The organism is Alteromonas sp. 1_MG-2023, assembly GCF_030547075.1.
Taxonomy (GTDB): Bacteria; Pseudomonadota; Gammaproteobacteria; order Enterobacterales; family Alteromonadaceae; genus Alteromonas.
In genome coordinates this window covers 57,672-173,014 of sequence record NZ_JAUOQH010000005.1, presented here as the reverse complement: position 1 = coordinate 173,014, position 115,343 = coordinate 57,672, and the positions used below count along the sequence as shown (strand labels likewise).

Sequence of the window (115,343 nt, the reverse complement as noted above, 5' to 3'; positions counted from 1 at the left end):
AATTACAACAACTACAACGTGCCATGGTCATTATCGAACGCGACATTCAACAAGCAGTACCACGACCAGTTCGCGCTGAAGGGGAAACCCAGAACGTAGTGATGGCCGGCGGTGATGTAGATGACAGTGATGGCGATGGTATTGGCTTTGTGCGCGGCGGCTGGCATAACCCCCAACTAATGCTGCCCAGAAGTACCTTACAATACGTGGCTTATCGATTAGAAGAAGACCGCTTAGAGCGTATTTACAGTAATTACGTAGATAATGTTATTGGTTATGAACCCAAAGTACGTACGCTGCTTGAAAATATTGAGAGCTTTACCGTTGAGTTTATTAGCGCTGAAAGCAGTACCGAAGACAGCGACGATTTAAGTTGGAGTGAGAGCTATCAAGGTGAAGCGTTACCCACCGCTGTGGCTATTGAGTTTGTGAGTAAGGATTTTGGTTTAATACGCCGAGAGTTTGTTTTGACAGGGGGCTCGGCATCATGAGCACGCCGATTAAAACCCCTATCAAAGTACTGAGCAAAACGCCTAGCTCACTACCTTCTCGTCAGCAAGGCGTGGCGCTAATGATAGTACTTATGATTGTGGCGCTAGTCTCTGTATTGGCCACTGAAATGGGCACCCGCTTACAGCTGCAAGTACAGCGCACTATGAATATTAAAGACAGTAACCAAGCCTACTGGTATGCCATGGGGGCCGAGGCCTTCGCGCGAAAATCAATTCAAACTTTAATGGAAGAAACCGGTGACAAAATAGCGCTAAACCAGCCTTGGGCCCAGGAGTTTATGTACCCTCTAGAAAATGGCGGTTTGCAAGCGACCCTTACCGACCTTCAAGCATGTTTTAACTTAAACGCTATTTTGCAAGGTAGCGCTAGCACAAACGTTGATAGTGGCGACGGGGCAACCGAAGCTATGGATGCGTTTCACACCATGCTGTTAGCCCTTGAAATTGATGATATAGACAGCTTTACTGCCGATACGGTACGCGACAGTTTAGCCGACTGGATAGACGATGATGACAACATGCGTCCCTATGGCGCTGAAGACAGCGAATACGAGTCGAAGGAATTTCCTTATTTGGCTGCTAATGGATTACTGGCATCAACAAGCGAATTGCGTATTATTAACGGTGTATCTCCGGTGTGGCTAAATGAAATATTACCTTTAGTTTGCGTCATTCCAGATAACGACACCTTAGCGATTAACGTAAACACCATTGATGAAGAGCATGCCGCATTGTTAGCAGGTTTAACCGGATTGGATTTGCAACAAGCCGCCACTTTGCTGGGTAGTCGCCCCCAAGATGGTTGGGACGATGTAGAAACGTTTTTGGCCGAACCGAGTATTGAAGCATTAAGTTTATCCGATAGCCAAAAAGGCTGGTTTACGGTAACCACTGAGTATTTTATTTTGCACACTAAGACCCGTTACAATAAAGCCACGTTTCAACTTTCTACTGTATTTAACGCAAGTAGTGACGCGGGCGTAAGTATAATAAAGCGCGAGTTTGGAGGCGTAAAATAATGGAACAACTCCTGATTAGGTTAGGTGCCACCGAGGCCGACCCAATTAGCTGGCTGGTGTGGTCAACAACAGAAGAAGAAATTATTGCTTCTGGTGAGCTGGCCAATGCCAACGCCCTTTCCACTTTAACGGAACGCGCTGGGCATCGCGCAGTGATTGCATTAGCGCCTAGCAGTGAAATTTTACTTAAGTGGGTAACTTTGCCGCCAAGAGCGGGCAGAAAAGTACTTTCCGCTTTACCCTTTATGCTTGAAGACGAACTTGCTACCGATATTAGTGAGCAGTTTTTTGCCATTGGCCCCAAAGCGGGAGATAGCCAAGCGGTGGCCGTGGTTAGCCACGCAAAACTTCAAATGTGGCAGCAATGGCTAGCTGATGCAGGTATGTTCTGCAGCCACCTTATTCCAGATGTATTAGCGGTACCGGTAACAGAGAATGGCTGGTCGGTACTTACCTTAGGCGAGCAAATGCTAGTTCGCCAAGATACTTTTCAAGGTATTCAAGGTGAGCAAGCATGGTTGTTACCTACCTTAGGCCACTTTACTAGCCAACAAGATACACCCGTTGTTATTACTAATTACGCGGGCATTGATTTAAGCGGTATACCAAACATTACCGTAGATGATGCTCCCCTTGAGCTTCCCATGCATGTTCTGGCTAAAGAGGCGATGTCGAGCAGCTTTAACTTGCTTCAGGGCGAGTACAAAGTAAATCGCACTCGTAATAATGTATGGGCGCAGTGGCGCGTAGCAGCAGTATTGGCGGTATTAGTGTTGTGTACAAGTCTGGTTGATAAAACCGTGACTTTGTATCAGCTCAAATCTGAGAACGCAGCGCTCACCAGCGAAATAGATCAGGCCGTAAAAGCCGGTTTTCCGAATATTGGCGTTTACCGCAATGTTAGGCTTAAGCTGCAATCTGAACTGGATAAGTTATCAAGAAGCGGCGGCGATGCCTCTATGTTGATTATGTTAGATCAACTCTCAGATGCTTTTGCCAGCACGCAAGTGAAGCCGCAGACATTACGTTTTGACGCTACTCGCACCGAAATACGCATTCAAGCGCAAGGTAAAAGTTTTGAGGCATTAGAGCAGTTTCGCCGCGAAGCTGAAGGCGCTGGTTTTACCGTAGAGCAAGGTGCCATCAATAACCGTGACGATAACGTTATTGGCACAGTATCAATTAGGAGTGTGTTGTGAACGCACTAATCAGCAAATTTAAAGCGCTTACCGAGCGCGAGCAAATACTGGTCATGATCTCGGCTGTGGTAGTGGTCATTGGCTTATTTTATTTTTTAGTATGGTCGCCCCTTAATGCGTCTTTGCATCAGCAAAAGCAATTGCTTGATAACCAGCAAAGTTTGCTGGTTTGGGTAAAAGACAGTGCCGTTCGCGCCCAACAGCTTAGAAGAAGCAGCAATACTACGGCCCCTTTTAGAGGTTCGTTACCCCAAGCGGTTAACCGAACCACATCAAGGCACAGCATAGATATTTCTCGTATGCAGCCGCAAGATGATGAATTACAAGTTTGGATTGACGAAGCACCGTTCAATGACGTGCTTGAGTGGTTAAAAACGCTAGAAGGTATGGGCATTGTCATTATTCAGGCCGATATTGCCGAAGCAGATAATCCGGGTTACATCAAAGTTCGCCGTTTACAGTTAGGAAAAGCATGAAGTCTAAGTTTGGTTGGCTAGTAGGTGGCATTATTGCCTTTCTCATTTTCGCTATTGCTTATATGCCTGCTATCCACGTGATTGGCAGAGTAGATTTGCCAAAAAATGTTTCTATTAGCGGTGTGAGTGGCACCCTATGGTCGGGCAAGGCGCAATCGGTAGTGCTCAACGGGCTACCTATTAACAACGTGAATTGGGAACTTAGCCCCCTTGCGTTGCTGATTGGAAACGTGAGTGCGCATGTAAATGCGGGGAACATTCGCGATGCGAACGATATTGCATTCGATGGCCCATTTAAAATCAGCTTGTTTAACTTAGAAAAAGTAGAAACTACCAATTTTTCGGTGTATCTGCCGGTAGACAGAGTATTAGCACAAGTGAATTTGCCCTTGCCGGTTAACGCCAGTGGACGATTCAAAGTTAGACTTGATGAACTCACTTTTGGCCCACAGTGTGAGGCATTACAGGGTACAGGTGATTGGCTAAACGCGTCGGTAGCTGGCACACAAGGTCCGATAGATTTTGGCACCTATTCTGCCAAGCTTCGCTGTGTGGGTGACGATATTGGTATTGTGGTAAGCGAGCCAAACATGCTTGGCTTGTCTATTGATGCCGTAGTTAGCCCAGACATGAAAAAATTCAAAGTGGATGGGAAATTTAAGCCTGATGACAGCCTTCCAGAAGAGGTGCATCAAGCGTCTAAATTCTTCGGTCAGCCTGATGCTAAAGGCTACATTGCCATCAAATTACAGTAGATGGTACGGGATAGCGCTAAGCGGTCGGAACCGCTACTAAAAAATTCATTAGACTTTAGCGTGCTCGTTAAACATAAATCCACCTGTTGATGACTTTACTTAGCGGCTTTGCCTACTGATTTTACTTAGCAGCTTTGGTTAACGGTTTTGATTAACGGCTTTAGTTAGCCGCTTAGTTTAACGGCTTTCCTCATTAGGAAGGTCGCTAACTAAAGGAATATTCATCAAATCTTGCGCGGCGAATACGCGACCTGGAGCTATTACCGCAATGGCTTCGGTCAGCGCATCTAATCCAGCTTCACTGCGCTTCATAATGTGTGAAAGCACAACTCGTTTAGCCTCTGCATCTTTCGCTATTTGAATAACCTGCTTCGGTGTCATATGCAAATTAGTAGCTGCGCTACCTGAATGCCTTTCCATATCCTCAATCGCATTGTGAAGCACTAAAACATCAGCTAGCTTTGCAAAGCTAGCCAAGGTGCCATCGGCATCATTGGTGTCACCAGAGAACACCGCTACACACTCATCAATGGTCACTTTCCACGCCAGTGCGGGAATAGGCCCGTGATATACAGACATAGATTCAATACTGATAGCATCATTAACTTGTGTACTGAACGCGTTATCTACAATTGAATGCGCAGTCACTTGATAGTCATCTTCACCTTCTTGCGTATAAGAAGATAAATATTTAAACGCCCCATCCTTACCAATTAGCGCGTCAAGATATGCTTGAGTGCTTGGCATAACATCATTACCGCTTGGACCATAAACCGTTAAGTTGGTATCCCGACTTCCAAAGTAGCTGCCTTTAATAAAACTGGGTAAATCAGCTGCATGGTCGGTATGTAAATGAGATAGCAAAATAGTATCTATGTCAGCAAAATCAGCACCCGACTCGCCAAACTGAACACTGCTACCGCTTCCAACATCCACCAGCACTTTCGCTTTATCATCTTGCCAAAGAAGGTAAGACGTTGACGTGCGGCCATCATCAAGTTCTGGCCCACCAGAGCCTAAAATCTGTAATGAAACACCTTCGCATGTGATTGCGTTATCTTGTATCTGCTCAGCAGATACAAAAAAGGCTGAGGTACATAACCCCAACCCAATAACTATAGATCTGATACTTATAGATTTAATACCTATAAATCTAGTGCGAATGGCACTGGCTGAAATAGACTTTTTGGATGTGACTAGCATACTACTTACTCCTAATTCAGCGCTGTGCAGTGCCGCAACCCAAACAACTTGGGCTGTGGCACAACATCACACTAATGCGCTTAGCTGTTACTCTGCTCTGCAATCATAATGGTTTTAATATTTACAAACTCTCGCATACCATAGCCACCATGTTCTCGGCCATAACCACTGTCCTTAACACCACCAAACGGCAGGTTAGGTTGTGCTAGTGAGTAGCCATTAATATTAACCATACCAGTATCGAACTCATTTTTAGCGAGGGCGATAGCGTTATCGGTATCCGTACTAAAGATACCACCACCAAGGCCATAACGTGAGTCATTAGCCACTGTCATCGCTTCTTTATCGTCTCGAACGCGAATAAGCGATGCTACAGGGCCGAATAATTCATCGTCGTACGCAGGCATACCTGGTGATACATTTTCTAGTACCGTAATAGGGTAGAAATAACCGCTACTGTCCGGTACTTCACCGCCTAACGATAAAGTTGCACCTGCATCAAGCGACGCTTTAACTTGGTCATGCAATTCATCACGTAAATCTTCACGTGCCATAGGGCCAAGATCAGTATTCTCGTCTGATGGGTCACCCACTTTAAGCTTTTTACACTGAGCTACAAACTTGTCTCGAAACTCGTCATAAATGCTATCTACAATCACAAAGCGTTTAGCTGCTACACAGGTTTCGCCGTTATTGATAACTCGGCCCATAATGCAGGTTTCAACTGCTTGGTCGATATCGGCATCAGCCAGTACAATAAACGCATCGTTACTGCCTAGTTCCATTACTGTCTTTTTCGACAAACTGGCTGCTTCTTTAGCAACTTGTTTACCCACTTCGTCACTACCCGTAAAGGTTACACCGCGAACATGCTTATGTTTAATTAAGTCGCTTGCCGTACCGCCATCAATGAGTAGAGATTGATAGACATTTTTAGGGAATCCCGCGTCTTCATACATTTGCTGAATTGCGACTGCCATTCCAAATACATTTTTTGCGTGTTTTAGTACGGTAGTATTGCCAGCCATAATGTTTGAAACGCTGTAGCGAATAACTTGATAAAGAGGGAAGTTCCAAGGCTGAATACCTAAAATCACACCGATAGGTTGATAACTAATGATGGCACGGCCACCTTCAAAGATTCGGTGTTCATCTTCAAGAATTTCTGCGCCATGTTCTGCAGTATATCTACAGATATTTGCGCACAGTTGCACTTCTTGCTTACCTTGCTCAGTTACCTTACCCATTTCTCGGGTCATCAGGCTGGTTAAATCGTCGATACGATCTTCCATTAAATCAGCAAGGTTATTAAATAATTGGGCACGGGCTTCGAAAGACGTTCTGCGCCAGTTTAAATAAGCTTCTTGAGAGCGGGTTACCGCTTGCTCTGCATCATCCGCTGACATCAAATGATAATGATCTAGTTTCTCACCAGTTGCGGGGTTGTACGTGTTAATCGTCTCGCTCATTGTCACACTCCTTAATCCGTTTGTGATGGTAAGTAGTGCAACTACAACGCCAGATCAGCCAGCCTTATTTTTCCAGCCAGATATCAACAACATAGACTAAAGAATAAACATTGTGAGCGAATTTCAATAAAAGCCCGATAAGAAATTATTACGGAAATTCGCCGTCATTTCGGTAGGGCTTACAGAGTATTTTGAAGTCAAACACTGCTATTTACGTTGTCATTTTAAGGCAAGTAGCAGTGTTATTTTGTCCTATCAATCGGTGTATAAATCGGGGAAATGAAACTTTGCCATGGCGAGTGTAAGAGCAACTTCATAAACACTTTGTCTAGAAGCATGATTAAGGGTAAGCAAGCCAATCGCTCCCCCTTTTTGCTTCACGTTGGTGGTATTGAACAACTTATCCATGACAGGGCCTAACTCTTCGCCCCGCTGCAACGCTTGATATACACTAACCGGTAACGGCAAGTTGGCACTTCGACCTATAGACATGCGCCCCCCGTTAGAGATAACCACATAAGCAAAGGTTGCAGGGCCATCTTCGAATACGTCTACGCCACCTTCTATAGCCACATACCAAGCGTCGTTTGTTTCATCCTCATGTATATCAATAAGCGCTTTTACGCGGTTTACTGCACCTAAACGTGTTTCTTCTTCGCTCATAGGCTGCTCAGAAACACCGCTGGGTACGCCAACCTCATAAACATCAAAGTCCTGCTCTAAGGTAATCGATAACGTAATGAGGGCAGCATTTACTTTGACGGGGTTTTTAGACCCTACAAATAATTTACTCAGCATGGTTGCCTCTAACAGGGTTAGCCAAAATATCATCTAGCATTAGCCGGTAGTCGGTCACAGCAGGGAATTCTTTAATATTGCGGTTCGGTAACGTGTGATCAGGATTATCAACCGCAAGAAGATGTTGTATGCCGAACTCTTTCGCCGCATCTAAAATCCGAATGGTGTCATCAACAAATAAGGTTCGCGCCGGATTGAAATTTAAACGAGCATGCAGCTTCTGCCACAGTAGCTGCGACTCTTTGGTAACACCAAACTCATGGGTGGAAATTAAGTTATCAATATGTGCATCTAACTGCGTGCGCTCTATTTTTAACGACAAGCTACCTGGGTGCGCATTGGTCACTAATACTACCTGACGACCAGACTGATGCAAGGCCTCTAAAAAAGGAACGGTATCAGGGCGAATTTCAATTAAGTGCGCCAATTCACGCTTTATCGGCATAATATCGATATCCAGTGTTTCTGCCCAATAATCTAGGCAATACCACTGAATTTGGCCATGCACTTTCTCATAATGCGAGGCCATCATGTCGCGACATTCTTGTTCGGGAATACCTTTAATTTCAGCCAAACGCGTAGGTAAATGGTCAAGCCAAAATCGGTTGTCGTAGTGTAAATCTAGTAGGGTGCCGTCCATATCTAACAACACCGTATCAATTTCATTCCAGGGCAGAAAGGGCAAGCGATTTTCCTTATAATGAAGTAAGCTAGTTACAGTAGGTATGATAACAAAGTTGTAGCGAGAGACATGCGAAAAATTGACCCGAACAAGCCGTTACCGCAAATTCACCATCGGGAAATTGTTGCCCAAAGTAAGCTTTTTCGAGTAGAGCGCCTAGACTTAGAGTTTTCTAATGGTGCAACGCGAGAATTCGAACGGATGGCTGGAGGCAATCGTGGCGCTGTCATGATTGTTCCCATGATTGATGATGAGACCATGGTACTTATTCGTGAATATGCCGCAGGGACTCACTCCTATCAACTTGGCTTTCCAAAAGGACTTATCGACCCGGGTGAAACCGCCCTTGAAGCCGCCGATAGAGAATTAAAAGAAGAAGCCGGTTATGGTGCGAATGACCTCTTTGAACTACACAAAGTTAGCATGGCACCTACCTTTTTTAATGCCAACATGACCATTGTAGTAGCAAGAGATTTATACCCTAAACAATTAGAGGGTGATGAACCAGAGCCATTAGAAGTAATTCATTGGCCACTTGCTGAAGCAGATGCCTTGCTGGCTCGCGAAGATTTTATTGAAGCCCGTTGTATTGCTGCGCTGTTACTTGCTCAAAAATGGTTGAAGGACCAATAGATTATGCCCGATGAACACCCCCACAGCGAACTATTAGAGCTCGCAAAAACTGTCGCCGTTGAAGCCGGTGAAGCTGTGCTTAAAGTGTATGATAAAGGCGATTTTGACGCTTACCAGAAAGAAGATGATTCTCCGGTTACCAGCGCCGACTACCTTGCTAACGATATTATCACCCAACGCTTGAGCGCTGCTACTCCCGACATTCCTATCCTGTCTGAAGAAAACAAGCATGCCAGTTTAGAAGAGCGAAAGGATTGGCCACGTTACTGGCTTATCGACCCTATCGACGGTACGCAAGAATTTATTGCCAGAAGCGGCGACTTTGCGGTGAACATCGCCCTTATTGAAAATAATCAGCCTAAAATTGGGGTTATTTTCTGGCCACCAGGGCAGTCGTTATATTTTGCTGAAAAAGGCAAAGGGGCATTTAAATCATCCCCCGACGGCGAAGAGAAAATTGCCGTACGTAAACTCGACGACCCTAAAAATAGCGTGGTCATGATTGCCATTAGCCGCAGGCAAAGCCGTGAAAAGGTATTAGGTCGCATGTGCGCTAAACGGGTTTACCAAACTCTGCCATTAGGTAGTTGTTCGCTTAAAGCCTGTTTTATTGCGGAAGGTAAAGCGGATGTATTTATGCGAATTGGCGTAACCGGTGAGTGGGACACAGGCGCATCTCAGTGCATTGTTTCTGAAGCGGGCGGTAGTATTGTAGCGGCTAACTTTGAACCACTCACGTATAACCAGCGTCATTCGCTAGAGAACCCAGATTTTGTGGTAATGGGCGATCAAAGAGTGCCATGGAAAGATGTTGTCCAGTATAATGACTTTGTAAACCCTCATCGTAATTAATACGTTAGGTTATTTGGTCTATGCCATCTTCGAGAAGTCTCGAGTGGACATTATTATTTTTTAAAGGAGTAATATTATGGTGACGACACGTATTCGTAAGGTAACAACAGCCTTACTCGCATGCGGTCTTGCGTTTCCTGCACTTGCTGACTGGAGCATAGATGGCGACACCAGTTCTTTGCATTTCCTTTCTACCAAGAATTCACAAGTTACCGAAGTTCACAAATTCGACAACTTTGACGGCAGTTTATCTACTGCTGGAAAATTGCGTGTGACGGTTAACTTAGCTTCGGTAAATACTTCCATTGATATTCGCAATACACGAATGCAAGAAATGCTATTCAATGTGAGCGAATTTGCTGACGCTACCTTCGACGCTACCTTGCCTGAATCAATGCTAAATTTAGCAGAGGGTGAAGTGGCTAGCGGTAAAGTTGACGGCATTTTAACGCTGCATGGTATGGCTGTACCTACTAGCTTCTCAGTCGTGGCAAGCAAAGTAGACGCAGACACCCTAACGGTTTCAACAACCGCGCCAACGCTAATTAAAGCAGAATCCTTTGGATTAAAGGCAGGTATTGAAGCGTTGCAAAAAATTGCAGGGCTTAACAGCATCACCACCACTGTACCTGTTTCTTTTTCAGTAACTTTCACCCAGTAAGCGAAAGTTATAACGAAAACTGGGGCAGCGATGAACGTGCCCAACTAAAAAAGCCGGGGCTTCAAATTGAAGCGACCCGGCTTTTTTGTTTATATTGCTAGAGTGGGATAAAACTTACCTCACTCTAGCGTTCTTCGTACATGGAATTTACGCGGTATGTACGCAAATCATGTACTAGCTACGCACTATCTACAAGAGCATAGCTACGCGTTATTGACTAACACAGGGCGCATAGGCAGCGGTTTCTCACTTAACACTTGCTCAGGCATGGTTACCCATAAGCTTTCAGGTAGTGCAGGCTCTTCTATTTGATATTGAGACAGCGCAAAGTAGCTCATTGCCACACGTAAACGCTTAAGCGCTTTACACTCATTCACTTCTTGGTCGATAACAAACACACCCCATTTACGCATTTGTATGCCTAAGTTGTCACTACTGGTAATGCGGATAACGGGTGCAGCTAGTACCATGCCAATCAACACAGGTAGCAACCACATGAATAACGATGGTGTGTAGTAAAACGTAGTTACACCCCAAATTACGGCTAAACAGCTCATAAGTTGAGTATGCTTAAAGGCCACACTCCAAGGTACTTTTTTGCCTTCACGTTCCTGTGCTTCCCATTTAACAGAATGACCAACAAAAACACTGATCACAAAGAAGCTATGATAAAACATCATTAACGGCGCAATAAGAATGGCCATGAAAATTTCTAATGCAGAACTTTTCAGTAACGACAAGGCGCCACCAAACTCTTCTCTACGTTTAATCAGTGCCAACACTATACCGAGTACTTTGGGTAAAAAGAGTAATGCCGCTGTGCCCCACATTGTCACCATCATCATATCTTGGCGGGCCACCTGCCAGCTTGGGAACAACTGATATTCAGAAGTAAAGAAGTCTGGAACTGACGTAGCACGGATGAGTGCATCAGCAGTACCTAGCGCTAGCATACAAAACAGTATCAGCGATGAAATATAGGCAAACGCACCAAATAAGAAGTGAAGGCGATTCGCAGCTTTCAGACCTTTAACCTTCAACAAACCTAAATGTTGAATGTTACCTTGAACCCAACGACGATCACGGATTGCGTAGTCGACTATGTTACTTGGTACTTCTTCGTAGCTACCCGTAGTATCGGTAAGCAAATAGGCTTGCCAGCCTGCACGACGTAGTAATGCTGCTTCAACAAAATCGTGACTTAAAATTTCACCACCAAAAGGCGCACTACCTTCTAATTTAGGCAAGCCACAGTGCTGCATAAACGGTGCAATACGAATGATGGCATTGTGACCCCAATAGTTGGCACTATCGGTTTGCCAAAAAGATAAACCGGTTGCCAGCATAGGGCTGTAAAGGTGCGCAGCAAACTGTACAAAACGGCCAAAAAAGGTGTTTTGACGTACTGGCATAGGAATAGTTTGTACTAAAGCGGTATCAGGGTTTTGTTCAATACGACGGGCTAAATCTAGCATGCGCTCGCCGGTCATAATACTGTCGGCATCTAACACAATCATAGACTCGTAATTAGCGCCCCAGCGTTCACAGAATTCTTTTAGGTTGCCGACTTTACGGTGAAGGTTCTTTTCACGACGACGATAAAAGACCTGCGATGCGTAGCCACCTAAACGCTTAGTCATGCGTTGCCACGCGCGAAGCTCATCGTCTACTTTTTGTGGGTCGCGGGTGTCACTTAGCATATAAAAATCAAAGTTATCGGCATGCTCAGTCGTCATTAATTCACGTACGCAAGCTTCAAAGCCCACCATAATTCTGCGGGTATCTTCGTTGTACACGGGCATAACAACAACATGGCGCTGTTTTAAAGCTGTCGCATCGTCTGGCTTGCTTTGCTTTTTACGCAAGCTTAATGGGTCAATATTAAACAGTTGCAGTACAAACCCAATAATGCCGGTCCAAAAAGCCATACAAAGCCACGAGAACAACATTAAGCCCAAGCCTAGCTGTGCCATTTCAAGCTTAGTTAAGCCATTTGGAAGAAAAATTTCGTAAAGGCTCCAACCGGCTAATGCCGTACTCGGAAGCACTAAAATTGCCATTATGAGTAAACGCATGTGCTCTCCTACCGTGATAAATCGATCACGCTTTGATGTGGATTCTGGGGAATTTGAAGCATTACTTTGGTTGGTAAACATAGTTCCAAACCTCACTGATACGTTCGCCGTCTACTTCGATGTAAGCACGCATGTCTACTGTGCTTTTGTCCTTAGGCTTGAGAAGAAAAGTGGCACGCCATTCCTTACCCTCGTTGGCGGGGTAAAGACGCTGCTGAGAAATTACGCCATTGCTACCTTGTACAATTAACTTAGTAGTGTCTGGATTAAAGCTCGCCGCTGTATTTCCTGATGCTGACATGTCCGATGACGCCAGTGCAGGTGAAGAAAAGTCAACAATGAAGCGGCGCTGAGTCAGCTTGGCTTCATCTTTTACTTTTTCACCAGGTAGCGACGGCTTACCCTGGCGAGTACGAATTACGGTGGCCAACTCACTAACAAACGCATTGCGCTCTACCGTTTTAAGGGTATAAGCAAAGTAACGTGACTCACCACTAAGCAATGGTGCTTCTGGTACCCAATACGCAACAATGTTGTCATGTGTTTCTGAATTCGTAGGAATTTCTACCACTTCTAAGCGGCCTTTATCGAAACCCTCTGTGGGCGTTACCCAAAGCCCTGGACGAATATGATAATTAGCTTCAGCATCAAGGTAACTATTCCATTCGCCATCACGCTGTAACATGCCAAAACCTTTCGGAGCGCTGTCACTTAACGATGTAATTTGAAGTCGAGCAGGGTTGGTAAGTGGACGCCAAATTTCTTCACCAGCATGAGTCACCATTAGAACACCATCGCTGTCATGTACTTCAGGACGATAATCATCTGGACGAGCTTCGCTGTTTTCGCCATATAAAAACATGCTAGTAAAAGGCGCTACACCAAGTTTTTCAACGTCTTCACGGGCGAATAACCAGCTTTGAACGTCTACTTCAGTATCTATTCCAGGCTCAATAACAAACTTGTAAGCACCCGCGACAGAAGGGCTTTCAAGTCGCGCATAAATAGTAATAGGTTGGCCTTCTTTTGGTTCAATAAGCCAAAACTCGGTAAAATGTGGGAATTCTTCACCTTTTGTTAGCGCGGTATCAATTGCCAATCCGCGGGCTGAAATACCATAAACTTGATTCTTGCCGACTAAACGAAAATAAGAGGCGCCTAAAAATACCGCAAACTCATCTTTATACTCTTCGTTTTTCAGCGGGTAATGAACGCGAAAACCCGCAAAGCCTGTTTTGTTATCAGTCAGCCCTGCTAACGGCGCTGCTTTGTCGTCGTAACGAAACATATCGCTGCTGAAAGGTATGCGAACGGCACTATTAGATTCATCGATAGTGTGAACTGTTACTGGTAACTGATACAAAAACCCAGGGTGGAAGAACTGCACTTCGTAATCGTTCTCATCGTTCCATAGGCTTTTTTCAGGGTTAAAGCGAATAGCACGATAAGTTTGGTAATCAATTGATTTTAAGCCTTCATCTAAGCCATGGTCGTTTTGCTCATAACCTTCTTCTGCAGATGCTTTTGCAGCATCAATGACAGACTGAAGAATTGGTGAAGCGTCACGAGGTTCGTTCGTTTCGCCTGCGCCCTCAGCATTAATCACTGGCGCTACTAATAACGACAGCACACTTGCAAACACAACAGCAAAGCGAGAAAAAAGGCTCACAGGCTTTCGCTTTTGATTTTGGCTAACGTTTGTAACGTTAGCGTCACTGTCTTGTCTGAACTCTTGGTGCATCTTGCAATCTCCATGATGTAGGGCTTTATTGATTTGCATTTGAAAATGTCCGCGTTCAAAAAATCCACTCAATAACTCCGTAGATAAATGCCCAAAAGTGATTTTTTGATGAAAACTTCGCTTTCCCGAAAAGGAAGAAAAGACTAGGAAGCGAATCAATCGCGCGTGTACTCGCTTGTTTTCAAGGTAGATATTGCAAAGAATGATCCAACTTAGATAAAAAACTAAAAATACCCTGCAAACACTATCTTTTCAGTCATTTACAAAACTTAACAAGAGGTAATTTAGTTATATTTGACCGTGTAAAAAGGCACCACGCATTAGACGAAAGGATACAGTGTTGTATTTTGGATACACTTTTTCGGGTTTAGATTGTTTAAATAAACACCTGTTTAAAAGGGTCGACTCAGTAAGAAGTAAAATAAGCGCGAATAAAACTCGCTAGCTTTCTGTTACTTAAAGAAAAATAGTTCATTAAACAATCAAGTGTATTATCGGTTGGCAAACCCCTTGCAGATCCACCGTGGTAACAACAATGGAATTCGCGAATTTGTATTCGACAATATGAAATACAAGTACGCACAATTTGAAGCGCAGGCATTTTTTTCTTTCTGCGATAAATAGGAGTTTTTTCAATGCGTAAAGCAATCACTTTACTTACAGCACTTACCGCTACCGCAGCCTCTGTTGCTTCGTTTGCAACATTAGCTGAGTCTCCAGATTGGCGTTATGTAGAAGGTGGCTATACTAAATTGGATTTTGACGATAACGAATCATTCGAACCCGATGGTTTCGTCCTAAGCAGCAAATATCTATTAAACCGCAATATTTACTTAAATGGTGAATACAGTAACTTTGAAGAGGGTAGCTTTGACTTCGATATGTTAACGCTTGGTGCTGGCTACAGAATGCCAATTAACACCACTACCGATGCATACTTTGGCGCAAACTTTGAGCGTATTGATGGCGATTTCGATGATGAGACGGGCTACAGTGTGAATGCCGGTGTTCGTTCTATGGTAACTGAGCAGGTTGAGCTTTTGGGCGAAGTAGGTTACTACGACGTTGAAGACGGCGATGCTACATTCAAAGTAGGCGCGAACTATTACATCACCCCTCAATGGGCTGTTGGTGCCAATTACAAGCTTATGGATGACTTAGACATCATGCAGGTAACTGCACGCTACAGTTTCTAGGCCTTTCTCGTTTGGGGATGCTCTCCTCCTGAAAGGTAGCCGGGTCACTCGCCCGGCTTTTTTATGCCTGGAGTTTAGGCTTTACTTCAGTGTTTCCTTACTTTCTTGTTCCCTTACTTTCTTGTTCCCTTACTTCCGCGTTTGCTGATTACTTTGCTGCGCAGCTTACTTAACCCGTAACTTCATTGGGATAGTTCATCAAGTAACGTTATCAGGTTTCGTCTTCGGGTTTTCTCATAGCATCATTAGGAAAAGCACAAATCGGTATTCTTATAAATTAATAGGGTATTAGTCAGAAGTATCTTCTGACGTTACATCACCTTTAGGCCGAATATCTACGCTTTCATGCAGCTCAGAATACACCAACACTGCTTCGCCGCTTTTAAGCGCATCTAGCACTTGCGTAACCTTAACTTCCATACTCACATCTTCAGCGCCATATTCCGTGCCTTCACGCAATACAAATGCTTCTACTAAGCTAAATAGGGTTTCACTTTCAACCGCATCTATTGGAATTATCATTTCTGCCTCTGCTAAATTTTATGACACGTAGGGAGTGTCGGGGTTTATGGGCAGCACATCACTAACGTATTTTTTCACTCTTTCATGAAGCCACACTTTTGGGCGAAACACTGAGCCTTGCATAAAGCCTACGTGGCCGCCACGCTCGCTAAGTTCAACCGTCACATTTCGCGCTAAATCTTCTTCTTTGGGCACTACTAGGTGGTTCATAAAAGGGTCGTCAATACTATGCAATACAAGAGTGGGGCAATGAATAGCGCTTAAAAAATGATAGGCACTGCATTTTTCGTAATAATCGTTAGCATCTTCAAAGCCATGCAATGGCGCTGTCACTTTCTCGTCGAACTGAGCAAAGCTAGTAATGTGTTCAACGTCATCACCGGTTAATTGAATAAGCTTTCGATAGTCGATAAACGACATTTTTTTCCGTAGCGTGCCTTTAATGCTCGCGAGCAGGTACTTTTGATAAACTTGCGAGAAACCATGATTAATTGATTTTGCACACTCCGCTAGTTTTAACGGTGCCGATATAGCTATAGCGGCGTTCAGCCACTTTTGTGCAGGGTTTTCGCCAAGTAGTTTCAGTAACATATTACCACCAAGGGAAAAGCCAACCGCGACCTTGGGGATTTGAGGAAATTTTTGATTTAGCCAATCAAGGAAAAAGCTGGGATCGCCAGTTTCGCCAGAATGGTAGCCACGAGGCTTCAAATTCGGCACACCGCTACATCCACGATAATGCATCATTACCACCTGCCAGCCATTCACCGATAAATTCGCCATCATGTCGTTAGCATAGTGAGATCGGATGCTCCCTTCCAGACCGTGAAACATAACAATAATGCCTGAAGGCTCTGCGGGCTTTGGCCCCCACGCGACATCCACAAAATCATCATCAGGTAAGGTTAGCCGTTCCATATTGTATTTTAACGGCAAGCGTTTTTGGATAAAGCGCGGCCAAATAGTTTGTACATGGCGGTTCTTAGCCCAACTGGGTACCCGAAAACTGCTTTTAATAATCTTTCCGTGCGATAACGCGATTTTGCTCATGATGTTTTCTTATTCTTATTTTTACGACAACTGCTTGAGTAGCTGACTTATTAACCCTCGGGCTTCCTTTTTGTCTCTAAGCCCGTAAGCATTTATTAGTGCAGCGACAGAGGCATTAAATACACCAGACATATCTGAAGCACCAGCGGGCATGGACGCCACATTAAGGCTGCCTACGGTATCTACAATAACAACTTGCTGGGCTTTTTCTAGTATAAGCTCGTCATCCTTTAGCTGTTTATATTTTGCTAAAGCATGCTCGTAGTCAGCGTCGTTTTTCTCATCAGGCTTTGCACGCTTTCGCGCTTGCCTGTGCTGTTTAAGCATAACCTCTGATGTCTCAGTAGCATCAATTACCGTTTTTAACTGCGGTAAATTTATGATGAAGCCATGTTCAATACACCAACATACAAATAAGAGCACATTAACGTTCACGCCATGCTGGTCTTGCAACAAAATAGCTAACGGCGCGATGTCGCCTTTGCTGTAGCGGCTGCCAGTGTACTGCCAAAAGTCGGTAGCGTTAAGGATAGAGTTATTGTGCTTCATAGTTTGCGCGCTGTGCCTCCATTTGTTCTTGGGCATCGAGCCACTGCATTTCTTCTTCTTCCAGCTGCTGGGTTAATTTTGCCTGTTTATCCAGCAACTGCATAAGCTCGGCTTTTTTATCATCGTTATATAAACTTGTGTCTGATAACGACGCTTCAAGGGTTTGAAGCTCACCTGAACACTTGTCCATGGCCTTTTCATGTTTCTCTAAGGCTTTTTTCAGCGGAGCGATCTGCTTTCTAAACTCGGCTTCTCTACGCTTCTCTTCCTTGCGATCAATTTTACGCTCACCGGACGCATTTGTGCTTTCATTTAACACTTTTGCATCGCTATTTGCTTTTGCTTTCTCAGCGGCTTGTTGCTTTAAAATCCAGTCTCGGTAGTCATCTAAATCGCCCGTAAAGGCCGCTACTTCGCCGCTATCTACTAAGTAAAAGTCTTCACACACCGACGTTAATAAGAACCTATCGTGAGATACCAAGACCATGGCGCCTTCAAAGCCTTGCAATGCAATATTCAGAGCATGGCGCATTTCTAAGTCGAGGTGGTTGGTAGGCTCATCTAGTAACAACAAGTTAGGCTTTTGATACACAATAAGCGCTAGCACTAACCGGGCTTTCTCGCCACCCGACATAGGCGCAACTGCCGACAGAGCTTCGTCACCGTTGAAACCAAACCCACCCAAATAATCCCGCAATTGCTGTTCGGTGGCTTTTTCATCTATGCGCTGTAAATGCAAAATAGGCGTGGCGTTGGGATCTAACGTTTCTAACTGATGCTGGGCAAAGTAGCCAATCTTCAGGCCTTTGGCGGAATCGAAAATACCTTGCTTAGGGGCATGTACACCCGCTAGCAACTTGATAAGGGTAGATTTACCTTGCCCATTTCGTCCTAGCAAGCCAATTCGGCTACCTGGTACCAAGTTCAACTTCACTTGTTGAAGGACAATATGGTCGTCATAACCTAATTGAACGTGTTCCATTTGGACAAGGGGATTAGGCAGTGCAGCTGGCGGCACAAACTCAAAACTAAATGGGCTAGCTGCATGAGCAGGCAGCAAGGTTTCCATTTTTTCGAGTTGCTTAATACGGCTTTGTGCTTGCTTAGCTTTACTCGCTTTGGCTTTAAAGCGTGTAATAAACGAGGTTAAATGCGCCACTCTTTGTTGCTGCTTTTCAAACTCAATATTTTGCAGACGTAATCGCTCTGCGCGCTGTGTCTCGTAAGCGGAATAGTTACCGGTATAAGTAATAAGCTGCTGTTGCTCAACACTGATAATTTGCGCCACCGTGTTATCGATAAAGGCTTTATCATGGGAAATGAGTAAAAGTGTTCCCTCATAACGCTGTAGCCATTTTTCTAACCAAATCACCGCATCTAAATCTAAGTGGTTGGTGGGCTCATCTAGCAGTAATAAGTCAGAAGGACATAACAGCGCTTGCGCCAAGTTAAGGCGCATACGCCAACCACCAGAGAAATCGGTAACCGGCGCGCTGAGCTGCGTATTAGTAAAGCCAAGCCCGGATAAAATAGTCGCCGCCCTAGCTTCCACATCATAGGCACCGGCCTGTTCTAACTGACCATGAATATTACCAATCAAAACGCCGTCTTCGTCCTGTTCCGCTTGATGAAGCTGAGCCTGTAAACGACGAAGGTTTTTATCACCATCGATAACGTATTCAATAGCACACCTGTCAGTAGCAGGGGTTTCTTGTGCCACACTGACAATGCGCCAGTCGTTTGGCACCACACAGTCTCCTGCATCAACCGACATTTCGTTGCGCAATAAGGCAAACAAGGTCGATTTACCACAACCATTGCTCCCAATAAGGGCAACTTTATGGCCGGGAAATACCTGCGCTGATGCACTTTCTAGCAGTACTTTTCTGCCACGCATTAGCGATACGTTTGTTAGCTTTATCATTCATAACCTTCGCGGGAACAATTTAGGTCACGTATAATAGCAAATTCCTATCAAAATCTGATCAGGAAAAGGCTTTTCGCGGTATAATAGTGAGTAAATTACGTTAAGAGAGCTGCAATGCAAAAATCGATTAAACGCCGCTTTGTTGCAGGCGCTACCTGCCCTAAATGCAAAGAGTTAGACACCATCTCTTTATACTACGAAAATAACGTAGAAAAGCTAGAGTGTGTTGCTTGTGGTTACAACGAAGCACAAACCGACGAAAAAGTTAACGCGGCCACTCGTGAAAACGAAAACGTTATTGGTATTTTCAAACCTCACTAAGGTTACCGCAAAGGCGCTTATCACGGTATTCGCGCCATCTATTACGTGCGCGCTACCTACTACATGGCTACCTATTACATGATAGCTACTAGGTATAGCCACTAGCCTCTCACTCACTGTATTCGCAAGCAGTAATTATTACGCATAATGTGAAGATACCGCCCATGTTAGGCGTATCTTTACTTTACTTAAAACAGTAAAAAACCTGCTTTAAAAGCCATCAAGCTGCTGATTTCATAACACTTACCACATCAGACAAACCACATTTTCTCTTTACATTCAACGGCATAATTCTTGAAATACTTTTTGAAAGGAGTATTTATGAAAACAGCCAATCGTTACCTACTAACCTCGCTCGCTATCCTTCTTGGGTTACTTATTATTGTGCGTATAAGCATGCCGTACGCAGCCCAATGGTATATCAATAAAACACTCAGCCAGCCTGGTGAATACAGCGGCCGAGTGGGTGATGTCGATATTATGTTATGGCGCGGTGCTTATAGCTTAGAGCACGTGTTGCTTTATAAATCTAACGGACAGGTTGATAAACCTTTGTTTCGTGCAGACGAAGTTGAGTTTACATTGAACTGGAGCCAACTGATTAAAGGTGCAGCAAGTGGGACTGTTAACCTTACCCGCCCAGAGATTAACTTTGTAGATGGTGCCACCAGCGATACCAGTCAGGCTGGTAAGAACGAAAATTGGCTTAATATCGCCAATCAATTGTTCCCATTAAGTATTGATAAATTAAGTGTAACCGATGGCAAAATTGGTTTTTATAACCCAGAAACCTCGCCTGTTATTGATATCTCGCTACATGACATTCAAGGTGAAGTGACAAACCTAGTTAATAGCGATGCGTTATCTGACAACCGTGTGGCGAACGCTAACGTTAGTGCGCAAACTGCACAGCAAGGCACATTAAAATTAAAAGCCAAACTCAACCCTGCAACACAAAAACCAACTTTTGATCTAAACCTTCAGGCCGATAATATAGCCTTAGTTAATTTCAAAAACTTTCTTGATACCTATGCACCTTTTGATCTTGAAGCCGGTACCCTAACGTTAGCAGCAGAACTTGCGGCCGATGACGGCAAAGTTAAAGGGTATATAAAGCCTATATTGCATAAAGTGGAAGTATTCTCTTGGAAAGGTGATATAGAGCGTGATGGTGACGGACTAATTGAAGGCACCGTTGAGGCACTATCAGCTTTTGTTGCTGAGATATTTGAAAATCAGAGTGAAGATCAGATAGCCACTCGTATTCCCATCGAAGGGGATTTGAGCAGCCCTGAAACCGACGTATTCAGTGCTATTGGTGCCATTATCAAAAATGCTTTTATTCAAGCAATCAATGGTGACATTGAGCAATCGGTAGAGTTACAGACCCTATCTGAGCCCGCATTGTCTAAACCTGAACAAGCTGATGACGCTGATAAAGAAAGCCCTTAACCACATACCGACCTTTAAGTGCTGTACAAGAAAAGTGCTGTACAAAAAAAGCTCAGTGCAAGAAAAGTACTGCGCAAGAAATTCAGATGGCTTAGGCGACTAATAATGTGGAGGTGGGGTCTCGTCTGAGTCTTTGGCCATATTTGAAGGCTCGATTGACTTCACCTTATCAATAACATGGCGCAACTTGTAAGTTAACTCATCAAGTTGCTGTTGCTGTGAAGATAGCGCTTCATTTAAGGCGTCGATAGTGTGCTCTTGAAACGCAATTTTGGTTTGAAGCTCTTCAATACTATTGTTGGCGCTATCAAGTTCGGCTCGAATAGCCCCGTTGTCAGCATTGCTGTTTTCATCTGTCATAATTTTCTCTAATTACTGCGCTGCCATACTTCGGCTAAGCCGCTACTGCTTTCTGTCACAATATTACCATCGGACATAAAGCCAACGCCATAAACAACTGCAGTTGGTGGTGAAACAGTATCCCGAGAGGCGACTTGCCACGCATCAATTTCCTTTCCGCTTTTGATATCCCATAAATAAACTTGGCGAGACGGCGAACCAGTAAGCAAATATTTGCCATCATCGGAAAATACCGCATCGGTAAAAATTTTCTGCCTAGCGATAAAGTTCAGCGAGCTGATAGCTTCCCCAGTTTGAACATTCCACACTTGTGATTTGCTTTGACTATCCGCGGTAAAAGCAAAGCGACCTTGGTCATCTAGCGCCACTTTGGTAACACGAGAAGGATGTGTAAAGGTATGAATTATCTGCCCTGTATCGGTACTCCATAAATAGGCGATATAATCATTTCCACCTGTTAAGGCAAATTTTCCATTAGGGGAAATATCAATAGAGTTTACTTTTTCTTGGTGACCTAAAAACTCTAACCTGCGCTGAGTTTTAGGTTCAAAAAACATCACTTTACCATTAGAACGGGCCACCAAAATGCCATTGCCGTTGTTGGAAATAGCCACATCGCGAATAGAGGCTTCATCGATACGCCAAAAGCCAACTGGATCACCAGTTTCGATGCTCCATAATGCAAACGCTTCTCTGTCGGCAGTCACTACGTGAGTGTTATCAGCAGATATGTGCAATGAAACAACTAAGTTATTGCCTTCTCCTTGATGGCTCCATTGATACAACGGGGTTTCGTCACCTATTTTCCAAACATTAATACCATTGTTGATACCAGAGACGACAGCAATTGTGCCATCCATAGAAACATCAGCGGCGTAAGCCCCTTCTTCAACATGCCGCCATTGTTTAATGGGCGTAGTCTCAGGGAAACTACATCCTATAGATCCACTTATTAATAAGATGAGTAACAATAATCTGGGGAACATTTGAGCCCTAAACATAATCAAATGGGTTTCGCTTTGTGAGTGCTAGGTTTAACATAGCATGGATCACGCATCTTTCACTATCGTGCAGACTGCCCTGGATGCAGCAGTTTAAAACTAGAAGCACGATGATAAAATTTATGGAGACGTTTTATGCAGAAATCGCTTGTTGCCCTATCTACCGTTGCTGCTTTAGGCCTTTTTGCCTGTCAGCCAAATACTGAAGAAAAAGCTGATACTGTCGGCACTGAAATGGCTGAGGTTGCCGAGAACACTACAGAGTCTATGACTGATGTGCAAAAGCAAGCTTACGCTATGGGTGCAAGTATGGGCTTGTTTGTGGCTAACCGCGCACAACAGCAAGAGCAACTAGGTTTTCCACTAGATGAAGCTGCGTTAAAAGAAGGCTTTGAAGATGGCCTTAACGATTCATTAAAGTTCACCCCTCAAGAAATTCAGCAAATTGCTCAGCAAGGCGAAGAAATACTTCGTGCTAAGCAACAAGAAATGGCGCAAAAAGCAGCAACAGACAACATTGAAGCTGGTGCAGCGTATTTAGAAGAAAACGGTAAGAAAGAAGGTGTAACTACCACCGAGTCTGGCCTTCAGTACGAAGTATTAGAAGAAGGTGAAGGCGCAAGCCCTGCGGCAGAAGATATTGTTAAAGTTCATTACCGTGGCACTTTGCTAGACGGCACTGAGTTTGATTCTTCATACAAACGTGGCGAGCCAGCTGAGTTCCCACTTAATCAAGTTATTCCTGGTTGGACAGAAGGCGTTCAGCTAATGAAAGAAGGCGCGAAGTACCGCTTCCATATTCCTTCTGAGTTAGCCTACGGTGAACGTGCTACCGGTTCAATTACGCCAAACTCGACACTGATTTTCGATGTTGAATTGCTTGAAGTAGTTAAAGAAGACGCTGCTGAGTAATACGAAGTAGGCAAAATGAAAACGTAGCGGTTAAGCTTAGCGTTGGCCGTGACTATTAAAAGCCGATACTTATTTAAGTGTCGGCTTTTTTGTGCGACTTACTTTTCCTGTCGAGGGAATTAAAATTTGAACATAGAAACAAACAAGCGGGCAAAGGAATTAGCGTGACGCTAGGAAAATAGATACAGCGAAGCCACACCTTATTGCATTGGCAATATATACGGTGAACTTACCAGCAAAGCGTGTAATTAAGTATGACGTGGCGGCGCACGACGCCTTTCGCGCTGTACTTTAAATACCGCAAAATGATTTAACAGATATTGCCCGAACTTATACATTAGTAAACCAACCACCAAATAACCCGCGGTTAATAAACTATTCATACGCACTACAATATCGAGCAAACCATACAGCACCATTAACGCGCCGGTTAAAAACAGCATAAAACCAGCTATTGTGCCGCCCATTGAGCTATTTGTTTCGGCTCGTCGCCTGTCTTCAGGCTCTCTCTCTGCCTTTGGTGTATTGTCTTCCATTTGGGGTATCCCTGCTTATTAGCCGGTTGCTATTTATACTGCGACAACAACGTAAAGGTTTATGTTCAATATTTGAACAAAGAACCTTAAATGGTAGATTTCGACGCATTTGTTTATTGCGTTCTATTAATTTACCCACATACACTAGCCATAAGATTTCAATTTAGCTAATTAATTGTGAAAACACCACTGATAACGCGAAAAGGATATTTAAAGCTAAAACAGGAACTTGACCACTTGTGGCGGGAAGAACGCCCCGAAATCACTCGAAAGGTCACGTGGGCTGCTAGCTTAGGCGATCGTAGTGAGAACGCTGACTACCAATATAATAAGAAAAAATTACGCGAAATCGACAGACGAGTGCGTTACATACGTAAGTGCTTAGAAAACCTGAAAGTAGTGGATTATAGCCCCGAACAAGAAAATAAAGTGTATTTTGGTGCTTGGGTAGAAATTGAAAATGAGCAAGGGAATGTGTTAGCGCTGCGCCTTGTGGGCTACGATGAAATTTTTGGTCGTCGAGATTACATTTCTATCGATTCCCCTATGGCACGTGCCCTAGTAGGAAAAGAAGAAGATGATGACATTACGGTGAAAACTGAAACCGACGTAAAAGAGTGGTGGATTAATCGTATTTGGTACGACTCGACCGACAAGCTGTAATAAAGTTAAAACGTTTTCCATGAATACTGACCTTACAATCAGGCTTCTCCTGACCCGTCGCGGTGGTATACTTGCCGCCAGTTATTCCAACTAACATGAAAGTGGTGTAAACAGGCTAATGATAGCCCACACATCCTTATTTGCTATTGCCTAGAGCGTATTATGATTATTAATAAAATTGCCGAAGAACTTGCCGTACAAACTTCTCAGGTTAGTGCCGCAGTTAAGCTTCTTGATGAAGGTTCAACCGTACCTTTCATCGCACGTTACCGTAAAGAAGTCACTCAAGGGCTAGATGACACTCAGTTACGTACGCTTCAGCAACGTCTTACTTACCTTCGAGAACTAGAAGACAGACGTCAGGTCATCCTAAAATCAATTGATGAGCAAGGAAAACTGTCTGACGAGTTAAAGCGCAACATTACCGGCGCTGACAGTAAGACTACGTTGGAAGACTTATATTTACCTTACAAACCCCGCAGACGCACCAAAGGTCAAATAGCCATTGAAGCCGGCCTTGAAGGCTTAGCCGATGCCTTATTTGCTAACCCTGATCAATCTATCGACGAGTTAGCCGCCGAATATGTTAACGCAGACAAGGGTGTAGCAGATACGAAAGCTGCATTGGAAGGCGCTCGTTTTATTTTAATGGAACGATTTGCAGAAGATGCGGCGCTATTAGGCAAAATTCGTAGTTACCTTGTTGAAAATGCCCATATCAAAAGTACAGTCGCAAACGGTAAAGCCCAAGAAGCCGTAAAGTACAAAGACTATTTTGAACATAGTGAGAAGTACAAAAATGCGCCTTCACATCGCGCCCTTGCTATGTTTCGTGGCCGCAACGAAGGCATGTTGAATATTCAACTTGATGCCGACCCACAGCAAGATGATGCAAGTGCACCGTCTCACTGTGAACACCTTATTGCTAGCCACTACAATATTATGCACCGCAACCGTCCTGCTGATGATTTCTTAGCGCAAGTAGTACAATGGACGTGGAAAATTAAAATCGCGTTACACATGGAAACAGAGCTCTTCAGTGGCCTTCGTGAGCGCGCTGAAGAAGAAGCGATTGAGGTGTTTGCTAAGAACCTTAATGACTTGCTAATGGCTGCGCCTGCAGGCGCTAAAACGACCATGGGCCTGGATCCTGGTCTTCGTACGGGCGTGAAAGTGGCCATCGTAGATAAAACCGGCAAAGTTGTCGCTAAAAATACGATTTTTCCTCATGCTCCACAAAATCAGTGGGATAAGTCACTGCGTACCCTCACCACTGTGTGCAAGCAGTACAAAGTTGAGCTTATCAGCATTGGTAATGGTACAGGCTCTCGTGAAACCGATAAGCTTGTCGGGGAAATGCTTAAAGCTAACCCAGAGCTAGGTGCACAAAAGATCATGGTAAGCGAAGCCGGTGCCTCGGTTTATTCTGCCTCGGAATTAGCGTCGAACGAACTTCCTGATATGGACGTGTCTATACGTGGCGCCGTTTCCATTGCTCGTCGTTTACAAGACCCGCTAGCCGAGCTTGTAAAAATTGAACCTAAGGCTATTGGTGTAGGCCAATATCAGCATGATGTAAGCCAAAGCCAGTTAGGTAAATCTCTCGACCGCGTTATTGAAGACTGTGTAAACGCCGTAGGGGTAGATTTGAATACGGCATCACCCGCGCTACTGAGTTATGTGTCTGGGTTAAACAAGACACTAGCGAACAACATTGTACAATTTAGAGATACCAATGGTGCCTTTGGCAATAGAAAAGCGTTGATGAAAGTAGAACGTTTAGGCCCCAAAGCCTTCGAACAAGCCGCTGGATTCTTACGTATTGTAAATGGCAGTAACCCGCTAGATGCGTCTGCGGTTCACCCTGAAGCGTATCCGGTGGTGGATAAAATTGTGGATACTGCGGCAGTGGCCGTTAACGACCTTATTGGTAACACAGAGCTACTAAAAACCTTATCGCCTGATAGCTTTACCAGTGACGCCTTCGGTTTACCCACGGTAAAAGATATTTTGAGCGAGCTTGACAAGCCAGGCCGCGATCCTCGACCCGAATTTAAAACTGCCACCTTCAAAGAAGGTGTGGAGACCATTAAAGATCTTACACCAGGTATGATTTTAGAAGGTGTAGTAAGTAACGTAGCGAACTTTGGTGCCTTTGTAGATGTAGGCGTTCACCAAGATGGTTTGGTACATATTTCAGCACTAACCAACAAATTTATTTCAGATCCACGGGAAGTAGTGAAGGCTGGGGACATTGTTAAGGTTAAGGTGCTAGAAGTAGACGTAGCGCGCAAACGTATATCGTTTACTATGCGTTTAGAAGATACGCCTACCTCGTCAAACCAATCAGGTAAAAGCAACAACGGCAATGGCGCTGCTAACGCAAAGTCTAGTGGGAATCCACGTGCTAATGGGTCTCAGCGTGGAAACCCTCGCGCAGATAAGTCGAATAAGCGCGGCGGACAACACCAGCAGCAAAACAGTGCCATGGGCAATGCGTTTGCAGATGCGTTTGCGAAGTCAAAGAAATAACGCCAGATTAGTTAGTTCAAATCGCTAAACACGATAAAGCCAGCACTCGATGCTGGCTTTTTTGTATTCGTTCAGTAACGGGCACTTTTGAAAAGCTAGGCATCATTGTAACTAAACGCTTTTGAAGCTAGGAATTGACGCCAAGAGAAATTCAAACAAGGAGCCATGGAAAGTGTTGGTTAGGCGCTGGCTGAAAAGCCTTCGTTTAAAGGTGTGTACGTTTGAGCGTAGAAACTCTGAATACGGCCTATTCGGGCTGAATTCGCTTGGCTAGCTGCGTCTTGCTCACTCGACTGTGCTTGTAACTCAGCTTCGTCTAACGACCGCGTGGGGCGCTCAACACCGGCATTATCGGTGATTTCATCAATATCTGGTGGCGTAATCTGCGCGGCGTCTATTGTATCTTTTGCTTCGCCGATATTATTAGACTCGTTGGCCTCGCTGCTCTCACTCGCCTGCACATAATTAGCAGCAGTAGGTGATGAGGATGACTCGGCGTTGTCTTCAGCAATTTCACTTCGCGCTTCAACAGATTTTTGAGTTGCTTCTGCCGCCACTTTTAAATCTTGTGCCGAGGGCTCTGCAGGGGCAAGGGCTGCAGCACGCACTTGTTCCATTTTACGAAGGGTTTCTTCTGGGCTGTTTAGCTCAGAAATATCGATAGACACTTCACCGTCGGTAACATAACGTTTGTTATCTGGCCCAGTGGTATATTCATATTGCGGCGAACCAGCATATTGTCCACCCGCTGCGGCGTGCGCTTGTTCGTGAGTGCGAACTTCTTGATCTCGCGTCTCTAAGTCGCTTATTTCTTGCTGTTCGTCTTCTGATTGCTGTTCTGGCTGTGAGGCTTGCTGGCCTGATTCCTGTTGGCTTGATCCCTGTTGATCGTGAGCATCTTGTTTGCCCGCACTTTCGTCAGAGCCATTGTCTTTTTGTTCGCCAAATACGTTTTCAAAGGCACTTTGGAGTTCGGTTTGAATTTGTGGACGTTCGTAAGTAACGGGCGCAGGGGCCTGTCCCGTATTACGAGATTTGTCACTTTCCGAGCCTAGGCCTTTTTGCGATTCCCCTTTCTCTGCATCCCCCGATTGAGGAATGGTTTCACGTAATGCGTTGTCTCGTCTTGCAGACTCCGTATTTACGTTTGCAGTAGGGTACGCTATGGCCGTTAGGATAGGGGTAACAATGTTCACATTACATTCCTAAACTATTACGCCAACGTATCGATAATGGTGCCAATCGTGTCGTTAGCTACATCTAGCACCTTGGCAGATGCCTGGGCATTGATACTGTTGATTTCTAATGACACCAGATTGGTAGTGAGATCGTCTTGAGGAGAAGGAAGTATATTACGCACGTTCTCTAAGCCCTGAGTGGCTGCACTCGATAACACGGCTTGCGGATCGCGCTCAGCGCTTGTAGTTTGCTGGGCAATATTAGACGCAGCCTGCGTGATACCATTACTGGCATTCTGCAAACCAAACTGCCCCGACAACATGGCCGAGTTTATATTGTTGCTATTTACACCTGATATACTGGACATACACTACCTCTACACTCTCATGTGCAATTATTAACCAAATTGCACGAAATGAAAAGGTTTGTACCGCTGTAATACCTTAACTGGCTGTGAAAACGAACAATATTTTTTGCCTCTATCGCTTACTCTAGCCTCTATCCGTTATAAGCATCGCTTTCACGATGCTTTTTGTTGATACACGCTTGACGCAAAACTCAATAGAATGTCTGCACTTTGTTGAGGGTGTGAAATAAAAGGCGCATGGGCGGCATGAGGCAACACCACCGTATCGGATTGAGGATGCAATTCGCATATCCGATCTATGCCACTGGTAGGCACTAAACTGTCTAAGCGGCCATAAAGACGAAGGGTTGGCACGGTTATACGCCCAATGTCTTGGCGCAGGTCTTCAGTAGACAGTATTCTCAAGCCTTGTTTTAGCGCGTTCTGATCAGGTTCTGGGTATTCACTGATATGCCCGCGAATAGCTTTAATATCTTGGCGGGCCGTATCACTTCCCATCGCTTGAATGGCTAAAAAGCGCTCTAGCGTTCTGTTGTAGTTGCTTTCTAACTGGCTTTCAAACATAGCCAGCAAATCACCTGCAATACCCGGCCAGCATGGCCCTGCAATAAATCGCGGTGTAGAGGCGATGGTGACTAATCCTTTAAGATCTAAACCCTTAAAATCTGCGCCGCCAAGTAAGGCTAATCGTTGCGCCACCAAACCACCTAAAGACCACCCAACAACAATACTCTCTGGCGGAATATAGGGCGCAATCATTTGTGCTAGAGACTCAGCGTTATAAAGGGAAGGCATGTGCTGAGCGTTTTCGCCGAAACCGGGAAGATCGATAGTGGTGACTCGAAAACTAGTCGTTAAATAGGGGATAAACGACGTAAAAGCCCCACTATTCATACCCCAACCATGGAGGAAAACCAGATCGTTTCCTGTACCTTGAGTTCGGGTGACAAGCTGTGTGTTTGTATGCAAATCTTTCACTGTATACATCCTTTGGCTGTTGCATGAAGAAGCAAGCCTAATAGGCTGCCATGTATGCATGATTACCCATTATCTCAAAAAATGCTTAAAGACACGTTAACGGTACGTAGCTACATGCGAGAAAAAGCTACTTAAATTAAGAATTCAAAAATTCACGTACTATGAACCTTTCATGCTTACTATGTTATCAGGCAAGTCCTACGCCAGTATGTCATTGGTGTGAACGTGATATATTTTTTTTCGCGCCAAAAGACCACGGGAATAACTTACTGTCTTATGGCCCAGTCGGCCAGCACGTTAAGCATAGTAGCTATGACGGGCTCTCTGTACTGGCATTACATACTTACCCGATAACCACCTTAATTCATGGCTTTAAGTTTCAACATTCACTTACATCTGGGAAGGTTTTGGCCCAGTGGTTTGTCGGTAAACAGCAACACTTAGCCCAACATACACAGCAGATATCACATAACAATGCGCAACTTCTCTTACCAGTTCCATTAAGCCCTTGGCGGTTTGCAACCCGACACTATAACCAAGCAGCGGTACTAGCGAACACCATAGGAAATGCACTGAATATTCCCATTTGCACCAATTGGGCGATTCGAAAAGGCATGTCGGCTCAACACCACTTGGGAAAAGCACAAAGGCTACAGCATGCTAAAAAGGTATTTTCACTCACCCATCATTGTATCGATACACTTATATCTACAACACCTAACCTGAAGCGGATAGCTATTGTAGATGATGTGATCACCACTGGCGTAACCGTCAACGCGCTAGCAAGCCTATTGAAGGCTCGTTATCCGCAACTTCATATCGAAGTATGGGCCATGACATTTACACCGCCTCCGAAAAGCTCACTCTTAGCTGAAAGAATGACTGACAAAATGGCTGCAAGATAATCGAAGCGACTACCGCGAAGTATTCTTGCTCAGTAAAAGCTAGCTATACAAAAAGTAGCTACTTAAGAAAGCCAGACTGATAAATAGCATTGCTTAGCATTTTGTTCGTGCCATACCAGTAACCTCGAAACTGCGTATTGTCGGTAAACCCAATCACCACTCCTTTACCTTGCTTAGTGGTGACTACAGCAGGTGTTTCAGCAATAAGTTTCACCAGCTTTTCATCACTGAATCCAGCCAGTAATGGCGCAGAGGTATAACGCGCTGGCGTAGTGAATGGCGTGTAATAATTGTTCACCACCATATTACTGGTTTTGAACATTGGCAGTGTGGTGTCGGTATAGCCGTAAAAAAGTGGATGGGTAATATCAATTTCGGCTTCATAAACCGCGCCCGCTACTAACTTTCTTGCGTAAAGCGCCGATTTATCGCCAAAAGAGAGCTTATCTTCGTCAAACTTACTGTCTATTTCTTCTCTTTCTAAAACATCGACGTTTAACCATTCGTTGGCCGCAAAATAGCGTAGCGCAGATTTTTGTCCAATCAGTACTCCGCCATTCTTAACCCAATTAAATAGCGCCTCTCTGGCTTCATTCGATAGCATATAGCGACCGCTAGCAAATACGATATGGGTATAGCCTGACTGTAGCGCATTGCTTAGCTTTTGCTGCTCCACAATACTGACCGGCAGCCCCACTCGGGTATCAAAATAGTGCCACATTTCACCCACTTCATATTGGCTTGTGCCCTCGCCCCCCACTAATAGTACTTTAGGCGCTGAAATTGGCTGTATTGAACGGCTACCGATATCGCTGCCTGTAGGTGTTAACCCACTAGCAATTGCATAAACCGGAATATTTAACGCACTGGCTTGCTCGGTTAGCAGGCTAGGTAAGTTATCAGGCTGTGCTAAGCCTAAGGGAATAACAATGCTTCCTGAGGTAAAAGTATGGCGCTGATTATTTACAAGCTTAGCTTCAAACGCGTTTTCGCTACTTCTTACACTTATACCCGCTTCTAATAACGATTGGAGCAAGGCTGGCGCGTAGTAATCTTCCCACGAAAAGGCGTACGCATAGGCATTGGCGGGTAACGAATCGCTAAGTACTGGCATTGTTAATTGTGCATTGGCGGCCGTTTTAACGCTTCGCGCATCTCGCTTTTCAACCGCTTCAAACGGCAAGTTAAATGCCATTGCCATGTTCCACGATGACACATCGTAGAAAGTGTTATTTTCAAACGAGGTTTGGGTTGAGAATATGGATGTAATAAGCCGATACTGCGCCTGTGCAGTAGGAATATAAATAGCGCGGTTCGCAGTAAAGGTTTGCTTGCCTATTTTGGAGTCTTTGCTGACAACGTCGAACTTAATATTGTGCTGTTTAAGCAGCGACAACATAGCGTTAAACCTACCACTATCATTTGATTCACCCACAATGTAACCGCTGATGTCACCGTTTTTTGCTAATGATTGCGTGTCTTTAACAAAGGTAGATTGATAATCTAAAATAGCGGGTTTATTGGCAAGGGCACCCTCAAAGGTACTTAACGAGGTCGTAATTTGATTCGAAATGGTCGTTGAAAACGCTAGCGGGCCATTAATAGATTCTTGCAGGTGCCCACGAGAGCTTGCTTGTTCGAATAAAATACCAATGCTGCCATGCAAATCAGGATAGGTACTGCCCTTACCGGCATAAAAATCGTCGAATGCCTCTTCCGAGAAATACAGCTTCCCTTGTTTATCAAAAGCTTTGGCATGATAAGCCGCTAACGCTTCCGTTAAGGTTACGTTTCCATCTGGTGTAATAGGGTTTTTACGCGAGCGTACTCCCGGTTGGAAAAAATAGGTGCTGTCGGTGCCCATTTCGTGAAAATCGGTAAGAATATGCGGGCGCCAGCGGTGAAATTGCTTTATTCGCGCTTGCGACTCAGGGTGAGCCAACAACAACCAGTCACGATTTAAGTCAAACCAATAGTGGTTCGTGCGCCCTGATGGCCAGCCTTCATCGTGTTCACGGGTATTACTGTCTGCAACAAGCTGCTTTCCTTTGTGCATATTGGCCCACTGTGCAAAACGAGATAACCCATCGGGGTTGAAAGATGGGTCTAGCAGCACAATATTGTTGTTCAGTAACGCATCGATGGCTTCGCCTTGCCCCGCGGCTAGGTAATACGCTAGCGCTAATGCTGCATTTGAACCTGAAGGCTCATTACCGTGAATGCTGTAACCCATATAGAAAATAAGTGGGGCATCGGCTGTTACTTTATTGCCTGAATTCATGGCATTAATATGCGCAGTTCGCATACTTTCTATATTCGGGCGATTTGACGGCGCGGTGATAGTAAGCAGTAACAACTCACGATTTTCGTGAGTTCTGCCAGTGACTTCTAATGAAATGCGGTCGGAATGCTCCGCCAATACCCGCATGTAGTGCGTGAGTTGATCATGACGCACATGCCATTGACCAATGTTTGCACCTAGTACTGATTCTGGCGTTGGAATATCAGGGTTATACGTCACGTTGGAAGGCAAATAGGCCTGAACCGGTTTTCCGCCATTGTCGAGAGTGACCATATTGGCATTTCCCGAAGCAGATGCGCACAGGGCGGTTAACACTACAAATGGCGTTAACCATTTTTGGAAAATCGAGATTGAGGCGGTGCGAACCAAAGTTGCGAGCATAGTGATTTCCGTCTTGTCGTTATGCGATTACATCGAAACTAGTCAATACTTGACTGTTTTAGTCAGGTAAATTTGTTATCATTAACCAAATTTTTAATTAATAGGACTTACTGATGATTACTATATCAGAAGAAGCCCAGGCTCACTTCGTAAAACTGTTGGATAAACAAGAGACTGGCACAAATATTCGTGTATTCGTCGTAAATCCGGGCACATCGAGCGCCGAGTGTGGCGTGTCCTATTGCCCGCCAGATGCCATTGAAGATACTGACACTCGCCTTGAGTTCAATGGCTTCAATGCAGTGGTTGATGAAGAGAGCGTTCCTTTCTTACATGAAGCAGAAATTGATTATGTCACTGATCAAATGGGTTCACAGCTTACGCTTAAAGCGCCAAATGCTAAAGCACGCAAAGTCGCTGATGACGCGCCATTGGTTGAACGTATTAAGTACATGATCGAAGCAGAAATTAACCCTCAACTTGCTAGCCATGGCGGCCAGGTAATGTTGGCTGAACTTACCGAAGATGGCTTCGCTATTCTTCAGTTTGGCGGCGGCTGTAACGGTTGCTCAATGGTTGATGTTACGCTGAAAGACGGCATTGAAAAGCAAATGCTAGAGCAATTTGCTGGGGAGTTAAACGGTGTTCGTGATGCGACTGAACACGAAGCCGGCGAGCATTCTTACTACTAAGATGTTGTACCCCACTTATGTTTGATGTGCACAAAAGCTGGCGACGATTTAAATTAGGTCTTGCCTTGTTCGTTGCTGGCGTTGTGCAGCTTTTCGCCATAAGTCATCTTAGCACCTTACTTTACTACTATTCTCTTACCACCTTGCTTGTAGGCTTTGTCATTGCCATGTCTGGGTATATTGGCATCTTCATGCAGCGTTTCGCTTTTCTAAAAGACAAAAAAATACCGCCTAGTTTTAAAGACGATTAGTCGTTTTAGCTCTCGCTTTTTTTCAAACTTCTCTATTCCAATTTTTGTTTAACTTACCGTTCAATATTCTTGTACTGCCTTACTGATTGCACGTAATCTAGTACCAACAATCTGTCGTGTACTTTTCAGCAAATTATACTGGCCAGAAGCGCTGTTAAAGACGGCTTTGTAATTTTAAAAAGGGGCTTGGGATGAAAACCATTGGGCTTATTGGTGGTATGAGTTGGGAATCAACGGTTAGCTATTATCAAACCATTAACCGGCTGGTGAACAGCCAACTTGGTGGCCTTCACAGTGCGAAAATATGCCTACACTCAGTAGATTTTGCCGAAATAGAAGCCTTTCAGCGCAGCGGCGAATGGGATAAAGCCGCCGATGCGTTAAAGCACGCCGCAAAATCATTAGAAGATGCCGGTGCCGACTTCTTACTCATATGTACCAACACCATGCATAAAGTCGCTGCTCAGGTAGCAAGCGCAGTAGCCATTCCTTTACTGCATATTGCCGATGCCACTGGAGCGGCGTTGAGTAAGAACGAAGTCAAAAAAGTTGGCTTATTGGGCACACAATTCACCATGGAGCAGACGTTTTACACTGAACGATTAGCGCAACAGTTTGATTTAAATGTGATAGTGCCAGACAGCGACGACCGCCTAACCGTGCATAAAATTATTTATGAGGAATTATGCAAAGGGGTTATTTGTGAAAAATCCCGTGAAGCGTATATTGCTATTATCAACAAATTAAAAGCACAAGGTGCGCAGGCCGTTATTTTAGGCTGTACTGAAATTGCATTGTTGGTGAAGCCGTCAGACACAGACATGCCTCTTTACGACACAACAGCGCTTCACGCTGCTGAGGCTGTGGACATGGCGCTACAATAAATAACAATATTTTGCCTATAAATAAGGAAACTCTATGTTTAGTCATGTAATGATTGGCGCGAACGACATTGAAGCGTCGAAGAAATTTTACGATGCCTCTTTAGCAGTATTTGGATACGAAGAAGGCGTGTACGATGAGCACGGTCGTGTTTTCTATTTTACCCCTAAAGGTGTATTAGCCCTTACCAAACCAATTAATGGCGAAGCCGCTACCCACGGTAACGGTTCTACGATTGGTCTTGCTGCCGCAAACCCTGGGCTTGTTGATGAATGGCATAAAGTGGGCGCAGCCAATGGCGGCGTTCCGGTTGAAGATCCTCCCGGTATTCGCGGTACAGAAGAGCGCCAGTTGTATCTTGCGTATTTACGCGATCCTTCTGGCAACAAACTATGCGCAACGCACTTCGTTAATAAATAGCCTTAAGCGTGTAGAAAGCCCTGAGCGTTCAGCCATGAGCTCATTAGTGCGAAAGCCTTTAGCGCGTGGATAGCCATGAGCGTTCAGCCTTGCGCTGATATAAGCATCTAGGCTAGGCTCGTCAGTACCATACTGGCGAGCTATTACTCAGAGAAGTTGAGCGAGAAGTTAAGCGACCATGACACCAGCAGAAACCGGCTTTGCTTACGATCAAATTACCCAACGCTGGACTCGCCCTGAGTTTAATCGTAACAATGGCATTGCTCAGCATAAAGCTGCCCTATCATTTCTAGACGTATTTTCCCCCCCAAATGATACGCCACAAGCAACCCCGAGTCTTCCGCCTTTGGCCCTTGATGTAGGATGCGGATGCACAGGTAGATTTATCGATTTGCTGAATGACAAAAAGTTTGTTGTGGAAGGCATTGATATTTCGAATAAAATGTTGGCGCTAGCCAGAGAAAAGCACCCTAACAACACATTTTATTTTGGTGACATTTGTACCTTCGATTTGCCCCATCAGTACCGTTTTATAAGCGCATGGGACTGCCTATGGCATGTACCACTACACAGCCAAGCGGCTCTAATTACCAAGCTGTGCAAAGCGCTACAGCCAGGTGGCGTATTTATATTTAGCTGTGGCGGTGTGAATGAACCGGGCGAACACACCAATACCACCATGGGGCCTGAAGTCTATTACGCTTCACTCGGTATTAATGGCTATGTGCGCCATATTATCGAAGCCGACTGCTTTATTCGGCATATTGAATACGAGCAGCTACCCGAGTTTCATACCTTTTTTGTGGTGCAAAAAGCAATACCGCAAAAATAGCCGGGTATTTTTTGATTCAACTTTGTATTGTTTGCTTAATCTACATAACGTTAGTAAAGAATGAATCCTTTATATCTTCGTCTGGATAGAGACGACCCTGACAACACGCCGCATGAGTTGTACCGGTTTGGTGTGGCGTGCCAAATTCTTATGCCAAGTAGCCAGCCCGTGAGTAAAAGCGACGCTATAACCGCGCACCAGTCTACAGATACAAATCGCTCTAACGTCACCATCACGACCATACCTGAAGGCTACTGCGCTAAAGTCCGCCTTGTTGGCAGTGATGCAGAATTAGGGGCGGTGGTACACGCCTTATATCACCGGTGGCTGCCAGATACACAATTTGAACTCAGAGACTTTCCCATTTTTCTAGAGCGTATCCGCTTTTTCCCCGACGTAGCCGCCCATGAAGCCGTTACCGATATTTTTCTGCCTATCGAAGCTGCTAAGTAAAGTTGCTCTTTTCCTCAAGGCAGAGTTTGGGTTTGCTTAGTTCGGATTGGCTTGGCCTAATTTTGACTAGCTTAAATTAGCTATCGCACAAGGCATTGCGCCGACTTAACCGTTCGAAGCTCCAGCCAAGGGTAATCCCTCGGGCAAGTAAGAACGCGAGTAAGGCATACCATAAGCTGACATTACCGAGAGACTGGGTAAAAAACCACACAGGGAAATATACTGCGAGGGCGCTAATAATCATGGTATCGCGCATAGAGGATGACTTAGTAAGGCCAACAAACACGCCATCGTACAAAAAGCACCAATGTGCCAGTAGCGGTAGAATAACCATCAGCGGAAGGTAAGATATAGCTGCATTTACGATGTTTTGATGCTCAGTGAGCAGGCTTATTATGCCGTGCCCGCCAAAAAAGAAAATAGCGCTATAGCCTATTGCAAACAGCGATGACCAAAACAAACCTTGGTATGTTCTGCGTTTTATTTCTGCGGCATTGCTTGCGCCTTTCGCTTCACCCACCAGCGCCTCTACTGCGTAAGCGACACCATCTAATCCTAACGCTATTAATACAAAAAACTGTAATAGGATGGCGTTAACCGCTGCGGGTAATTCGCCAAACCGTACACCTTGAATAGTCAAAAACGCTAAGCAGGCTTGCAATGCTAAATTACGCAATAGCATGTCAGTATTGAGTTTCATCAGTATTTTGCGCGCCGCTCGGTTGAACCAACTTGCTTGTGGGCTAATACTCCGCACCTGCTTAAGCGCAACATACATGGCCATAAACGCCATGGAATACTCAGCAATAATACTGGCTAAGGCAACGCCTGCCACCGACATCGACAGACCGAAAACAAAGGTGATATCTAACCCAGCATTCACTAGGTTACCCACTATCTGGATGATCATAACCGTTCGCGTTTTTTGCTGACCCACCAAATAGCCAATAAGGGCTAAGTTCAACATAGCCGCTGGTGCGCCCCAAACTCTAACCTGATAGTACTCCGTTAAGTGCACTGCCACCGCATCTGACGGGCTTGCTAATGCCAGTCCAGCTTTGAGCACAGGGTCTTGTAGCACTAATAAACACAACCCCAAAATGGAAGCGACAGCAAGGGTTTGCCACAACACTTTGGCCGAGGCAAGTTTCGCATTTTCATGCCCTTTTGCCTGTGCACTTAAGCCCGTTGAAGACATACGCAAAAAACCACACACCCAATAAATTTGGGTAAGAATAAGTGCGCCAACTGCCGCACCAGCTAGCATAGATGGGGCTGACATATGACCTAACACTGCCGTATCCACCAAGCCAAGCAACGGCGTAGTAATATTGGCCAAAATCATGGGCAGCGCTAAAGTGAGTAAGCGTGTATGATCGTGCCAGAACGACTCGGTTTGGCTTGGGGATTGCTTGTTCTTTTGCACCAGCTTTGGCATTAATTTACGTCTCTGTATTATTAGCGCAGCATGCTAATTCGCAATGTAGAACTGCCACTATTTAATCAACTTCAATTCGGAGAAAACATGAAGTTTATCATGCCTTTCAATATCATTTCGTGGATAAAACATGACGCGACCTTAGCGCGACCGAAAGGCATACGGTTCCGGTTGTTAGCACTTATTTTCCTGATTAGCTTTTCCGGTTACAGCCTAGCTGATGAAAACGATAGTCAACACCTAACCCGTGAAATTCTTACTCAAAATGGTGTTATTCTGCTTTACCATCATGTATCTGACAGCACACCGAAAAGCACCAGTATATCGCCTGATATGTTTAAGCAACACATGGCGTATTTAAAGCAACACCATACTGTTTTACCTTTAGCAAAAGTGGTGAATGCTATTCAAGATAAAACGCCTTTGCCTTCAAATACCGTGGTAGTTACCTTCGACGATGGCTATGAAAACATCCTAACAAATGCCCACCCCATCATGGTCGATATGGGCTTTCCTTACACGATATTTATTAACCCTGGAGAAATTGGTAGCAACAGAAGCCAACTCACTTGGGAACAAGTAAAGGCTATGCACAACGACGGCGTTACCTTTGCAAACCATACCCTTGATCACTTGCACATGCTTGATGGCAGAACTCCTCACAATGGTGCTGATAGTGAAACTAGCGATGAAGCATGGCTTGAAAAGGTATGGCAGAATGTTGCTGAAGCCGAGGCTATTATCGATAATAAAATTGGCGAATCACTTAAATATTTGGCCTATCCCTTTGGCGAGTTCAACCAAAAGCTAGCAAATAAACTCGAGCAGGAAGGCTATATCGCCTTCGGACAACACTCAGGTGCTATTGGTCCACACAGTAACTTTCAAGCATTACCTCGCTTTCCCGCAGCAGGCCCTTATGCCAATTTAGAAACACTAAAAACCAAACTAAACAGTATTGCTATGCCGGTGTTATCTACCAGCTTTGAAGGTGATCATATCCCTGAGGTAAATCGAAATATGGTGCAAGGTTCTAGTGACGACTCGAGACTCCCCCCTATTACGCTAACTATTAAGGGCGATGATGTCCGCTTAAGCCAAGTAAATTGCTTCTTTTCAGGTTCTCCGGTTGAAACGAGCGTTGAAGGTAATACTGTGACCTTCTCTATCACTCAAGCGCTTCCGGTAGGCCGTTCAAGAGTGAATTGTACCGCCCCTTCGAATTCTCAATCGGGACGATATTATTGGTATTCACAACCGTTTTTTGTTGCAGATAAGAACGGGAATTACCCAGATTAGTTAAGCTGAAAGTGCATGAACAAAACGCACGAAGGTGCCATTCACTGATTGCTCTTTGAAATTAACGTTTTGATAAAAACGAATGGCAGCAATATTACTAATTTGCACATCTAGCACCAATGATTGCTTTTTAAGTTCTATGGCGTAATCACGCATATGGGCAATCATAGTCCTGCCGATTCCGCCACGCCGAGCAATGCTATCTACCGCTACGTGACCTAGCATGAGCTCTGTCGCACTTGGAGGGGTTAAGCCTACAGCAACCGCTTGATTGCGCATTAGTACTGCCATCGCATCATCGAGATTGTAGAAGGTGGTAATGCTGTCTAACGAAGCACGGTCAAATACTGGCCCTAACTTGCTGTGCCACGCCGTAATGACACCTACAACAGCATCATCGACTACCGCAACCCAGTGATTATTACAGCCATATTGCCCATACTTGCCTTTCCATGCATGGGTTAAAAAATTGAGAGTATGCTTTGTATCGCCATTACCAAAAACGGAAACCAATAGATCTTCAGCGGCACTTAATAATAAGGGAACCGCTTGACTAGCATCAGACACAAGACCTTGTCGGATTTTTATATCCATGCCTCCCATGCCCACCTATAGTGCCGAGCTTGAATTAAATGATGATGTAATCGCTGGCATATCATTGAGAATTTGCTTCGCATCACTAATCGATAATTTTCCGGGTTCACGTTTTGGCTTAAAGCGCCCTATAACCTGTGCTTTAGGATTAATAAGCACTACCGACGCACTATGGTCGACAAGATAATTCGGGTTATCCGTACTCTCTGCAATTGCGTACATCATGCCCAAGTTGCGGGCGAAGGGGAACAAGGCTTTATGCTCACCGGTAGCGGCAATAAAATTGGGGTTAAAGTAACTAATGTATTCATCTAGTCGTGCCAATGAGTCTCGATTTGGATCGATAGATATAAACACCACTTTAATAGGAAACTCAGACTCAATGGCCTGTATCTGCGGATAAATACTATTTAGCTCAGCCATCGTGGTAGGGCATATATCGGGGCAAAACGTATAACCAAGAAACAACAAACTCCACTGGTTTTCTAACGACGCTTGGTTGAATTCATTTCCTTTGCTGTCGGTCAGCGAAAAAGGCGCAATGGCGCGAGGCTCAGGGTAGGCCTGAAAATACTCGGGGGAATCGCCATCAGATTGACCATTTGGCGACAAATAAATTGCCCCAAACACCCCAGTCAATAATGCTAATAATGCAACAACGCCTACAAAAATCCGTCGGTTCATAAACTCAGTGGTACGTAGTGATCGAATAACAATATTACAAACAATACCATGAGATGGACAATTGAGAACTTAAAAGTTTTCATTGCGGTTTCGTTAGTGGCAGCAAATTTCAGTTTTACCGCGTAATACATAAACCCGATGTTTAGCAGCGATGAACCCACTAAGTAAATTAAATCACTCATACCTACCAAATACGGTAATAGGCATACTAAGCTAAGTAACACGGTATAAAGTAGCACCGAGGTTTTAGTAAATTCCACTCCATGGGTAACCGGCAGCATGGGAACTTTGGCTTTCGCGTAGTCTTTTTCACGATGAATGGCTAACGCCCAAAAATGCGGCGGTGTCCAAGTAAATACAATAAGTACAAGCAACAACGCATGGGCATGAATTTCACCGGTGACAGCGGTCCAGCCTAGTAGCGGCGGTGCGGCACCTGCAATACCCCCAATCACTATATTTTGCGGCGTTGCCCGCTTTAAAAACATGGTATATACCACTGCATAGCCCACTAAACTGGCAAGAGTTAACCACGCCGTAAGCATGTTCACCCATACACTTAATATCGCAAAGCCTACTACCCCAAGGCCTGCTGCAAACCAAGAAGCCTTAGCGATACTCACTTTCCCTTTCGCTACAGGCCGATTAAAGGTACGGGCCATTTGGCTGTCAATTTTATGGTCAACCACATGGTTAATCACTGCGGCTGATGCCGATAGCATGCCAATACCCAACAATCCACACACCAACGCGGTGGCATCTACCCAGCCGGGCGAGGCTAAGCACATGCCTACTAAGGCAGTGAGCAAAAGCAACATTACTACATTCGGCTTGGTCATTTCGTAATAGTCGCGCCAGCTTATCTTTGCGTGCGCGCCTTTAAGAGCATTCTTTCTTGCGGGCGAATGTTTGTCTGCAACAGGGGAATGCAAAGGAATAGATTTAGCCATGATGACCTCCAGTTGGGTAGGAGAAAGAAGATGATGAAGGAATGACTGACCATGTCAGCCATATCAATGTCAGCAGTAATATGGCAGCCACTGCATTGTGTGATACCGCAATAAACAAAGGTAAACTAAACAGAACGTTACTTAATCCAAGTGCTACCTGAGCGCATAATACTGCAAGCATAAGTACGCACCCTTTTTTTACCGATGGAGGCAGCGTACTGCTACGTAACCACGTAAATGCCAATACGGTAAGGTAAATAAAGGTAATAGCAGCACCAAAGCGATGCACAATGTGCATGGTGGCGCGCTCGCCATAATTATGTGCGCCAAACTCGTAGTTCTCTGCCTCAGGTACACTGTATGCCCCCGAGAAATCTAGTCGTTGCTGCCAACCAGGCTCACAAATAGGCATATCAGTGCACGCTAGCGCTGCATAGTTTGCCGACGTCCATCCGCCTAGGGCTATTTGCCCTACTAAAATGACTATTCCCACGAATGCTAACCTTGTTAGCTTGCTGCTTTTACCTAACGTACTAACTGATACGCTATTTGATAGGCCAGTGGTAGTGCTAGAGTAAGTGCTAACAGAAGCGGTTTCAGAAGTGTCGTTAGGCCCACAAAATCCACTGGCAGTCTGACCAGCGAATGCACGCTCATGCTCGCTAGTTTTCAGCCCGTTTGTTTGCATAACCTTGCTATGCTTTCTAAGGCGCAAATAAAGTAAAAATAAGCAACTTAGTACGGTGAAGCCTCCAAGCAAGTGCCCCATAACGACCACGGGTAACAAATTAAGCGTGACTGTCCACATCCCTAACGCGGCTTGAAAAATCACGAGCACTAGTAGCAGCAAAGGAAGTTTTACTGGCGTACCTTGATGACGCTGCTTAAACGCAATGATAGCAATGGCTAAAATACAGAGCCCCAATGCCCCTGCAAAGTAGCGATGAATCATTTCGTTCCATGCTTTGTGCACCTCCACAGGGCGCTCTGGAAACGCGGTATTGGCAGCGACAACTTTCGCATCGCTTAACGGTACGGTAAGGTTACCGTAGCACCCCGGCCAATCAGGGCAGCCTAAGCCAGCATCGGTAAGGCGAGTATAGGCCCCTAAAATGATAACTACGGCGGCAAGAAAAAGACTAAACAGCACCAGTTTTTTCATAGCATCTCCTACCCAATTCGAGACAGTTTCAGAAGCTTTTTAATGTCAGCCAGCATGCTTCGGCTTTCCATTACAGCAGTGCTTCTGTCACTGTCTATTTGGTAATACAACATGGCATTATTTAAGGTATCGACGATATACACACTTTGCTGTTTAAGGTTGGTGATAGGGGCCTCGCTGAGGCTCAATGTATGCACGTTGGCGTACTCAGATAGTTGCGCTAGTGCTGTTACATCACTTTTTCCAGTGAACAAAACTAAAGCTTCTGCCCTGTCAGACTCTTTGCCTAACGCCAGCCACACTTGGTTGATGCTAAACAATGCATTTTCACAAATGGCATCACAATTTTCGGGTAAGACATACAACAAGCGCCATTTTGGCTCTGTGCCTTCTAAAAGCGATGAAACATCAATGGTAGGCTGCAGCAACGCACCTTTATTTGTAGCACCTTGGTTGAACCAGTCATTTTCTAACGCAAGCTTAGCTAAAATCACTGGTAACACGAACACGGCGACCATGATAATTAAGGTTTTCTTCGAGGCCGGATTACTCATATTGACGTCCTTTTTTCATAATTGCGAAACCGCCAATCAAGGCGGCTGCGATAGCAAGACCAAACCATTGAATGGCATAACCCAAATGCTTTTCAGGCGGCATGACAACACTGTTATAACGCCTAACAAAAAGGTCATTCTTTGCGGTAAGTACTACTACATAAGGTAATAAGTTAAGTGATAGCAATTCACTGGCGGTACTGATTGAAATTTGCTGAATACGTGCCGGAAAGCGTGATGCTGATGTAAGCGTTTCTTTAACTAACGGGTTGTGACTGGGCTGACTCACCACCCCTTCAAATTGTTGTGAGTGGTGACTAATTTTCACAGCCGGTAGCGAGCGTGATAAATCTGGTGCAGGCAACCAACCATAGTTAACCAAAACCCAACCTGCGTTGGTTTGCACTGGCGCCAGTACGTCGTAACCTACCCGTTGTTCATGTATTTGGTTATCGAGCAATAACACCTTGTCGCCGTTTGGCGTACCTTCAAAAGTAACAACACGATCTTCGGGCTCTTTCATTGAAAGGGCATCGATGAGCGACACGCTTTCTTTCCCCTGTTTTTCGGTTATGCTAGCTATGCGTTGTTGCTTTTGTGCCATTCGGTCTAGTTGCCAGAACCCCAAGCTACACATCGCCATTACACATAAACTGGTAATGACGATAGCGATTAATTTGGATGCTCTCACCTGATTCATTTGGCCAACCTGCACACTACTATTGAGGTTTATATGTTGATAAAAATAATCTTGGTTGCGTTGGTACTTTTCATGATCGTTAACCTTTTTATGGCCATGCGAGTCATGATGAAAAACGATCCCAAAGACGGTCCAATGAGTAAATACATCGGTCGCAGGGTGCTCACTTCTGCCATCATTGTGATTTTAATTTTAGTGGCAATTGGCACCGGTTTAATTACGCCAAATCCCCGACCTTACTAGGGTTTGGCTGCGTTTTTTATCGGCATTTATAAAACGTAAACAAAGATATAAAGCATCACCCACACCACATCAACAAAGTGCCAATACCAACTGCCGGCTTGAAAGGCAAAGTGGTTATGCGGAGTAAAATGCCCTTTTAGCACTCTAAAAAACATAACAATTAGAATGATGGTGCCAAGCGTCACGTGCATACCGTGAAAGCCGGTCAGCATGAAAAAGGTATTACCATAAATGCCTGACTGTAGCGTTAGCCCTAGGTCGCGGTAGGCGTGAACATACTCTTCAACTTGTAAGAATAAAAAACCAATTCCCAATAAGATAGTAACGCCTAACATGACGGTAAGTTGCTTGCGTTTGTTCTGCTCTAAACCAACATGAGCAAAATGCAACGTAATAGACGATATAAGTAAAATAACCGTATTAATCGTGGGTAAACCAACAGCACTCATTTCTTGCGTAGTGATGCCACCAGGGGTAGAGACTAGCGGCCACATGGCTTCAAAGGTGGGCCATAACACTTCGTTAGTCATCGCATTATTTGATGCACCGCCCAACCAAGGCACTGAAATGAATCGGGCGTAATAGAGCGCGCCAAAGAAGGCGGCAAAAAACATAACTTCAGAGAAGATAAACCAACTCATGCCCTGCCGATAAGAGCGACCTAGCTGGTCGCTATAAAGCCCCGACATAGACTCATCAATTTGGTTTTTAAACCAGCCCACAAGCATGACCATTAATACCACAAACCCCGCTAAGAGAATGTGTCCGCCATAGCCAGACTCGCCTTTTGTGGCTTCAATCACAAAGTTGCCCGCGCCAACGGCAATTAAAAATAGCGCCACCGCACCGACAATAGGCCATGGGCTTTGTGCTGGTACGTAATACTTCTGATATTCAGGGTACTTCTGATATTCTTGCTGCATTACTCTCTCCTTATCCCTATACCTGTTATCTACCACTTTCAGGTTGAGGGACCATGTAGGGATTCGGTTTTGTTTTCATGTCGCCCGCTCGCGCGGTCACATCAAACAGGGTGTATTGCACAGTAAAATAGCTAATATCTTCAGGAAGCTGTGGGTCGACATAAAACTGCATCGGCATATAGGCCTCAGCCCCAGCATTTAAAGGCTGCTGGTTAAAACAAAAGCATTCCGTTTTATTTAAATACAATGCCGCCATGCCCGGAGATACCGATGGAATAGCTTGCGCCATCATATTGGTAGACGCAGGATTCCTAACGTAAAATGACACCGTATTGAGTTCCCCTGGATGCACTTTCATACGTGTAGTTTGCGCCCGAAATTCCCAAGGCATACCGGTATTGGTACGGGTGATAAATTCCACTGTTACCTCACGACTTTCATCTATTTCGATAGACTCATACACCGCTGCGGTATTTTCTGTTTTGCCGTTAATACCGGTAACATCGCAAAACACGTCATAAAGTGGCACTAGAGCGAACCCAAAACCAAACATACCAAATACAATAACGACGAGTTTTATCACCATTTTGTTGTTTGCATTTGCCTGTGTCATGGTTACCTCCCGTGCCTACTTATTGTGCTGATACATCACCACAATTTAGCGACTAACTTGCCTGCTTTGCTTTCATTACCTGTGCTGTTTGTCTTATTTCCTATTTAACAACAGGCGGCGTTTCAAAGGTGTGATAGGGCGCAGGAGAAGGAATTTCCCACTCTAGTCCCTCAGCACCTTCCCATACTTGACTTGATACCGGCTCACCTTGTTTTTTACAGGCTTTAATTAGCAGCGCTAAGAAAATCAGCTGCGACAACCCAAAGGCAAAACCACCTAAGCTTATCCATTTATTAAAATCAGCAAACTGAAGGGCATAGTCAGGAATACGACGTGGCATACCAGCCAGCCCTACAAAGTGCATAGGGAAGAACAACACATTTACCGACACTAGTGAGCACCAGAAATGCCATTTTGCTAGCCCCGTGTGGTACATTTTTCCTGTCCACTTGGGTAGCCAGTAATACACCGCAGCCATAATCGAGAAGATGGCACCGGTGACCAGTACGTAATGGAAGTGAGCCACCACGAAATAGGTGTCGTGGTATTGGAAATCCACCGGCACGATAGCCAACATGAGCCCCGACAAGCCGCCAATGGTAAATAGCACGATAAACGCTATGGCAAACATCATAGGCATTTCAAAGGTAAGGGAACCACGCCACATAGTCGCCACCCAGTTAAACACTTTTACCCCCGTGGGCACCGAGATGAGCATGGTGGCAAACATGAAAAACATTTCCATATACACCGGCATGCCTGTGGTAAACATATGGTGTGCCCACACCACAAAAGACAGCAGCGCAATAGAGCCTGTGGCATATACCATAGAGGCATAGCCGAACAGTTTCTTTCGAGAAAACGTAGGAACGATTTGAGAAATAATGCCAAAGGCTGGCAATATCATTATGTATACCTCGGGATGCCCAAAGAACCAGAAGATATGCTGGAACATAACGGGGTCGCCGCCACCTGCCGCATCGAAGAAGCTAGTGCCGAAGAACTTATCCGTCAGCACCATGGTAACCGCCCCGGCCAACACCGGCATTACTGCAATAAGTAGAAAAGCAGTGATAAGCCAAGTCCATACGAATAAGGGCATTTTCATCCACGTCATGCCAGGGGCACGCATATTGAAAATGGTTACAATGACGTTAATCGCCCCCATAATGGATGAGATACCCATGATATGTACCGAGAACACAAACAACGCCGTCGAGTCGCCACTGTAAGTAGTAGAAAGCGGTGCATAGAAGGTCCACCCAAATGCTGGGCCGCCCCCCTCTAAAAAGAGCGAGCTAAGTAATATCAGAAAGGCGCCGGGTAATATCCAGAAACTCCAGTTATTCATTCGCGGCAGGGCCATATCTGGTGCACCTATCATCATAGGAATTAGCCAGTTTGCAAGCCCCGTAAAGGCTGGCATTACCGCACCAAATACCATAATAAGGCCGTGTACAGTGGTCATTTGGTTAAAGAAGTTTGGCTCAACAATTTGTAATCCAGGCTGAAATAGCTCAGCGCGGATCACCATTGCCATGGCGCCACCAATTAAAAACATGATAAAGGCGAACCATAAATATAAGGTGCCTATATCTTTGTGGTTAGTGGTAAACAACCATCGGGTTATTCCTTTTGGAATATGACTATGATGGTCATGATCTTCGTGATGCGCCGCAACATTCGGCGCAATGACTTCGTTTGCTTTACTCATTACGCGCTCCTAATTCCCATTTACGACGGCGTTAACATCTTTGGCCTGCACCATATCGCCGGTGTTATTACCCCACGCATTTCGCTCGTAGGTCACCACAGCCGCAATGTCTTTTAGGCTTAGCATTTTCCCGAATGCCTGCATGGCTGTGCCGGTTTTACCGTTTAACACAATATCGATATGCGCTGCTTGGTCTTCCAGCACCATTTGGCTGCCTTTAAGTGCAGGAAAAACGCCAGGTAACCCTTCGCCATTTGGCATATGGCAAGCTGCACAAGTTGCGTTATAAACTCGCTTCCCCTCGTGCATTAGTTCATCCATAGACATATTCATCGACAATAAACGTTGCTCTTCTTCTTTGGCGAGGCGAGCAGCTTCTTCCTGTGCGCTCATCCACGCCTCAAATTCTGCTGGTTCTTTGGCGATAACCACTACCGGCATAAAGCCATGATCTTTCCCGCATAGCTCGGCACACTGCCCGCGATAAATACCAGGATCGTTTACCTTTGCCCAAGACTCATTAATAAACCCAGGGTTAGCATCTTTTTTCACCGCAAAATCTGGTACCCACCACGAGTGAATAACGTCATCTGAGGTAATCAGAAAGCGCACTTTTTGCCCTGTGGGGATCACCAGTGGACGGTCGACCTCAAGCAAATAATTTGCGCCTTTTTCAAATTTGTTCTCAATTTGTTCTCGTTGAGTGGCCATCAAGGAATAAAACTCAACGTCTCTATCCATGTAGCGGTAATGCCATTTCCATTGAGAGCCCGTCACGACAACAGTAAGATCAGGTTCGCTAGTATCTTCCATCGCAATAAGGGTTTTAGCGGCTGGAATAGCCATTACAATAAGAATGATGAAAGGCACGACCGTCCATGCAATTTCTACTTTTACATTCTCATGAAAATGAGCGGGTTTTGCCCCTCTAGATTTACGATGTAAGTACATTGAGGCAAACATAACCCCAAAAACCGCAACGGCAATTGCGATACAGATAAAGAACATCAGCATATGGAGGTCGTATACTTGACCACTGATGTCAGTTGCCCCACGGCGTAAATTTATGGAAGAGCCTTCGCCGGATGCTACTTCAGCAAGCAGTAGTGGCGAGGTTAGCAAAAATGGCAGCCCGAAAAGCCCCTTTGCCACATGTGACGTTATTCGTTTCACTCAACACCTCCGTTATAACAGAAGCATTAACGCGAAGAATGCGCTGCGCTTCTGGTAACTGATATCCGTTATCTAACTCTCAATTAATTTCACTTGCTTAGTTGTAAAGTAAATATACGGTTATTGTTATTATTTTGTTAATCGCAGTATAAGAATTGCTCAATAAAACGCGCAAGTCTAGTCTTTTCTAAGAAAAAACTATTCCAGCGTTCAATTATTAATCAAAAGTTGAATGCGAAGCAGGAGAAGTTATTACAGCGGCTGTAGCGTTTCGCATATAAATAGTGAGCCCGTTTGAAACAGTTATTTTGAACAACACGGGCTAAATGAAGTGAACAGTAAGTTGCTTAGAATCAAGTGGTAGTCACGTAATCATGGTTGTTTTTCAAACAGCGGCAATAAACGAAGCCGTTAAAAGTAGGACAAAAAAGAGGGACATTGCGAATAGCGTAAACGTGAAGTCTGTAATTACTTAGTTATCGGCAGTTTTTTACCCTTACACAAGTTTATCAAGCGAGCAGAGTAACTTAAACATACAAAAAAGCGGCCTAAAAGCCGCTTTCTTTATTACATTGCCAAAAGGCTACATCCAATCAGCATTTCGAATCACGCCAACGGCAATACCTTCGATTGAGAAAGGCTCAGAAGCCAAATCAACTTTGATAGGTGAAAATTCATCGTTTTCTGCATGAAGTAATACTTCACGGCCGCGCTTTTCGAGACGCTTAACGGTAACGTCTTCATCGACACGGGCTACAACGACTTGGCCATTGTGAACATCGGTAGTGCGGTGCACCGCTAGCAAGTCACCATCAAGAATACCAATGTCTTTCATACTCATACCGCTTACACGAAGCAAGAAGTCGGCGTGAGGCTGAAACAGCGCGGGATCGACCTTATAATGAGATTCTATATGCTCTTGCGCAAGAATCGGCTCACCTGCGGCTACTCGACCAATAAGAGGTAGACCTTCTTCTTCAGGGGCTTCATCTTCAAGTGGAATATTCAACTTAATACCACGAGAGGTGCCTGGAAGGATTTCGATGACGCCTTTACGGGCCAGCGCTTTTAAATGTTCTTCAGCGGCATTCGCAGAACGAAAACCTAAATGACGGGCAATTTCTGCACGGGTAGGCGGCATGCCAGTTTCGAGCATGGTTGTTTTTATTAGCTCGAGAACTTCTGTTTGTCTTGCTGTGAGTGGGCGCATAAAAGACCTGTCTGTCTATACAGTTCCTGTAAGTATATACACCTAAAAGGAAATAACAAGCGCTTGATGCTATTTACGTGCTATGAACATTTACCACCCAGTACACTTACTATTTAAAACAAAAGGCCCTACCTAAGTAGAGCCCTTTTTTCATACCTTACGAATTTAGAGCTTACTAATGCACCCAAAAGGCACTTGAGTAAGAAGACATCTGCACTTCAAGGCTCCCTGAATCTCCTTTACGGACTTTCAAATTACCATATCGTTGAGTAGGCTGAGCTGAAAATCCAGGGCTGCGCCACCGAGTAAAGCCATCAGTTCCAAAACTAACTAATTGACTAATAGTAGCAAGAGAATAGTCATGGGGATTATGGCTTATGCCAATAAGGCTCTGATTTTGGTCAGTCGTTACATCAGCTTGAATGTTATATATATTAGCAGGCATATTTTTACGTGAACTTTCAATCAGTGCATCACCGGAAAACTCATAAATAACAAGTTCATTACTATAATTCGTACATGCTAACTCAGGCTGTGCATCTGAATCTGCGTTTAACGTAATTAATTCGCTACATATTGCGTCAGTAGAGGCGACTTGTGACAATCCTGCGTCCGTCATAGCTAAAACTTCTACCCCAGAATTATCAGATGTTAACACTATATATGCAGTACCATCCGATACAAAGGGAGCTAAGTTCCTAACGTACCCGTAATTATAGTTCGCAATGACTGATTGATTTTGAACATCAAAAATATACAGTTCAGTCCCTATCATCACTAATGCGTCGGTGAAGCCGTCAAAATTAATATCTAATGCTTCTATTATACCAATACTGCTATTGTTGGTTGAATCGTACTGCCAGTGAATCTCTCCATTATGTAGCTGGATAGCTGCAAAGCCTCCATCATAATAACTGGCCCTTGATGAAAACAAATCTCCAGCTCCATCATTGTTAAAGTCGATAGCAATAGAGTTAGCGCCGGCTCCCCAGTTCTCAGAAACCGTATCACTTAGTTCTACATTCCCTTCTTTATCTAACATGATGTAACGTGATGAGCCATAGCCACTTTCAGTTGATGAGATAAAGTATATTGCGCGTTCCTCATCGTCGATGACATTTGCCCAACCAGATGACGAAAAGCTATCTAACTGTACTTCCGTTGCATCTTCTTTAATAGTAATGGTACTGCCATTCAGTTCTGCGGTAATAAGTTCATCAGCACCAGTAGACGACACCCCCGTTCCCCACAACACCTCAGTTGAACCATCATTATCTATATCACCCACTGTAATCGACATTACACCATGATCCTGAGAGCTCACTCGCCATAGTTCGCTTAAACTACCATCGGTCATGGTGTAGGCGGTAACGTCTCCCCATTGGCAATCGCCGACAAGGAGTACAGATTGCTCAGACAATGTCGCATCGCTGATATCACACGTATTGAAGTTATCAAAGTTATCGAGCTGCACTTTAGTAACGGCTGAGTACACTTCAACATGGCCCCAATAACCAGCACCCACGATTTCACTCACGCCATCTCCGTCAAAATCCGGAACAGCAATATGCGCATCGCCAAAACCATTGCTTTTAACCCATTGATTTTCACCCGATACCAAGTCATAAACGAAACCACTATTAGCGATAAGCTCCAGTGCTGAATCATTATCAACATTAGCAACAGCGATTTCTTTTGCATTACCAACATCAAAACTAAATAGCGTAGTTTCTGGTGAATCTAAAGCGATAACATTCGCTGTTGTATCTTCGCTGTAATTTTCAGTAGCAACTAGATAAATAAGCTCTTCGATACCATCGCCATCGATATCCGCAAGGGTAGCGCTTCGAATTTCCATCTCACTTTCGAACAGAGTTTCAGCCATTTTATCTGTATCAGTAACTACCGACACACCATATTCCGTCACAATAAGAATATCGTCTTTATCATCGCTATTCACATCGCTAATCAGTACCTGTCGATGTAATCCCTCGGTTGGAAGCATATAAGGATATAACCACGTTTGTTGGTAGCGCCCATCAATCAATGAAAGCGTGAAAACATTGGAGTTAGAGTCTGTAGACACTAATTCGTTGTTACCATCTCCGGTTATATCTGCTACGTGCATTGCATTGTTGGAACTAGGTACAAGCAGTCCTGAGCGCGCTAACGTTATATCTCTGTCTGACTTAACGGTGACAACACGTTCAATATATGTTTCTGGAGTCGCACCGTCTTCAGAAAAGACAAATGTGAAATATTGCAATGGAAATAATTGCTCATCAGGTACTTGCCAGCCAATTACACCGCTATCAGAGACTACCACTCCATCAGGTCCAGCAATTAGCGCTACCCCAGCTGAAGTTTCGCCGGTGTCGGGATCACTAATCGCAACTGTAAATTCGATATAGTCTCCGGTTTGAATTTCGTCGGGAAGGTTTTCGATAACAACTTCTGTAGGGCTATCGCTAATGACAATATTCAACGGCCATGATTCAATAGTATTGGCACCGTCAGAGACCACCATAGATACTTCTAATTTGTCGCCAAAGGCTGCCACATAAGCAGGCAAAGTGTCCGATGTATACGCTTCAAGCAGGACATCATTTAAATACCAGCGATAGCTTATTGTTAATTCATCAAAGGTATTATCAGGGTCGTCATAATAGCCAGGGGATACGACTATGTTGGTAGTAGTATAAATATCACCCCAAGGGTAGATTAAATTAGGCGCACCAGCTGATGGAGGCAGAGAAAGCTCGTCTAGCGGAAATAATGTTTTGTTATTATTTCCATACAGCAACTCATAAACGTCAATGTAATAAACACCCATGTCGTAGACATCATCACCATCGGTATCAACGACAAATTTAACTGGACCCTGTTCAAAAATAAAAGCCGCTTTATTCGTACCTTCTATTAATACGGTGGCATTATACAGGTACGGCGGATATTCACCTTCAACGTCGAACGAAACTTTTACTTTCCCCGCATTTCCAATATAGACATCGCCTTCCATTGAAATGGTATCCGTGGAGTAGCTATAGGTCTCATTCGAGGTCATATCGAATTTATAGCTATTTTCACCTATTCTCGCGGTAATGTACTGTTCAAAAGTATCGCTATAGCCGGTTTCATAATCAGTTCCAGTGTTTTTATAGGAGGCGTAGCCAGATAGCTTCGTTATAACGTCATCATACGCCCACTGGAGATCGCCAAAATATGTTACGAAGTGAAAGTTACCTTCATCTACTGACAATACATCGAGCGCTGCAGTCCCATTTATGGTCATATTATCGTAAAAATACTGGCAGTTTGAGTATGTTAGCGAAAGCTTAATTGTCTCGGCGCTCTCAACCTTACCTTGATATCTTACTGTTCCCCTTTCACCGCACTGATAGGTAGCATCTACATTCCCGCTAGCATCAATTGCACCGGAGAAGTCTTCATCCCCAATACTGGGAATAACCAACTGAGATTCACCAAACAATAGGTTGTAAGCTTCCTCAGCTATGGCAGGAGTAACCTCCGAGTTTGCGCTACTACCAGCATAGTCTTCATTAGCAATAGAAATAGCAGCACTTCGCAACTCACTAGAAGTGTAATTAGATGCGTCTTGAATTTTATCGATGGCTGTTGATACTGGTGGAACAATTGGCGTAACTGGTGGATTGGAATCGGATCCACCTCCACCACCACAGGCGGTTATTGTTAGTAAGCTTGAAGCAAGCACAGAAATACAGACAAGTTTTTTCACTTTTTATCGTCCTTGATTTTTATTTTTCGCGGGTAAAAATACCCTAGTGATATTATTTGAACAATAGGATCTTACTTAAAATCTTCGAAATGAGGTAAATTTAATGTAAAAAGCGGCCATTTGACCGCTTATACTATTGACTTTTAATTGCTAATCTTAGAATCGATATTGCAAACTTACACGGGCGTTAAGCGGCTCGCCGGTAGCAATATTGTTATCGTTATGCGCCGACGGGAAGTAGTCCTCATCAAATAGGTTTTCCACATTTAGCTGAATTTTAACGTCTTCGCTGTAATCGTAATAAAGTGCAGCGTCTACGCGAACAAAGTCAGGTAGTTCAACGGTGTTATTTAATGACGCGTACTGTTCAGACTGGTAAATCACGCCTAATGCAACACGCCATTTATCGTCTACTTCATACTGGTTCCATAACGTCAGCATATGCTCAGGTAACTGCGCTAAATCGCGGTTCGCCAATGTGCCATCTACAATTCGGCCCATTTCTTCACCATCTAGGTTGCTATAACCAGCATTGATTGCCCAACGCTCTGAAAGCTTGCCCACCACCTGCACTTCAAAACCTTTGGTTTCGGTACCAGTTAAAATAGACGCTTCTGGATTGTTAGGATCTTGCGCTGTACCGTTTTCACGTTCAACTTCAAATGCCGCTGCTGTCACGCTTAGCGAGTCAGATAAATTCCACTTAACGCCAATTTCTTTATTTTCAAACTCTTCTGCTTCTAGCGCTTGGCTTGAAAGTGAGAGCGAAAGGAATTGATCACCAGAACGAGGCAAGAACGATTTACTGTAACTGGCGTAAATCGATACTGATTCCGCTGGCTTGTAAATTACACCTGCTCGAGGCGACACTTGTGAATCAGAGCTTGATAGAAAACCATCGTTGCCGTCGTCAGCACCGTTTGCTACTTCAATGCTATCTACCACATCGATATCAAAATTGTCGTAGCGAAGACCGGCCACCACAATCCAATTGTCGTTTAGTTTAATTTCATCTTGCACGAACGCTGACGTAAAGGTGACATCTGATGCACGATCCCTTACTGGGTCTGTTAGCGTCATTGAAGGAATAACTAATGGGTCGCTAAACGTAAAAGTGACTTGATCGTCTTGGCTGTCAGCAAAAAACGCGTCACGACGGGCGTTTTCTGTATCTTGGCTGCCGTATTCCACACCCGTCAATAATGTATGGGTAATATCGCCCGTGGCAAACTGACCAATTAGGTTTAGTTGAACTAAGGTGTTCTCACGGGCGGTGGTATCACGATATCCGTCTAACGTTACTGTGCCTGCATCAGCGTCAAAATTAACGGGGTACAAGTTCTGATAAGCTTTATCATAATCTGCAACTTGAACGGTACCGTTCAAGTTCCAATATTGCGATAAAGAATGATCAACACGAACGCGAGCAATATGGGCTTCTAGAGTAGTATTGTTGAAGTCTGGATCACCAAAATAAGTGTCGTCAAAGCCTTCCAGCGGCGCACCATCTAATGAAGGTATACCTCTATCTACTAAACGGTCATCATTTACGTATTCGTAAGATGCCACTACCGTAGTGTCGTCGTTAGCCAGCCATGTGTAGGTAGGGTTAATCGCGTAACGTTCACCGTCTTTAAAATCACGATGATTATCAATACTGTCAAATACACCGTTAAAACGAAAAGCATTATTAGCATCTATGACTTTATTGGTGTCGACACTAATAGAACCTGCGCCAAAGGTATCAATACCGGCAGACAGTGTAGTGAAATCTTCTGCACTACTGGCCACTTTAGTCACACGGTTAACCACGCCACCGCCGCCTCCGCGACCAAATAGCAGTGCGTTCGCGCCACGCAAGATTTCAACGCGCTCTAAGTTATAGAGAGGGCGGAAATATTGAACGTCGTCACGAAGACCATCGACAAAGAAATCGGCAGTGGTGTTTTGACCACGAATAGTCACCTGATCGCGATGATCTTCACCCAGTCCAATGCTCACACCTGGGGTGTATTGCATAACATCGGCGATACTAAACAATGCTTGTTCTGAAATTTGCTGCGCACTTACTACGGAGACCGACTGAGGCACATTGATTAGCAATGTAGGGGTTTTAACCGCTGTGGCCACTTGCTGACCAAAGAAGGCGCCACGTACAGTAATACGTTCAACGCTTTCATCCGATTTAACCTTTTTGTCTTGAGCCAAAATAGGTGTGCCATAAAGTGCCAATAGAACAGCAGTAGAAATAATTGCTTTACCAGGTTTCAAGCAAATCTCCTTAATAATAATTTAAACAGTATTAAAAATGATACATATTCTTATTTAGGCTGGATTCTAGACACATTGCTTACTAATTAAAAGGTGTATTAACAAAAATTAAACTTTCGTATAAATGAAAGCGTCAGCTTGACTAGACAGTCTAGTGAAACCGCGCTCACCAATAGAATATGTGCCTTCAACATGGCCTACGTCGAGATGACAAGTTTGATGTTAAGGCATAAAGTAACCTTTCTTTTATTTAGCCTTAATCAGAGCATTGAGTTCCGTCATGTTGCATTACCTCGACTATACCCCCGAGCTAGCCCCTCACTTTGACCGTATTAATAGAGAGTGGATCACCAAAATGTTTCGTTTAGAGCCCGTTGATGAGGCCGTTATTGGCAACCCTCAGCGTAATATTATCGACAAGGGTGGATACATTTGGTTTGCTGAACATCCAGATTTTGGCATCGTTGGTACATGCGCATTAATGAAAAAAGGGGAAGGGGTATTCGAACTTACTAAGATGGGTGTGGTCAGTGAAGCAAGAGGGTTGAAAGTAGGCGAAGGCTTGCTGCAACATGTGTTGAACAGCGCACCTGCCATCGCTTTTAATACATTATTTCTTTTGACGAATAAGAAGTGCGAGGCCGCCATTCATCTTTATGAGAAAAATGGCTTTGTTCATTGTGAAGAAATCATGCAAAAATTTGGTTGTGCTTATGAACGCTGCGACGTGGCAATGCATTATAAAGGTGTTGTCACCAATTGATCTGAGTGTAAGAAATCTCTCAATCTATAGCTAAGGTGACAATTTATACAAATGACGCTTTCAAACAGCTCCACGGCCTCTGCGTGACATTGCACGAGATGTGGTACACTTCCCCCGTTTTAATTTCATAGGATTACAGAATTCATGTCGTGGATGCGAAAAGCCCTTTTGTCGCTATTTCATTATCCTGTTAAGTTGCTGGTTAAAGCCCACAGCATTCCCGTAAACGTAGAGTCTGAGCTTGGTATCGATAAATCAAAGCCTATCGTTTACCTGCTTCCAGCAAACTCGGTGACGGATCAACTTGCGCTTAGAATGTCGACTGAAGCGCTAGGTCTACCTAGCCCAACGGACACACTGACGTTAGCCGGAAGAGAGTATCCCTCTACGCTGTTTTTACGCAAAACCCAGCCTATCTTTCGTTCAGAAGCGGACGATACGGGTATTGAGGATGTGTTTACCGACCTGTTTCATTTGCACAGAGATCACCATCAATTAGATTTGCAGGTCGTTCCTGTGTTTGTAACTTGGGGCCGTGCACCAGGGCGAGGCACACCAGGTTTAGCCGATCTTATTGCCGACAACGCTGCGCCAAGTTGGCTAAGAAAGCTCTTTATCGTGATATTTTTGGGCCGCGATAATTTTATCAATTACTCAAAAGCAGTATCGGCTCGTGCTATGTCAAACCAACATGGTAGCGACAAAAGTATTGCGCATAAATTAGTGCGTGTAGCCAGTACTCACTTTCAGCGTAAACGCCAAAGTATGACGGGGCCTACCCTGTTAGAGCGCCAAGAATTGAACAACAGCGTGCTTGGCTCTGATGCGGTGCGCCGTGCCATGGCGGAAGAATCTCGCAGTAAAAAAATCACTCACGAAGCGTCGAAAGAAAGAGCGCAGTCTTATATTACCGAAATAGCCGCTGACTATCGTGAAGGGCTAATTCGTTTCGGCGACCGCCTACTTACCCGAATTTGGAACAAAATTTATAACGGTATTAGTGTTGGTCACTCTGAACGTATTCGAGAGTTGGCCGCAAACGGTCATGAAATTGTTTACGTACCTTGTCACCGTAGTCACATGGATTACCTTTTACTTACCTACGTAATTTACCATGAAGGCATGGTAACCCCGCATATCGCTGCGGGTATAAACCTCAATTTCTGGCCCATAGGTAAAGTATTCCGCCGAGGCGGCGCCTTCTTTTTACGCCGAAGCTTTGCTGGTAACAAACTGTATACCGCGGTATTTCGTGAGTATTTAGAGTTACTGTTTAATAAAGGCTATTCGGTTAAGTATTATCCTGAAGGTGGGCGTAGTCGAACTGGTCGCCTTATTCCGCCTAAAACAGGCATGCTTGCTATGACCATTCAAGCCATGCTGAAAGGGGTTAATAGGCCCGTTAGCATAGTGCCGGTTTATATCGGCTATGAAAACGTGATGGAAGTGAAGAGCTACCTTAACGAATTGAAAGGTACAAAGAAGCAAAAAGAATCTAACTGGCAAGTATTTTCAGCTATTCGTAAGCTTAAAAACTACGGCCATGGCTATGTAAACTTTGGTGAGCCTATTCAGCTGAATCAATTTTTAGAAACCCATGTGCCAAACTGGCGAGAATGCCGTGATGCCGAGCCAGAGAAAAAACCTGCATGGCTAACACCTGCAGTAAACGAGCTCGCAAACAATGTAATGACGCGTATTAACCGAGCCGCAGCAGTAAATGGCATGGCGTTGACGTCACTATGTTTGCTGTCGTCTAAAACGCAAACCATGAGTGAAGCAGAGCTTAAACAAGCAATGGGCGACTTCATTAACTTGTTTAAAACTGTTCCTTTCAGTGCCGACGCCACTATTCCTGACGCCAGTCCGAAAGCGTTATTCGACGAGACATTGAAGCTAGGCAAATTCGAGATAAAAGAAGATGACTATGGTCGTTTAATTAGTCCTCAGCCAAAATCTGCGGTTTATCTTACGTATTATCGTAATAATATTTTGCACTTGTTCGCTTTGCCTGGCCTTATCATGGCGAGTGTATTTGCGCATAAGGGGATTACTAAAGCCTCTGTTTTCCAGCTTATTGCCGCACTGTATCCACTGCTTCAGCGTGAGCTATTTTTACACTTGTCACAAGATGAAGCCCTTGCACACACAGATGCACTTATCGATGCATTAGTTGACCAAGGCTTACTGCGCATTAAAGAGGGTGATTTACTTCCACCTGATGCCCAGCAAAAGCAGTTTCATTCAGCATGGTTATTAAGCCGTTGTATGCAAGAAACCTTGCAGCGTTATGCGGTAGTGCTAACTATTTTAGACAAAGAGAAAGTGATAAGTCGCGGCGCACTTGAACGCACTAGCCGCCAAGTGGCAGAACGCTTATCTACCCTTTATGGGCTAAGCTCACCTGAGTTTTACGATAAGAACGTACTTTCTAGCTTTATTAGCGCGTTAAAAGATAACCATTGGTTAGACTCTACCGAAGATGGCAGCCTGAAATACTCTGAAGAGTGTGAAGCACTTCGGGAAGACGTGATGGCGCTAGTATGGCCTGAAATGACCCAGCATCTAGAGAACGTGGTATTGCATAACTAGCCTATACTTTGTCAATGTGGTTGCAGCTAGTAACTAGTTACAGCGCTGCACGCTGAAGAGACTCTTATCGATGCCACAAAAAAGCCGAAACGTTGAAATACAACGCTTCGGCTTTTTTATTGATTTGGAATACGCTTTACCTCGCCCCAAGGTAAGCCATGCTTAACTTGAAGCGAGGTAAAGCGAAAACGGTTTGCTCTTTACTTAGATGGTTGTGACAAGAAGAACTTATAGGCAGGATCTTGTGTTACTTCATCTACTTTGTAGCCAAGTTCAATAACATGCTCATTGAAAGCGTCTCGGCTTTCAGGGGCAATATCAAACCCAACTAATACCAAGCCTTCTGCCGCACCGTGGTTGCGGTAATGGAACAAGGTAATGTTCCACGTCTCACCTAGGGTGTTTAAGAAGGTTAGCAATGCGCCAGGGCGCTCTGGGAATTCAAAACTGAATACTTGCTCGTTAAGAATGGCCGGTGGTCTTCCCCCTACCATATGACGAACGTGTAGTTTGGCTAATTCGTTATTGGTTAAGTTAAAGCACTGATAGCCTTTATCTTCTAAGTCGCTCTGCAGGCTTAGAAACTCTTGCTGACCGCCTTTTAATTTAACCCCAACGAAAATATGGGCTTCGTCGTCATTAGCATAACGATAGTTAAATTCGGTAATCGCTTTTGCGCCAACACATTCACAAAACTGCTTAAATGCCCCTTTGCGCTCGGGTATTTTCACTGCAAATACGGCTTCTTTTTGCTCGCCCAGTTCACAGCGTTCAGACACATAACGCAATGTATGGAAGTTAATATTCGCGCCGCATAAAATGCCGCCTAGCTTCTTACCCGTAAGGTCGTGCTGCTTGGCATACTTTCGAATAGCAGCTACAGACAAGGCCCCAGCAGGCTCAGCAATAACGCGGGTGTCATCAAAGATATCTTTAATAGCACCGCAGATTTCGTCGTTGCTTACCGTCATGGTTTCATCAATTAGGCGATTACACAGCCTAAAGGTTTCTTGCCCCATCACTTTAACGGCAACGCCATCGGCAAAAATGCCTACGTTTTCAAGTGCAGCAGGTGCACCTTCTTTTTGCGCCAAGGCAAAACAGGCAGACTCTTCCGATTCCACAGCAACAATTTTAATCTCTGGCTTTAACTGCTTTAAATAAACCGCAATACCGGCCGCTAAACCGCCACCGCCTACCGCAACAAACAAAATATCCAGATTAGGGTTTTGCTCTAGCAGTTCACGAGCAACCGTTCCTTGACCCGCGATTACATCAGGGTCATCGAAGGGTGGCACAAAGGTATAACCATGTTCTGCACAAAGCGCTTTCGCGTGGCCACTTGCTTGATCGAAACTCGTGCCATGAAGCACAACGTTTACATGGTCGCCGCCAAAACGGCGTACTGCATCAACTTTGATGTCAGGGGTCGTTTCAGGCATCACAATAGTTGCCTGAATGCCTTTGCGCCTAGCGCTGTACGCCAAACCTTGTGCGTGATTACCGGCTGAAGCACCGATAACGCCGGCATTAAGTTGTGCTTCGCTTAACGAACTTATTCGGTTATAAGCACCGCGTAACTTAAATGACTTTACCGGCTGCTGATCTTCACGCTTTAAGAATATTTCATTGCCTAATTCGGCAGACAACAACGACATGTAAGAAAGCTCACTGCTTACGGCTACATCGTAAACAGGGGCTAATAGAATTTTCTTTAGATAGTCGTGATCGCTAACGGTCATAGATTTTCCAGTTTCGATACATCACGTACTGCACCTTTATCCGCACTGGTGGCCAATGCAGCAAAGGTTTTCAATGATGTTGATACTTCACGAACGCGATCTTTAGGGCGCCAAGGCTTATCGCTGGCTTCCATTTTCGCGCGGCGCTCTGCAAGCTCCTCATCGCTAATAGCGATGTTGATGCTACGATTTGGAATATCAATTTCAATCTTATCGCCGTGCTCAACTAAACCAATACCACCGCCACTGGCAGCTTCTGGTGAGCAGTGACCAATCGACAGGCCACTAGTACCGCCCGAGAAACGGCCATCGGTAACGAGTGCGCACGATTTACCTAAGCCTTTCGACTTCAAGTATGACGTGGGATATAGCATTTCTTGCATACCCGGTCCGCCGCGTGGGCCTTCGTAACGAATGAATACCACATCGCCTGCTTTCACATCGTCAGCCAAAATACCGGCTACGGCATCATCTTGGCTTTCATAAATACGTGCAGTACCGGTGAACTTCAAAATTGAGTCATCAACACCAGCGGTTTTAACAATACAGCCATCTTCTGCCACATTACCGTATAACACAGCTAGGCCGCCTTCTTGGCTAAAGGCGTTTTCAACCGAGCGAATACAACCGTCTTCGCGATCTGCATCTGCTTCATCCCAACGACAGCTTTGGCTGAACGCTTGGGTCGTACGAATACCAGCAGGGCCTGCGCGGAAAAATTTAATTGCATCGGTATTCTCTGGGTTAGTGATATCCCAATCGGCAATTACTTCTGTAAGCGACTTACCTAACACATGGTTTGCATCACCATGCAGTAAGCCACCTTTATTTAATTCATTCAAAATACCCAATACGCCACCAGCGCGGTGCACATCTTCCATATGGTATTTCGGGGTAGACGGTGCCACTTTACATAAGTGCGGAACCTTACGTGACAGTCTATCGATGTCGTTCATAGTGAAGGGTATTTCACCTTCCATTGCTGCTGCTAACAAATGTAAAATCGTATTAGTTGAACCGCCCATGGCGATATCTAAGCTCATGGCGTTTTCAAAGGCATTGAAGTTAGCAATGTTACGTGGCAACACGCTTTCGTCATCGTCGCCATAGTAACGTTTACACAGCTCTACAATTTGCGAACCCGCTTTTTTGAACAAACCTTCACGGTCTGCGTGGGTCGCTAGCATTGAACCGTTACCCGGAAGCGATAAACCTAGCGCTTCGGTTAAGCAGTTCATTGAGTTTGCAGTAAACATACCTGAGCATGAACCACAGGTAGGGCATGCAGAACGTTCAATTTCGTCGGTATCAGAATCACTGACTTTATCGTCAGCAGCGGCTACCATGGCATCGACTAAGTCGAGTTTGATGATTTGGTCAGAAAGCTTGGTTTTACCCGCTTCCATCGGACCGCCTGATACAAACACTACAGGTACGTTTAAGCGCAATGACGCCATTAACATTCCTGGAGTGATTTTGTCGCAGTTAGAAATACATACAATGGCGTCGGCGCAGTGCGCGTTCACCATGTATTCTACTGCATCAGCAATAATTTCACGGGAAGGCAAGCTGTAAAGCATTCCGCTATGGCCCATAGCAATACCATCATCTACCGCGATAGTATTAAATTCTTTTGCTACGCCACCAGCGGCTTCAACGCTTCGTGCGACTAATTGACCCATGTCTTTTAGATGCACATGCCCCGGCACAAACTGCGTGAAAGAGTTAGCAATAGCAATAATAGGTTTACCGAAATCAGAATCCTTCATTCCCGTTGCACGCCATAAAGCGCGTGCGCCGGCCATATTTCTACCTTGCGTAGTCGTTGCAGATCGTAACTTGGGCATAAAATCCTTCCCGTTTAATAAATAGCTAAATTAATTACTTGTAAACCGGTGTTAACCAGTTCCACTTGTCTTCAGTAGTACCGTTGAAAAGACCGAAGAACATATCTTGAACTTCTTTGGTGATTGGGCCACGGCCGCCCGCACCTACTTCAATACCATCTACACTGCGTACTGGCGTCACTTCTGCCGCTGTACCGCACATGAAAACTTCATCCGCTAAGTACATGGCTTCACGAGGAATATTCTCTTCGCGAACTTCGTAGCCTTTGTCACGTAATAGCGTGATACACGTATCGCGAGTAATACCTGGAAGAATAGCCGCGGTTTTTGGTGTAGTAACCACAATGCCGTCACGTATAACGAAAATGTTTTCGCCAGCGCCTTCACTAATAAAACCATTAGTATCAAGGGCAATACCTTCACCGTAGCCATGACGACGGGCTTCCATCGAGATAAGCTGTGAAGATAAGTAGTTACCACCGGCTTTAGCACCAGTAGGCATGGTGTTAGCAGCTAAGCGATTCCAAGAAGAAATACCCGCATCTACACCATTTTTAAGGGCTTCTTCACCTAAGTAAGCGCCCCATTCAAATGCAGCAATAGCAACTTCAGCTTCTGTACCGAAAGGCACTTGAAGTCCCATGCCAATATCACCGTAAAACGCGATAGGGCGAATGTACGCTGATTTCAATTTGTTCTCACGAATGATATCAAGGGTAGCTTGGTTAATTTGATCTAACGTGTATGGAATGGTCATACGATAGATTTTAGCTGAATCGAACAAACGACGGTTATGGTCGTTCAAACGAAAAACACAAGTGCCTTGATCCGGCGTGTTATATGCACGTACACCTTCAAATACAGACGAGCCATAATGAATAGCATGCGTCATTACGTGAACAGTCGCGTCTTTCCAATGTTTCAATTCGCCATTAAACCAAATATGTTCGGCAGGTTGCTTAGCCATGAGTAATCCTTCAAAAATTGAGCGTAAAGCCCGAACCGCGTTTTGCGGAAATATTAATACCGAGACGAATGATACATGACAGTGCGCGAGCGCCCAATACATGGGATGCAATACGCGACGCGCGGACACATAAATTTACGCATCTGTGCTTAATCACTGACATTGAAACACTGTCGTTTGTCGTAAAAACAAAGGACATCAGATAAAAACAATAAGCTTATGCTATTGAATTTACAGATTTAATTGACGAGCAACACCCAATTCCATGGATGAATGCTAAAATGAATGGTTGTACGATAGGGCTATGGCTTATTTACCCCGATTAAACATGAATTGGCCGTTACATGCTTAATTGGGCAAAGAAATAACATGAAACCACAGCCAAAATCAAGTATTTTGCGGCTCAAAAGCGTATTTCACAAGATAAATAAAGGTATCGCAATAAAATGATAGACTGGTTCCACTGGTTAAATTTAGCAGGGGTAGCCGTGTGTGCTATTTCTGGCACCCTAATGGCCTATCAAAAACGGATGGACGGGTTTGGCGTTATTGTATTGGCAAGTGCCACCGCCATTGGTGGCGGAACATTGCGAGACATGATGCTAGATGTGCCCGTATTCTGGATTGCAGATAACGATTACCTTTACACCACGCTGATTGCTGCCTTTATTCCTATCATTTGGTTACGAGTTAGTCCGCGCTTCCCTTATCACTATTTGCTTATTGCTGACGCCTTTGGATTAGCGCTATTTAATGTAGTGGGTATTGAAAAAGCCTTAGCCAATGACACTGGCATCGCCGTCGCCATTGCCATGGGCACCATTACAGGGGTGTTTGGTGGTCTATTACGTGACGTAATATGCAGAGAAGTGCCATTAGTATTAGGCGGAGAACTCTATGCGACGACCTGTATTGCTGGCGGGATGGCCTACGGGCTAGCTATGTACTTGGGCTTGGAGGCTCAATGGTGCGGTGCAGTTGCGCTTGCCACCACGGTATTAATGCGACTGGGCGCCTTGCGCTGGCACTGGGAAATGCCGGTCTTTTACAACGAAAATTAGTCCTTCTTCTTGCCCTAAGTACAGTTTCAGCTTTTACCATGCTCACTTAAAGTATTCCCTTTAAGGTACTTCCTTCAAGAGCAACAAAGTATGAGCATGGCAGTAGTTAAAACCTTTGCGGGGCAAGGCGTAGCAGCCCCCGAGGTATCGGTAGAAATTCACTTGGCTAATGGCTTACCCGCATTTCAGTTGGTGGGCATGGCGGAAACCAGTGTAAAAGAAGCTAGGGAACGAGTGCGCAGTGCGCTCATTAATAGCGGTTTCGATTTCCCCGCAAAACGCATTACCGTTAATTTGGCCCCTGCTGATATTCCTAAATACGGCGGTCGCTTCGACTTACCCATTGCGGTAGGTATTTTGGTAGCGTCTGGTTATCTTCCCGATACCAGTGTGCTTAATATTGCCTTTGTGGGCGAACTTGGCTTGAACGGTGAAATTAAGCCTGTGAGTGGGCTTGTTCCTGTTTTAATTGCTGCCGCCGACGATGACACACCATTGGTTTTTCCGGGAGTTAACGATGTTGAAGCCTCGTTGGTCTCTTACGCTACGCGCTACCCAGCCTTTGATCTTCTATCTGTTTACGAGCACTTAGCAAATAATAAGAAACTCAATAAGGGCCAGCCCTTTAGCCCTTGCGCCTCTTCATCTAGCAGTATGGGTTGGGATGATATTATTGGCCAAACCCAAGCCAAACGTGCATTAACCATTGCCGCAGCAGGTAGCCATAACCTGCTAATGGTAGGCCCACAAGGTACAGGCAAAAGCTTACTGGCCAGTAGGTTGCTTGCACTATTACCCCCCATGACTGAACAGGAGGCGCTGGAAGTCGCCTCCATCCATTCAGTTAAAGGGGAAAACTTGAATGTGGAGCGGTTTTTAAAGCGCCATATGCGCAGCCCACACCATACGAGCTCGGCAATTGCCCTTACCGGAGGCGGCTCGCAGCCTGTACCTGGCGAAATTTCGTTAGCCCATAATGGCGTATTATTTTTAGATGAGTTACCTGAATTTGGCCGCCGTGCATTAGATGTACTTAGAGAGCCTTTAGAAACGGGGGATGTGCATATATCGCGAGCTATGGCGAGCGCCACATACCCCGCTAATTTCCAGTTAATTGCAGCAATGAACCCAAGCCCCACCGGCGATATAGACGATAACAGGTTAACCCCACAACAACAGTTAAGTTATTTAAATCGGTTATCTGGCCCTTTATTGGACAGAATAGACATACAAGTAGAAGTACCAAGGCTGGCTAGTTACGATTTATCGCCACCGGTAAACTCTGCCTCTGATTCCATGTTAGAGGCTAGGGATAGGGTATTAAGGGCAAGGGAGGTGCAGCTTCTTCGACAGGGTAAGCCCAATGCACAGTTAAATGCAGGTGAGCTTGCTGATTTATGCCAACTAACCGATACCGATTTACGCTTTTTACAAGCGGCGGCTAAGCAATTGAATTTGTCGATGCGGGTATTCCACCGCACCCTTAAAGTAGCAAGGACATTGGCGGATTTATCTGAAACGCCTACCGTCACCCGTGCTCATTTAGCAGAAGCGCTAGGTTACAGGGCACTAGATACCTTAATTAAACAGCTCAGTAGCCAATAGCTTTATAACCAACGGTTAAGGAGCCAGTTCTAACTGCAAAAACGCGTTAATAAGGGGTTCGTTTTGCTTGTCCTGCAAGCAACATAAGCCTAGTCCGTATGGCTCAATATCATCTACCGGTATCTGGGTGACTAGGCTTGCCATACTGGAATGGTCAAGCACCACTTTAGGTACGAACCCTACGCCACACTCCAACGCCACCATGCTTACAATAGCTTCATTACCGCCTACTGAAGCGTACACATTGGGCCTGATACCATGCTCTGCAAACCAGTGGTAAGCGATGCGTCTGGTTGGCCCATGTTCTGGCATGATCACCTGATGTTTGGTCCAGTCTACCTGAGTCAATTGGGTTAATCGCCAGTCTCGGGGCGCAATGAGTACCAAAGGCACGTTATCCAAAGGGGAGAAATGTAAGTCTGTAGGTAAGTCCGGCGTATAAATCGCTATCGATAGGTCGCACTCTTTTTGCTTTACCTTATCTATGGCTAATGCGGGGTCACCGGTAATTAAGCGAATATCTACTCCAGGATGCTGCGCCCTAAACTGACGTAATATGGCAGGTAAATGGCTTTGACTGGCCGTTACAGAGCAAAATAAACTTATCTCACCTTGCAATGAGTTACTGTCTTCTCGTAAATCAATTTTAAGCTGTTGCCAGTCTTTTAAAGACTGGGTAGAGAACGAAAGGAGTTTATGACCACTATGGGTGAGCGCCACTTTACGGTTATCGCGCTTAAATAGGGTGCACCCCAATTCGTCTTCAAGCCTTTGTATTACACGGCTTAGCGTAGAAGGCGATACATACATAGCTTGCGCTGTATCACCAAAATGCAAGCTGGTGGCTAAATGTGTAAACAGTTGAAGGCTACGAAAATCCATAGTGTTTCACTTATTGCAATATTATCTTGCAAATATATCATTTTCCAAAACAAAAGAAATCCCTTAATCTCCGTTCCAAGTCGTCATAGACGAGGTCGTCAACGCCACGGTTGGTTGTTGATAATGACGAAAATGAATGTTGTTCGGAATTTTTATGGCTAATTATTTCAATACCCTATCGCTACGCCAGCAGCTAGATCAGCTTGGCCGCTGCCGCTTCATGGCACGCGAAGAATTCGCTGACGGTTGTCAGTTTTTAAAAGGCAAGAAGATTGTCATTGTAGGCTGCGGTGCTCAAGGTCTTAACCAAGGCTTGAACATGCGTGACTCTGGGTTAGATGTTTCTTATGCGCTGCGTCAAGCAGCCATTGAAGAGCAACGTGACTCTTTCAAACGTGCTACTAGCAACGGTTTTACTGTTGGCACTTATCAGGAACTTATTCCTGGTGCTGATTTAGTTTATAACCTAACGCCTGATAAGCAGCACGCTAGCGTTGTAGAAGCGGTTATGCCGTTAATGCAAAAAGGCGCAACACTTGGATACTCACACGGCTTCAACATTGTTGAAGAAGGCCAGCAAATCCGTAGCGATATTACGGTGGTTATGTGTGCACCTAAGTGCCCAGGTACAGAAGTACGTGAAGAATATAAGCGTGGTTTCGGTGTACCAACACTGATTGCTGTTCACCCTGAGAACGACCCTGAAAACAAGGGTTGGGATACCGCTAAAGCATTAGCGAGTGCTACAGGTGGCGATCGTGCAGGTGTACTTGAGTCTTCGTTTGTAGCTGAAGTTAAATCTGACCTTATGGGCGAGCAAACCATCTTATGTGGTATGCAACAAGTTGCAGCAGTACTTGCCTTTGAGAAAATGACAGCTGACGGTATTGACGCAGCTTATGCTGGTGCACTTATTCAGTTCGGCCTAGAAGCAGTAACTGAAGCACTTAAGATTGGTGGCGTGACCAATATGATGGACCGCTTATCAAACCCAGCTAAAGTAAAAGCATACGATTTGTCAGAGCAATTAACTGACATGCTTCGTCCATTGTTTGAAAAGCATCAAGACGACATCATCAGCGGTGAGTTCTCTCGCACTATGATGGAAGATTGGGCAAATGGCGATGCTAACCTACTTAGATGGCGTGAAGAAACCGGTGAAACTGGTTTTGAAAATGCACCCGTCTATGAAGGCGAAATCAGCGAGCAAGAATTCTTTGACCACGGCATCCTATTAGTTGCCATGATCAAGTGCGGTGTAGAAGTGGCCTTCGACGTAATGGTTGAAGCGGGTATCTTACCTGAGTCTGCGTACTACGAATCACTGCATGAAACACCACTTATCTCTAATACCATCGCTCGTAAGCGTTTGTATGAAATGAACGTGGTAATTTCAGACACAGCAGAATATGGAAACTACTTGTTTGCGAATGCAGCAATTCCAATTTTGCGTGAGAAATTTATGCCTACTATCGATACTTCAGTTATTGGTAAGGGATTGTCAGAAACCTCTAATCAGGTTGAAAACAAGCGCCTTGTTGATATTAACGAAGCTATTCGCACTCACGGTGTTGAGCAAGTAGGTAAGACCCTGCGTGGCTACATGACTGACATGAAAGCCATCATCGGTTAGGACAGTTTCTGTCGTTAGGTGCTTTATATAAGCCCTCTTGCCCGACCAATTTGGTCGGGCTTTTTTATGTCTGACTGTTTATACCGTCCTTGTCCATGAATTCCTTTTTTAAACCTATTCCCCGCTTTCGCGAACCCGCTCTGCGTATTTCACTGCAAAGTAAGCCAACACAAAGAAGATAAAAAAGCCCACGCCTATCGGGTATAAATTGCCATCTAAAAAGCTATCTACGAACAGCGCGATAGGCACAGAAAAAAGACTAGAAAGAGAACCAATAATAGCAGCACCAAGCCCTGCCATTTCCCCTAGTGGCTGCATGGCCAGTGCGTTTAAGTTGCCAAATAAAATCCCCACAAAAAAGAAACCAACGAACATGGTAATGACAGTGAGTACAAGTGGTGGCAATCCGTCATAAGCGAGCAATAATGCTAGATAGACCACGGCAAATCCGTTAACCCCTTTTAGCGCAAAGCGACACAACTTTCTCATGCCGAACTTCATCACCATGGTGCCGTTGAAATAAGACGCTAAACCAATCGAGAACGCCAGTACTGCAAATATGTAAGGAAACATCTCGCCTACACCGTAATACACCTGAAAAATGGTTTGTGAGGCACTTAAATACGCGAGAAACGAACCAAAAATACCTGCCATCGCAAAGGTGTAACCCATTACCGTTGCATGAGTAAGAATGAATTTTGAAGATAGATAAAATTGCTTAAATGAAAACGGTCTACGTCTATGCCTAGGTAAGGTTTCCCCTTGCCGGCTGAAAAACCATGTACCGGCTAACGTTGCCACAATTAAAAATAGGGTGAATATATGAAACCAGCCGAAAAAGGCCATCACTGCCTGACCCACCATAGGCGCTATCATAGGCACAAGAATGAATACCATCATAATAAATGACATTACCCGCGCCATGGCGTCACCCACGTACAAGTCGCGGATGATAGCCATGGCAGCAATACGGGGACCGGATACTCCGAAGGCTTGTATTACGCGACCTACCAGCATGGTTTCTAAATTAGTCGCCGACATACACACAAAAGTACCAATCGCAAAAACAAATAGCCCAATCAAAATGGTAAGCCTTCTACCACGACTATCAGAAAACGGGCCAAAGAACATTTGGCCAAAAGCCATTCCCATAAAGAACACGGTCACAATAAGGTGAGTATGGTGTGGTTCGTCTACGTTTAATGTTTCACCTATTTGCAATAATGCAGGCAGCATGGCATCAATGCTTAACGCGACAAGGGATGTCATGGTAGCCATCAATGCTACAAATTCCACTATTCCTAATGGAGGCTTACCTTGAGGCTGGCCGGCATTAGGCGCGGTCTCATTCGTATCGGACATAAGTTCTCTATTTAACGTAGAAGGGATGATATTGGTGTAGGCTAGCGAAATGATTAATTTATATCGAAGAAAAATCACCCGTGCCGAATGGGTTGAAGTGTAACGTAAAGATGAACAAAAAGCCGCCAGTTTCACGCTATTTAGTCGTGTAACTTGGCGGCTCTAGCTGTTTTAGTAATACAGCGTGATCAAAGGTTTATTCTGTTTTTAAGTACTTATCTAGAAAAGCATCCATTTCAGCAAAAAAGCGATGTCTATTCCCTTGAATAGACAGATAATGGTCACCTGAATCTAGCTCAACATACTTGAAGGTTTTATCTAAGTCGTCTAATTCGTCAGCCATATAACGACTTTGCATTGGCCTAACAACGCGGTCTTCTTCCCCATGAAGCATTAATATAGGCGTCGTAATGCCCTTAGCATTGTAATAAGGTGAGCGAGCTTTTAGGTCGTCAAAATCATCACCGATTTGTTCTTTCACCAAATCTGAATTTACGAATCGTCTAGCGTGAATAACGATATGTTTTAGTGAGCTCACTCCAGCAAAACTTACCGCACACTGAAATAACTCAGGGGTTTTTACCGTTGCCATCAAGGCGGCGTAGCCACCATAGCTAGCCCCAACAATGCACATATTATCTTCAGTTGAATAGCCTTGTTCTACCATCCATTTAGCCGCATCAGTGATGTCATCTTGCATCGACAATCCCCAACTCTTCATTTGGCTTTGGGCAAAGTCAAACCCGTAACCCTGCGAGCCTCTAAAATTAGGGCGAAGCACTGCATACCCTTTATTTGTAAAATAGGATGTCCAATAATCGAAGCCACTAAAATCTCGTGCGCCTGGGCCCCCATGGGGGTGGATGATGGTAGGGAATGGCCCTTCCCCCTTAGGTAAGGTTAAATAGGCTTCAATTTTTGTGTCATCCCGAGCGGTATAACTGACTAACTCGTGCTCAGTCAACATGCCTTCCTCAATTTGAGGATATTGCTCAAACAAAAAATCTAATGAGCCCTTATCCCTATTACCGATAAAGTAAGCCCCAGGCATAGTGTCGGACTCAGAATAAACGATGTAGGTTTTTTCGTCCCGACTAAAGCTAACAAGGGTATTGTCATAATCGACCAGCGCTTCATCTAACCCATTTTGAAGTGCCACGTAGCGCTCATCCCAGTAATGTCTGCCGTCGTGACGAATCCCTATGGCATCATTGGTCATTGCAGAATAGATTAAACTACCATTTACGTCATAGCCTTCATCTGCGAGAATTTCGGTGCTTTCGTTGGTGGTAAGATCTAACGTATAAAGGGCTTTGTAATCGCCTTTATAGCCGCGGTAGTAAAGAATATTCGGGTCGAGACCGAAACCGATAGGCTCTTCGCCTTTTTCATTCATCGCGTTGTAGCTAAATAGAGTGCGCCATCCACCTTCTTCTTTTTTCAGTAAAACGTGTCGCTCACCGCTTTCGTAATCCAGGGTTATACCGATACGAACATTGTGCTGTCTGTCGATTATCCACTCTCTGATACTACGCTTTCCACGTTCTATCCTAGAGGTTTTTCCATTATTGATATTAACCTTGTACACCGAAGGAAGGGCGAAGGTTTCAACGTCAACTGACATCAATATGTGGTCAGGATCATCAGGTAGCCAATCCACTACATTATCTTGAAACTGGGGCACACGGCTTGGGTCTGCCGCTCTTCGCTTGAGTCTTCGCCAATCAAGCACTGTTAGCGGGCTTTCGCCTTGAGCATCATAGTCCATGGCTAACAAACGGGTGTCATATACCCGCGTATTCCCACGACGGCTCTCATAGCGGGCACTAAGCACTAGTCGTTCGTTATTCACCCATCGATACCAGTTGATTTTAACTTTTTCGTTATCTGAGTGAATAAGATAATGCATCTTGTGTGTGGTTAAGTCATAAGTAGCAAAAACTGATAACTCATCTGGCTCATTTATATTTTTTACGAACGCAATCTTATCGCCTTTAGGTGAAAGCGCGGGGGTTCGGTACGCGGGTAATGAACTAAATACGGTGTAAGGCAAAGGGGCCGAGACACTTTCTGTTGGTTCAGTAGCGCTTTCACTACTTATCGCAGAAAAGCTTATTAAACCAATAAAAAACAATACTACAGTGGAGATAACAGAGTTGGCACACGGTAAAAAACAACAACGCATATATTTTCCTTTGCTTATTCACAAACCGAGAAGAACTATTCATCCTGTGACTAGTTCGAAGTCAAAATCACTATACAACTATTTCTTTTTCAGAAAGAAAACTTAATTGTAAGTATTATTAACATTCGAACAAAAACCATACACTAAAAAGTAGCTAATTTTAACCTGTACTTTAGTTGTGCTTTTTTTCGCTATACACAGTATATAAAGGAGATATGGTATTATTCGTTTTCATCGGTGCTATGTAGATTTTTCTTATACCCTATTTTTTAGCCGCTTTATTTATGAAGCTGAGTTCACACTGTTGTATTTTTCTATTTAAAGGAATCGCATTTCTCAATGCCATCGCGTTTTTTTTCTTCCTCGAAACTGTCTATATCGGGTGCTAAACCCCGTCAATATCATGGTGTTGTCTTTCAGTTTTTCACTCTTTTACTATTGCTATTAGTCGTTGGTACTGCCCATGCTGTCACCTATAAAATTAATGGGATAAACCAAGACAAACTAAAAGACAATATTCGCCTTCACCTTAACAATTTAGATGTTGAAACAGAGTTACTGAATGATCCTTTCTGGCAAGATGAGGTTGTCGCCACCGTCGCGACTGCCGTGCAACCCTTCGGCTATTACAATAGCGATGCGACGGTAGAAGTTACCGGAGACGATGAGGTGGTCGTCACCGTTTCACTTAGCGATCCCCTTCTGGTTTCACACGTAACCCGAGAAATTATTGGGGTAGGCCGAGAAGATAGCGACTTTAGAAGTCGATTTAATGGATTTTCATTGAAACAGGGAGATGTACTCAACCAGCCTGTATACGAATCATTTAAGTCGTCGATGTTTAATTACGCCCTGTCTAACGGTTACTTTGACTTTTATTGGCAAGCCACGCGGTTGGATTTAGTCAGGGAAGAAAAAGAAGCCAACATCATATTAATTGCGCAAAGTGGCTCTCGCTATAATTTCGGTAAATTAAAGTTTGTCGGAGAAGACAAAGCTAAAGCTATTATCAAACGGCTCTCTCCGTTTGAAGAAGGCGAGCCTTATTCGTCGGCCAAATTATCAGATTTCAATCGCTCATTAAATCAGTCAGGGTACTTTAATCGCGTCATCGCGCGCCCTGTGGTAAGCGATGCAGAAGGGCTTAATGTTCCCATTGAAGTATCGTTAGCACATCGTCCTCGTGATGCGTTTGATGTTTCTATTGGTGCTGCTACCGATACCGGCCCTCGAGTCACTTTAGGCTGGGAGCGCCCCTGGGTAAACGATCGCGGGCATTCTATTTCTTCCGATATTTTTATCTCTCAACCTGAACAATCTGTCACCGCTGACTATCGTATTCCAATGCAAAATATCACCAAAGACTACGTCAGCTTCGAAGCGGGTTATCAGTTTATTGAATACAGTAATACCTCGATTGAAAGTGAGACTTTATCCCTCGCTGCCCACCGTTATTTCCAAGAAGATAATTCGCCTTGGCAACATGATGGCTCTATCACCTATTTACGAGAAACTTATGATCAGGGCGACACGGACAACACCACAACGTCATTGATATTGCCGGGCTACTCTATTACCTACATTACAAAAGATAACGACCTTAATATTAATAACGGAAATTACTTCCAGTTTTTAACTCAAGCAGGGCGAGATAACCTTGGTTCAGACATTAATATTGTAAAATCAGTGATGGAAGGCATGATTATTCGTACCTTTTCGGATGTGCATCGGGTTTCTATTCGAGGCGAGTTGGGCGCAATTAAAACCAATGATTTCTCTCAAGTGCCCACATCACTTCGTTTTTACGCCGGTGGTGACCAAAGTATTCGCGGTTTTGACTACCGAGAAATATCTCCCACCGAAGATGTTATCGATCCTGAAACGGGTGAAACAGTAAACGATGCGATAGGTGGAAAGTATCTGGTTACCGCCAGCGTAGAGTATGCCTACCGAATAGCACAGAATTGGCGCATTGCCGCCTTTACTGATGCAGGTACAGCCACCAATGATTTAGATACCACACTCACTTATAGCGTGGGGTCGGGCTTTCATTGGCTATCTCCCATAGGTCCTGTTCGAGTTTACGTGGCACGTGGTTTTGCGCCAGATGAAAAAACATGGCAACTGCATTTGATGTTGGGGCCAGAGTTATGAAAAAGCGTACCATTTCACTTATTTTACTTACCCCAGTACTTATTGTAGTTTTCATTTATGGTTTGTTGATCAGCCCATTAGGTGGGCCAACCATTCGTGTTATTGCTAACAATGTAGTGAGTGGACTTAATATTGAAAGTATTGATGGTGGTCTTGCTGACAACCTCACTATTTCACACGTTAAGTGGGAAAATGCGCAGTGGAGAGTAAACGTTGACTATGCTTATCTAGATGTAACTTGGCGGTGTATTTTCGAACCTAGGGTATGCGTTAATGAAATCAACGCCAACGATATTGTTGTTGAGCAGTTAAGCGCTGCGCCTGAAACTGAAACAACACAAGAAACTGGAAGCTTTGCGCTGCCGCTTCCCATTGAAGTAAACCAAGCCAAGATTGAGCGTTTCGCGCTTACTATGCCTAGCCAGAAAATTGAATTAGGGAAGTTAACCCTAGCGGATTTTTCGGGCGAAGAAAGATTGGCAATATCATCGTTATCACTGGCAGACTTGGTGGTCACACTGAATCAAGCTGAAAGCGTCTCGCAAAATACAGCAAGTACAAATAGCGCGCCTTCCAGCCAAGCAAACAGCTCGGGTAATAGCGCTAACCCCAGCCCTGCCTCCACGGCTAGTAACCCCCCAACCAATAACCCAAACAACGCTGACGCTAGCACACTATCAAAGACATATTCACTGTCATATACGGCACCCGAGCTTCCCACTATTTCATCGCCTATTCCAGTCAAAATTGGCAAGTTTTCACTGACCAATGGCACCTTAAACCAAGGCGAATCTGTGCAAACCATATCGGTTTTTGCATTTAAAGATTTTGAGTTTGCTAATACCAGTGTGTCACTGGCCAATTTAAATATGGTTCACCCTCAAGGGACGCTTAACGGTGACATCGCCATCACTCTTGATGGTGCCTATCCATTGTCAATATCGCTAAACGGTAATGGCCTAATAAGCGACCAACAGCAACAAGTAGACTTTAATGCTTCAGGCTCGCTAGCGGCATTAGAAGCTGACCTTAAAACTGAAGGGGCTATGAATGCAAAAGTGAATCTATCTGCCGATGTGCTTAACGACAACCTGCCTATTTCATTTAGCGCAACGTGGAAGGAGCAACCCTTACCCTCTATGGAATCTGGCACCTTGCATGATGGCGCGCTAACGTTGAATGGCACCATGGGTGACTATATTTTAGATGGCGGCGCAGCCGCTACATTGCCTGATATAGGCAAAGTTCCGGTAGCGCTTAATGTCGTGCTTAAAGAACACAACATTTATGTGAACGAAGCTAAGATTGAAGCGCTGGAAGGCAGCATTAGTAATACCGGCACCCTATACTTAGATGAAGCAATTTCTTGGGAAGGAAATACTACCTTTACCAAGGTCTCTGGGGTTCAGTTTTCTGAGTACGCACCAGCGCAATTAGAGGGAGGTTTTACCAGTGTGATGCAGTACACAGAAAAAGGCCCCCAAGTCAGTATTCGGGAGTTAGATCTTAAAGGCATATTGCAAAACAAGCCCTTCTCGATGACTGGCTCTTTTGTTTACTCAGGCCCAAGCGATTTGCTAGTCGCGTCTTTGGCCGTTAAACAAGCCGAAAATAAAATTGATGTGGTAGGGCAGCTGCTTAATAAGCGTTACATTAACGCTGATATTGACCTTAATGTGGCAGCAATTGCCAACCTCTACCCAGAAGTATCTGGGGCAGTGACCGGGAATATAAAAGCCACAGGCCCCTGGACTAATCCCATAGCAAAAGGCGCACTTAATTTTGCTAACGTAAACATATCTCCAGAACTTTCAAGCGCAGCCGCTCAGCAAGGTGAGATTAATGGTGATATCGTTATTGATGGTTCCTACACTAATCATAAGGTCGACCTTGATGTAACCCTACCGGAACATAGGGTTGCCCTAAGCCTTGCGGGCAAATGGCAAGACAATACTTGGGCGGGGCAGGTTGAACAAAGCAAGCTCAAACTGGCCAACATGCAGTGGGCGTTGTCATCACCATTTTCTCTTAAAGTCGGCACGGTTCCGTTTAGTGCAAAGGTTGGCGAACATTGTTGGAACTCTAGAGAAGAAGGCGAGCTTTGCATTAGTAGTTTGAACTACCAAGAAAATAAAGCACAGTGGAATATATGGGCCAAAGCATTGCCTGTTGGCTTATGGGCGCACGAGCTTGCACCAGATATGGTAGCAGCCGCTGCACCGGCCACCTTGTCACTTAAAACTCAAGGCCAATATTCCCAGGCCGATCCCATTGATGCTACATTTACGGCATCTTTATCTCCTGCCACTTGGCAAGTAGGGAAAGAGCGCCCGCTAGCCATAATGGTGAATTCCGTTGAAACAACGGGCACCTTTAAACAAGGCGAGCTTAAGTCAAAGTCGCTTATTGCTAGTGAAGACTTAGGCAATGCCACCGTCAATTTTAATACCTCTGTGTTTGAAGAGCGCAAACCTATCAGCGGTAACATTGAATTAGTGAATATCGATGTAGCGCCATTAAAACCACTATCTCCTGCGATTCGTACTCTTACCGGTGTAATGAATGGCAATGTTACGTTAGCCGGGTTTGTAGACGCTCCGGAACTTACCGGCGAATTAAAGATAGAAAATGGGGCGGTAGATATCCAAGATACGCCTGTATCGCTAGAAGATTGGACTCAATCTATTACCTTGAATGGTCAGCAAGCGAACTTCGACGGCACGTTTTTATTGGGTGGCGGAAAAGGCGCAGTAAATGGTGATGTGAATTGGTCTGATGTGCCAAGCGCTAACATTAATTTGAAAGGTGACAAGTTTGAGGTGCGCCAACCTAATATGCGTTTGCGGGTGTCACCGGATTTAAAAGTAGCCGCGACTGCTGACAAAGTAGATGTCACAGGTAGTATAAATATTCCTTGGGCGCGTATTGAAATTGAATCTTTGCCTGAAAGTGCGGTTTCGCCTTCTAAAGATGTTCACCTTCGTGGCGAACCACCAACTGAAGAGGCTTTGGATATTCTGCATGCCTCTGTCATGGTCAATATCGACAAGGGCAAAACCGGCGAAGTTAAGCTAGAAGCCTTTGGCTTAACGGCAAGTTTACACGGCGGCGTGAAAGTGAATAACCAACCTGCTTTAGTCGGCTTTGGTGATTTACAAATACTCAACGGTCGTTACAACGCCTACGGGCAGCAACTTATTATTCAAACGGGAGAAGTACAATTCAACGGCCCTATCGATCAGCCCATGCTACTGATTGAAGCCATTCGGGACCCAGACAAAACCGATGACGACGTTATTGCCGGTATTAGAATAGATGGCGCAGCCGATTCCCCGAGTATCAATTTGTTCTCTGAGCCTTCGATGGATCAACAAAACGTGCTCTCGTATTTGCTAACAGGTTCGGGGCCAGATGCTGAAAGCGAAGATCCTAACTACACTGCTTTGCTGCTGGGCTTTGGCCTTTCAAATACCAAAACCTTAACCGGACAAGTTGGAAAAGCGCTAGGTATTGATGATTTCAGTTTAAGCACTAACGAGAATAAATTATCGGTAACCGGGCAAATTAACGACAGGTTAACGGCGGTATACAATGTGGATGTTGGGTTAAGTAATAACGACTCAAGCAGCACACTTCGCCGTAGGCAAGATCCACCCGATTTAGCATTGCGATACCGCTTGTTGCCTCGTTTGTTTTTAGAAGCGGTACAAACCACCATTGAAGATCAGTCTGAATTCGCCTTAGATTTATACTATGAATTCTTTTTGGGTGAGGAAGAAGACGATGATGATAGTGAAGATCGTGTTGAAGATGATGGGGGTGATGGAAACAACAATGAAGGCAGCAATGCTAATGACGGCGAAGCTGCTATCTCTAAGGTTGAGAAAGCGAAAAATTAGTTCACTACTAAAACGCGTATCGGCAGGCCATCCTCTACTCGACAATAAGTCGGGCTGATTATGAATAGATACGCGGCTCGCTCATAGCGTTGTCTGCGCGTTATTAGAATAAGAATACAGCGGTCATTGCTAATGACCTTTGTTGCGGGGCATTCATTCGATAAGCCTTTATCAATGGCTAACCACCATCACTCATGTCATTTAATGCTGTTAATTTTTTTTCAAATTGCTTTTGCCTGCGATGCGCCCACACATACCATACTGCCATGATGCCAGCGGTGATTGCCGTTACCAGCACTACCACCCCATACTCCCTTTCTTCAGCTGCTTTAGCCAAGGTAAATATCGCATTAAAGGCAATAACAATAAGTACGGCTACCCAGGCAGAGTGTTTATTAATAAAGGCAATACGCGCATTGTTTTTAAACTGCTTTTTCAATTGTTGTACATGATTGTTAGTTTGCGCGTTACTGCCAAACGCAGCCACTCTTCTAAGCCATAGCTGATAGCCAAGTAAAGGTAAAATGAAAACAATAAGACCAATATTCAACATGCGTACCAGTGGGGGGAACTCACTCCAGTAATACAAAAACATCCATACCATTGGGATAAGTGAGAGGCAATCTACCATTATGTAAAAACGTTGCTTTCTTGTTTGGCTTTTAAACGTTTTTTTCACCTCATCCAAATCTACATTCGAAACCGGTTGGGCTTGCCATAACGCGCTGAGGTCGTTGTCACTTGTACTGCCACTGCCCTTATCGGCACGTTTGTTATTATCATTCATTAGAGTTTCCTTCCAATACACTTGCTTTAGCACGCTTTAAAATAACCCCTACATGCGATTTAGTGAGGCCGCATATATCTGCAATCTCATCGTAAGATAAGCCTTCTAAAGAAAGGGTAAGTACTTGGCGTGGCTGTACCGCGAGAGCTCGTACTTTAACGAGTAATCGTGTGAGTGATTGTTGCTGGCTGGTGGCGGTTTCAGGGGAAATTTGCGACGCTTGCTCAATAACAACGTCATCATTGTATTCGTCTGTATCGATGCGCTTCACCTGATTGGCAACGTGAGTAACGGCGCGGTTATGGGCTATTTTTAGAATATAGGTTTTTACACTGCTATCGCCTTTAAAGCGTACGAGCCCCTGCCACACAGCAATGGCTATTTCTTGTAGCAATTCCTGCTGTAACGCGTGGTTAGCCTCGTAACTGTTTGCCACACGGCTTAATAGACTGCCGTACTGTGCAAACACATCTTCAAATCCTTGCCCCAATCTCTCGTCCTCAGTATTTCTTATTATTAACTGCGCTGCATTATCGACTTTTACGTTACAAGCCACCCACTTACTTTTTTTAGATGCATGTCATGACAGAAATCATCAGTGCTTATTTTGTGTAGTCTAGGGTAAGCGAAAAAAATTACATCTATCTGTAATTTTTTTTGAAGCCTGAAGACTAGTAAGTATGAAGGGTGTTATCGAGACACCATTATTGGTTACAAAATTAGGTACAAAATCGGGTACAAACTTTTACTTTGGAGCACACTATGTCTACCTTAAGCATTTTTTTACTTATTGGCTTTATCGCTACCATCGCTCTAGGCGCTAGTTACTTAGATGCGAAGTTTCAATGGCGCCTCAACGACTGGATGAGTGGCACGTGTAGCAATCCTTTTATTGCTAGCAAAGCCACACAGCACCAGCAGCTAATTGAGAAAAAAGATAAGCAAATTGCCGCGTTAGTGGAGCGAGTAGAAACGTTGGAAGCCATAGTGACCCAGCCGGCGTATGAACTGAATCAAAAAATTAATGCACTTAAGTAATACATTTAAATCATGCCTAGCTACTTCATACTTAGCTACTCCATACTTAGTTACTTAGGGGTGGTCGACGCATAAACATGGGGACTTTTCCCATGGCGATGGCGTTGCCCACCAGCACCACGACTACGCCAAGTACAGACAGCCAACTCCACGTATAACCTTCAAAAAATGTGGAGATAACCAGCGCCACAATGGGGTAAACCAGTACCACATAAGCGGCTTTGTCGGCGCCTATTTGCTTCAGCAGCTTCATATAAGAACCAAACGCCAACACCGAGCCGAAAAGCGCCAAATAAAGCAGCGAAATATAAAACTCGGGCGCCGTTGGAACAACCAAAGTTTCGTTTGTGACCCACGCGGTAATATAAAGCATCACCATGGCATAACTCATGGCGTAAAAATTCATTTGAATAACCGGCGTGCCTGAAGTGAGGATCCGCTCTGAAATAACGTTGCCTATGGATGCACTAAAAAAAGAAACAAACGCGATAGAAAGACCCGCCACTAAAGCTGCATCCATGGATACTTTGGAGAACTCAGGTATAAACATACACACGATGCCGACCAGCCCAAACGTAGCACCCACCACCACTTCTAACCGAATAGGCTGCTTTAACCACCACCTGCGAAGCACCACATTAAAGTAAATAATGCTGGAGCTCATAAGGGCGAGTAACGCGCTGATTATATGCGCCTGTGCCATATAGAGCAGGGTATAGTTTAGGCAATAAAGAAAGAAGCCAACTCCAGCCATTTTAATGTGAATGTGTAGCGGCAATCTAAACGGCAAGCCCCGTACTACGCAAAATAGCCCTAAACATAGCGCTGCTAAAGTGTATCGCCACGCAACGGCTAGGGTCTCAGCGGTATGCCCTATTTGATAAGTAATGGCAATCCATGTTGAACCCCAAATAAGCGTACAAATGGCAAAGAGCACACCATTGTTCATGTTTGATCATCTATAAACTGCATTAAATGGTTTATTGCCTTGTTGAATAAGCGCTGACGGGACTCATTCGCCATCCACGCCGTATGAGGAGTAACAATAAGATTGGGGATAGTGCCCGTTAGCAAAGGATGATCTGCCCGAGGAGGCTCTTGAGATATAACATCAACCGCCGCGCCGCCTATTTGCCCGCTTTTAAGCGCAGCCACCAGCGCGTCTTCATCAACTAACCCACCTCTGGCAGTATTAATAAGAAAGCTGGTGGGTTTCATCAACGACAACCGAACTTCGTTGAAAAGGTGATAATTATCATCAGTGAGTGGGCAATGCAGGCTGACTACATCAGCGCTAGGTAACAATGATTCCAGTGAAGGTCGTGGGTCGCGCTTATTATCGATGCGCTCCTCAGAAGAAAGCCCCTCTGGTAAAGACCCACCAGGCCGCGCTGCAATACTCACCTTCATCCCCATTGCGTTAAATAGCGCTTCAACTCGCTTACCCAAATCTCCATGCCCAACAATAACCGCATGCTTACCGGCAAGCTCTACAATAGGGTGTTCGGTTAAGCAAAAGTGCGGCGATGTTGCCCATTTACCTTTATTCACATCGTTATGATATTGAGGAAATGCAGTGGCTAAATTAAGCAGTAACATTAAGGTATGTTGGGCAACGCTGTCGGTGCCATAACCGTCCACATTCTGCACGTGAATATTGTGAGACTGGCAGTAATCTTTATCTACGTTGTTCGTACCTGTTGCCATTACACCCACATACTTTAGCGCCTTGGCTTGTTGCAGGGCGTCGCTATTCAATACCACCTTGTTAGTCAACACGATATCGGCATTCGCTATTCTGCCGACCACCTCTTCTGGAAGGGTGTTGTCATAGCAAGTTAACTCAACATTAAGGCTATTAAGCAACGACGTATCGATGGTGTCTGAATTCAGTAAATCTGCACTAAAGGTTTCAGCATCAAGAAAAACCCCCATTAGCTTTTTATGAGTTTGTTTTCCCGTGCTTTTAGTGCCTGCTTGGGCGGCTTGACTATTGGCCACCGGCATTTCCTTGATTGTCTGCCTCACCGATAGACTCGCAAATAGACTCAAGGGCGGTTTTAATATTAACGGGAATAGGCACTGCTTTGTCAGAGAGTCTGTCCACAAATACATGCACAAACTGACCGTGCGCCACCCGGCGTTTAGCCTCACCGGCATAAACCGACAAACCGTAAGTAACCGAGCTTCGGCCTAACTTTATCACCCTTAACCCAACGTAAATCGTTTCTGGATAAGCCGCTGGCGTAATATATTGGCACTGGCTACTGACTACATAAGCGACAGCGCTACTTTCTTGAATATTAAGGCCGCCCTCGTCAATTAAAAAGCGATTTACGGCGGTATCAAAAAAGCTGTAATACATCACATTGTTAATATGACCATAGGCGTCGTTGTCTTGCCAGCGAGTGGCAATTTCAAGGTGATAAGGGTAATCGTTAAGCGATGGAGTGATATCAGTCATGCGTGGCGTTATCCCGTTAGTTAAAGAGTGAGGAAATTAAAGTAAAACCAAGTCGTCGCGATGTACAACTACGTCGGTTGTTTCATAACCTAACACATCCGCAATATGCTGCGACTTTTTCCCTTTTATCAGCATTAAGTCTCGCGCGTTATAAAGGGCTAAGCCTTTTGCGACAACTTGGTTGTTACAGCAAATTTCTACCGCTTCCCCTTGGTTAAAATTACCATCAACACTCGTAATACCTGAAGGTAACAAAGACGCCCCGCGATCCACCAAGGCGGCTTTCGCGCCTTCATCTACGTGAATACGGCCACAGGTTTTAAGGGTATGCGTCAGCCATAGTCGGCGAGCATTTTTCGGCGAGTTACTAGCGTGAAACAAGGTACCTGGAATATAACCATTTAACATGGCATCAAAGGACGCACCTTTTCTACCATTTACAATAATGGTTTGAATACCGCTACTAGTACACTTGTCCGCCGCTTCAATTTTAGTGCGCATGCCGCCAGTACCTACTGAGGTCCCCGCACCACCTGCCAGTATATAAATCGATTCATCAATATTGTGCACTTCACTAATTAATGTGGCGTCTGGATCTTTTCGGGGGTCGGCAGTGTACAAGCCATCAATATCGGAACAAATAATAAGAGTATCTGCTTGAGCCACTAGCGCGGTATACGCGCCAAGATTGTCGTTATCACCTACTTTTAGCTCGTTCACCGCCACGGTATCGTTCTCGTTAACGATAGGTAGGGCATCATGGTTCAGCAATTCTCTTAAGGTGTTTTTGATATTTACATACCGAGTACGATCGCGAAGATCGTCAGCGGTAAGTAAAACCTGCGCACAGGGAAAGTCGAAAAAACGTTGCCAGTTTGCCATCATTTGAGTTTGACCAATGGCTGCCATCGCTTGCTTTTCAGCAATAGACGCATTGTGGCGAATTTTCACTTTGCTTCGCCCCGCAGCCACACTGCCCGAGGAAACTAAAATAATTTCTTTGCCGGATTCACGACTAATGGTGATAAAGCGCGCTAGAGCTAATAAAAAGCGGGCGCTACACGCATCGCCATTTGGCGCAATAAGGGCGCTACCTACTTTAATTACGGCACGCTGCCAATTGAGACGGTTCATAAGAAGATGATGCAAGAAAACAGGGGTTTAAGAATACGACACTTATCTTTTTAAACAAACGTTATGTTACAGTTTTTTGCGTTAAAATAGGGTGACTTTACGGCCAAAAACTGGGATTAAGATAAAGAGGCTTATATACTATTACGCTTATTTTATTATAAAAATAACTAGGAAACCTCATGAGTAAGCCCCAACGACAGCTTTTCTGGCTAGCGCCAGTGTTGTCTATGCTGATCTATCTTCCTTTCGCCAACGCAGCAATAAATCAAACAAAAGGCGATTTTGAAGATAAGTTCCGTCAGCTAGACGAATCTCTTCCCACCCCTAATGTATACCGTAACGCAGCAGGTGAGCCTGGTCATCAATATTGGCAACAACAAGTAGATTACGACATTGACGTAAAACTGATTGAAGATACACGCCGTATCGAAGCCAGTGAAACCATTACCTACCACAACAATGCACCAGATACGTTGAAGTATTTATGGATCCAATTGGATCAGAATAAATTCCGCGACGATTCTATGTCAGCCCTTACCACTACGTTTGGTGGCATTGGTAATCGTGGGCCTGCAACACAATCTGCAAGTGGTGGTAAACCTGCCCAGTTGAGCATGGCTGCACTTCGCCGCCAACAGTTTGTTGACGATAACGAATTGGGTTACACCATTTCACGGGTGCAAGATAGCGCAGGTAACGATTTACACCACGTTATCGTTGGTACGCTAATGCGTGTAGATTTAGCGCAACCGCTTCAACCTAAAAATAACGTCACTTTCGATATCGATTTTGCGTTTAATATTGTTGAAGAAGACGCGGTTTCTGCTCGTGCGGGTTATGAACATTTCCCAGATGACGAACGTGAAGGCGGCAACGATATTTTCTTACTGGCCCAATGGTTCCCTCGTCTAGCGGCTTACACCGATTACGAAGCATGGACGAACAAAGAATTTATTGGCCGTGGTGAGTTCACTTTAGAATTCGGTAACTACGAAGTGGATATTACGGTTCCGGCCGACCATATCGTTTCTTCTACCGGTGAGTTACAAAACGCTGATGACGTACTAACGAAAACCCAGCGTAACCGTTTGAAAGAAGCTGAAGATGCTGACCGTATTGTATTCGTTGTTACCGCTGAAGAAGCGCTAGAGAACGAAAAAGCAGGCACCAACAAGCAAAAAACATGGCGTTTTAAAGCTGACAACGTGCGTGATTTCGCATGGGCTTCGTCACGTAAATTTATGTGGGATGCCCGTGGTTACCAGCAAGGTGGTGACACTCAGCCGTTAGTCATGGCGATGTCTTTCTACCCGAAAGAGGGTGGCGAGCTTTGGGAGAAGTACTCTACTGAATCTATCATTCATACTATGGATGTTTATAGCCGCTTTAGTTTTGATTATCCGTACCCGGTTGCCCAGTCAGTCAATGGCCCAGTTGGCGGTATGGAATACCCAATGATCACCTTTAACGGCCCACGTACCGAGCTTCGTGACGATGGTTCTCGTACCTATTCACTATCAGAAAAGCGCTTCTTAATTGGCGTAGTTATTCATGAAGTGGGTCACATCTACTTCCCTATGACGGTTAACTCTGATGAGCGTCAGTGGACATGGATGGATGAAGGCTTAAACAGCTTCTTAGACGGTGTTGCAGGACGTGAATGGGATCCTACGATTCCATGGGGCGTTGAGCCACGTGACATTGTTAGCTATATGAAGTCTGAAACCCAAGTACCTATTATGACCCAGTCTGATTCGGTCCTTAAATTAGGCCCTAATGCTTACACTAAGCCAGCCGTAGCGCTGAACATTCTTCGTGAAACCATTCTTGGCCGTGATTTGTTCGACTTCGCCTTTAAAGAATATGCACAGCGTTGGATGTTTAAGCGTCCTACACCTTCTGATTTTTTCCGCACCATGGAAGAAGCTTCTGGTGTTGATTTAGATTGGTTCTGGCGCGGTTGGTTTTACACTACTGACCACGTTGATATCAGCCTAGATAGCGTTTACAAACTTCGTTTGAACACTGAAGATCCTGATATTGATTTCGCCCGTGAGCGTGAAGCCGAACTCGATAAGCCTAAGTCACTTACCGACATTCGTAACAAAGAAGAAGGGAAAGAGCTTTGGGTAGACCGTTTCGAAGATATCAATGATTTCTATGACGAAAACGACCGTTACACAGTAACCAACAAAGAACGCAACAAGTACCGTAGTTTCTTGAAGAAACTTGAGCCATGGGAACGTAAAGCGTTTGAACGCGCAGTTCGTGAAGACAAAAACTACTACGTACTCGACTTTAGCAACAAGGGCGGCTTAGTTATGCCGATTATTCTTGAGCTAGCATTTGAAGACGGCACAACCGAAGAAATGCGTATTCCTGCTGAAATTTGGCGTCGTACACCGAAAGCGGTAAGCAAGCTTATTGTCACCGAAAAGGGCAAAGAGCTAGTAAGCGTAACGGTTGACCCACATTGGGAAACGGCTGACGTAGATGTTGAAAACAACCACTATCCGCGTCAAATCATTCCTTCACGTATTGAAGCGTACAAGTCTAAGCCTCGTAACACTTACGAGTATCGCGATCTAATGAACGATGTAAAAACCGAGCTAAAGACCGACGATGACGAAGACGAAGATGACAACTAAGGTTATGCCTTTTCAGTTATCTGCTAAAAACCACAAGCAGGGCCTAACGGCGCTGCTTGTGGCCGTTTTTTTATGTACCGGCTTATTCAGTACTTGGGCTAACGCGCACCAAGTTAAAGCTGCTATTACTACCGTGTTGTTCAACCCTAGAACGCAAAACATTGAAGTAATGCATCGCTTTAACCTGCACGATGCCGAGCACGCCGTAAAAGTACTGTTTGATAAGCACGCCGACATTATGGAAGAAGAGAAAACCCAGCAAGCGTTCGCTGATTACGTAAGCAACCATTTTGCGTTGTTAAACGGTGAGGAAAAATCATTAGATTTAGGTTTGGTAGGTTTTGAGTTAGATGGTAATCACTTTTGGGTGTACCAAGAAACCGCTCAACCGCCAGAGTTAGATGGTTTGATGATTCGTCACGATGCTTTACGTGATTTGTGGCCAACACAGGTTAATACGTTAAATGTAGAAGGGAATGGGCCTTTAAAAACCCTGACTTTCACCGAAAACGTGACTTTGCTGGAAGTGGAATTTAATAACGAACATCATTAATGCGCTGACCGCATGATGTACCCGTTACTTAATCTTTATTCAACTTCCTGTTACTGATTTAAAGCACTGCCACTTCGCAGTGCTTTTTTGTATCCCCCTGAAGTCTTATTCCCATTTGTATCAATATCGCCTAAGTTAACCTAGTACCCTGCTTTTATATCAAGTGGTTTGTATCAATCCTTTTGTATCAATAGATGAATGTCGATTTTTATAAAAAGGGCACGAAGATGGGCATGCTTTTAACTTATACCATGGGGACTTTCCATGAGCGACAATACCACCACCAATGCGTTTTCCAACAACAAGAATATTATGTGGGTGCTGCTTAGCGGCGCCATGGCGCTTACCTTCATTGTGATGATGTTTTTGCCTAACAGCGGCACGGGTGAGGGCATGATAGCGGTTTACTCTGCCATGTTATGGTGTGGCATCTTTGGCGCAGCGTTATTTCGTTATATGACAAAAAATGGCTGGGTAGGGTTTGCAGTAGGTAGCGTAGTTGGCCTTATACTACAAATGGTAGCTCAGATAGTCTAAGCCTCTAGACTGAGCACTGGTAGATTAAGGACTGGTAGCGTGGCTACAGCTTCCTAACACCTTACTGCGACGCCAGATAACTAAGCCATTTACAAAAATTTAAGAAGTAATCGACCAACCATACTTTAGCGTATTAATATTAAAGTTCGGGCCTTACAGACTGAACTTCAAATACTGGGCTTCATTGAATGAAGCTGTTTGTGCTTCATGAAAGATTAAAGGCTTCCAAGGTTACTTCATGGCAAAAAATATCGATGAACGAAAAGCGCGAGCAGTACCGTCTTCACGTATTGGGAGAGTAGGGCGCTTGGGTGCATTGGCAGGCAAAATTGCGGGTAATGTTGTTACCAATGGTGCCAGCCAATGGATAAAAGGCGAGCGCCCTGCGCTTAGCTCATTGTTACTGACGCCGAAAAACATTTCCAATATTGCCGATCAACTCGCCACCATGCGTGGTGCCGCCATGAAGCTAGGCCAGCTTATCTCTATGGACACTGGCGACTTTTTACCGCCAGAACTTGCTACTATATTAGCCAGGCTGAGAGAAGATGCCGACCCTATGCCAAAAGCCCAATTAGATGCCACACTAAACCACCAATGGGGCGAAAGTTGGCATGATGATTTACTGTATTTTTCTTATGCGCCCGTAGCCGCCGCCTCCATTGGTCAGGTACACAAAGTGATTACTATGGACGGGAAAATGCTGGCCGCAAAGGTACAATACCCTGGTGTACGTAAAAGTATCAGTAGCGATGTAGATAATGTAGCAACCCTCATCAAACTCACAGGTTTGGTGCCGCGTTCGTTAGATATTGGCCCGCTGTTAGAAGAAGCTAAAGTTCAACTTCACCAAGAGGCCGACTATCATCGGGAAGCCAGCATGCTAACGCGCTACAAAGACGCGGTAGCGCAGCATAATGATACTGAGTTCTCCCACCAATTTGTTATTCCCAGTGTTCATCCACAGTTAACTACCGATTCTGTGCTGACAATGGACTTCATCGAAGCTAGCCCCCTTGATGCGGCGATGAACGCTCCCCAAGAAACTCGCAACCGGTTAATGACGTCACTATTCCAATTATTTTTTAACGAGATATTTGGCTTCAGGCTGCTTCAAAGCGACCCGAACTTAGCCAACTATCGATATAAAGAAGATACTCAGCAATGGGTATTGCTGGATTTCGGGGCCACGCGAGAAGTACCCGATAACATTGCGATGGGCTACCAAGTACTGCTTCAAAGTGCGGCCAGCGGCAATAAACAAGACATGCAACACGCCGCCCTACAGATTGGCTTAATAAACCAAGAGCATAGTGATGCACAGCAAGACCTTGTTGTCGCATTAGGAATGGAAGCGTGTGAAGCTATTAGAGAAGACGGCCCCTATGATTTCGGCAATAGTGACCTGTTGCCAAGACTGCATGATAAAGGCGTAGCATTAACCATGCAGCATGATTTTTGGCACACACCGCCGGTTGATGCCTTGTTTATTCATCGCAAGTTAGGGGGGCTTTATATGTTGGCTAAACGATTAGACACACAAGTTAATATGCGCGCCGCAGCAGAGCCTTGGCTAAAGCCTTGATAAAACAGCCTTGAGATGAGGCCACTGAGACTAAGCTACTGAGACTAAGCTTCTGTGATTTAGGGCCTCGCCTTGGCAGCAGTCCACGTATCACGGGGCAGCGACAACGCTAGCAACATAAATAACTAATAAGGTAACTGCATACTAAATGGCAACGCCATTTGTTCTGCGCTTTTAGGTGGGTTGCCAATCATTTCGTCATAGGGGGAGTCGTGTTTCATAACGGCTTGCTGCACGTTGCAGTGAGAAAACACTTCTCGTATTTGGCCGGTACTGAAAAAACGCATAGGTCGGTCTTGTTTGTCATACACCATGCCGCTTTTGTCTCCCACGGTTAGGTAGACCAAATAAACGTTCATTTCATACGACTGAACTTCAAGATAATCGATGTTTAAAGGCTTACCTTCAACCTGGGTAAATAGAAACTTGTGCATAACCGCCCCTCAGCGCACGTAAATCAACCAATGAGTATTTTGATAATTTTTATGCCGCTTTTTACGTTGCTGGGGATAAACAGGTTCATTACGATGATATTGATACTTGAGTATTGGTATCCTCTGAAGACATGCTTTCGGCCATATTGCTGAGTGTCACACTAGAGCGCACTGCTCTAACGAGCATGATCATACTGACTAAGCACGCGCCGCCAAATAGCATTGCGGGGATAACAAGGCCAGTACCTAGCCACAGTAGCGGTAATATTAATAATCTTGGCCCATCTAATGCCAGCGCCAGTTTTGACCCTGCTAAGATAAACCCATTTTGAATACTCATCACCACTATTGTTGCTACCAGCACAAGCTGGTGTATACCACTCATGTCATTCATAGTAAGTAGTAAAAACACGGTAATACACAGCAATATAACGTGTTGCACTACACTATAATAAGTAACCGGGGTAGCCAATTTTGGATGGAATTTTTTAAACGAGGACAGCGGCGCTTTTTCAAGAGGAAAACGTTCGGCCACGTCTTTGGGCCGCCAGCCGGTGCGCCCAAACCATACCCGAAATTTATCCCGCCACCGCGAAGTGTAAAAGCTGTCTTTTGCCAATTGGCTGTAAAGCTGCGCGTTCGCCCATAATGGGTTAAAGCTTTTTAAAGCCCCACGAATACCAAAAACTGGCTTATCGCTTTCAAGCTCCGGAATAAAAGTATTAAACAACCTGTCCCAGATAATAAAAACGCCACCATAGTTTTTGTCGATATAAACCCTATTTTGCGCATGATGCACTCTATGGTTTGAAGGCGTTACAAACCATTTTTCCATCCAACCAAGCTTATCGATGTGCTGGGTATGAACCCAAAATTGATAAACTAAGTTAAGCGCCCCAACGGTAATTATCATTTCGGGTGCAAACCCCACCAGCGCCAGAGGTAAATAGAACACCCAACTAAAAACAGCACCGCTTGTTTGTCGTAGTGCAGTGGTGAGGTTGTAGTCTTCACTAGAGTGATGCACCACATGGGCAGCCCATAAAATACTCATTTCATGACCCATGCGATGATTCCAATAATAAAAGAAATCATATAATACAAATGCAGCAATCCATACCCATGGCGAATACCCTAGCTCGGTAAATGCAAACGTATCAAACACTAATATATAAAAGGTTAGGGGGATGAGTTGATGGCCAATCGCCATTATTCGCGACAATACGCCCATGCTTAAACTGGTAATCGCATCGTTCGCACGATAGTGCCCCGTTTGTTTGTACTTATCGATGTATATCTCTATCGCGATAAGCAACACAAACAAAGGAATAGCAAAAAGGATGACAGTCATAATAATTACAAAATTGAAACCTGCTCAAAGTGTTAATAAAATGTAGTAAACATGCAAGTTATTTTACAACTAAGCTTAACTGAACCTCATCATAGAAGAATAGAAGAAATATTCGGTGATGTTTCGCGCCTTCAATTAACTAAGTAGGCTAGAGTGGAAGGCGAACCGAGAGTAAATTAAGCTGAATTGCGATCGAATTGCGAACCAATTACGTTAAAAAGTGTTCTAAATAAGGAAATTACCTGCATCAGAGAACAATTCTCTTGCGTGATATTCAAATATTGGGTGTTATCTCTGATAGTATTATTATTAGATCAGTTTTTGCAGCGGAGATATTATGAGCGAGTCGTCAGAAAAGCGTACGTTAGGCCCCCATTTTCTTATTATCGGGGTAATAATTGTCATCATTTTGGCTATCGTGTTCTGGCCTTCTAAAGAAGAAGCCCCTGTAGAGCCCGAGCCTGAGGTTGTTCAACCAGAAATTGAGCCTCCTGTTGAAGAAGCGCCAGACGTTTTTGAAACAAAACCTGCACCACCGCCGCTAGAGCTTGAAGAAACTGACGAAGTAGCGCCTATGCCGGAGCCAGTTGAACCCGATCCTGAGCCTTTAGATGTTAGCGACCCTGCGATTAAAACATCGCTATTAGATATATCCAATGCTACTGACGACAGTGTTAACCGTATGCTAGTTAACGAAGGCTTATTGCAGCGCTTTGTAGTATCGGTAACCAACTTAGCTAATGATGAAATGGCACCTAATCATCAGTTACTAACGCCGCCAGAACAAACCTTTCGCGTTTATTCACAGGCTGATAAGCAATGGATAGATGCCGCCAGCTATAAGCGTTACACACCTTACGTAAACATGCTTGAATCATTTGATAGCCAAGCGCTATTGGGTATGTACGATATTTATAAAGGTGACATTCAAGATAAATATGCAGAAATTGGCGATTCGGACAAGAACTTCAATGAAGTGGTGCTTGAAGCTATTGATCAATTATTAGATACGCCTGAAGTACCTGTGCCGGTAGAAGTGTATACCGACTCTGTTACCTATAAGTACACCGACCCTCGCTTAGAAAACCTAAACGAGCCACAAAAACAATTGCTTCGTACTGGCCCAGATAACATGCGCCGTATTAAAGCGAAGTTGCGTGAAATTAAAGTGTTGCTTGAAGAAAATGGATCTAACTAGGTTCCAACAACAGTTAAAGGGCACGTCTGACAAGACGCGCCCACTCCCGCCTGTCGAAAAGTGGGATCCACCATTTTGCGGTGATATTAATTTAACTATCGCATTAGATGGCCGCTGGTTTTATGAAGGTAGCCCGATTGGCCGTGCAAGCTTAGTTAAGTTGTTCGCCTCTGTACTTAAAAAAGAAGACGATAGTTATTTTTTGGTGACCCCTGTTGAAAAAGTGGGGATTACCGTAGAAGACGTACCTTTTTTAATTACCGAGTGGCGTTTCGATAACGAATGTTTAGCACTCATTACGCAAACTGGCGATGTAATATCGCTGACCTCACCACAGCAATTGACGTTACGTAAGCCACCTGCAGACTTACAAGACACCGATGCTACCCCAATCCCTTATGTGCTCGTTAGGCGCAACTTGTGGGCCCGTTTACATCAAAATGTGTACTATCAACTATTAGAACAGGCGAAAGAGCAGCAAACCGGCGATGAAACCCAATTTGTGGTGATGTCGAATGCTACCCCTTTTGTTATCGGTTCCGTGCTGGGAAAATGATCTGGTACACAAAATAAACGAGCAAAGAAAAGTTGAAAGGTAAGACTGGGTAAATAACGCAAATTTTTGCGTTGGCTTTGCTGGTGATCTACATTGGTTCTTCGTCTATTCACAGCATAAGAAGAACCAACATGAAAAAGACACTGACTTCATTCGCTATTTCCCTTGGTGTAGCATCATTGAGCACATTTTCAATAGCATTATCAGCTCCCGCACTTTCAGCCACAATAGTACATGCAGGAAAAGCTTTCACGGGTACGTCCGACAAACTTCAAAGCGAAGTGACCATTGTTATTGACGGCAATAAAATTACGTCTATAGAGCCTGGCTATAGCACGCCCTCGGCATCAGACACGGTTATCGATTTAAAGCACGCGACGGTAATGCCAGGCTTGATGGACATGCACGTACATCTATCTTCCCAACATGGTGGCCCGCAAACCTATTTAGAGCGCTTTTCCTTAAACGAAGCTGATTACGCACTTAAGGCCGCTTATTATGCAAAAATTACGCTGGACGCCGGATTTACCACGGTACGCAATTTAGGTGACGGCTATCACGAAACCGTAGCCCTTCGAAACGCAATCAATAAAGGCTATGCCATTGGCCCTCGCATTTTTACGGTAGGTAAATCAATTGCGACTACTGGTGGACATGCCGACCCTAGTAATGGCTTTGCACACTTACTTCGCCCCGACGTTGGACCCAAACAAGGTGTTGTTAACGGTGAAGTGGAAGCCCGTGAAGCAGTGCGTTCACGTTATCAAGACGGTGCAGATTTAATCAAAATCACCGCCACTGGGGGGGTGCTTAGTGTCGCAAAAAGTGGGCAAAACCCACAATTTATGACCGATGAGCTAGACGCAATTGTTGAGACCGCGAAAGATTACAGTATGACAGTCGCGGTCCATGCTCACGGAAAAGAAGGGATGAAACGCGCCATAGTAGCGGGCGTAGATTCTATTGAACACGGCACCTATATGGATGATGAAATCCGTGACTTAATGAAACAAAAAGGCACTTACTATGTGCCTACCATTCTGGCGGGTAAATTTGTTGCCGACAAAGCCAAGATAGACGGATACTTTCCTGATTTGGTACGCCCTAAAGCGGCGGCAATTGGCCCCCTTATTCAAAATACTTTTGGGAAAGCTCACAAAGCAGGCGTGAAAGTTGCTTTTGGAACAGACAGCGGGGTTTCAGCGCATGGCGATAATGCGCAAGAGTTTTCCTTAATGGTAGAAGCCGGTATGTCAGAAGCAGATGCGCTATTGAGCGCCACCGCGAATAGTGCGGAATTGCTAGGTGTTAGCGATACTTTAGGTACGCTTGAAGCCGGTAAACTGGCCGATTTAGTAGCCGTGGTAGGCGATCCGCTAGAAGACATCTCGCTAATGGAAAGTGTGTCTTTTGTGATGAAAGGCGGAAAAGTTTACAAACAATAATGGTAAGGCCTTGACGTCCAAGGCCGCATCAATCTTAAGGTAGTACAAATAAAAGATGGCACTAGGTAAAAGCTTAAAGAAAAAGACTAAGCAACTTGTAGACTCCAAGCACATGCTTACCGGTATTACATTGGCATCTTTTTTAGAGTCAACTATTGTGCCCATCCCCCTAGAGGCCGTTATGGTGCCACTAATGCAGGCCCGCCGAGATAAACTATGGCTAATAGCCTTAATGGCAACCTTAGGCTGTGTGGTCGGCGCTCTATTTGGTTACGCGATGGGGTACTACTTATTTGATTTACTCGGCCAATGGGTAGTAGATACCTTTTTCAGCCAACAACAATTCGACAATGTTAAACAACAAATGCAAAACCAAGGGTTTTGGTTTGTGATGACATTAGGCATTGCTCCCATTCCTTTCCAAGTAGCCATGCTAGCCGCGGGCGCTACTAAGTTTTCACTAGCACTGTTTTTATTAGCCACCGTGATTGCACGCGCATTACGCTATTTTGGATTGGCGGCTGTAGTGTACTTTGCCGGCAACAAAGCAGAACAACTGATAAAAAAATATAAATATGCGGCCATCGCAATACTTACTATTTTAGTTGTTGGTACCTGGTATGCGGTTAATATACTGAAAGGCTGAGTATTTTTTAACGTTGAGCGAAAAACGTAATCTGCTTTGTAAATTACAACGATAAAAATTTTCAATTTTACATTTGATAATAATTCTCATTTGCACTAATGTGGTTTTAGGAGGTGCAAATTATGAATTTACAGCGATTATGTCCAGTCTATAAGAAGTGGTTACAGCTCAACCCTTCTCATGCCCGTGAGCACAGAACTGCGATGCAAGTACAAACGCAGCAGGCTCATCAAGCAGGTAAGTTAAACGAGGCGAGAACACTCGGTTATCAAACCTTCGAAGCCGCTAAAGTGGTGCTCACCGCCTTGCAACCGGTTAACGATATCGTTGAAAAGTCCATTCATGAAGACATTCTAGCTTTCGGGACCATGGCCATGTACTTAGCCTCTTTGCTGCACAAAGAAGAAAAGAAACATGAAGCTCACCAAATTTTACAAGAGTGTCACCAGCAACTCATTGCCATACTTCCTTTACACGCCAGTAAGCCTTCTGTGTGTAAGCTTATTTGCGCTATTCAGCTGGCCCTTGAGAAAGGAAGTGGTGCTATGCCCCACGAGCACCAACAAGCGCTTACGCTGCATTAGTGGGATAACCTATTACCGGCAAAACATATTGCACTCAATACGACACTACTAAACTTTTAAGGCGAGGGAAATTAGCATGAAAGTAGACACTATTCAGGATAATAACGACTTCATATCGGTAAACGTTAAGGCGTCCGTGCTTCGAAAAATGTTGAGTGGCCAGAATTTGCATGTTTCTGATATTCATTGCAACTGCTCACGAAGCAAACAGCAATTACAGTTGCTTCTGTTGCAAGCAGTAAGCGGCAACCAAGAGTAGTTAATATTACCTGCTTACCGCGTTGGTTCAATTCTTGATACTTTAAAAACAAGTTTCAATTATTCTGAACGAGGAACGCGCCGTGCGCGACACATCAAACTGGCTCTCAGCCATTGCCAGCGTTGGTTACAGCGCAAAAACCATCATGTATTCCATGCTTGGGGTTTTCATTCTATCCTCGGTAATAACTGCCGTAGGCCGTGAAAAAGCGACACAAGAACAAGTCTTTGTGACAGTGAAATCACAGCCTTTCGGGCAAGTACTTTTGAGTATTTTAGTGGCTGGTTTAGTTAGCTATGCACTATGGCGCTGGCTTCAAAGTATTCTAAATACTGAATCGCTAGATATGACAAAAGCCAAAGACATCATCATGCGAGTATTTTTGTTTGTATCAGGTATATTTTATTTTGGTGCTGCGTTTTTAGGTGCAAAAGTACTAATAGGTAGTAACACAGGTGGCAGTTCTAGTGGTAGCGGTTCAAAAGGGGAACAGGTAAGCCATCAACTTTTGCAATATCAATGGGGAACCTATTTAGTTGCTGCCATTGGTGTCGGAGTTCTTGTATTCGCGTTTATGCAGTTTAAGCACGCTTACAAAGCCGATTTTCTCAAAAAATTTGAGCAAGCAAAGCTAACGGGCCACAAGCGAAAAGCTACCACAGTGGTTGGTAGAATAGGCTATTTTGCCAGAGGTGTGGTGTATTTACTGGTAGGCAGTTTCTTTGTGATATCAGCGGTAAAGAACGATCCGTCTGAAGCTGGTGGATTACAGCTAGCGTTACAAACCCTCACTCAACAAACATTCGGACTATACATGCTTGCCGCTGTAGGGATTGGATTTATTATGTTTGGTATTTATTGCGGGTTTGAAGCTAAATATCGTCGAACCTAGGCCCAGAGCTGTTGCCCTACAGACCTTTTTTGATAACGTACTGATACGGCATAACATCGGTTTGTGATGCCACCAAGGTATGTTCCATAAATCGACAAAAACTGGGCACATCACGAGCCGTTGAAGGGTCATCTGCCGTTACCGACAAGGTTTGCCCTTCTTCCAGCTTACGAATTTGCAAACGCACCATCATCACGGGTTCAGGGCAACGAAGCCCCAACGCATCTAAATGCGTTGTGGCTTTATCAAAAGCTTGTTGAAACTCAGACGTCATACTTATATACCGTAGGTTTCACGGTAAGTGTTTATCGCATTAATTTCATCAGCTTTGTTATCTTGCTCTGTCAAGAAAGTCACTACATCAGCTAACGTTACAATGGCGATAACCGTGGTATCAAAATCACGCTCTACTTCTTGAATAGCAGATAATTTACCCTTACCGCGCTCTTGTCTATCAAGGGCAATTAGCACGCCTGACAAGCTAGCATTGTGCTGCTGTATCAAGGTCATAGATTCACGAATAGCCGTACCTGCGGTAATCACATCATCAACTAACATAATGCGACCTTCCAACGGGCTACCTACTAAGTTGCCACCTTCACCGTGAGTTTTTGCTTCTTTGCGGTTAAAGCAATAAGGCACGTCACGATGATGGCTATCGGCTAAGGCTACTGCTGTAGTCGTCGCGATAGGAATACCTTTGTAAGCAGGGCCGAACAGTACGTCGAACTCAACCCCAGCATCCACTAATGCATCGGCATAAAAGCGCCCCAACTTGGCTAAGTCACCACCAGAATTAAATAACCCTGCGTTAAAAAAGTACGGGCTCACACGGCCAGACTTTAAAGTGAACTCACCAAATTTAAGTACACCACGTTCAATGGCAAATTCAATAAAACTGCGCTGAAACGCTTTCATGGTAACTCCTTACGCCAGTGCTGCTTTTTGAATCTCGAACAATTCACGTAAGCCATGCTTAGCAATAGTTAGCATTTCATCAAGCTCTTCAAACGCAAACGGTTCGCCTTCTGCAGTACCTTGTACTTCAATAAGCTTGCCCGTTTCTGTCATGACGATGTTCATGTCGGTTTCAGCTACTGAGTCTTCTGTGTATTCAAGGTCGGCAATAGGCGTGCCTTTATAAATACCTACTGACAATGCCGCAATCATGTGCTTCAGTGGATTAGCTTTCAAAATACCTTTGCTGCGCATATACGTTAACGCATCAACCAAAGCCACACATGCACCAGTAATAGACGCAGTACGCGTGCCACCGTCGGCTTGAATAACATCACAATCAAGCGTAATAGTGTTTTCACCCAGTAGTTTCAAATCTACTGCAGCGCGAAGCGAGCGGGCAATAAGGCGTTGAATTTCTAGCGTACGGCCACCTTGCTTACCACGAGCCGCTTCACGACCACTACGGGTATGAGTAGCACGAGGAAGCATGCTGTATTCCGCCGTGATCCAGCCTTTACCTTGGCCCTTCATGAAACGAGGCACACCTTCTTCAACCGTGGCGTTACACAACACTTTAGTGTTGCCGAACTCCACCAGCACTGAGCCTTCGGCGTGACAGGTGTACTGACGAGTAATAGTAACTGGGCGAATTTGATTGGCGGTTCTGCCGCTTGGACGCATAGAGTTCTCCACGAGATGAATGCTTATAAAAGAAATAATTCTAGCAAGTAACCCGCTTACTATTAGGTAAGTGTGTAAACAAGCCTGAGTTTGGGCGGTAAGTATAACGCACTAATACCAGCTGTTAAAAACGAACTTTCGCCCTTTTAACATATCGAACCTTTATCAATGTAGGCTACTATAGTGAATACAAGAAAACCTGCCTTAGGATATAGATGACACAATGCGCGACAGCGGGTTGTTTTTGCAGGCTTTCATTTGCAAAAGTGCAATAAAAGGACCATTTATGATTTACAGCATGACCGCGTTTGCGCGGGTAGAAACTAAAAAAGACTGGGGATCGGCCGTATGGGAAATACGCTCAGTTAACCAACGTTTCCTAGAAACCTACTTCCGCTTACCCGAGCAATTCCGCTCTTTAGAGCCGGTGCTTCGTGAACGTTTCAGAAAGAAACTAGCGCGCGGTAAAGTAGAGTGCGCTTTACGTTTCACCGCCAACGATGCTGCTGTAACCAAACTTAGCCTTAACGAAGCACTAGCTAAACAAGTGCTTCACGCCGCCGACTGGGTACAGGCTCATGGCCAATCTACCGGTGTTAACCCGTTAGACGTACTGCGCTGGCCAGGTGTGATTGCGGCCGAAGAAGCCGACATGGACACCATTCATGGCGATGTTATGGCTGCGTTCGACCAAGCACTTACCGACTTTATAAGCGCCCGCGCCACCGAAGGCGAAGCGTTAAAAGGTATGATTACTCAGCGCTTAGACGCCATTGAAGTAGAAGCCAAGAAAGTGACCGCCCGTATGCCTGAAATTATGGTGTGGCAGCGAGAAAAAGTACAAGCACGCTTCGAAGAAGCCAAAATTGAGCTTGATGCAGGCCGCTTCGAACAAGAAATGATTATGCTAGCGCAAAAAGTCGATGTAGCTGAAGAGCTAGACCGCTTAAATGCCCACGTAATAGAAACCCGAAATATTCTTAAAAAGGGCGGGGCAGTAGGCCGTCGTTTAGATTTTATGATGCAGGAATTTAACCGAGAGTCGAACACGCTAGGGTCAAAATCAATTAACACCGACATTACCCAATCAGCCGTTGAACTTAAGGTATTGATTGAGCAAATGCGCGAGCAGATTCAAAATATCGAATAAACTCCTCACTGGAACCAAACTTCCCCGTAAAGCCCTGTATATCAGGGCTTTATTTATTTTTCCAACTCCCGGCCAGAACCATAAATGCCTCGCATTACCCACTTATGTAGACTCAATATTTATATGAGGGGTTGTAACTCATACTTAGAGTCAGTAGCAAGCCATACTGGGTACTACGGTATACATTGCTTCAGAAATGCAGCAACGTTTGTACTTTTTACCGCTACCACAAGGTCAAGGTTCATTTCGACCTGATTTCATGTTTTATCTTAATGCTACGCCAACTTAAGAAACGCCATCTCAAACCAGCAATGCCGCATTTTCTTGCTTACGCTCTGCAAGTGTTTTTTCTATCGCTGACACAGTGATCTTACTCACACCGTGTTGCTCAGCAAGCGGCCTAAACTGACTAATGATATCAACGACCTCTTGAATGCACTGTTGTGCCTCCTTCCAATTAGCAAAACCTGCACTAGCAGCGAGCTTTTGCATCACTTTGAGTGGTGGCACTTTTCCGTACCCTGCAAAGGCGGTGGCATGTTCATTAAAAGGGTGAGGGCTAAAGGTTACATCGTAAAATGGGGCGAGTTGCCAATTGCCATCATCGGCTTGTAAAAAGCCCCAGTTTTTACTGTGATCGTCTTGGTTAGCTGCAAACAAGTTAAACATTGCGCGACGAAATTGAAGTTGCCCAGCAGCAGGTGATTTACAAAGTTGACGGCTAGCCTTAATCAGATCGCTGTAATCTAAGCTAGGGCTTCGAAAATCAGCATCCAATAGGCCGCAAGCACTGTGCATATGTAAGCGTCCAGCCTTCTCCTGCTCGGGTAAGTAATCGAAGCGCTTTAACGCAAGCCATGCTTTAGCGCCGCTACTCGCAGGTGCTTCAATTAGCTGCCACATCGGTGGCTGACATTTTGCCTGCTCAGCCATTTGTAAATAGACCGCTTCACACAAACCTTCTTCATGGCCCAAGGCTAAGTTCTTTGAAGTAAACTTAATTAACCATGCTTCATCGTCAGGCTGCGCATAGGTGCGGCATTGTGTCGCATCGCCAGCGGGCATATAAATTTGCGCTTTAGGGCGAGCACCACCGGAGCTGCCGACGGCTACCAAGGTTGCTAATACTTGTTGAGTGCTACCGTCTAACTCATCAGAGAGGGACTGATCGAATAAGGTTTGGGCTTCAAGCCCAAGTGTTCCCAAGTCAATATCAGAAGGCTGATCGAATGAGAACTCAGATACAGGGGTAAAAGACAATGCCCCCATTCCTTGCTGGCCAACAAAAGCCAGTCTATCCATGGCTGTTACTTGTGCAGGTAAAATACCTTGTTGGCGGAACACTCGATCTTGCAACAACAAACCCCAACCATCGGGAAGACTATCGCCAAAAACGCCGTGAATGCCTTGGTGTGGCGCTTTCGGTGCTTGCTGTAATCGTACATCTCCTTGAAGCGTAAAAGGGGATAAATTGCCAAACCTGCTTATATAAATTTCATCGTACTGAAAGAAAACACCCTGACGGTTTTGCGCTAATATACCTACCGATACCGTTTCGCCCGTTGTGAGAGTGCGTTCCACATTCAGCTTTTGAATGGATTTAAAGCTCATCTTTAAGCACCTCTTCTATACTAGTCGGTAAAGCACTGCGGTCAGCCGTTGTTTGTGTCAGTTGATAAAGTCTGTCTAATGAATCCAGCGACTGCCACAAAAGCAGCAGCTGACGAAATGATATTTGTCCGGTGAGTTCAAACTTTTTTATGGTAGAAGCAGGTACACAACTACGCTGGGCTAGTGCCTCTCGCGATAGCTTCGCTTGTTTACGCAAGCCCCGCATATGAGTAGCAAAAGCTTGGCTTACATCGGTATCATCTAAAAGTGGAAAGTTCATACGCAGCCATAATGGATACAATAATATCTATTATAGCGTTATTTTGTAATTTATGGACACTATAATATCCATAAAGACATGAACAACTATCACATAACTGAAGAGGGATACTCAAAGCTGATACTTTGCGTCAGGCGTGGAGTTGAATTAACGTAATGCATAGCCTAATAGGCTCGTATCTAGAAAGTGAAACACTGGTGGTTAAATTGGTGGTTAATAGTTAGCAATGAAGACACCGACAACCATATTTATTTGATTTTTGATGAATTTAATATTTGAATCTACATTCAGATTCAGAATATAGAGTAGAGCTCACTAGCGCTTAGTGAGTCGAATAATGAATGTAGAAGCCTCGCTAAATCGCGAGGTTTTTTATGCTTTAACCAGCAGTGCTTAGTTAGTGCCTTACTCACCTATAGTTACAAATTAAAAGTGGTTATTTGAGCTATATACTCATTGCTCTATATTTGAAAAGATAATTCAATCACGCACAACCGCGATGAAATAAAAGGGCAGTGGATGTTTTCAATCAGTGTAGAGCGCATTATCGACAAACCGATAGATTTTGTTTTTGCCAAGCTAAGTGACCATGTGAACTATTCGCAATTTAAAGGTGTGGATGAATCAAACCTAATTGTAGAAGGTAAGCTGGAAAAGAATGGTCTGGGTGCAGTGCGAGAGATTATTGCGGGTGGAGCCAACTTGCATGAAGAAATAGTTGCTTACGATCCTCCCTATAAGCTCGGTTATAAAGTGGTGAAATCGAAGCCACTTCCATACGACCACCAGCTCGGTGAAATTACTTTAAAAGAAGTTGATGGAAAAACCCATGCAACATGGCGCTCGGTAGGCCACATCACCGTTTTTATATTGGGTAGTTTATATTTTGATAAACAAATTCAAAAGAATGGCGGAAAAGCTTTCGGCAGTATTTTAAAGCAGATTGGGAATATGCCTAGCTAATTGATAACGAAGGTATGTGCACTAGGGCGAACTTAAGTAGAAAATCCATTACACACTTCGCCCACAATGTTTATGCAGCACTAATTCAATATCAGGCTTTGCCTTCTATCAAAAAGTGATTACTGATAGTACCTGCTTGACGCCCTTTTAAGTGGGGAAGGTAATCAGGATCTGACATGAAGGCTTTACCTGCATCTACAGATGGCCACTCAATAATAACTCGCGCTGCTTCCTGACTGCCGCTACCTTCAACAAATTCGTAGTTGGTGCCATTGGCTAAATATACCCCGCCGTGTTTCGACACTATGTCACCCACGCTTTCCATATACGCAGGAACCCAAGTTTCATCTTTAACGGTTACATCCAATACTGAGTAAGCTTTCATTTGTCTATTTTCCTATTCAAAGATAATTCTGCACCACGCTAGGGTGCAAATCATGCAAGCACTGGTGGTCAGTGTCACTACCAACCCCTATCAGTTATTTAAGGCCTATTAGCGCCTAGTTAATGATTAATTAGTGCTTAATGTCGAGTATAGAATAACAACTCACGATAAATTGATAATTGGTCTTATCGTTGAATGAGTTTATCGTGAAACGAAATAATCAAACGTCGATTTATGATGAAAGGTGGTTTTATGATTTCAGATACTTCTCAAGAAAGTCTTGATGTGAAGGTAGCGCCGATACTTGATTATCTACCTGCTGCTTTAAACCCGCTAAGAAGCGTTCAAGTTCGGTAGCAGACATTTCATCGGCTACTTTGTGATATTGCTGTGGCACTAAGCCTTGCCCCATCATTACTTGTGTCCATGAATCGACACGGAAAATGTCACCGTCATCTAAGAACACTCTTCCGGTTTGTTTAAATAAATTTATTTTGTGGGTGAGAGAGGGTGGAATGTCCATGCTATTGCAGTGTTCCCAAAAAGGGCTGTCTTCACGATTGGTCACTTTATAATGCATAACAATGAAATCGAGAATGGCCGCCATTTCGCTGTTGTATTTATTGTTGTATTCATCCACCGCCGACTGCGTTATCCCCTCAAAAGGAAACAGGCGCATTAGCCTTATAATACCCGTCATGATCAAGTGAATGCTGGTGGACTCCAACGGCTCGATAAAACCACTGGCTAGGCCTAGTGCTACACAATTTTTATTCCACCCCAATCGACGTTTACCAGGCGTGAATCGAATAGTCCTTGGTTCGGTAAGTTTTTCGCCTTCAATGGCGTTTAATAGTGTTTCTTTGGCTTCGCTATCGCTCATATAATTGCTGCAATATACTAAGCCATTCCCCACACGATTTTGCAGGGGAATTTTCCATCGCCAGCCCGCAGAATGTGCCACACTTTTAGTATAAGGTATGGGCGCACCTATTGATTCAGTTTGGACTGCTAATGCACTATCGCAGGGTAGCCAATGGCTCCAGTTTTCATAGCCAGTATGAAGCGACTTTTCTATCAATACCCCTTTAAAACCCGTGCAATCAATAAATAAATCGCCATCTATAGCTGTGCCATCTGAAAGCTCTATATTTTTTATATTGGAAGTATGTGAGCATTTACTTACTTTTTGAATGTCACCTTCAATGTGATTGACTCCAGCTTTCACGGCTAATTCTTTTAAAAAGCGACCGTAAGCCACTGCATCGAAGTGGTAAGCGAAGTTCATTGGCATACGTTCGCTGTAGGCAAACTTACACTCTTTCGCGGCTTTTAATTCAGTACAGTAATCACCGAAATCACCACCGAAACCGAAGTCTTTTGCCCGCAGCCAAAAGTGATGAAACTCACCCGCCCAGCACTCTCTACCCGTTACACCAAACGAGTGTATGTAGCTGTGATCCTGCTCACGCCAATTTTCAAATTCAATGCCTAATTTGAAGGTCGCTTTTGTCGCCCGCATAAAGGTTTTTTCATCAATGCCGAGCAGTTTATGAAAAGTACGAATAGGGGGGATTGTCGCCTCGCCTACACCCACTATACCAATATCTTTAGACTCAACTAAGGTAATGGATAGCGACTTTCCCAGTAATTTAGATAACGCGGCCGCGGCCATCCAGCCAGCAGTTCCTCCACCGGCAATCACTACATGTTTTACTGGGCTACTTTTCATCGTTAGATCAGACACGCTTTTTCCAATTCCTAGATTTTAGTTTCCATAAGTTTAATGCTTGTTGGGAGTTAAACGCTTTTTGCCACCGTTAGCCTTTTGCCGCCGTTAACTATGCACTGTATACAAAAAAGCCCATTAAGGTGTAACGCATTACACCTTAACAGGCAAAGCACTAACGGGAAAAAAGTTAAAATGTGTAGCGGGCACCTAGTGCATAGCGTGCGCCTAATTCATCGAGTTTCCACAGCATTGCGCTAGTTCTGCCGTGTCGACGAATATTTTCATCAGTAATATTAATACCTTCAAAAGATACGGTTAACGCCTCTGTCACTTCATACGACATACTAAAATCGATTTGTGAGTATGCTTCGGTGTAACCAGGTTCATTCACATATTGAGACGTGGTGTCTAAGAACTTATCGCGCCAGTTATAAGCAATACGAGCCTGAAGGGCATCCATCTCATACATAAATATAAGGTTGGCAGTATCACTTAAGCCTACAAGGGCAAACTGAGTGATGCTTGGGCTAGCATTGTTATCAAAACCGATATCACCGGTTACTGTTGTATAGTTGGCTTGAATACCAAAACCGGTATCGCCGAAGAAGTGCTGTGCAGCAAGCTCAAAGCCATAAATATTGGCGTTTTTATTATTCACAGGCTTCGAGTTGATGAAGGTCATCAAAGGATCGTCGCTATTAGGAATAATGTCGTAAGCCGCTTCAAACTGCTCATCGGTCATAGAATCATAATCGACGCCATTCTCCATTGCCGCCACCATGTTAAATAGCGAGGTATCGCTGATAGGAATACCGCGCGCTTCAAGTTCGTCCATCGCCGCTTGGGCACGTGGGCCTGCCGTAACATCAGTCAGTCCAAATACGTTCTCTTCAACCTGTTCGTTACCAATAAAGTTTTTAACTCGTTTGTCGTAAAAACCCACCGATACATAACTGGTTTCGTCAAAGTAGTACTCAAGAGAAACGTCTACGTTATCCGATTCAAGAGGGATAAGAGCAGGATTCCCTGAACTTGCTGTTGCGGTTGTGCTGTCACTTAGCAGTGTGGGGCTACTTGGCGTTGATACGGTAGAAGCTGCACTTAAGTTATTATAAGTAGGTCTAGCAATGGTTTTGCTATACGAGAAACGTGCAATTACGTTCTCCATCACTTCAATGTCGAAATCTAATGCGGGAAGGAAGTGATCGTAACTTGAATCCACTTCTACATCTTCCATATCACTACCGAATCGAACGTTAAAGTCGTTATTACCTTCCCATGCAATCCCACTTGGCAAACTGATGTTAGCAATAGAGGTCACATCGGTATTTTCGTATCGAATACCGGTTAATAAGTTGTATTCCATTCCATTGAGTTCGCCAGATAAATCAAACTCGAAATAAACTGAAATGATATCTTCTTCAATGGTACGGTTGGTGGCATAAGGGTTATTTGCCAGTAAATCGAAGCCATAGGTTTCAGCGGCGAAAGCACCTATTTCAGCAACACTTCCTGTGTAGCCCTGAGAGAACATACCCGTGGTATCAAAATCACTGAACTCACTGGCTAAATCAAGCGGTGTTAGCGAGCCTGCGGGTAACTCACCTGGGTTTTCAATACCCCAGTTCCCCATGGTATGGCGCGTTAATGATTGTAGTGAAGTGCTTTCCATCGCCCGTGATTCAATACCGAAATTAATGCTTCCGGTATCCATCGCATAGCTACCATCTATACGAGCTTGAGTAATCTCGGTTTCTTGCGATGCAAAGTTCATATCAAGAATCGAGGTGCCTACATCATCTTGATCAAGTACGCCATTACCGTTCAAATTAGTCCGTGATTCGTCATCAAAATCTAAAAACATGATTGGGAAGTCACCGGTAAAATCAACGCCTTGGCCTCGAGCTACATTCGCCCCAAGCCCAAGGTTTGTCCATGTTCCGTAAGGCGAGTCTGGTCTACCTTCTGCAGTAGAGTTATGTAAATCAAAATGTAGCGTTAAATCATCAGTGGCGAAGTACTTAATATTAAAACCAAGTGACTTATTTTCATTTACCTGATTAAGCTCTTGCAGCGCTAAACCTAAATCTCGAGGTAACAAATCTCTGCGTTCTTGCGTAATAAGAACCGGTGTTTTTACCGTATTGTCATCGAAGGTTAATTCGGTGAAGTAACGATCGTCCATCCAAATAGACTGTTCAGCCCGTGCTTCGTATAAGTCTTGCTTTGAATAGGTGTAATCGAGTGTTGCGACTAGATTATCGCTAGGCGCATATTGAAACGTAAGTTGAGCATTGGTGCGCTCACGTTCTCTATCAGCCATGTAGTAGCGTAAATCTGAAGGAATACCGAATAATTGTCCCATGGCAGGTGCATTATTTAATACAACAGGATCACCACTGTCTGGATTTGCTGGATCGGGAGATTGGGGAACGGTACCGTCGAAAGGGTTTACTCGCCATTGATTGACAAATGCCCCTTGCGCCGCACTGTCTCGTTGTTGATAAGAACCCGTAAAGGTTACGCCAAATTTTCTATCATCATCTAGATAGTTAATAAAGCCAGATAGTTCAGGGGTAACGTCATCACCCACACGATTTGTGGTGTCGTGTAATGCTTTTGCACCGATACTTGCCATGATGCCAGTTTCTGACGCATCGAAAGGTCTCGCGGTGCGTATATTTACCGACGCACCAATACCACCAGTGGCAATACTTGCACGGCCTGTTTTATAAACTTCAACAGCGCGCACGCTCTCTGAAGCCAAATCTGAAAAATTAAACGCACGTGAATTGGCCACACTTCCCGCATCTGGCAATGCAGCACCCGGCATGGTTCTACCGTTTAGTGTGACCATATTGAAATCGGGGCCAAAACCACGCGCCGTAATTTGACTACCTTCACCGTTGTTTCGGCTTATTGAAATACCGGTAATACGTTGAAGAGATTCTGCCAAGTTTGTATCAGGAAATTTACCAATATCTTCAGCGGAAATAGCATCAACAACACCCGCTGAATCTCGTTTAATGCCCATTGATTCCTGAACACTACTTCGAATTCCTGATACTTGAATGACTTCAATATTGTCATTTTCACTCGCTTCCTGTGCTTGTACTGAGAACATTAGGCTTGTTCCCAATACCAAAGACAGACTAGTAGCGATTTTAGATTTGCTAAGGTTTTTATGTGTCACTGTCTTTCTCTCTTATGTTGTGCTGATTGATGAGCGCTCCCCAAGAAAGGGCTTTCTCAGGTATTCGAACAAAACACCCACAGGAGAAAGCGCTTTCTCAAAACTAAGTGATATCAAACTAAAGATCAACATTTTTTTCACATCAACTTCACACCACTCAAATGCAAGCAAAGCGAAAACTTTACAAATTTAATATTAAACCTTTTAAAAACAGCATATTAAATAAAATAACGATAAATTAAGGAAAAACAAATAACTCTATAATGTTAATTGAAAATTTATTACGTAAAGAGAAAAGATAACAAATTTACAAAGAAAGCGCTTTCTCAATTTGTGAAAGTCATGTTATAAACAAAACGGTGAAGCTTTCCAGCGCGTTTATCAGTTACGCATTCACCACACTAGATTATCTAGAATTGAAATAGGCCAAAATTTGCAAAAGGCCAGAGTTTAAATAGGATTTTATGAAATGATGAAAGACATCAAGCTACCCGATAACAGCCCAATGCTGGATAAAAAATTTACATTTGGAACAGCCACGTCATCTTTTCAAATTGAAGGTGATGCTGAAAATCGTCTGGAAAGTATCTGGGATGTTTTTTGTCGCACACCAGGGGCTGTCGCGGATAATTCTGATGGGGCAGTGGCTTGCGAACATATTCTTAGGTGGCGAGAAGATGTTGAATTACTCAAAAAGCTTGGCATAGATGCGTACCGTTTTTCGATTTCTTGGCCACGGGTTATGAATGAAGATGGCAAGTTAAATGAAAAAGGCCTTTCATTTTATATCCAATTACTTGATGTGCTTAATGAAGCCAATATCAAACCTTTTGTTACTCTTTATCATTGGGATTTACCACAATATTTAGAGGCAAAGGGAGGCTGGCTTTATCGACAAACCGCATATGATTTTGCCAACTATGCAAATAAAGTTACTGCGGCCCTTGGCGAAAGAGTTTTTTCTTACGCCACTTTTAATGAACCATTTTGCTCTGCTTACTTAGGTTACGAAATTGGCGTACATGCGCCTGGCCGAAATGGAAGAAAATCTGGCCGAGCCGCAGCCCATCATATTTTGCTTGCCCATGGATTAGGTATGCAGGTATTACGTAAAAATGCGCCTCATGCATTAAGCGGTATCGTACTTAATTTTACGCCATGCTACAGCGCATCAGATTCAGAAGCCGATTTACTTGCTACTGAAATGGCCGATCAATACATTAATCAGTGGTACATGCAGCCCGTGATGGAAGGCAGTTATCCATACGTTATTGACGCATTACCAGATAATGACAAGCCCCCGATTGAATCAGGTGATATGGAAATTATCTGCCAGCCTTTAGATTTTCTGGGCATTAATTTCTATACTCGTCTTCATTACTCAGCCCCGCGCAATGCTGATGATTTATTTTACGAGCATGCTCATCAAGCACCACTGACAGACATCGGCTGGGAAATTTACCCTGAAGCTTTGCATGAACTACTGGTGTCTTTGCATGAACGTTATAAGCTTCCTCCGGTTTATATAACTGAAAACGGCGCCGCCATGGCAGATGTACTTGAAGATGGTATCGTAGATGATGAGGACAGAATAGACTACTACACAGGCCACCTTAACGCTGTTCACCAGGCGATGAAAGAAGGCGTAGAAGTGAGTGGTTACTTCGCATGGAGCCTAATGGATAACTTCGAATGGGCGGAAGGTTACGAAAAACGATTCGGCCTTGTTTATGTCGATTTTGATACCCAGGAACGCACACTGAAAAATAGCGCAAAGGCTTATCAACGTTTGTTAGCTAGTCGCGAACAATAACTAGAAAAGGGAATTTGTTGTGGATCATTCGTTAAGTGTAAGGGAAAAAATAGGATACGGACTAGGCGATGCGGCGGCTAATCTTGTGTGGCGTGGTGCCCTTGCATATCTGGCGGTGTTCTACACAGATACCTTTGGTTTAACAGCTGCTGCAGCCGCAATCCTTTTTTTGGTCGTACGTCTAAGCGATGGTGTCACTGACATCATAATGGGCATGATTGCAGATAGAACCCAGACTAAATTGGGGAAGTTTAGACCTTGGATTTTAGGCTCTACACCCTTTCTTGGCTTATTTATGGTGCTGTGTTTCACCACCCCTGATTTTTCTTATACATATAAACTTATCTATGCCTACCTTACTTATTTAGGCCTTACATTAGCTTACACTGTTAATAACGTACCTTACTCAGCATTAATGGGTGTGATGACTAGCGATGATAGGGAACGAACCAGTTTATCAGGCTTTCGTTTCGCTGGCGCCTTCATGGGCGGCTTATTAGTTATGGGTTGCTTGCCCATGTTGGTAGCATTTTTTGGTGGAGGCGATACCGCAAAAGGCTATCAATATGCCATGTACCTTTTTGCTACCCTCTTAATGGCATTGATGTTCATTACAGTAGCCACAACTAAAGAAAGGGTTCCGGTAGTGCAAAACGATGGCGCATGTTTACGACAAGAGCTTAAAGATCTGTCTTTTCAGTTGCCGTTAATTCTTTTCCCACTGTCGGCCATTACAGCCTTTTTCTATTACCGAAATTGGCTAAGCGGCATCATATTTATTGTTATTATTGCCGTTACATCAATTTTTATAAAACGCTTAGTAAACAGACCAGAATCTCAAAATAGCCGCTCCCAACAAGACATTATCGATTTACTGACCAACAAACCTTGGGTAATTTTGCTTGGAATGGGTTTTCTTACGATGATGTTTAACGGTATCAAATATGGCGTTATTGCTTACTATTTTAAATACTATATTGGCGATGAACTACTCACAGGTTATTACTTTATTGCTCTATTGGTGGTGTCTATATTAGGCGCTCTATCTACTTCATCCTTATCGCGACTTTTAGGCAGAAAAATGCTGTTTATCACTTCGCTATTAGCAAGCAGTGCGCTCACTTGTGCTATTTATTTTGTGCCCCAAGGCTCTGTGACTGGCATATTCGTACTCGGTTGTGGTGCTGAATTCTTCGCCGCTATTATGCCAACGCTGTTCTTTTCCATGTTGGGAGATTCTGCAGACTACAATGAATGGCGTACAGGAAGAAGGGCAACAGGGCTTGTGTATTCAGCTGGTTCTTTTGTACAGAAAACCGGAGGCGGTTTTGCAGGTGCTTTGGTGTTATTGGTGTTAGGAAGTTACGGTTATGACGGCATGCAGGTTGAAACCATCTCGCAAACCTTACCTGGCATGCAAGCATTGATGAGCTGGATACCCGCATGTTTCGGTGTGGCGGGAGCGCTACTTATTGCTTTTTACCCGCTTACTGATGCTCGCCAACAAGAGGTTACCGAGACTTTACTTAAGCGACGTAGCGCATCGGTGTGAATAACGGCATAATGCACTTTGCTATGGCGTACGTATTGGATATAAAGAACCTTGTGTAGCACTGTAGTATTTAGCATTAGTTTTGAGGTGAGAGGAAGTGATACGTGGCAACAATCTATGAAGTAGCTGATAAGGCAGGTGTATCGCTTTCGACGGTATCTAGGGTATTAAACGGTAAAACTACTGTAAACCCAACCTTAAAAGCCAAGGTTGAAGAAGCCATGTTAGCCCTTAATTATCGCCCAAATCCCGTTGCGCGCTCCTTAGCATCCAGTCGCTCAGACAGTGTCGGTATTCTGGTGTCAGAATTAAACACCCCCTTCTTTGGCGACTTGATGCAAGCGGTAGAGTCCACCCTTAGAGCGGCTGATAAGCACGTTATCATCACGGTCGGTCATAATAACCTTGAAACAGAACAAGACGCAGTTGAATTTTTAATTAGCCGCAATTGTGATGCTCTTATCATGCACGCTGAAGCAATGAGTGATGATTACCTTCAGAACCTCAATTCCTCTCGCCTGCCTATTTCTTTAGTGAATCGCCAAGTCGATGGCGTGGGAGAAGGGTGTATTGTGTTAGATAACGAGAAAGGTGGCTATCTCGCTACACATCATCTAATCAGTCTTGGCCATAAGAACATCGCCTACATCTCTGGTCCTTCTGACAAATGCGATGCAAACCAACGTTTAGCCGGTCATAAACGGGCCCTTAAAGAAGCTGGGCTTCCATTCGCGCAGTCACTCGTGTTCGAAGGTCAATATACTGAGGAAGATGGTAAAGCCGGTTTATTAGAGTTACTTTCTGGGGATACCGCTTTTTCTGCACTGGTTTGCGCTAATGACTGGATGGCCTCGGGTGCAATGAGTTGTGCCAGAGACTTGGGAATGAACCTTCCTCAAGATTTGTCTATTGTCGGTTTTGATGACGCGGTCTTTGCTCATCATGTTTTCCCAAGACTTACAACGGTAAGCAACCCTATAGCAGACATGGCCACTATGTCAGCGAGACATATACTCAACGTCGTTTATGGCTATAAAGATGACGTCCAAACCATGTTTCAACCTTCGTTAATTTTGCGAGATTCTACCATGGCGTTTGTGGCGTAGGATTAAACCACCGATTTAACGCCCTAATTGGCTAACGCTAAATTTTCGCATACTCTAAAGCGACTTAACGATTGTTTCATGTGAAACCTTTTTACCCCTTAGGAGTGTCTTTCATGCGTTTACTTATCGCGCTAATTTGTACAGTTAGTTTCTATACAATGGGTGCTCAGTTAGATGAAAGCCCTGCAAATAAAGAACAAAACGTAAATCAAATTCTGGATTCACTTCACCAATTTGCGTCAGACGCTAAATTCGATGAGTACTTTTCGTTATATAGTGATAAAGCCGTTTTTATTGGAACGGATGCCTCAGAAGTTTGGTCTGTAAGTGACTTCAAAGCCTATGCAAAACCTCACTTTTCTAAAGGAAGGGGCTGGACCTATACCCCTCACTCTAGGCATATCTATTTCTCACCCGCGCAAGATGTCGCTTGGTTTGATGAGTTGCTGGACAATGATAGTTTAGGCCTCACGCGAGGTACGGGTGTATTGATACTTGAAAATAACAAATGGAAAGTCAGTCAATACCATCTAACTATTCCAGTACCAAACCCACTTGCTGATGATGTTGCCCAGCAAATTAAAGACTATCAAAAAAAGGGACGTTAAAAGAACAAAAGGGCCTATAAAGGCCCTAAAGTATTGATTTAACGTCTATTGTGTAAGCGGTTGAATTTCTAGTTCTACTCGGCGGTTCATCGAACGATTTGCCGGCGTGTCATTAGGCACTTTAGGCTGATATTCACCCATACCTACCGTAGTTATACGGGTTGAGTTAACACTGTAGTTAAGTAATACGTTTCTTACCGCACCCGCACGGCGTTCAGATAACCCTTGGTTGTACTGCTCTGATCCTGTGTCGTCTGTGTGACCTTTAATCATCAACACTGTCTTTTCATAATTGTTGACTACCTTGGCAACATCTTGAAGTACTGGGTTAAAGTTTGGGCTGATAGAAGAACTATCGGTAGCAAAGGTAATGTCGCCAGGCATGATAAGGCGCAAATTATCACCTTCACGTACTACTTGAACGCCAGTATCTGATAATTCACTTCGCAATTCTTCCTCTTGCTTGTCCATATAGCCACCAATTGCACCACCCGCGATGGCACCCACAGCAGCTCCCCATGCGTAACGACTCTTGTCATTATCGCCGGTTGCTTTACCTAATAATGCGCCCACAACTGCGCCAATCGCAGCGCCTTTCTGAGAATTAGATGGGTCATTTGCACAGCCTGCAACGGCTAATGATGCCGCAATTAAAGTAATTCCTATGGTCTTTTTCATAACATCCTCGGTACGTCGTTATTAATTGTTGCGATTAACATCAGCTTTTTTGAACCGGTAACCAATGCGTTTGCTTAATCTTCGCTGTTGCTATTCATCTATGTAGATACTAGTCAGCTATGTAGGTATTAATCAGTAATATGTATAAACAGCAATTTGTATTCCACAATCATTTGTTGAAATGAATGTAACCAAACAGCGATTCACTTTACCTGTATTGTAGAGGAACATAACTGAACGTAAGCTAAATGGCTTAGTATATGCATTTTGTATGAGGGTAGTGAGCTAGCGGGGTGGAACGGCATATACCTTTGCGTGTTTAAAAAATGATGAACTATGAGCTTAAAACGTCACGGTAAGCTTTCATTGATTACATGGCTTATCAACATCCATAGGCTTATGTAATCAATGAGTAATCAGTTTGTAAGGGGTACATACACAAGCATCTTTTTTACTTAGTCGCTTTTCTACTACACTTTTTTAAACTGTGTATTTTCTGAATGTAGCCTTACCCAATAGAAACTGAGCGCTCAAAAAAAGCATTCACATCAATTTTATAATCCGACGCCAGTGCGGCTTTAGAAATTTTGACATTTTTTTCTGAGGTTAAGTCGAGATCTTTGGGCTCTAAAAAGTGCCCGTTTCGAACCGAATAAAACACTTTAACCTTAGGCGCCAATGGAGAATCAGTCTGCTCGATAACCATGGCTAGACGCTCGTTGGAAAGTAAAACTAAACTGCCTACAGGATATATCCCCATACACTTAATAAATTGTTGCACTAACGCTAAATCAAGACGAGAAGGTGCATCGCTAAGTAAAATAGAAAATGCCTTTTGGCTAGACATTCCTGACTTATAAACTCTATCTGCTGTTAAGGCATCATACATATCAGCAATGGCCAACATACGCCCTTCACGACTGATATTCTCACCTTTTGTACCCATAGGATAACCTAGGCCATCTAAACGCTCGTGGTGTTCGCTAATAGTTCTAACGAGTGTTTTATCCAAATCTGTGGTCTTAAGATAATCGACGCCATGTTTTACATGGCCTTTCATAATATCCATTTCACTGTCGGTTAAACGGCCAGGCTTGTGCAATATTTCATCGGGGATTTGAATTTTTCCGAGGTCATGCAAAAAACCTGAATAGGAAAGATCTTGAACTTCACTTTCAGACATTCCTAAATGACGACCAAAATTTGCCAATAATATGGCTACATTCAGGGAATGCTCTAATAAGTAATCGTCTTTTTCACGAATTTTTGTGAGGCAGAGTAATGCGTCTGGATTTCGGTCTACCGAAGCCACTAAGCTTTTTGAAAATTCTTTTGGAATACTACTATCGAAGGGTTGTTCTTTCTTAACGCTATTCAGTAACTGCTTTTGAATACGCTTACCTTGCACGTGCAATTTGGTCGCGCGGGTTAATTCGTTTTCGAGACTAGCAGAAGGTTTTTTCGGGCCAAAACTTTTTTGTTTAACCGATTCTTCGTCTTTTATTTCCGGCTCTGTAGAGCCAACGCTAAATGCTTTCTCTGTATCAATTACAAGTGTCTTCACACCTCTTTTTTTGAGGGTATCCACAATAGCTAAAGACGTAACTCGGCCTTGGCTTTTAACCGAAAGCTGGCCTTTTTGTTCTAAAATTTGATGAACAAACATGCCTGGGATTAAGTCTTTTATTGTAATTTTTTTAAGCATTGTGAATGTAATACTACTTTAAAAAAGCCACACCAACGGGCGATGACCAAATGATGATGAATGAGAAAATAATAATAGCACTATGAAAAATTACCATTAA

The 115,343-nt window shown here is 44.3% G+C and carries 103 protein-coding genes and 1 pseudogene (1 of these 104 only partly in view); 48 read left to right on the top strand and 56 right to left on the bottom strand.

Annotation, left to right across the window (positions count from 1 at the left end; translation table 11 throughout):
* The 5 genes in view from gspJ to Q4561_RS07380 are tightly spaced (each overlapping or abutting the next) and all read left to right on the top strand, a layout consistent with a single transcriptional unit that may run on beyond the window.
* Window positions 1-491: the 3' portion of a type II secretion system minor pseudopilin GspJ gene (gene gspJ / locus Q4561_RS07400; RefSeq protein WP_303458743.1), read on the top strand. 133 nt of this gene lie to the left of the window's left edge; only the last 491 of its 624 coding nucleotides appear in the window; the start codon falls outside the window, past its left edge; the stop codon is at window positions 489-491.
* Window positions 488-1,531, top strand: coding sequence for a type II secretion system minor pseudopilin GspK (gene gspK / locus Q4561_RS07395; protein ID WP_303458742.1), 1,044 nt, complete (start codon window positions 488-490; stop codon window positions 1,529-1,531). The genes gspJ and gspK overlap by 4 nt, the downstream gene beginning before the upstream one ends.
* Window positions 1,531-2,730: a type II secretion system protein GspL gene (gspL, locus tag Q4561_RS07390; RefSeq protein ID WP_303458741.1), complete on the top strand. Its 1,200-nt coding sequence runs from the start codon at window positions 1,531-1,533 to the stop codon at window positions 2,728-2,730. Before gspK ends, gspL begins: the two co-directional genes overlap by 1 nt.
* On the top strand, window positions 2,727-3,206 hold the full coding sequence (locus Q4561_RS07385; RefSeq protein WP_303458739.1) for a type II secretion system protein M: 480 nt from the start codon (window positions 2,727-2,729) through the stop codon (window positions 3,204-3,206). Before gspL ends, Q4561_RS07385 begins: the two co-directional genes overlap by 4 nt.
* Complete coding sequence (locus Q4561_RS07380; protein ID WP_303458738.1) at window positions 3,203-3,961, top strand: type II secretion system protein N; 759 nt, start codon at window positions 3,203-3,205, stop codon at window positions 3,959-3,961. Before Q4561_RS07385 ends, Q4561_RS07380 begins: the two co-directional genes overlap by 4 nt.
* A 177-nt stretch (window positions 3,962-4,138) precedes the next feature.
* Here Q4561_RS07380 and Q4561_RS07375 read toward each other — a convergent pair whose 3' ends face one another.
* From Q4561_RS07375 to yrfG, 4 genes are all read right to left on the bottom strand, one after another.
* On the bottom strand, window positions 4,139-5,164 hold the full coding sequence (locus tag Q4561_RS07375) for an MBL fold metallo-hydrolase (protein WP_303458736.1): 1,026 nt from the start codon (window positions 5,162-5,164) through the stop codon (window positions 4,139-4,141).
* An 80-nt stretch (window positions 5,165-5,244) separates the two neighbouring features.
* The gene (locus tag Q4561_RS07370) at window positions 5,245-6,633 is read right to left on the bottom strand and encodes an NAD-dependent succinate-semialdehyde dehydrogenase (RefSeq protein WP_303458734.1); all 1,389 of its coding nucleotides are present in this window, start codon (window positions 6,631-6,633) and stop codon (window positions 5,245-5,247) included.
* Window positions 6,634-6,888: 255 nt separating this feature from the next.
* Window positions 6,889-7,431, bottom strand: a complete 543-nt coding sequence (gene yjjX, locus Q4561_RS07365; protein ID WP_303458733.1) for an inosine/xanthosine triphosphatase — start codon at window positions 7,429-7,431, stop codon at window positions 6,889-6,891.
* Window positions 7,421-8,116, bottom strand: coding sequence for a GMP/IMP nucleotidase (gene yrfG / locus Q4561_RS07360; RefSeq protein WP_303458731.1), 696 nt, complete (start codon window positions 8,114-8,116; stop codon window positions 7,421-7,423). The genes yjjX and yrfG overlap by 11 nt, the downstream gene beginning before the upstream one ends.
* 66 nt (window positions 8,117-8,182) lie before the next feature.
* On the opposite strand from yrfG, the gene nudE reads away from it, so the two are divergent.
* The 3 genes from nudE to Q4561_RS07345 all read left to right on the top strand — a co-directional run bounded on the left by nudE (window position 8,183) and on the right by Q4561_RS07345 (window position 10,259).
* A complete protein-coding gene (gene nudE / locus Q4561_RS07355) occupies window positions 8,183-8,746 on the top strand; it encodes an ADP compounds hydrolase NudE (RefSeq protein WP_303458729.1) in 564 nt (187 codons plus the stop codon).
* 3 nt (window positions 8,747-8,749) lie between these two features.
* Window positions 8,750-9,598, top strand: coding sequence for a 3'(2'),5'-bisphosphate nucleotidase CysQ (gene cysQ / locus Q4561_RS07350; protein ID WP_303458727.1), 849 nt, complete (start codon window positions 8,750-8,752; stop codon window positions 9,596-9,598).
* Between the two features lie 76 nt (window positions 9,599-9,674).
* Window positions 9,675-10,259 (top strand): YceI family protein, encoded by a 585-nt coding sequence (locus Q4561_RS07345; protein WP_303458726.1) that lies wholly within the window; start codon window positions 9,675-9,677, stop codon window positions 10,257-10,259.
* Between the two features lie 203 nt (window positions 10,260-10,462).
* Here Q4561_RS07345 and mdoH read toward each other — a convergent pair whose 3' ends face one another.
* Both mdoH and Q4561_RS07335 read right to left on the bottom strand, forming a co-directional pair.
* Window positions 10,463-12,415 carry a glucans biosynthesis glucosyltransferase MdoH gene (gene mdoH / locus Q4561_RS07340; RefSeq protein ID WP_303458725.1) on the bottom strand — a complete coding sequence of 651 codons (1,953 nt, stop codon included), beginning with the start codon at window positions 12,413-12,415 and terminating at the stop codon, window positions 10,463-10,465.
* Window positions 12,396-14,075 carry a glucan biosynthesis protein gene (locus Q4561_RS07335; protein ID WP_303458724.1) on the bottom strand — a complete coding sequence of 560 codons (1,680 nt, stop codon included), beginning with the start codon at window positions 14,073-14,075 and terminating at the stop codon, window positions 12,396-12,398. The genes mdoH and Q4561_RS07335 overlap by 20 nt, the downstream gene beginning before the upstream one ends.
* Window positions 14,076-14,710: 635 nt before the next feature.
* Here Q4561_RS07335 and Q4561_RS07330 point away from each other — a divergent pair.
* Window positions 14,711-15,271 (top strand): outer membrane beta-barrel protein, encoded by a 561-nt coding sequence (locus Q4561_RS07330; protein ID WP_303458722.1) that lies wholly within the window; start codon window positions 14,711-14,713, stop codon window positions 15,269-15,271.
* A gap of 288 nt (window positions 15,272-15,559) precedes the next feature.
* Here Q4561_RS07330 and Q4561_RS07325 read toward each other — a convergent pair whose 3' ends face one another.
* Genes Q4561_RS07325 through Q4561_RS07310 form a run of 4 tightly spaced genes read right to left on the bottom strand, consistent with a single transcriptional unit; the run spans window position 15,560 to window position 19,316 of the window.
* Complete coding sequence (locus Q4561_RS07325) at window positions 15,560-15,793, bottom strand: YheU family protein (RefSeq protein WP_303458721.1); 234 nt, start codon at window positions 15,791-15,793, stop codon at window positions 15,560-15,562.
* 18 nt (window positions 15,794-15,811) lie between these two features.
* Window positions 15,812-16,843, bottom strand: a complete 1,032-nt coding sequence (locus Q4561_RS07320) for a hydrolase (RefSeq protein ID WP_303458719.1) — start codon at window positions 16,841-16,843, stop codon at window positions 15,812-15,814.
* Window positions 16,844-16,864: 21 nt separating this feature from the next.
* Window positions 16,865-17,392 carry a TIGR02444 family protein gene (locus tag Q4561_RS07315; RefSeq protein WP_303458717.1) on the bottom strand — a complete coding sequence of 176 codons (528 nt, stop codon included), beginning with the start codon at window positions 17,390-17,392 and terminating at the stop codon, window positions 16,865-16,867.
* The gene (locus Q4561_RS07310) at window positions 17,379-19,316 is read right to left on the bottom strand and encodes an ATP-binding cassette domain-containing protein (RefSeq protein WP_303458715.1); all 1,938 of its coding nucleotides are present in this window, start codon (window positions 19,314-19,316) and stop codon (window positions 17,379-17,381) included. The genes Q4561_RS07315 and Q4561_RS07310 overlap by 14 nt, the downstream gene beginning before the upstream one ends.
* 117 nt (window positions 19,317-19,433) lie before the next feature.
* Here Q4561_RS07310 and Q4561_RS07305 point away from each other — a divergent pair, with 117 nt between their 5' ends.
* Together Q4561_RS07305 and Q4561_RS07300 are read left to right on the top strand one after the other, a co-directional pair.
* Entirely contained in the window at window positions 19,434-19,640 is a 207-nt protein-coding gene (locus Q4561_RS07305) for a YheV family putative zinc ribbon protein (RefSeq protein WP_303458714.1), read from the top strand.
* A gap of 321 nt (window positions 19,641-19,961) precedes the next feature.
* Window positions 19,962-21,092, top strand: coding sequence for a DUF748 domain-containing protein (locus Q4561_RS07300; protein ID WP_303458712.1), 1,131 nt, complete (start codon window positions 19,962-19,964; stop codon window positions 21,090-21,092).
* Between the two features lie 99 nt (window positions 21,093-21,191).
* On the opposite strand, the gene Q4561_RS07295 is transcribed toward Q4561_RS07300, so the two are convergent.
* Window positions 21,192-21,452 (bottom strand): SlyX family protein, encoded by a 261-nt coding sequence (locus Q4561_RS07295; RefSeq protein WP_303458711.1) that lies wholly within the window; start codon window positions 21,450-21,452, stop codon window positions 21,192-21,194.
* An 8-nt stretch (window positions 21,453-21,460) separates the two neighbouring features.
* Window positions 21,461-22,438, bottom strand: a complete 978-nt coding sequence (locus tag Q4561_RS07290; protein ID WP_303458709.1) for a WD40 repeat domain-containing protein — start codon at window positions 22,436-22,438, stop codon at window positions 21,461-21,463.
* Window positions 22,439-22,588: 150 nt separating this feature from the next.
* Between Q4561_RS07290 and fkpA the strand changes: the two genes are divergently transcribed.
* On the top strand, window positions 22,589-23,365 hold the full coding sequence (gene fkpA / locus Q4561_RS07285) for an FKBP-type peptidyl-prolyl cis-trans isomerase (RefSeq protein WP_303458708.1): 777 nt from the start codon (window positions 22,589-22,591) through the stop codon (window positions 23,363-23,365).
* Between the two features lie 248 nt (window positions 23,366-23,613).
* Here the strand turns inward: fkpA and Q4561_RS07280 are convergent, their stop codons facing one another.
* Window positions 23,614-23,901, bottom strand: a complete 288-nt coding sequence (locus Q4561_RS07280; RefSeq protein ID WP_303458706.1) for a hypothetical protein — start codon at window positions 23,899-23,901, stop codon at window positions 23,614-23,616.
* Between the two features lie 177 nt (window positions 23,902-24,078).
* Between Q4561_RS07280 and greB the strand changes: the two genes are divergently transcribed.
* Complete coding sequence (greB, locus tag Q4561_RS07275; protein WP_303458704.1) at window positions 24,079-24,564, top strand: transcription elongation factor GreB; 486 nt, start codon at window positions 24,079-24,081, stop codon at window positions 24,562-24,564.
* Window positions 24,565-24,726: 162 nt separating this feature from the next.
* The gene (locus tag Q4561_RS07270; protein ID WP_303458703.1) at window positions 24,727-27,096 is read left to right on the top strand and encodes a Tex family protein; all 2,370 of its coding nucleotides are present in this window, start codon (window positions 24,727-24,729) and stop codon (window positions 27,094-27,096) included.
* 179 nt (window positions 27,097-27,275) lie between these two features.
* On the opposite strand, the gene Q4561_RS07265 is transcribed toward Q4561_RS07270, so the two are convergent.
* The 3 genes from Q4561_RS07265 to bioH all read right to left on the bottom strand — a co-directional run bounded on the left by Q4561_RS07265 (window position 27,276) and on the right by bioH (window position 29,620).
* Window positions 27,276-28,292 (bottom strand): putative metalloprotease CJM1_0395 family protein, encoded by a 1,017-nt coding sequence (locus Q4561_RS07265; protein ID WP_303458702.1) that lies wholly within the window; start codon window positions 28,290-28,292, stop codon window positions 27,276-27,278.
* Window positions 28,293-28,309: 17 nt separating this feature from the next.
* Entirely contained in the window at window positions 28,310-28,642 is a 333-nt protein-coding gene (locus Q4561_RS07260) for a hypothetical protein (protein WP_303458700.1), read from the bottom strand.
* Window positions 28,643-28,795: 153 nt separating this feature from the next.
* Window positions 28,796-29,620 (bottom strand): pimeloyl-ACP methyl ester esterase BioH, encoded by an 825-nt coding sequence (bioH, locus tag Q4561_RS07255; protein ID WP_368411523.1) that lies wholly within the window; start codon window positions 29,618-29,620, stop codon window positions 28,796-28,798.
* 161 nt (window positions 29,621-29,781) lie between these two features.
* Here bioH and Q4561_RS07250 point away from each other — a divergent pair, with 161 nt between their 5' ends.
* On the top strand, window positions 29,782-30,525 hold the full coding sequence (locus tag Q4561_RS07250) for a ComF family protein (protein ID WP_303458698.1): 744 nt from the start codon (window positions 29,782-29,784) through the stop codon (window positions 30,523-30,525).
* Window positions 30,526-30,583: 58 nt separating this feature from the next.
* Here the strand turns inward: Q4561_RS07250 and Q4561_RS07245 are convergent, their stop codons facing one another.
* Entirely contained in the window at window positions 30,584-33,208 is a 2,625-nt protein-coding gene (locus Q4561_RS07245; protein WP_303458696.1) for a M14 family metallopeptidase, read from the bottom strand.
* Window positions 33,209-33,321: 113 nt separating this feature from the next.
* Between Q4561_RS07245 and nfuA the strand changes: the two genes are divergently transcribed.
* The 6 genes from nfuA to Q4561_RS07215 all read left to right on the top strand — a co-directional run bounded on the left by nfuA (window position 33,322) and on the right by Q4561_RS07215 (window position 36,738).
* Window positions 33,322-33,900 carry a Fe-S biogenesis protein NfuA gene (gene nfuA / locus Q4561_RS07240; protein WP_303458694.1) on the top strand — a complete coding sequence of 193 codons (579 nt, stop codon included), beginning with the start codon at window positions 33,322-33,324 and terminating at the stop codon, window positions 33,898-33,900.
* Window positions 33,901-33,917: 17 nt separating this feature from the next.
* A complete protein-coding gene (locus Q4561_RS07235; RefSeq protein WP_303458693.1) occupies window positions 33,918-34,151 on the top strand; it encodes a hypothetical protein in 234 nt (77 codons plus the stop codon).
* Between the two features lie 191 nt (window positions 34,152-34,342).
* A complete protein-coding gene (locus tag Q4561_RS07230; RefSeq protein ID WP_303458691.1) occupies window positions 34,343-35,035 on the top strand; it encodes an aspartate/glutamate racemase family protein in 693 nt (230 codons plus the stop codon).
* 34 nt (window positions 35,036-35,069) lie between these two features.
* Window positions 35,070-35,453, top strand: coding sequence for a VOC family protein (locus tag Q4561_RS07225; protein ID WP_303458690.1), 384 nt, complete (start codon window positions 35,070-35,072; stop codon window positions 35,451-35,453).
* Between the two features lie 178 nt (window positions 35,454-35,631).
* The gene (locus Q4561_RS07220) at window positions 35,632-36,285 is read left to right on the top strand and encodes a trans-aconitate 2-methyltransferase (RefSeq protein ID WP_303458688.1); all 654 of its coding nucleotides are present in this window, start codon (window positions 35,632-35,634) and stop codon (window positions 36,283-36,285) included.
* A gap of 60 nt (window positions 36,286-36,345) precedes the next feature.
* The gene (locus Q4561_RS07215; RefSeq protein WP_303458687.1) at window positions 36,346-36,738 is read left to right on the top strand and encodes a GyrI-like domain-containing protein; all 393 of its coding nucleotides are present in this window, start codon (window positions 36,346-36,348) and stop codon (window positions 36,736-36,738) included.
* Window positions 36,739-36,814: 76 nt separating this feature from the next.
* Here the strand turns inward: Q4561_RS07215 and Q4561_RS07210 are convergent, their stop codons facing one another.
* On the bottom strand, window positions 36,815-38,176 hold the full coding sequence (locus tag Q4561_RS07210; protein ID WP_303458686.1) for an MATE family efflux transporter: 1,362 nt from the start codon (window positions 38,174-38,176) through the stop codon (window positions 36,815-36,817).
* An 87-nt stretch (window positions 38,177-38,263) separates the two neighbouring features.
* Here Q4561_RS07210 and Q4561_RS07205 point away from each other — a divergent pair, with 87 nt between their 5' ends.
* Window positions 38,264-39,475, top strand: coding sequence for a polysaccharide deacetylase family protein (locus Q4561_RS07205; RefSeq protein ID WP_303458685.1), 1,212 nt, complete (start codon window positions 38,264-38,266; stop codon window positions 39,473-39,475).
* On the opposite strand, the gene Q4561_RS07200 is transcribed toward Q4561_RS07205, so the two are convergent.
* From Q4561_RS07200 to Q4561_RS07175, 6 genes are read right to left on the bottom strand one after another with little or no spacing between them, the layout of a single operon-like run.
* A complete protein-coding gene (locus Q4561_RS07200) occupies window positions 39,476-40,069 on the bottom strand; it encodes an N-acetyltransferase (RefSeq protein ID WP_303458683.1) in 594 nt (197 codons plus the stop codon).
* Window positions 40,070-40,084: 15 nt separating this feature from the next.
* The gene (locus Q4561_RS07195) at window positions 40,085-40,753 is read right to left on the bottom strand and encodes an SCO family protein (RefSeq protein ID WP_303458682.1); all 669 of its coding nucleotides are present in this window, start codon (window positions 40,751-40,753) and stop codon (window positions 40,085-40,087) included.
* Window positions 40,750-41,703 carry a heme o synthase gene (gene cyoE, locus Q4561_RS07190; RefSeq protein ID WP_303458680.1) on the bottom strand — a complete coding sequence of 318 codons (954 nt, stop codon included), beginning with the start codon at window positions 41,701-41,703 and terminating at the stop codon, window positions 40,750-40,752. Before cyoE ends, Q4561_RS07195 begins: the two co-directional genes overlap by 4 nt.
* Complete coding sequence (locus tag Q4561_RS07185) at window positions 41,696-42,865, bottom strand: heme A synthase (protein ID WP_303458679.1); 1,170 nt, start codon at window positions 42,863-42,865, stop codon at window positions 41,696-41,698. Before Q4561_RS07185 ends, cyoE begins: the two co-directional genes overlap by 8 nt.
* 8 nt (window positions 42,866-42,873) lie before the next feature.
* Complete coding sequence (locus Q4561_RS07180) at window positions 42,874-43,419, bottom strand: hypothetical protein (RefSeq protein WP_303458678.1); 546 nt, start codon at window positions 43,417-43,419, stop codon at window positions 42,874-42,876.
* A complete protein-coding gene (locus Q4561_RS07175; RefSeq protein ID WP_303458677.1) occupies window positions 43,412-44,119 on the bottom strand; it encodes an SURF1 family protein in 708 nt (235 codons plus the stop codon). Before Q4561_RS07175 ends, Q4561_RS07180 begins: the two co-directional genes overlap by 8 nt.
* A 33-nt stretch (window positions 44,120-44,152) precedes the next feature.
* Here Q4561_RS07175 and Q4561_RS07170 point away from each other — a divergent pair, with 33 nt between their 5' ends.
* Window positions 44,153-44,362: a DUF2909 domain-containing protein gene (locus tag Q4561_RS07170; RefSeq protein WP_057795172.1), complete on the top strand. Its 210-nt coding sequence runs from the start codon at window positions 44,153-44,155 to the stop codon at window positions 44,360-44,362.
* A 26-nt stretch (window positions 44,363-44,388) separates the two neighbouring features.
* On the opposite strand, the gene Q4561_RS07165 is transcribed toward Q4561_RS07170, so the two are convergent.
* The 7 genes from Q4561_RS07165 to Q4561_RS07135 all read right to left on the bottom strand — a co-directional run bounded on the left by Q4561_RS07165 (window position 44,389) and on the right by Q4561_RS07135 (window position 56,023).
* Entirely contained in the window at window positions 44,389-45,285 is an 897-nt protein-coding gene (locus tag Q4561_RS07165) for a cytochrome c oxidase subunit 3 (protein WP_303458675.1), read from the bottom strand.
* A gap of 25 nt (window positions 45,286-45,310) precedes the next feature.
* On the bottom strand, window positions 45,311-45,898 hold the full coding sequence (locus Q4561_RS07160) for a cytochrome c oxidase assembly protein (RefSeq protein ID WP_303458674.1): 588 nt from the start codon (window positions 45,896-45,898) through the stop codon (window positions 45,311-45,313).
* A 100-nt stretch (window positions 45,899-45,998) separates the two neighbouring features.
* Window positions 45,999-47,612 (bottom strand): cytochrome c oxidase subunit I, encoded by a 1,614-nt coding sequence (gene ctaD / locus Q4561_RS07155; protein WP_303458673.1) that lies wholly within the window; start codon window positions 47,610-47,612, stop codon window positions 45,999-46,001.
* Between the two features lie 9 nt (window positions 47,613-47,621).
* Complete coding sequence (gene coxB / locus Q4561_RS07150; RefSeq protein ID WP_303458671.1) at window positions 47,622-48,785, bottom strand: cytochrome c oxidase subunit II; 1,164 nt, start codon at window positions 48,783-48,785, stop codon at window positions 47,622-47,624.
* 583 nt (window positions 48,786-49,368) lie between these two features.
* A complete protein-coding gene (gene lexA / locus Q4561_RS07145; RefSeq protein ID WP_057795164.1) occupies window positions 49,369-49,995 on the bottom strand; it encodes a transcriptional repressor LexA in 627 nt (208 codons plus the stop codon).
* 175 nt (window positions 49,996-50,170) lie between these two features.
* Window positions 50,171-53,752: a VCBS repeat-containing protein gene (locus Q4561_RS07140; protein WP_303458669.1), complete on the bottom strand. Its 3,582-nt coding sequence runs from the start codon at window positions 53,750-53,752 to the stop codon at window positions 50,171-50,173.
* A gap of 156 nt (window positions 53,753-53,908) precedes the next feature.
* Window positions 53,909-56,023: a TonB-dependent siderophore receptor gene (locus tag Q4561_RS07135; protein ID WP_303458667.1), complete on the bottom strand. Its 2,115-nt coding sequence runs from the start codon at window positions 56,021-56,023 to the stop codon at window positions 53,909-53,911.
* 280 nt (window positions 56,024-56,303) lie between these two features.
* Between Q4561_RS07135 and Q4561_RS07130 the strand changes: the two genes are divergently transcribed.
* Window positions 56,304-56,786 (top strand): GNAT family N-acetyltransferase, encoded by a 483-nt coding sequence (locus Q4561_RS07130; RefSeq protein WP_303458666.1) that lies wholly within the window; start codon window positions 56,304-56,306, stop codon window positions 56,784-56,786.
* Window positions 56,787-56,930: 144 nt separating this feature from the next.
* The gene (gene plsB, locus Q4561_RS07125; protein ID WP_303458665.1) at window positions 56,931-59,378 is read left to right on the top strand and encodes a glycerol-3-phosphate 1-O-acyltransferase PlsB; all 2,448 of its coding nucleotides are present in this window, start codon (window positions 56,931-56,933) and stop codon (window positions 59,376-59,378) included.
* Between the two features lie 200 nt (window positions 59,379-59,578).
* On the opposite strand, the gene ilvA is transcribed toward plsB, so the two are convergent.
* The 3 genes from ilvA to Q4561_RS07110 are packed head-to-tail and all read right to left on the bottom strand — an operon-like array spanning window position 59,579 to window position 63,934.
* The gene (gene ilvA, locus Q4561_RS07120) at window positions 59,579-61,120 is read right to left on the bottom strand and encodes a threonine ammonia-lyase, biosynthetic (protein WP_303458664.1); all 1,542 of its coding nucleotides are present in this window, start codon (window positions 61,118-61,120) and stop codon (window positions 59,579-59,581) included.
* Window positions 61,117-62,967, bottom strand: a complete 1,851-nt coding sequence (ilvD, locus tag Q4561_RS07115; RefSeq protein WP_208804668.1) for a dihydroxy-acid dehydratase — start codon at window positions 62,965-62,967, stop codon at window positions 61,117-61,119. Before ilvD ends, ilvA begins: the two co-directional genes overlap by 4 nt.
* Before the next feature lie 34 nt (window positions 62,968-63,001).
* Complete coding sequence (locus Q4561_RS07110) at window positions 63,002-63,934, bottom strand: branched-chain amino acid transaminase (RefSeq protein ID WP_126871502.1); 933 nt, start codon at window positions 63,932-63,934, stop codon at window positions 63,002-63,004.
* A gap of 446 nt (window positions 63,935-64,380) precedes the next feature.
* Between Q4561_RS07110 and Q4561_RS07105 the strand changes: the two genes are divergently transcribed.
* Window positions 64,381-64,995: a trimeric intracellular cation channel family protein gene (locus Q4561_RS07105; RefSeq protein WP_303458662.1), complete on the top strand. Its 615-nt coding sequence runs from the start codon at window positions 64,381-64,383 to the stop codon at window positions 64,993-64,995.
* 90 nt (window positions 64,996-65,085) lie between these two features.
* On the top strand, window positions 65,086-66,600 hold the full coding sequence (locus Q4561_RS07100; RefSeq protein ID WP_303458661.1) for a YifB family Mg chelatase-like AAA ATPase: 1,515 nt from the start codon (window positions 65,086-65,088) through the stop codon (window positions 66,598-66,600).
* Between the two features lie 15 nt (window positions 66,601-66,615).
* Here the strand turns inward: Q4561_RS07100 and ilvY are convergent, their stop codons facing one another.
* Complete coding sequence (gene ilvY / locus Q4561_RS07095) at window positions 66,616-67,482, bottom strand: HTH-type transcriptional activator IlvY (protein WP_303458660.1); 867 nt, start codon at window positions 67,480-67,482, stop codon at window positions 66,616-66,618.
* A gap of 154 nt (window positions 67,483-67,636) precedes the next feature.
* Between ilvY and ilvC the strand changes: the two genes are divergently transcribed.
* Window positions 67,637-69,115 (top strand): ketol-acid reductoisomerase, encoded by a 1,479-nt coding sequence (gene ilvC, locus Q4561_RS07090; protein ID WP_303458659.1) that lies wholly within the window; start codon window positions 67,637-67,639, stop codon window positions 69,113-69,115.
* A gap of 114 nt (window positions 69,116-69,229) precedes the next feature.
* On the opposite strand, the gene Q4561_RS07085 is transcribed toward ilvC, so the two are convergent.
* Both Q4561_RS07085 and Q4561_RS07080 read right to left on the bottom strand, forming a co-directional pair.
* On the bottom strand, window positions 69,230-70,477 hold the full coding sequence (locus tag Q4561_RS07085; protein WP_303458658.1) for a multidrug effflux MFS transporter: 1,248 nt from the start codon (window positions 70,475-70,477) through the stop codon (window positions 69,230-69,232).
* A gap of 196 nt (window positions 70,478-70,673) precedes the next feature.
* Window positions 70,674-72,662 (bottom strand): S9 family peptidase, encoded by a 1,989-nt coding sequence (locus Q4561_RS07080; RefSeq protein ID WP_303458656.1) that lies wholly within the window; start codon window positions 72,660-72,662, stop codon window positions 70,674-70,676.
* Window positions 72,663-73,001: 339 nt separating this feature from the next.
* Here Q4561_RS07080 and Q4561_RS07075 point away from each other — a divergent pair, with 339 nt between their 5' ends.
* Complete coding sequence (locus tag Q4561_RS07075; protein ID WP_303458654.1) at window positions 73,002-74,816, top strand: autotransporter assembly complex family protein; 1,815 nt, start codon at window positions 73,002-73,004, stop codon at window positions 74,814-74,816.
* A complete protein-coding gene (locus tag Q4561_RS07070) occupies window positions 74,780-78,715 on the top strand; it encodes a translocation/assembly module TamB domain-containing protein (RefSeq protein WP_303458652.1) in 3,936 nt (1,311 codons plus the stop codon). Before Q4561_RS07075 ends, Q4561_RS07070 begins: the two co-directional genes overlap by 37 nt.
* A 178-nt stretch (window positions 78,716-78,893) precedes the next feature.
* On the opposite strand, the gene Q4561_RS07065 is transcribed toward Q4561_RS07070, so the two are convergent.
* Both Q4561_RS07065 and Q4561_RS07060 read right to left on the bottom strand, forming a co-directional pair.
* On the bottom strand, window positions 78,894-79,502 hold the full coding sequence (locus Q4561_RS07065) for a hypothetical protein (protein ID WP_303458651.1): 609 nt from the start codon (window positions 79,500-79,502) through the stop codon (window positions 78,894-78,896).
* Window positions 79,495-79,992, bottom strand: coding sequence for an RNA polymerase sigma factor (locus Q4561_RS07060; RefSeq protein WP_303459011.1), 498 nt, complete (start codon window positions 79,990-79,992; stop codon window positions 79,495-79,497). Before Q4561_RS07060 ends, Q4561_RS07065 begins: the two co-directional genes overlap by 8 nt.
* A gap of 272 nt (window positions 79,993-80,264) precedes the next feature.
* On the opposite strand from Q4561_RS07060, the gene Q4561_RS07055 reads away from it, so the two are divergent.
* Window positions 80,265-80,540, top strand: a complete 276-nt coding sequence (locus Q4561_RS07055) for a hypothetical protein (RefSeq protein WP_303458650.1) — start codon at window positions 80,265-80,267, stop codon at window positions 80,538-80,540.
* Window positions 80,541-80,586: 46 nt separating this feature from the next.
* On the opposite strand, the gene Q4561_RS07050 is transcribed toward Q4561_RS07055, so the two are convergent.
* The 4 genes from Q4561_RS07050 to proB are packed head-to-tail and all read right to left on the bottom strand — an operon-like array spanning window position 80,587 to window position 84,138.
* Window positions 80,587-81,489, bottom strand: coding sequence for a DMT family transporter (locus tag Q4561_RS07050; protein ID WP_303458648.1), 903 nt, complete (start codon window positions 81,487-81,489; stop codon window positions 80,587-80,589).
* Window positions 81,486-82,541 carry a D-2-hydroxyacid dehydrogenase gene (locus tag Q4561_RS07045; RefSeq protein ID WP_303458647.1) on the bottom strand — a complete coding sequence of 352 codons (1,056 nt, stop codon included), beginning with the start codon at window positions 82,539-82,541 and terminating at the stop codon, window positions 81,486-81,488. Before Q4561_RS07045 ends, Q4561_RS07050 begins: the two co-directional genes overlap by 4 nt.
* Window positions 82,531-83,004, bottom strand: coding sequence for a thioesterase family protein (locus Q4561_RS07040; RefSeq protein WP_303458646.1), 474 nt, complete (start codon window positions 83,002-83,004; stop codon window positions 82,531-82,533). Before Q4561_RS07040 ends, Q4561_RS07045 begins: the two co-directional genes overlap by 11 nt.
* A gap of 36 nt (window positions 83,005-83,040) precedes the next feature.
* Window positions 83,041-84,138: a glutamate 5-kinase gene (proB, locus tag Q4561_RS07035; RefSeq protein WP_303458644.1), complete on the bottom strand. Its 1,098-nt coding sequence runs from the start codon at window positions 84,136-84,138 to the stop codon at window positions 83,041-83,043.
* Between the two features lie 179 nt (window positions 84,139-84,317).
* On the opposite strand from proB, the gene Q4561_RS07030 reads away from it, so the two are divergent.
* From Q4561_RS07030 to Q4561_RS07015, 4 genes are all read left to right on the top strand, one after another.
* The gene (locus tag Q4561_RS07030; RefSeq protein WP_303458642.1) at window positions 84,318-86,786 is read left to right on the top strand and encodes a M1 family metallopeptidase; all 2,469 of its coding nucleotides are present in this window, start codon (window positions 84,318-84,320) and stop codon (window positions 86,784-86,786) included.
* Window positions 86,776-87,339, top strand: coding sequence for a DUF6702 family protein (locus Q4561_RS07025; protein ID WP_303458641.1), 564 nt, complete (start codon window positions 86,776-86,778; stop codon window positions 87,337-87,339). Before Q4561_RS07030 ends, Q4561_RS07025 begins: the two co-directional genes overlap by 11 nt.
* A 264-nt stretch (window positions 87,340-87,603) precedes the next feature.
* The gene (locus tag Q4561_RS07020; protein ID WP_211070305.1) at window positions 87,604-87,876 is read left to right on the top strand and encodes a hypothetical protein; all 273 of its coding nucleotides are present in this window, start codon (window positions 87,604-87,606) and stop codon (window positions 87,874-87,876) included.
* A 238-nt stretch (window positions 87,877-88,114) separates the two neighbouring features.
* Window positions 88,115-89,461, top strand: coding sequence for an AarF/ABC1/UbiB kinase family protein (locus Q4561_RS07015; RefSeq protein WP_303458640.1), 1,347 nt, complete (start codon window positions 88,115-88,117; stop codon window positions 89,459-89,461).
* A gap of 125 nt (window positions 89,462-89,586) precedes the next feature.
* Here the strand turns inward: Q4561_RS07015 and Q4561_RS07010 are convergent, their stop codons facing one another.
* Together Q4561_RS07010 and Q4561_RS07005 are read right to left on the bottom strand one after the other, a co-directional pair.
* A complete protein-coding gene (locus tag Q4561_RS07010; protein ID WP_303458638.1) occupies window positions 89,587-89,895 on the bottom strand; it encodes a DUF6482 family protein in 309 nt (102 codons plus the stop codon).
* A gap of 88 nt (window positions 89,896-89,983) precedes the next feature.
* Window positions 89,984-91,246, bottom strand: coding sequence for a sterol desaturase family protein (locus Q4561_RS07005; protein ID WP_303458637.1), 1,263 nt, complete (start codon window positions 91,244-91,246; stop codon window positions 89,984-89,986).
* Between the two features lie 337 nt (window positions 91,247-91,583).
* Between Q4561_RS07005 and Q4561_RS07000 the strand changes: the two genes are divergently transcribed.
* The 7 genes from Q4561_RS07000 (at window position 91,584) to Q4561_RS06970 (ending at window position 96,826) form a co-directional block, all read left to right on the top strand.
* Window positions 91,584-92,444 carry a DUF3014 domain-containing protein gene (locus Q4561_RS07000; RefSeq protein WP_303458636.1) on the top strand — a complete coding sequence of 287 codons (861 nt, stop codon included), beginning with the start codon at window positions 91,584-91,586 and terminating at the stop codon, window positions 92,442-92,444.
* Window positions 92,431-93,000 carry a DUF1285 domain-containing protein gene (locus Q4561_RS06995; protein ID WP_303458635.1) on the top strand — a complete coding sequence of 190 codons (570 nt, stop codon included), beginning with the start codon at window positions 92,431-92,433 and terminating at the stop codon, window positions 92,998-93,000. The genes Q4561_RS07000 and Q4561_RS06995 overlap by 14 nt, the downstream gene beginning before the upstream one ends.
* Before the next feature lie 131 nt (window positions 93,001-93,131).
* Window positions 93,132-94,445, top strand: coding sequence for an amidohydrolase family protein (locus Q4561_RS06990; RefSeq protein ID WP_303458634.1), 1,314 nt, complete (start codon window positions 93,132-93,134; stop codon window positions 94,443-94,445).
* Between the two features lie 55 nt (window positions 94,446-94,500).
* Window positions 94,501-95,091: a YqaA family protein gene (locus Q4561_RS06985; protein ID WP_303458633.1), complete on the top strand. Its 591-nt coding sequence runs from the start codon at window positions 94,501-94,503 to the stop codon at window positions 95,089-95,091.
* Between the two features lie 122 nt (window positions 95,092-95,213).
* Window positions 95,214-95,675: a hypothetical protein gene (locus Q4561_RS06980; protein WP_303458632.1), complete on the top strand. Its 462-nt coding sequence runs from the start codon at window positions 95,214-95,216 to the stop codon at window positions 95,673-95,675.
* A 76-nt stretch (window positions 95,676-95,751) separates the two neighbouring features.
* Window positions 95,752-95,934, top strand: coding sequence for a hypothetical protein (locus Q4561_RS06975; RefSeq protein ID WP_303458631.1), 183 nt, complete (start codon window positions 95,752-95,754; stop codon window positions 95,932-95,934).
* A gap of 82 nt (window positions 95,935-96,016) precedes the next feature.
* Window positions 96,017-96,826 (top strand): DUF1206 domain-containing protein, encoded by an 810-nt coding sequence (locus tag Q4561_RS06970; protein WP_303458630.1) that lies wholly within the window; start codon window positions 96,017-96,019, stop codon window positions 96,824-96,826.
* A gap of 16 nt (window positions 96,827-96,842) precedes the next feature.
* Here the strand turns inward: Q4561_RS06970 and tusA are convergent, their stop codons facing one another.
* From tusA to rph, 3 genes are read right to left on the bottom strand one after another with little or no spacing between them, the layout of a single operon-like run.
* Window positions 96,843-97,100, bottom strand: a complete 258-nt coding sequence (tusA, locus tag Q4561_RS06965) for a sulfurtransferase TusA (protein WP_303458629.1) — start codon at window positions 97,098-97,100, stop codon at window positions 96,843-96,845.
* Between the two features lie 2 nt (window positions 97,101-97,102).
* Window positions 97,103-97,744, bottom strand: a complete 642-nt coding sequence (pyrE, locus tag Q4561_RS06960) for an orotate phosphoribosyltransferase (protein ID WP_303458628.1) — start codon at window positions 97,742-97,744, stop codon at window positions 97,103-97,105.
* A gap of 9 nt (window positions 97,745-97,753) precedes the next feature.
* On the bottom strand, window positions 97,754-98,467 hold the full coding sequence (rph, locus tag Q4561_RS06955) for a ribonuclease PH (RefSeq protein WP_303458627.1): 714 nt from the start codon (window positions 98,465-98,467) through the stop codon (window positions 97,754-97,756).
* Window positions 98,468-98,753: 286 nt separating this feature from the next.
* Between rph and Q4561_RS06950 the strand changes: the two genes are divergently transcribed.
* Entirely contained in the window at window positions 98,754-99,617 is an 864-nt protein-coding gene (locus tag Q4561_RS06950) for a YicC/YloC family endoribonuclease (protein WP_303458626.1), read from the top strand.
* A gap of 150 nt (window positions 99,618-99,767) precedes the next feature.
* Here the strand turns inward: Q4561_RS06950 and Q4561_RS19815 are convergent.
* The 3 genes and pseudogenes from Q4561_RS19815 to Q4561_RS06940 form a co-directional block, all read right to left on the bottom strand.
* Window positions 99,768-99,851, bottom strand: a pseudogene (locus tag Q4561_RS19815) (SEC-C metal-binding domain-containing protein); the annotation flags it as partial.
* 66 nt (window positions 99,852-99,917) lie between these two features.
* Window positions 99,918-101,228 (bottom strand): type II toxin-antitoxin system HipA family toxin, encoded by a 1,311-nt coding sequence (locus Q4561_RS06945; protein ID WP_303458625.1) that lies wholly within the window; start codon window positions 101,226-101,228, stop codon window positions 99,918-99,920.
* Complete coding sequence (locus tag Q4561_RS06940; RefSeq protein ID WP_303458624.1) at window positions 101,218-101,508, bottom strand: helix-turn-helix transcriptional regulator; 291 nt, start codon at window positions 101,506-101,508, stop codon at window positions 101,218-101,220. Before Q4561_RS06940 ends, Q4561_RS06945 begins: the two co-directional genes overlap by 11 nt.
* Before the next feature lie 519 nt (window positions 101,509-102,027).
* Here Q4561_RS06940 and Q4561_RS06935 point away from each other — a divergent pair.
* Window positions 102,028-102,471, top strand: coding sequence for an SRPBCC family protein (locus Q4561_RS06935; RefSeq protein WP_303458622.1), 444 nt, complete (start codon window positions 102,028-102,030; stop codon window positions 102,469-102,471).
* A gap of 91 nt (window positions 102,472-102,562) precedes the next feature.
* Here Q4561_RS06935 and Q4561_RS06930 read toward each other — a convergent pair whose 3' ends face one another.
* From Q4561_RS06930 to Q4561_RS06920, 3 genes are all read right to left on the bottom strand, one after another.
* Entirely contained in the window at window positions 102,563-102,856 is a 294-nt protein-coding gene (locus Q4561_RS06930) for a DUF1330 domain-containing protein (RefSeq protein WP_303458620.1), read from the bottom strand.
* A gap of 250 nt (window positions 102,857-103,106) precedes the next feature.
* The gene (locus Q4561_RS06925; protein ID WP_303459010.1) at window positions 103,107-104,588 is read right to left on the bottom strand and encodes a tryptophan halogenase family protein; all 1,482 of its coding nucleotides are present in this window, start codon (window positions 104,586-104,588) and stop codon (window positions 103,107-103,109) included.
* Window positions 104,589-104,775: 187 nt separating this feature from the next.
* Window positions 104,776-107,712 (bottom strand): TonB-dependent receptor, encoded by a 2,937-nt coding sequence (locus Q4561_RS06920; RefSeq protein ID WP_303458618.1) that lies wholly within the window; start codon window positions 107,710-107,712, stop codon window positions 104,776-104,778.
* Between the two features lie 541 nt (window positions 107,713-108,253).
* On the opposite strand from Q4561_RS06920, the gene Q4561_RS06915 reads away from it, so the two are divergent.
* The 4 genes from Q4561_RS06915 (at window position 108,254) to Q4561_RS06900 (ending at window position 112,860) form a co-directional block, all read left to right on the top strand.
* On the top strand, window positions 108,254-109,594 hold the full coding sequence (locus tag Q4561_RS06915) for a GH1 family beta-glucosidase (RefSeq protein ID WP_303459009.1): 1,341 nt from the start codon (window positions 108,254-108,256) through the stop codon (window positions 109,592-109,594).
* Window positions 109,595-109,613: 19 nt separating this feature from the next.
* Complete coding sequence (locus tag Q4561_RS06910; RefSeq protein ID WP_303458616.1) at window positions 109,614-111,146, top strand: MFS transporter; 1,533 nt, start codon at window positions 109,614-109,616, stop codon at window positions 111,144-111,146.
* A gap of 104 nt (window positions 111,147-111,250) precedes the next feature.
* Complete coding sequence (locus Q4561_RS06905) at window positions 111,251-112,252, top strand: LacI family DNA-binding transcriptional regulator (RefSeq protein WP_303458614.1); 1,002 nt, start codon at window positions 111,251-111,253, stop codon at window positions 112,250-112,252.
* Between the two features lie 113 nt (window positions 112,253-112,365).
* Window positions 112,366-112,860, top strand: a complete 495-nt coding sequence (locus Q4561_RS06900) for a nuclear transport factor 2 family protein (protein ID WP_303458613.1) — start codon at window positions 112,366-112,368, stop codon at window positions 112,858-112,860.
* A 45-nt stretch (window positions 112,861-112,905) separates the two neighbouring features.
* Here the strand turns inward: Q4561_RS06900 and Q4561_RS06895 are convergent, their stop codons facing one another.
* Together Q4561_RS06895 and Q4561_RS06890 are read right to left on the bottom strand one after the other, a co-directional pair.
* Window positions 112,906-113,538, bottom strand: coding sequence for an OmpA family protein (locus Q4561_RS06895; protein WP_303458611.1), 633 nt, complete (start codon window positions 113,536-113,538; stop codon window positions 112,906-112,908).
* 508 nt (window positions 113,539-114,046) lie between these two features.
* Entirely contained in the window at window positions 114,047-115,243 is a 1,197-nt protein-coding gene (locus tag Q4561_RS06890; RefSeq protein WP_303458610.1) for an HD-GYP domain-containing protein, read from the bottom strand.
* Between the last annotated feature and the right edge of the window lie 100 nt (window positions 115,244-115,343).

What these genes read in the sequence shown, in the direction of transcription:
- ilvC (WP_303458659.1), top strand. Translation starts at nt 67,637, where the DNA reads ATGGCTAATTATTTCAATACCCTATCGCTACGCCAGCAGCTAGATCAG.
- Q4561_RS07310 (WP_303458715.1), bottom strand. Translation starts at nt 19,316, where the DNA reads ATGATAAAGCTAACAAACGTATCGCTAATGCGTGGCAGAAAAGTACTG.
- Q4561_RS07325 (WP_303458721.1), bottom strand. Translation starts at nt 15,793, where the DNA reads ATGATAATTCCAATAGATGCGGTTGAAAGTGAAACCCTATTTAGCTTA.
- gspL (WP_303458741.1), top strand. Translation starts at nt 1,531, where the DNA reads ATGGAACAACTCCTGATTAGGTTAGGTGCCACCGAGGCCGACCCAATT.
- Q4561_RS07010 (WP_303458638.1), bottom strand. Translation starts at nt 89,895, where the DNA reads ATGCACAAGTTTCTATTTACCCAGGTTGAAGGTAAGCCTTTAAACATC.
- nudE (WP_303458729.1), top strand. Translation starts at nt 8,183, where the DNA reads ATGCGAAAAATTGACCCGAACAAGCCGTTACCGCAAATTCACCATCGG.
- Q4561_RS07065 (WP_303458651.1), bottom strand. Translation starts at nt 79,502, where the DNA reads ATGAATGATAATAACAAACGTGCCGATAAGGGCAGTGGCAGTACAAGT.
- Q4561_RS07110 (WP_126871502.1), bottom strand. Translation starts at nt 63,934, where the DNA reads ATGGCTAAGCAACCTGCCGAACATATTTGGTTTAATGGCGAATTGAAA.
- ctaD (WP_303458673.1), bottom strand. Translation starts at nt 47,612, where the DNA reads ATGAGTAAAGCAAACGAAGTCATTGCGCCGAATGTTGCGGCGCATCAC.
- Q4561_RS06940 (WP_303458624.1), bottom strand. Translation starts at nt 101,508, where the DNA reads ATGAACTTTCCACTTTTAGATGATACCGATGTAAGCCAAGCTTTTGCT.
- Q4561_RS07320 (WP_303458719.1), bottom strand. Translation starts at nt 16,843, where the DNA reads ATGAGCAAAATCGCGTTATCGCACGGAAAGATTATTAAAAGCAGTTTT.
- Q4561_RS07170 (WP_057795172.1), top strand. Translation starts at nt 44,153, where the DNA reads ATGTTGATAAAAATAATCTTGGTTGCGTTGGTACTTTTCATGATCGTT.
- Q4561_RS07075 (WP_303458654.1), top strand. Translation starts at nt 73,002, where the DNA reads ATGCCATCGCGTTTTTTTTCTTCCTCGAAACTGTCTATATCGGGTGCT.
- Q4561_RS07380 (WP_303458738.1), top strand. Translation starts at nt 3,203, where the DNA reads ATGAAGTCTAAGTTTGGTTGGCTAGTAGGTGGCATTATTGCCTTTCTC.
- Q4561_RS07100 (WP_303458661.1), top strand. Translation starts at nt 65,086, where the DNA reads ATGAGCATGGCAGTAGTTAAAACCTTTGCGGGGCAAGGCGTAGCAGCC.
- Q4561_RS07305 (WP_303458714.1), top strand. Translation starts at nt 19,434, where the DNA reads ATGCAAAAATCGATTAAACGCCGCTTTGTTGCAGGCGCTACCTGCCCT.
- yjjX (WP_303458733.1), bottom strand. Translation starts at nt 7,431, where the DNA reads ATGCTGAGTAAATTATTTGTAGGGTCTAAAAACCCCGTCAAAGTAAAT.
- Q4561_RS07335 (WP_303458724.1), bottom strand. Translation starts at nt 14,075, where the DNA reads ATGCACCAAGAGTTCAGACAAGACAGTGACGCTAACGTTACAAACGTT.
- Q4561_RS07300 (WP_303458712.1), top strand. Translation starts at nt 19,962, where the DNA reads ATGAAAACAGCCAATCGTTACCTACTAACCTCGCTCGCTATCCTTCTT.
- Q4561_RS06975 (WP_303458631.1), top strand. Translation starts at nt 95,752, where the DNA reads ATGAAAGTAGACACTATTCAGGATAATAACGACTTCATATCGGTAAAC.
- Q4561_RS06895 (WP_303458611.1), bottom strand. Translation starts at nt 113,538, where the DNA reads ATGAAAAAGACCATAGGAATTACTTTAATTGCGGCATCATTAGCCGTT.
- Q4561_RS07205 (WP_303458685.1), top strand. Translation starts at nt 38,264, where the DNA reads ATGAAGTTTATCATGCCTTTCAATATCATTTCGTGGATAAAACATGAC.
- Q4561_RS07050 (WP_303458648.1), bottom strand. Translation starts at nt 81,489, where the DNA reads ATGAACAATGGTGTGCTCTTTGCCATTTGTACGCTTATTTGGGGTTCA.
- Q4561_RS07270 (WP_303458703.1), top strand. Translation starts at nt 24,727, where the DNA reads ATGATTATTAATAAAATTGCCGAAGAACTTGCCGTACAAACTTCTCAG.
- Q4561_RS06925 (WP_303459010.1), bottom strand. Translation starts at nt 104,588, where the DNA reads ATGAAAAGTAGCCCAGTAAAACATGTAGTGATTGCCGGTGGAGGAACT.
- Q4561_RS07080 (WP_303458656.1), bottom strand. Translation starts at nt 72,662, where the DNA reads ATGCGTTGTTGTTTTTTACCGTGTGCCAACTCTGTTATCTCCACTGTA.
- pyrE (WP_303458628.1), bottom strand. Translation starts at nt 97,744, where the DNA reads ATGAAAGCGTTTCAGCGCAGTTTTATTGAATTTGCCATTGAACGTGGT.
- Q4561_RS06930 (WP_303458620.1), bottom strand. Translation starts at nt 102,856, where the DNA reads ATGAAAGCTTACTCAGTATTGGATGTAACCGTTAAAGATGAAACTTGG.
- Q4561_RS07180 (WP_303458678.1), bottom strand. Translation starts at nt 43,419, where the DNA reads ATGAGTAATCCGGCCTCGAAGAAAACCTTAATTATCATGGTCGCCGTG.
- Q4561_RS07015 (WP_303458640.1), top strand. Translation starts at nt 88,115, where the DNA reads ATGGCAAAAAATATCGATGAACGAAAAGCGCGAGCAGTACCGTCTTCA.
- tusA (WP_303458629.1), bottom strand. Translation starts at nt 97,100, where the DNA reads ATGACGTCTGAGTTTCAACAAGCTTTTGATAAAGCCACAACGCATTTA.
- Q4561_RS07210 (WP_303458686.1), bottom strand. Translation starts at nt 38,176, where the DNA reads ATGCCAAAGCTGGTGCAAAAGAACAAGCAATCCCCAAGCCAAACCGAG.
- Q4561_RS07290 (WP_303458709.1), bottom strand. Translation starts at nt 22,438, where the DNA reads ATGTTCCCCAGATTATTGTTACTCATCTTATTAATAAGTGGATCTATA.
- Q4561_RS06990 (WP_303458634.1), top strand. Translation starts at nt 93,132, where the DNA reads ATGAAAAAGACACTGACTTCATTCGCTATTTCCCTTGGTGTAGCATCA.
- Q4561_RS07040 (WP_303458646.1), bottom strand. Translation starts at nt 83,004, where the DNA reads ATGACTGATATCACTCCATCGCTTAACGATTACCCTTATCACCTTGAA.
- Q4561_RS07200 (WP_303458683.1), bottom strand. Translation starts at nt 40,069, where the DNA reads ATGGATATAAAAATCCGACAAGGTCTTGTGTCTGATGCTAGTCAAGCG.
- Q4561_RS07225 (WP_303458690.1), top strand. Translation starts at nt 35,070, where the DNA reads ATGTTTAGTCATGTAATGATTGGCGCGAACGACATTGAAGCGTCGAAG.
- Q4561_RS07055 (WP_303458650.1), top strand. Translation starts at nt 80,265, where the DNA reads ATGTCTACCTTAAGCATTTTTTTACTTATTGGCTTTATCGCTACCATC.
- Q4561_RS07250 (WP_303458698.1), top strand. Translation starts at nt 29,782, where the DNA reads ATGAACCTTTCATGCTTACTATGTTATCAGGCAAGTCCTACGCCAGTA.
- Q4561_RS06995 (WP_303458635.1), top strand. Translation starts at nt 92,431, where the DNA reads ATGGATCTAACTAGGTTCCAACAACAGTTAAAGGGCACGTCTGACAAG.
- Q4561_RS07220 (WP_303458688.1), top strand. Translation starts at nt 35,632, where the DNA reads ATGACACCAGCAGAAACCGGCTTTGCTTACGATCAAATTACCCAACGC.
- gspK (WP_303458742.1), top strand. Translation starts at nt 488, where the DNA reads ATGAGCACGCCGATTAAAACCCCTATCAAAGTACTGAGCAAAACGCCT.
- Q4561_RS06890 (WP_303458610.1), bottom strand. Translation starts at nt 115,243, where the DNA reads ATGCTTAAAAAAATTACAATAAAAGACTTAATCCCAGGCATGTTTGTT.
- Q4561_RS06900 (WP_303458613.1), top strand. Translation starts at nt 112,366, where the DNA reads ATGCGTTTACTTATCGCGCTAATTTGTACAGTTAGTTTCTATACAATG.
- Q4561_RS07330 (WP_303458722.1), top strand. Translation starts at nt 14,711, where the DNA reads ATGCGTAAAGCAATCACTTTACTTACAGCACTTACCGCTACCGCAGCC.
- Q4561_RS06985 (WP_303458633.1), top strand. Translation starts at nt 94,501, where the DNA reads ATGGCACTAGGTAAAAGCTTAAAGAAAAAGACTAAGCAACTTGTAGAC.
- Q4561_RS06945 (WP_303458625.1), bottom strand. Translation starts at nt 101,228, where the DNA reads ATGAGCTTTAAATCCATTCAAAAGCTGAATGTGGAACGCACTCTCACA.
- Q4561_RS07215 (WP_303458687.1), top strand. Translation starts at nt 36,346, where the DNA reads ATGAATCCTTTATATCTTCGTCTGGATAGAGACGACCCTGACAACACG.
- Q4561_RS06915 (WP_303459009.1), top strand. Translation starts at nt 108,254, where the DNA reads ATGAAAGACATCAAGCTACCCGATAACAGCCCAATGCTGGATAAAAAA.
- Q4561_RS06980 (WP_303458632.1), top strand. Translation starts at nt 95,214, where the DNA reads ATGAATTTACAGCGATTATGTCCAGTCTATAAGAAGTGGTTACAGCTC.
- Q4561_RS07165 (WP_303458675.1), bottom strand. Translation starts at nt 45,285, where the DNA reads ATGCAGCAAGAATATCAGAAGTACCCTGAATATCAGAAGTATTACGTA.
- Q4561_RS07020 (WP_211070305.1), top strand. Translation starts at nt 87,604, where the DNA reads ATGAGCGACAATACCACCACCAATGCGTTTTCCAACAACAAGAATATT.
- ilvA (WP_303458664.1), bottom strand. Translation starts at nt 61,120, where the DNA reads ATGACCGTTAGCGATCACGACTATCTAAAGAAAATTCTATTAGCCCCT.
- Q4561_RS07185 (WP_303458679.1), bottom strand. Translation starts at nt 42,865, where the DNA reads ATGAAAAAACTGGTGCTGTTTAGTCTTTTTCTTGCCGCCGTAGTTATC.
- mdoH (WP_303458725.1), bottom strand. Translation starts at nt 12,415, where the DNA reads ATGTTTACCAACCAAAGTAATGCTTCAAATTCCCCAGAATCCACATCA.
- Q4561_RS07005 (WP_303458637.1), bottom strand. Translation starts at nt 91,246, where the DNA reads ATGACTGTCATCCTTTTTGCTATTCCTTTGTTTGTGTTGCTTATCGCG.
- Q4561_RS06950 (WP_303458626.1), top strand. Translation starts at nt 98,754, where the DNA reads ATGATTTACAGCATGACCGCGTTTGCGCGGGTAGAAACTAAAAAAGAC.
- Q4561_RS07280 (WP_303458706.1), bottom strand. Translation starts at nt 23,901, where the DNA reads ATGGAAGACAATACACCAAAGGCAGAGAGAGAGCCTGAAGACAGGCGA.
- ilvD (WP_208804668.1), bottom strand. Translation starts at nt 62,967, where the DNA reads ATGCCCAAGTTACGATCTGCAACGACTACGCAAGGTAGAAATATGGCC.
- Q4561_RS07230 (WP_303458691.1), top strand. Translation starts at nt 34,343, where the DNA reads ATGAAAACCATTGGGCTTATTGGTGGTATGAGTTGGGAATCAACGGTT.
- Q4561_RS07375 (WP_303458736.1), bottom strand. Translation starts at nt 5,164, where the DNA reads ATGCTAGTCACATCCAAAAAGTCTATTTCAGCCAGTGCCATTCGCACT.
- Q4561_RS06920 (WP_303458618.1), bottom strand. Translation starts at nt 107,712, where the DNA reads ATGTTCTCAGTACAAGCACAGGAAGCGAGTGAAAATGACAATATTGAA.
- Q4561_RS06935 (WP_303458622.1), top strand. Translation starts at nt 102,028, where the DNA reads ATGTTTTCAATCAGTGTAGAGCGCATTATCGACAAACCGATAGATTTT.
- Q4561_RS07195 (WP_303458682.1), bottom strand. Translation starts at nt 40,753, where the DNA reads ATGAACCGACGGATTTTTGTAGGCGTTGTTGCATTATTAGCATTATTG.
- Q4561_RS07245 (WP_303458696.1), bottom strand. Translation starts at nt 33,208, where the DNA reads ATGCTCGCAACTTTGGTTCGCACCGCCTCAATCTCGATTTTCCAAAAA.
- ilvY (WP_303458660.1), bottom strand. Translation starts at nt 67,482, where the DNA reads ATGGATTTTCGTAGCCTTCAACTGTTTACACATTTAGCCACCAGCTTG.
- Q4561_RS07085 (WP_303458658.1), bottom strand. Translation starts at nt 70,477, where the DNA reads ATGTCCGATACGAATGAGACCGCGCCTAATGCCGGCCAGCCTCAAGGT.
- cyoE (WP_303458680.1), bottom strand. Translation starts at nt 41,703, where the DNA reads ATGGCTAAATCTATTCCTTTGCATTCCCCTGTTGCAGACAAACATTCG.
- plsB (WP_303458665.1), top strand. Translation starts at nt 56,931, where the DNA reads ATGTCGTGGATGCGAAAAGCCCTTTTGTCGCTATTTCATTATCCTGTT.
- Q4561_RS07130 (WP_303458666.1), top strand. Translation starts at nt 56,304, where the DNA reads ATGTTGCATTACCTCGACTATACCCCCGAGCTAGCCCCTCACTTTGAC.
- Q4561_RS07070 (WP_303458652.1), top strand. Translation starts at nt 74,780, where the DNA reads ATGGCAACTGCATTTGATGTTGGGGCCAGAGTTATGAAAAAGCGTACC.
- Q4561_RS07370 (WP_303458734.1), bottom strand. Translation starts at nt 6,633, where the DNA reads ATGAGCGAGACGATTAACACGTACAACCCCGCAACTGGTGAGAAACTA.
- Q4561_RS07160 (WP_303458674.1), bottom strand. Translation starts at nt 45,898, where the DNA reads ATGACACAGGCAAATGCAAACAACAAAATGGTGATAAAACTCGTCGTT.
- Q4561_RS07345 (WP_303458726.1), top strand. Translation starts at nt 9,675, where the DNA reads ATGGTGACGACACGTATTCGTAAGGTAACAACAGCCTTACTCGCATGC.
- Q4561_RS07105 (WP_303458662.1), top strand. Translation starts at nt 64,381, where the DNA reads ATGATAGACTGGTTCCACTGGTTAAATTTAGCAGGGGTAGCCGTGTGT.
- lexA (WP_057795164.1), bottom strand. Translation starts at nt 49,995, where the DNA reads ATGCGCCCACTCACAGCAAGACAAACAGAAGTTCTCGAGCTAATAAAA.
- nfuA (WP_303458694.1), top strand. Translation starts at nt 33,322, where the DNA reads ATGATTACTATATCAGAAGAAGCCCAGGCTCACTTCGTAAAACTGTTG.
- fkpA (WP_303458708.1), top strand. Translation starts at nt 22,589, where the DNA reads ATGCAGAAATCGCTTGTTGCCCTATCTACCGTTGCTGCTTTAGGCCTT.
- Q4561_RS07315 (WP_303458717.1), bottom strand. Translation starts at nt 17,392, where the DNA reads ATGAAGCACAATAACTCTATCCTTAACGCTACCGACTTTTGGCAGTAC.
- Q4561_RS07295 (WP_303458711.1), bottom strand. Translation starts at nt 21,452, where the DNA reads ATGACAGATGAAAACAGCAATGCTGACAACGGGGCTATTCGAGCCGAA.
- Q4561_RS07235 (WP_303458693.1), top strand. Translation starts at nt 33,918, where the DNA reads ATGTTTGATGTGCACAAAAGCTGGCGACGATTTAAATTAGGTCTTGCC.
- cysQ (WP_303458727.1), top strand. Translation starts at nt 8,750, where the DNA reads ATGCCCGATGAACACCCCCACAGCGAACTATTAGAGCTCGCAAAAACT.
- Q4561_RS07025 (WP_303458641.1), top strand. Translation starts at nt 86,776, where the DNA reads ATGACAACTAAGGTTATGCCTTTTCAGTTATCTGCTAAAAACCACAAG.
- Q4561_RS07260 (WP_303458700.1), bottom strand. Translation starts at nt 28,642, where the DNA reads ATGTCCAGTATATCAGGTGTAAATAGCAACAATATAAACTCGGCCATG.
- Q4561_RS07030 (WP_303458642.1), top strand. Translation starts at nt 84,318, where the DNA reads ATGAGTAAGCCCCAACGACAGCTTTTCTGGCTAGCGCCAGTGTTGTCT.
- rph (WP_303458627.1), bottom strand. Translation starts at nt 98,467, where the DNA reads ATGCGTCCAAGCGGCAGAACCGCCAATCAAATTCGCCCAGTTACTATT.
- Q4561_RS07000 (WP_303458636.1), top strand. Translation starts at nt 91,584, where the DNA reads ATGAGCGAGTCGTCAGAAAAGCGTACGTTAGGCCCCCATTTTCTTATT.
- Q4561_RS07175 (WP_303458677.1), bottom strand. Translation starts at nt 44,119, where the DNA reads ATGAATCAGGTGAGAGCATCCAAATTAATCGCTATCGTCATTACCAGT.
- proB (WP_303458644.1), bottom strand. Translation starts at nt 84,138, where the DNA reads ATGAACCGTCTCAATTGGCAGCGTGCCGTAATTAAAGTAGGTAGCGCC.